This is a genomic window from Methylobacter sp. (genome assembly GCF_004322395.1).
Classification (GTDB): domain Bacteria; phylum Pseudomonadota; class Gammaproteobacteria; order Methylococcales; family Methylomonadaceae; genus Methylobacter_A.
Window position 1 is genome coordinate 1 of sequence record NZ_SCTW01000100.1, and the last position, 96,083, is coordinate 96,083.

General features: G+C 46.9%; 99 protein-coding genes and 1 pseudogene. 27 read left to right on the top strand and 73 right to left on the bottom strand.

All coding sequences use genetic code 11. The features are described from left to right. Positions 1-9: 9 nt before the first annotated feature. The 3 genes from EPO18_RS13270 to EPO18_RS13280 all read right to left on the bottom strand — a co-directional run bounded on the left by EPO18_RS13270 (position 10) and on the right by EPO18_RS13280 (position 5,099). The gene (locus EPO18_RS13270; RefSeq protein WP_292433939.1) at positions 10-648 is read right to left on the bottom strand and encodes a hypothetical protein; all 639 of its coding nucleotides are present in this window, start codon (positions 646-648) and stop codon (positions 10-12) included. Positions 649-672: 24 nt separating this feature from the next. Next, complete coding sequence (locus tag EPO18_RS13275) at positions 673-1,071, bottom strand: hypothetical protein (RefSeq protein WP_292433941.1); 399 nt, start codon at positions 1,069-1,071, stop codon at positions 673-675. Positions 1,072-1,301: 230 nt separating this feature from the next. After that, entirely contained in the window at positions 1,302-5,099 is a 3,798-nt protein-coding gene (locus tag EPO18_RS13280; RefSeq protein ID WP_292433943.1) for a calcium-translocating P-type ATPase, PMCA-type, read from the bottom strand. Between the two features lie 267 nt (positions 5,100-5,366). On the opposite strand from EPO18_RS13280, the gene EPO18_RS13285 reads away from it, so the two are divergent. Continuing rightward, positions 5,367-6,554 (top strand): GGDEF domain-containing protein, encoded by a 1,188-nt coding sequence (locus EPO18_RS13285; protein WP_292433945.1) that lies wholly within the window; start codon positions 5,367-5,369, stop codon positions 6,552-6,554. A gap of 77 nt (positions 6,555-6,631) precedes the next feature. Here EPO18_RS13285 and EPO18_RS13290 read toward each other — a convergent pair whose 3' ends face one another. The 19 genes from EPO18_RS13290 to EPO18_RS13380 all read right to left on the bottom strand — a co-directional run bounded on the left by EPO18_RS13290 (position 6,632) and on the right by EPO18_RS13380 (position 22,705). Further along, complete coding sequence (locus tag EPO18_RS13290) at positions 6,632-7,411, bottom strand: TatD family hydrolase (protein ID WP_292433947.1); 780 nt, start codon at positions 7,409-7,411, stop codon at positions 6,632-6,634. A 101-nt stretch (positions 7,412-7,512) separates the two neighbouring features. Further along, on the bottom strand, positions 7,513-7,863 hold the full coding sequence (locus EPO18_RS13295; RefSeq protein ID WP_292433949.1) for a PilZ domain-containing protein: 351 nt from the start codon (positions 7,861-7,863) through the stop codon (positions 7,513-7,515). Positions 7,864-7,865: 2 nt separating this feature from the next. Continuing rightward, on the bottom strand, positions 7,866-8,864 hold the full coding sequence (locus EPO18_RS13300; RefSeq protein WP_292433952.1) for a DNA polymerase III subunit delta': 999 nt from the start codon (positions 8,862-8,864) through the stop codon (positions 7,866-7,868). Further along, the gene (gene tmk / locus EPO18_RS13305) at positions 8,861-9,535 is read right to left on the bottom strand and encodes a dTMP kinase (RefSeq protein ID WP_292433954.1); all 675 of its coding nucleotides are present in this window, start codon (positions 9,533-9,535) and stop codon (positions 8,861-8,863) included. Before tmk ends, EPO18_RS13300 begins: the two co-directional genes overlap by 4 nt. Next, positions 9,532-10,560: an endolytic transglycosylase MltG gene (mltG, locus tag EPO18_RS13310; protein WP_292433956.1), complete on the bottom strand. Its 1,029-nt coding sequence runs from the start codon at positions 10,558-10,560 to the stop codon at positions 9,532-9,534. Before mltG ends, tmk begins: the two co-directional genes overlap by 4 nt. Then, positions 10,557-11,405, bottom strand: a complete 849-nt coding sequence (gene pabC / locus EPO18_RS13315) for an aminodeoxychorismate lyase (RefSeq protein WP_292433958.1) — start codon at positions 11,403-11,405, stop codon at positions 10,557-10,559. Before pabC ends, mltG begins: the two co-directional genes overlap by 4 nt. 94 nt (positions 11,406-11,499) lie before the next feature. Beyond that, positions 11,500-12,744 (bottom strand): beta-ketoacyl-ACP synthase II, encoded by a 1,245-nt coding sequence (gene fabF / locus EPO18_RS13320; RefSeq protein ID WP_292433959.1) that lies wholly within the window; start codon positions 12,742-12,744, stop codon positions 11,500-11,502. Between the two features lie 236 nt (positions 12,745-12,980). Next, positions 12,981-13,211 carry an acyl carrier protein gene (gene acpP, locus EPO18_RS13325; RefSeq protein ID WP_006890004.1) on the bottom strand — a complete coding sequence of 77 codons (231 nt, stop codon included), beginning with the start codon at positions 13,209-13,211 and terminating at the stop codon, positions 12,981-12,983. 175 nt (positions 13,212-13,386) lie between these two features. Further along, entirely contained in the window at positions 13,387-14,115 is a 729-nt protein-coding gene (gene fabG / locus EPO18_RS13330) for a 3-oxoacyl-ACP reductase FabG (protein ID WP_292433965.1), read from the bottom strand. Then, on the bottom strand, positions 14,108-15,058 hold the full coding sequence (gene fabD, locus EPO18_RS13335; RefSeq protein ID WP_292433967.1) for an ACP S-malonyltransferase: 951 nt from the start codon (positions 15,056-15,058) through the stop codon (positions 14,108-14,110). The genes fabG and fabD overlap by 8 nt, the downstream gene beginning before the upstream one ends. A gap of 12 nt (positions 15,059-15,070) precedes the next feature. Continuing rightward, positions 15,071-16,039, bottom strand: a complete 969-nt coding sequence (locus tag EPO18_RS13340) for a beta-ketoacyl-ACP synthase III (RefSeq protein ID WP_292433969.1) — start codon at positions 16,037-16,039, stop codon at positions 15,071-15,073. Beyond that, positions 16,036-17,064 (bottom strand): phosphate acyltransferase PlsX, encoded by a 1,029-nt coding sequence (plsX, locus tag EPO18_RS13345; RefSeq protein WP_292433971.1) that lies wholly within the window; start codon positions 17,062-17,064, stop codon positions 16,036-16,038. The genes EPO18_RS13340 and plsX overlap by 4 nt, the downstream gene beginning before the upstream one ends. Positions 17,065-17,151: 87 nt before the next feature. Further along, complete coding sequence (rpmF, locus tag EPO18_RS13350) at positions 17,152-17,334, bottom strand: 50S ribosomal protein L32 (RefSeq protein ID WP_292433973.1); 183 nt, start codon at positions 17,332-17,334, stop codon at positions 17,152-17,154. After that, entirely contained in the window at positions 17,334-17,861 is a 528-nt protein-coding gene (locus tag EPO18_RS13355) for a YceD family protein (RefSeq protein WP_292433975.1), read from the bottom strand. The genes rpmF and EPO18_RS13355 overlap by 1 nt, the downstream gene beginning before the upstream one ends. Before the next feature lie 58 nt (positions 17,862-17,919). Next, positions 17,920-18,426 (bottom strand): TPM domain-containing protein, encoded by a 507-nt coding sequence (locus EPO18_RS13360; RefSeq protein WP_292433977.1) that lies wholly within the window; start codon positions 18,424-18,426, stop codon positions 17,920-17,922. Beyond that, entirely contained in the window at positions 18,420-19,265 is an 846-nt protein-coding gene (locus EPO18_RS13365) for a TPM domain-containing protein (RefSeq protein ID WP_292433979.1), read from the bottom strand. The genes EPO18_RS13360 and EPO18_RS13365 overlap by 7 nt, the downstream gene beginning before the upstream one ends. A gap of 1 nt (position 19,266) precedes the next feature. Then, positions 19,267-19,872, bottom strand: a complete 606-nt coding sequence (locus EPO18_RS13370) for a LemA family protein (protein ID WP_292433982.1) — start codon at positions 19,870-19,872, stop codon at positions 19,267-19,269. A gap of 111 nt (positions 19,873-19,983) precedes the next feature. Continuing rightward, positions 19,984-22,110 carry a sodium-translocating pyrophosphatase gene (locus EPO18_RS13375; RefSeq protein WP_292433984.1) on the bottom strand — a complete coding sequence of 709 codons (2,127 nt, stop codon included), beginning with the start codon at positions 22,108-22,110 and terminating at the stop codon, positions 19,984-19,986. 112 nt (positions 22,111-22,222) lie between these two features. After that, positions 22,223-22,705, bottom strand: coding sequence for a carbohydrate-binding protein (locus EPO18_RS13380; protein ID WP_292433986.1), 483 nt, complete (start codon positions 22,703-22,705; stop codon positions 22,223-22,225). A gap of 418 nt (positions 22,706-23,123) precedes the next feature. Here EPO18_RS13380 and EPO18_RS13385 point away from each other — a divergent pair, with 418 nt between their 5' ends. Next, positions 23,124-24,128, top strand: coding sequence for a cytochrome-c peroxidase (locus tag EPO18_RS13385; protein ID WP_292433987.1), 1,005 nt, complete (start codon positions 23,124-23,126; stop codon positions 24,126-24,128). Positions 24,129-24,195: 67 nt separating this feature from the next. On the opposite strand, the gene EPO18_RS13390 is transcribed toward EPO18_RS13385, so the two are convergent. Beyond that, positions 24,196-25,512: a YfiM family lipoprotein gene (locus EPO18_RS13390; protein ID WP_292433989.1), complete on the bottom strand. Its 1,317-nt coding sequence runs from the start codon at positions 25,510-25,512 to the stop codon at positions 24,196-24,198. Positions 25,513-25,522: 10 nt separating this feature from the next. Then, positions 25,523-27,022 (bottom strand): exopolyphosphatase, encoded by a 1,500-nt coding sequence (gene ppx / locus EPO18_RS13395; protein ID WP_292433991.1) that lies wholly within the window; start codon positions 27,020-27,022, stop codon positions 25,523-25,525. 143 nt (positions 27,023-27,165) lie between these two features. On the opposite strand from ppx, the gene EPO18_RS13400 reads away from it, so the two are divergent. Both EPO18_RS13400 and EPO18_RS13405 read left to right on the top strand, forming a co-directional pair. Further along, a complete protein-coding gene (locus tag EPO18_RS13400) occupies positions 27,166-28,095 on the top strand; it encodes an ABC transporter ATP-binding protein (protein WP_292433994.1) in 930 nt (309 codons plus the stop codon). Continuing rightward, positions 28,092-28,856 (top strand): ABC transporter permease, encoded by a 765-nt coding sequence (locus tag EPO18_RS13405; protein ID WP_292433996.1) that lies wholly within the window; start codon positions 28,092-28,094, stop codon positions 28,854-28,856. The genes EPO18_RS13400 and EPO18_RS13405 overlap by 4 nt, the downstream gene beginning before the upstream one ends. A 16-nt stretch (positions 28,857-28,872) precedes the next feature. Here EPO18_RS13405 and EPO18_RS13410 read toward each other — a convergent pair whose 3' ends face one another. Continuing rightward, positions 28,873-29,394: a hypothetical protein gene (locus EPO18_RS13410; protein WP_292433998.1), complete on the bottom strand. Its 522-nt coding sequence runs from the start codon at positions 29,392-29,394 to the stop codon at positions 28,873-28,875. Positions 29,395-29,511: 117 nt separating this feature from the next. Beyond that, the gene (locus EPO18_RS13415; protein WP_292434001.1) at positions 29,512-30,033 is read right to left on the bottom strand and encodes a DUF421 domain-containing protein; all 522 of its coding nucleotides are present in this window, start codon (positions 30,031-30,033) and stop codon (positions 29,512-29,514) included. Positions 30,034-30,465: 432 nt separating this feature from the next. On the opposite strand from EPO18_RS13415, the gene EPO18_RS13420 reads away from it, so the two are divergent. The 5 genes from EPO18_RS13420 (at position 30,466) to EPO18_RS13440 (ending at position 34,400) form a co-directional block, all read left to right on the top strand. Next, positions 30,466-30,903 (top strand): hypothetical protein, encoded by a 438-nt coding sequence (locus EPO18_RS13420; RefSeq protein WP_292434004.1) that lies wholly within the window; start codon positions 30,466-30,468, stop codon positions 30,901-30,903. Positions 30,904-31,262: 359 nt separating this feature from the next. Next, the gene (locus EPO18_RS13425; RefSeq protein WP_292434005.1) at positions 31,263-31,799 is read left to right on the top strand and encodes a GbsR/MarR family transcriptional regulator; all 537 of its coding nucleotides are present in this window, start codon (positions 31,263-31,265) and stop codon (positions 31,797-31,799) included. 246 nt (positions 31,800-32,045) lie between these two features. After that, complete coding sequence (locus EPO18_RS13430; RefSeq protein WP_292434007.1) at positions 32,046-33,332, top strand: NAD(P)H-binding protein; 1,287 nt, start codon at positions 32,046-32,048, stop codon at positions 33,330-33,332. Then, positions 33,329-33,802 (top strand): DUF2269 family protein, encoded by a 474-nt coding sequence (locus EPO18_RS13435; protein ID WP_292434009.1) that lies wholly within the window; start codon positions 33,329-33,331, stop codon positions 33,800-33,802. Before EPO18_RS13430 ends, EPO18_RS13435 begins: the two co-directional genes overlap by 4 nt. Position 33,803: 1 nt before the next feature. Next, complete coding sequence (locus tag EPO18_RS13440; protein ID WP_292434011.1) at positions 33,804-34,400, top strand: DUF4166 domain-containing protein; 597 nt, start codon at positions 33,804-33,806, stop codon at positions 34,398-34,400. Between the two features lie 401 nt (positions 34,401-34,801). Here EPO18_RS13440 and EPO18_RS13445 read toward each other — a convergent pair whose 3' ends face one another. The 23 genes from EPO18_RS13445 to glgX all read right to left on the bottom strand — a co-directional run bounded on the left by EPO18_RS13445 (position 34,802) and on the right by glgX (position 54,802). Continuing rightward, a complete protein-coding gene (locus EPO18_RS13445) occupies positions 34,802-35,473 on the bottom strand; it encodes a DedA family protein (protein WP_292434013.1) in 672 nt (223 codons plus the stop codon). 368 nt (positions 35,474-35,841) lie between these two features. Continuing rightward, positions 35,842-36,693, bottom strand: a complete 852-nt coding sequence (locus tag EPO18_RS13450; RefSeq protein ID WP_292434015.1) for a GNAT family N-acetyltransferase — start codon at positions 36,691-36,693, stop codon at positions 35,842-35,844. 395 nt (positions 36,694-37,088) lie between these two features. Beyond that, positions 37,089-37,505 (bottom strand): glycine zipper family protein, encoded by a 417-nt coding sequence (locus EPO18_RS13455; RefSeq protein ID WP_292434017.1) that lies wholly within the window; start codon positions 37,503-37,505, stop codon positions 37,089-37,091. A 62-nt stretch (positions 37,506-37,567) separates the two neighbouring features. After that, on the bottom strand, positions 37,568-37,720 hold the full coding sequence (locus EPO18_RS20720; RefSeq protein WP_363331511.1) for a nuclear transport factor 2 family protein: 153 nt from the start codon (positions 37,718-37,720) through the stop codon (positions 37,568-37,570). A 272-nt stretch (positions 37,721-37,992) separates the two neighbouring features. Then, on the bottom strand, positions 37,993-38,682 hold the full coding sequence (aqpZ, locus tag EPO18_RS13460) for an aquaporin Z (protein ID WP_292434019.1): 690 nt from the start codon (positions 38,680-38,682) through the stop codon (positions 37,993-37,995). A gap of 685 nt (positions 38,683-39,367) precedes the next feature. After that, the gene (locus EPO18_RS13465) at positions 39,368-39,901 is read right to left on the bottom strand and encodes a copper resistance protein NlpE (protein ID WP_292434021.1); all 534 of its coding nucleotides are present in this window, start codon (positions 39,899-39,901) and stop codon (positions 39,368-39,370) included. A gap of 422 nt (positions 39,902-40,323) precedes the next feature. Next, complete coding sequence (locus EPO18_RS13470; protein ID WP_292434023.1) at positions 40,324-40,728, bottom strand: hypothetical protein; 405 nt, start codon at positions 40,726-40,728, stop codon at positions 40,324-40,326. 213 nt (positions 40,729-40,941) lie between these two features. Next, complete coding sequence (locus EPO18_RS13475) at positions 40,942-41,364, bottom strand: SRPBCC family protein (RefSeq protein ID WP_292434024.1); 423 nt, start codon at positions 41,362-41,364, stop codon at positions 40,942-40,944. Between the two features lie 447 nt (positions 41,365-41,811). Continuing rightward, positions 41,812-42,636 carry a helix-turn-helix transcriptional regulator gene (locus EPO18_RS13480; RefSeq protein WP_292434026.1) on the bottom strand — a complete coding sequence of 275 codons (825 nt, stop codon included), beginning with the start codon at positions 42,634-42,636 and terminating at the stop codon, positions 41,812-41,814. Positions 42,637-42,915: 279 nt separating this feature from the next. After that, positions 42,916-43,629: a methyltransferase family protein gene (locus EPO18_RS13485; RefSeq protein WP_292434029.1), complete on the bottom strand. Its 714-nt coding sequence runs from the start codon at positions 43,627-43,629 to the stop codon at positions 42,916-42,918. Further along, positions 43,626-44,357 carry a carboxy-S-adenosyl-L-methionine synthase CmoA gene (cmoA, locus tag EPO18_RS13490; RefSeq protein WP_292434032.1) on the bottom strand — a complete coding sequence of 244 codons (732 nt, stop codon included), beginning with the start codon at positions 44,355-44,357 and terminating at the stop codon, positions 43,626-43,628. Before cmoA ends, EPO18_RS13485 begins: the two co-directional genes overlap by 4 nt. A 174-nt stretch (positions 44,358-44,531) precedes the next feature. Beyond that, positions 44,532-44,759, bottom strand: coding sequence for a hypothetical protein (locus EPO18_RS13495; RefSeq protein ID WP_292434034.1), 228 nt, complete (start codon positions 44,757-44,759; stop codon positions 44,532-44,534). A 58-nt stretch (positions 44,760-44,817) separates the two neighbouring features. Further along, positions 44,818-45,105, bottom strand: coding sequence for a hypothetical protein (locus EPO18_RS13500; protein ID WP_292434035.1), 288 nt, complete (start codon positions 45,103-45,105; stop codon positions 44,818-44,820). A gap of 571 nt (positions 45,106-45,676) precedes the next feature. After that, a complete protein-coding gene (locus EPO18_RS13505; RefSeq protein ID WP_292434037.1) occupies positions 45,677-46,186 on the bottom strand; it encodes an REP-associated tyrosine transposase in 510 nt (169 codons plus the stop codon). A 151-nt stretch (positions 46,187-46,337) separates the two neighbouring features. Then, positions 46,338-47,033, bottom strand: a complete 696-nt coding sequence (locus tag EPO18_RS13510; RefSeq protein WP_292434039.1) for a hypothetical protein — start codon at positions 47,031-47,033, stop codon at positions 46,338-46,340. Positions 47,034-47,249: 216 nt separating this feature from the next. Next, complete coding sequence (locus EPO18_RS13515) at positions 47,250-47,840, bottom strand: isochorismatase family protein (protein ID WP_292434041.1); 591 nt, start codon at positions 47,838-47,840, stop codon at positions 47,250-47,252. A gap of 118 nt (positions 47,841-47,958) precedes the next feature. Beyond that, complete coding sequence (locus EPO18_RS13520; RefSeq protein WP_292434043.1) at positions 47,959-48,648, bottom strand: isochorismatase family protein; 690 nt, start codon at positions 48,646-48,648, stop codon at positions 47,959-47,961. Positions 48,649-48,924: 276 nt separating this feature from the next. Continuing rightward, on the bottom strand, positions 48,925-49,167 hold the full coding sequence (locus EPO18_RS13525; protein ID WP_292434045.1) for an FAD assembly factor SdhE: 243 nt from the start codon (positions 49,165-49,167) through the stop codon (positions 48,925-48,927). After that, positions 49,167-49,952, bottom strand: a complete 786-nt coding sequence (locus EPO18_RS13530) for a succinate dehydrogenase iron-sulfur subunit (RefSeq protein WP_292434046.1) — start codon at positions 49,950-49,952, stop codon at positions 49,167-49,169. The genes EPO18_RS13525 and EPO18_RS13530 overlap by 1 nt, the downstream gene beginning before the upstream one ends. After that, positions 49,952-51,736, bottom strand: coding sequence for a succinate dehydrogenase flavoprotein subunit (gene sdhA / locus EPO18_RS13535; RefSeq protein ID WP_292434048.1), 1,785 nt, complete (start codon positions 51,734-51,736; stop codon positions 49,952-49,954). The genes EPO18_RS13530 and sdhA overlap by 1 nt, the downstream gene beginning before the upstream one ends. 3 nt (positions 51,737-51,739) lie before the next feature. Continuing rightward, the gene (sdhD, locus tag EPO18_RS13540) at positions 51,740-52,120 is read right to left on the bottom strand and encodes a succinate dehydrogenase, hydrophobic membrane anchor protein (protein WP_292434050.1); all 381 of its coding nucleotides are present in this window, start codon (positions 52,118-52,120) and stop codon (positions 51,740-51,742) included. Then, the gene (gene sdhC / locus EPO18_RS13545; protein ID WP_292434052.1) at positions 52,110-52,499 is read right to left on the bottom strand and encodes a succinate dehydrogenase, cytochrome b556 subunit; all 390 of its coding nucleotides are present in this window, start codon (positions 52,497-52,499) and stop codon (positions 52,110-52,112) included. Before sdhC ends, sdhD begins: the two co-directional genes overlap by 11 nt. A gap of 212 nt (positions 52,500-52,711) precedes the next feature. Next, positions 52,712-54,802, bottom strand: coding sequence for a glycogen debranching protein GlgX (glgX, locus tag EPO18_RS13550; protein WP_292434054.1), 2,091 nt, complete (start codon positions 54,800-54,802; stop codon positions 52,712-52,714). A 351-nt stretch (positions 54,803-55,153) separates the two neighbouring features. Between glgX and EPO18_RS13555 the strand changes: the two genes are divergently transcribed. Next, complete coding sequence (locus tag EPO18_RS13555; RefSeq protein WP_292434056.1) at positions 55,154-55,306, top strand: hypothetical protein; 153 nt, start codon at positions 55,154-55,156, stop codon at positions 55,304-55,306. Between the two features lie 105 nt (positions 55,307-55,411). Here the strand turns inward: EPO18_RS13555 and EPO18_RS13560 are convergent, their stop codons facing one another. Both EPO18_RS13560 and efpL read right to left on the bottom strand, forming a co-directional pair. Continuing rightward, positions 55,412-56,575, bottom strand: coding sequence for a methyltransferase (locus EPO18_RS13560; protein WP_292434058.1), 1,164 nt, complete (start codon positions 56,573-56,575; stop codon positions 55,412-55,414). Between the two features lie 3 nt (positions 56,576-56,578). Continuing rightward, complete coding sequence (gene efpL / locus EPO18_RS13565; protein ID WP_292434060.1) at positions 56,579-57,145, bottom strand: elongation factor P-like protein EfpL; 567 nt, start codon at positions 57,143-57,145, stop codon at positions 56,579-56,581. Between the two features lie 236 nt (positions 57,146-57,381). Between efpL and EPO18_RS13570 the strand changes: the two genes are divergently transcribed. Both EPO18_RS13570 and EPO18_RS13575 read left to right on the top strand, forming a co-directional pair. Beyond that, a complete protein-coding gene (locus EPO18_RS13570) occupies positions 57,382-58,266 on the top strand; it encodes an NAD(P)-dependent oxidoreductase (RefSeq protein ID WP_292434062.1) in 885 nt (294 codons plus the stop codon). Continuing rightward, on the top strand, positions 58,259-59,041 hold the full coding sequence (locus EPO18_RS13575; protein WP_292434063.1) for a hydroxypyruvate isomerase family protein: 783 nt from the start codon (positions 58,259-58,261) through the stop codon (positions 59,039-59,041). Before EPO18_RS13570 ends, EPO18_RS13575 begins: the two co-directional genes overlap by 8 nt. 217 nt (positions 59,042-59,258) lie before the next feature. Here the strand turns inward: EPO18_RS13575 and EPO18_RS13580 are convergent, their stop codons facing one another. The 9 genes from EPO18_RS13580 to EPO18_RS13620 form a co-directional block, all read right to left on the bottom strand. Continuing rightward, positions 59,259-59,945, bottom strand: coding sequence for an Lcl C-terminal domain-containing protein (locus tag EPO18_RS13580; protein WP_292434065.1), 687 nt, complete (start codon positions 59,943-59,945; stop codon positions 59,259-59,261). A 795-nt stretch (positions 59,946-60,740) separates the two neighbouring features. Then, the gene (locus tag EPO18_RS13585) at positions 60,741-60,986 is read right to left on the bottom strand and encodes a YfhL family 4Fe-4S dicluster ferredoxin (RefSeq protein WP_292434067.1); all 246 of its coding nucleotides are present in this window, start codon (positions 60,984-60,986) and stop codon (positions 60,741-60,743) included. Positions 60,987-61,026: 40 nt separating this feature from the next. Beyond that, positions 61,027-61,257, bottom strand: a complete 231-nt coding sequence (locus tag EPO18_RS13590; RefSeq protein WP_292434069.1) for a 4Fe-4S binding protein — start codon at positions 61,255-61,257, stop codon at positions 61,027-61,029. A 3-nt stretch (positions 61,258-61,260) separates the two neighbouring features. Then, positions 61,261-61,746 (bottom strand): pantetheine-phosphate adenylyltransferase, encoded by a 486-nt coding sequence (coaD, locus tag EPO18_RS13595; protein ID WP_292434071.1) that lies wholly within the window; start codon positions 61,744-61,746, stop codon positions 61,261-61,263. A 155-nt stretch (positions 61,747-61,901) separates the two neighbouring features. After that, complete coding sequence (rsmD, locus tag EPO18_RS13600) at positions 61,902-62,456, bottom strand: 16S rRNA (guanine(966)-N(2))-methyltransferase RsmD (RefSeq protein WP_292434072.1); 555 nt, start codon at positions 62,454-62,456, stop codon at positions 61,902-61,904. After that, a complete protein-coding gene (locus EPO18_RS13605; RefSeq protein WP_292434123.1) occupies positions 62,446-63,747 on the bottom strand; it encodes a M16 family metallopeptidase in 1,302 nt (433 codons plus the stop codon). Before EPO18_RS13605 ends, rsmD begins: the two co-directional genes overlap by 11 nt. Before the next feature lie 77 nt (positions 63,748-63,824). Then, complete coding sequence (locus EPO18_RS13610) at positions 63,825-65,204, bottom strand: M16 family metallopeptidase (RefSeq protein ID WP_292434074.1); 1,380 nt, start codon at positions 65,202-65,204, stop codon at positions 63,825-63,827. Between the two features lie 156 nt (positions 65,205-65,360). Beyond that, entirely contained in the window at positions 65,361-66,074 is a 714-nt protein-coding gene (locus tag EPO18_RS13615; protein ID WP_292434075.1) for a hypothetical protein, read from the bottom strand. Further along, positions 66,071-66,676 carry a cupredoxin domain-containing protein gene (locus EPO18_RS13620; RefSeq protein ID WP_292434077.1) on the bottom strand — a complete coding sequence of 202 codons (606 nt, stop codon included), beginning with the start codon at positions 66,674-66,676 and terminating at the stop codon, positions 66,071-66,073. Before EPO18_RS13620 ends, EPO18_RS13615 begins: the two co-directional genes overlap by 4 nt. 42 nt (positions 66,677-66,718) lie before the next feature. On the opposite strand from EPO18_RS13620, the gene EPO18_RS13625 reads away from it, so the two are divergent. Next, positions 66,719-68,608 (top strand): adenylate/guanylate cyclase domain-containing protein, encoded by a 1,890-nt coding sequence (locus EPO18_RS13625; protein WP_292434079.1) that lies wholly within the window; start codon positions 66,719-66,721, stop codon positions 68,606-68,608. 172 nt (positions 68,609-68,780) lie between these two features. Beyond that, on the top strand, positions 68,781-70,718 hold the full coding sequence (gene acs / locus EPO18_RS13630; protein WP_292434081.1) for an acetate--CoA ligase: 1,938 nt from the start codon (positions 68,781-68,783) through the stop codon (positions 70,716-70,718). A gap of 147 nt (positions 70,719-70,865) precedes the next feature. Here acs and EPO18_RS13635 read toward each other — a convergent pair whose 3' ends face one another. Beyond that, positions 70,866-71,501 (bottom strand): FlgO family outer membrane protein, encoded by a 636-nt coding sequence (locus tag EPO18_RS13635; RefSeq protein ID WP_292434083.1) that lies wholly within the window; start codon positions 71,499-71,501, stop codon positions 70,866-70,868. 252 nt (positions 71,502-71,753) lie between these two features. Between EPO18_RS13635 and EPO18_RS13640 the strand changes: the two genes are divergently transcribed. The 6 genes from EPO18_RS13640 (at position 71,754) to EPO18_RS20725 (ending at position 77,550) form a co-directional block, all read left to right on the top strand. Further along, complete coding sequence (locus tag EPO18_RS13640; protein ID WP_292434085.1) at positions 71,754-73,496, top strand: ABC transporter ATP-binding protein; 1,743 nt, start codon at positions 71,754-71,756, stop codon at positions 73,494-73,496. A gap of 154 nt (positions 73,497-73,650) precedes the next feature. Continuing rightward, positions 73,651-75,801, top strand: a complete 2,151-nt coding sequence (locus EPO18_RS13645; protein WP_292434087.1) for an adenosylcobalamin-dependent ribonucleoside-diphosphate reductase — start codon at positions 73,651-73,653, stop codon at positions 75,799-75,801. Between the two features lie 71 nt (positions 75,802-75,872). After that, a complete protein-coding gene (locus EPO18_RS13650) occupies positions 75,873-76,550 on the top strand; it encodes a TSCPD domain-containing protein (protein ID WP_292434126.1) in 678 nt (225 codons plus the stop codon). Between the two features lie 230 nt (positions 76,551-76,780). Continuing rightward, on the top strand, positions 76,781-77,050 hold the full coding sequence (locus EPO18_RS13655; RefSeq protein ID WP_292434089.1) for a hypothetical protein: 270 nt from the start codon (positions 76,781-76,783) through the stop codon (positions 77,048-77,050). Between the two features lie 90 nt (positions 77,051-77,140). After that, a complete protein-coding gene (locus tag EPO18_RS13660; protein ID WP_292434091.1) occupies positions 77,141-77,386 on the top strand; it encodes a lysozyme inhibitor LprI family protein in 246 nt (81 codons plus the stop codon). A 26-nt stretch (positions 77,387-77,412) separates the two neighbouring features. After that, positions 77,413-77,550 carry a hypothetical protein gene (locus EPO18_RS20725; protein WP_363331512.1) on the top strand — a complete coding sequence of 46 codons (138 nt, stop codon included), beginning with the start codon at positions 77,413-77,415 and terminating at the stop codon, positions 77,548-77,550. A gap of 94 nt (positions 77,551-77,644) precedes the next feature. Here the strand turns inward: EPO18_RS20725 and EPO18_RS13665 are convergent, their stop codons facing one another. After that, positions 77,645-77,770, bottom strand: coding sequence for a hypothetical protein (locus EPO18_RS13665; protein WP_292434093.1), 126 nt, complete (start codon positions 77,768-77,770; stop codon positions 77,645-77,647). 393 nt (positions 77,771-78,163) lie between these two features. On the opposite strand from EPO18_RS13665, the gene EPO18_RS13670 reads away from it, so the two are divergent. Then, entirely contained in the window at positions 78,164-78,601 is a 438-nt protein-coding gene (locus EPO18_RS13670) for a restriction endonuclease (protein ID WP_292434095.1), read from the top strand. A gap of 73 nt (positions 78,602-78,674) precedes the next feature. Here EPO18_RS13670 and EPO18_RS13675 read toward each other — a convergent pair whose 3' ends face one another. Continuing rightward, positions 78,675-78,965, bottom strand: coding sequence for a hypothetical protein (locus tag EPO18_RS13675; protein ID WP_292434097.1), 291 nt, complete (start codon positions 78,963-78,965; stop codon positions 78,675-78,677). 348 nt (positions 78,966-79,313) lie between these two features. Between EPO18_RS13675 and EPO18_RS13680 the strand changes: the two genes are divergently transcribed. Continuing rightward, positions 79,314-79,568, top strand: a complete 255-nt coding sequence (locus tag EPO18_RS13680) for a Rho-binding antiterminator (protein ID WP_292434099.1) — start codon at positions 79,314-79,316, stop codon at positions 79,566-79,568. Positions 79,569-80,083: 515 nt separating this feature from the next. Here the strand turns inward: EPO18_RS13680 and msrB are convergent. From msrB to EPO18_RS13715, 7 genes are all read right to left on the bottom strand, one after another. Further along, on the bottom strand, positions 80,084-80,641 hold the full coding sequence (gene msrB, locus EPO18_RS13685) for a peptide-methionine (R)-S-oxide reductase MsrB (RefSeq protein ID WP_292434100.1): 558 nt from the start codon (positions 80,639-80,641) through the stop codon (positions 80,084-80,086). Positions 80,642-80,982: 341 nt separating this feature from the next. Next, positions 80,983-81,681, bottom strand: coding sequence for a hypothetical protein (locus EPO18_RS13690; RefSeq protein WP_292434102.1), 699 nt, complete (start codon positions 81,679-81,681; stop codon positions 80,983-80,985). Between the two features lie 753 nt (positions 81,682-82,434). Beyond that, on the bottom strand, positions 82,435-83,106 hold the full coding sequence (locus tag EPO18_RS13695) for a sterol desaturase family protein (RefSeq protein WP_292434103.1): 672 nt from the start codon (positions 83,104-83,106) through the stop codon (positions 82,435-82,437). A 434-nt stretch (positions 83,107-83,540) separates the two neighbouring features. Continuing rightward, positions 83,541-84,269 carry a response regulator transcription factor gene (locus EPO18_RS13700; RefSeq protein WP_292434105.1) on the bottom strand — a complete coding sequence of 243 codons (729 nt, stop codon included), beginning with the start codon at positions 84,267-84,269 and terminating at the stop codon, positions 83,541-83,543. Further along, positions 84,266-85,870, bottom strand: coding sequence for a sensor histidine kinase (locus EPO18_RS13705; protein WP_292434107.1), 1,605 nt, complete (start codon positions 85,868-85,870; stop codon positions 84,266-84,268). Before EPO18_RS13705 ends, EPO18_RS13700 begins: the two co-directional genes overlap by 4 nt. Before the next feature lie 5 nt (positions 85,871-85,875). Continuing rightward, entirely contained in the window at positions 85,876-86,451 is a 576-nt protein-coding gene (locus EPO18_RS13710) for a hypothetical protein (protein ID WP_292434109.1), read from the bottom strand. A gap of 20 nt (positions 86,452-86,471) precedes the next feature. Beyond that, a complete protein-coding gene (locus tag EPO18_RS13715; RefSeq protein WP_292434111.1) occupies positions 86,472-88,028 on the bottom strand; it encodes a sensor histidine kinase in 1,557 nt (518 codons plus the stop codon). A 419-nt stretch (positions 88,029-88,447) separates the two neighbouring features. Between EPO18_RS13715 and EPO18_RS13720 the strand changes: the two genes are divergently transcribed. The 4 genes from EPO18_RS13720 to EPO18_RS13735 all read left to right on the top strand — a co-directional run bounded on the left by EPO18_RS13720 (position 88,448) and on the right by EPO18_RS13735 (position 93,255). Further along, positions 88,448-92,098 (top strand): hypothetical protein, encoded by a 3,651-nt coding sequence (locus tag EPO18_RS13720; RefSeq protein WP_292434112.1) that lies wholly within the window; start codon positions 88,448-88,450, stop codon positions 92,096-92,098. Positions 92,099-92,378: 280 nt separating this feature from the next. Continuing rightward, positions 92,379-92,579, top strand: a complete 201-nt coding sequence (locus tag EPO18_RS13725) for a type II toxin-antitoxin system RelE/ParE family toxin (RefSeq protein ID WP_292434114.1) — start codon at positions 92,379-92,381, stop codon at positions 92,577-92,579. Next, complete coding sequence (locus EPO18_RS13730) at positions 92,579-92,830, top strand: HigA family addiction module antitoxin (RefSeq protein WP_292434116.1); 252 nt, start codon at positions 92,579-92,581, stop codon at positions 92,828-92,830. Before EPO18_RS13725 ends, EPO18_RS13730 begins: the two co-directional genes overlap by 1 nt. Before the next feature lie 158 nt (positions 92,831-92,988). Continuing rightward, complete coding sequence (locus tag EPO18_RS13735; RefSeq protein ID WP_292434118.1) at positions 92,989-93,255, top strand: hypothetical protein; 267 nt, start codon at positions 92,989-92,991, stop codon at positions 93,253-93,255. Between the two features lie 177 nt (positions 93,256-93,432). Here EPO18_RS13735 and EPO18_RS13740 read toward each other — a convergent pair whose 3' ends face one another. From EPO18_RS13740 to EPO18_RS13750, 3 genes are all read right to left on the bottom strand, one after another. After that, entirely contained in the window at positions 93,433-93,648 is a 216-nt protein-coding gene (locus EPO18_RS13740; protein WP_292434119.1) for a cold-shock protein, read from the bottom strand. A 678-nt stretch (positions 93,649-94,326) separates the two neighbouring features. After that, the gene (locus tag EPO18_RS13745; RefSeq protein ID WP_292434120.1) at positions 94,327-95,352 is read right to left on the bottom strand and encodes a transporter family protein; all 1,026 of its coding nucleotides are present in this window, start codon (positions 95,350-95,352) and stop codon (positions 94,327-94,329) included. Then, complete coding sequence (locus EPO18_RS13750) at positions 95,349-95,513, bottom strand: hypothetical protein (protein WP_292434121.1); 165 nt, start codon at positions 95,511-95,513, stop codon at positions 95,349-95,351. Before EPO18_RS13750 ends, EPO18_RS13745 begins: the two co-directional genes overlap by 4 nt. Before the next feature lie 408 nt (positions 95,514-95,921). Between EPO18_RS13750 and EPO18_RS13755 the strand changes: the two are divergent. Then, a pseudogene (locus tag EPO18_RS13755) lies at positions 95,922-96,083 on the top strand (IS5/IS1182 family transposase); the annotation flags it as partial.

Consider the following 96,083-nt stretch of genomic DNA (forward strand, 5'->3'; position numbering starts at 1 on the left):
GGACAGGTTTCATAAAGGCTCATATTTTTCATCAAAAAACTTAAATTCATTCAGCGGAAAATCAGGGAACTTTGTTTTGCTATTTTTTGTAGAAATAAGATTATCACTGCGGAATTTATCTTCAATGGCATTTCCCGTAAGGAAATTTATCGAGCGTTTTTCTTCTATACCGCAACCATCTTCGTCTTCTTTGTCATAAAAACAAAAATGTTCATCTCGACCAGAAAAGCGCCAAGACTGATCGATCAGCGCAAACCGGTACGTAATTACACCAAGCGGTACAAAGTTATGCAAATTAACAGAAAAACTGCTGTCGGATTTTATTTCTACGCCATCCAAAACCTGTAAATTACCGCCAGAAAACCCACCAGAAGGGATTGAGCGGATAACTTCTTTAAAGTTGTTGTTCTTCAATTTTTCTAAGATAAAGACACTAGCCAAATATGGGCTCATTTCGTCAGAAATATTTGCTGGTATACGCCACTGGACGGCACCAAATACATTTCCACTGCGAGAGAATTCAAAGCTTGAACTAACTATTGGCTGACCGTTGGTAAGATGTTCAAGATATGCTTCTACAGTGGTGAACGTTTCCGCAGTTGCCCAGTTAGAGAACAGCAGTATAAACAGCGCGAAAAAATGTTTCACTGTAGAGATCTCCCAAAAATCGAACTAGGGGTAGTTGTCCAACGTAGAGCTAACCGGGCGCGGCACGGAAAGCTGAAAAATAAAACCGCATTGTAACCGCGCTCCGGTTGAGCGCCATGTTAGGTTTTTTTGCCATGGGGAGCCACGCGGTTCAACTAAATACCAATATACAAGCTCAGCTTGTGTGGCTGGCCAGAAGAATATGGTAGCAAGACCTTGTGCGGTGGAAATTCGCGGAGCGAGCATTGGGCTGCCGAAATCTCCTGAAGAAATGTAATGTCCACCGACCTTTCTATTTTCACCAGCATCGGAATAATAGCCAGCACGGTGAATGAGCCAATTTTCACTACGGGCAACGCCATATGCTGCTGCATAGAGTAGGCAGAAGGTGACGATAATTGAGATTTTGGTTGCAGCTTTCATTGCGCCTGCTATCGAAACCTAACGTAATATATACGACATCAATTGTCGTATAAAAAAACGCGTTGTCGTATATCCTCCATACCATAGACCTACTTAATTGTTTTAATTAAACTTAATAGAACTCAACAGGACATAACGAATAAACAAATACGACTAATGAGCCGGGGTAGGATTATAACCCATATCGTAACGTTTCAAATGCGGCGACAGCCCAAATACAATCTAAATCACTATATCCGCCGCCCAACCCGAATCCCAACCCACACCCATTCAAATAATTTACGCAATTCCTCAAAAACCAGCACAGTCGCAGCAACTCCAACCGCTATCAGCCAATCCAGCTGCGTTAATGCGATGGTATGAAATATCCGTTGCGCGAGCGGCAAATATATGACCAGTATTTGCAGCATAATCACCCCGAAAATAGCCAGCCAAAGCAATCGGTTAGCGCAAAAATGCTGGTTGAAAGTCGTGCCTTTTTCCGATCTGGCATTAAACACATTAAACACCTGAAACAGCACAAAAGTCGTAAATGCCAGCGTCACGGCATGCGCCTCGCCTGCTCCCGACAGGCTTACGGCATCCCCGGCGATATCGCTTTCGCCGGTTTGCAAACCGTAATACAGCACTCCCAAAGTACCGATAGCCATGGTCAAGCCGTAGCTGAAAAGATTGCCGAAACGGCGTAACGACAGTATCTGCGCGTCCGAGTTTCGCGGCGCTTCATTCATGCTGCCGTTGCGGACGGGGTCAACGCCTAGCGACATGGCCGGCGGGCCGTCCATGATGATGTTGATCCACAGCAATTGCACGGCGGTAAACGGCACCGGCATGCCCAGCAGCGGGGCTCCGGCTACGGTCAGGATCGCACCGATATTAGTGGACAGCTGGAAGCGCACGAATTTGACCATGTTGTCGTAAATGCCTCTTCCTTCTTCGACCGCCTTGACGATGGTCGCAAAATTATCATCGGTCAAGATCATCGTTGCAGCTTCCTTTGCGACATCGGTGCCGGTGATGCCCATGGCGATGCCTATGTCGGCAGTTTTCAAGGCAGGCGCATCGTTGACGCCGTCGCCAGTCATCGCGACTACATGACCGTCGAATCTCAAGGCTTTGACGATTCGTACTTTCTGTTCGGGCGCAGTGCGGGCAAAGACGGTAATAGCGTTGATACGCGCGGCCAGAGCGTCATCGTCCAGTCCGGCCAATTCTTCGCCGTCGATCACTTCGCCGGACAAACCCAGCTCCTGGGCAATCGCAAAAGCGGTCACTTTCTGGTCGCCGGTAATCATTTTGACCGCGATACCGGCCTGTTGGCAGAGCTTGATGGCCTCACGGGCTTCGGCTCTTGGCGGGTCCATCAAACCGACCAGCCCGACGAAGGTAAGCTCCTTAATATACTGGAACAGATCGCTATCTGCTTGATAGTCGGCTGCGGGCAGCGTGCGAACCGCCAGACCCAATACTCGCAGGCCAGTACTCGCCATGGTTTGGTTTTCGGCCAACAGTTCAACTTGCCGAATCGGGAGCGAGTCGCCATTGTTATCAACGACAGAATGACACAGTTTGAGCAAGACTTCAGGCGCGCCCTTAATAAACACCTTGATCCGGTCGCCCTGTCGATGGAAAGTCGCCATGAATTTATGCTCGGCATTAAAAGGGATTTCGGCGATGCGCGGCAGTTGCGAGAGTGCCTGTTCTTTGTCAATACCGCCTTTGGCGGCAAGCACCAGTAACGCTCTTTCCATCGGATCGCCAACCGCCTGCTTATCTTGAAAATGGCTGTTGTTACACAAGGCTAAAGGCAGCAATAAATCCGCTAAATCATCGGCTATATCGCCGCCGCTAACGGGCAAAATTTTACCGGCAAGCTCATAGCCCTCACCGCTGACTTTGTAGCTTCGGCCTTTATAAAAAATTGATCGCGCCGTCATCTGGTTGACGGTCAAAGTGCCGGTTTTGTCGGTGCAGATAACCGTCGTGCAGCCCAAAGTTTCGACGGCGGCCAAGCGTTTGACGATAGCGCGTTGGCGGGCCATGCGATGCATTCCCAATGCAAGGGTTACGGTGACTACTGCGGGTAATCCTTCGGGAATGGCCGCCACGGCCAAGGCAATCGCAGTAAATACAGTCTGGATCAACGGTTCTCCGCGCCACAAGGCAGTGATAAACAATATCGCGATGATGCCAAGCGCGATCAAGGCCAGCCGTTTACCCAGACTGTCGAGCTGTATTTGCAACGGGGTATCTTGGTCTTCTGCCTCTGCCAATAGTCCCGCCAATTTGCCGATTTCGGTATCCATGCCGATAGCGGTGACTACCATTTCCGCACGGCCGCGGGTGACCGCATTGTTCATATACAGCATGTTGCTGCGCTCGGCGAGCGGTATCGTTTCCAGCTCGAATGCCTGATGCTGCTTGGAAACCGGCATCGACTCGCCAGTCAGCGCGGATTCATCGACTTCCAAGGTGTGACAGGAAATAATACGGCCGTCTGCGGGGATTTTATCGCCGGGTTCCAGAATGACTATGTCCCCCGGCACCAGTTGATCGACGGGCAGCTGAACGGTATCGCCGTCTCGGCGCACAGCGGCCTGCAACCCGAGCATACTCTTAAGCGCGGCCAATGATTTTTCGGCCTGAAATTCCTGATAAAACCCGAGTAGCGCGTTAATAGTCACAACTACCAAAATGACTGCACCATCTGTTAAATCGCCGATCGTAGCAGACACGACAGCTGCAAAAATCAGCACCAAAATAAGAAAACTTTTAAATTGGGATAACAGTAAATACCAGGCTGAACGCGGCGGTTTTTCGGTCAGTTGGTTGAGTCCGTAGCGATCTTGTCGATCTGAGGCGACTGCTTGGCTCAAGCCGGTAGAGGCATCAGTAGCCTGTGCCGAAAGCGTTTCCTCGACCGACAGGGTATGCCAACCGGGCTGAGGTAGATCAGGAGGAACTGCCGAATCTGAAGTCTCTTCTTCATGCTTTTGCAACTTCAGCCATGATTGCCATACAGACAGCAAAACGGCCAGAATCACCGGGCCTAAAAACAGGCCGATAGCGCCGAATGCCGTGAGTCCGCCAAGAACGCCGAACAACACCACCAGAAAAGGTATCCGCCCCGCACCGCTGATAACTAGCGGCCGGATTATATTATCCACTGTGCTGATCGCAAAAAAACCCCAAAGCAACAGTCCTATGCCCTGAAAAGGCTGTTCCGTAACTATCAGCATGATACCTAGAGGCATCCATACCAGCGTCGCGCCCATCGGAATCATCGCCAACAGCGCGGTGACCGCCCCAAACAGCACCGGAGCTTTGACGCCGGCAATAAAGTAACCCAATCCGGCTAACATTCCCTGGCCCAGCGCTGCAAGCACTAAGCCGTAAACCACGGCTCGGGTAGTGTGCCCTGCAGCTTGCAGATAAACATGCTGATATTTCCCTAAAAACCGCACCAGGCCTTGATGCAGCTGTTGAATGGCTTCTTCCCCGTCACGAAAACAAAAAAACACCGTCACCAGAATAACGCCCAGTTTCATAATGTAATTACCGACACCGCCGAGAAACGTTGCAAATTGGCCTGACCATTGCTGTGCCCAGTTAGCAAATTGCCCCATCACTGCGGCTCGGTCATCGGCCAGCCGATCTAACCAGACCTGCATAGTGTTGCCCAACCACGGAATGCGCTTGATGAAATCCGGCAGGCGATAAGTATCCGGACTAAAACCGCTGATCAGGGCTTGATAAGCGATTTTTAGCTCTTCTTGCAACATGGCAAGCAGCCAGTAGACTATCAATAAGATGACTGCTGCAATAATCGCCGTCATCAATGCTGCACTGAGCGTGGCATTGTCTTTGAGCCGTTGCCTTAAGTACCGATAAGGCGGCCATACTGCATAAGCGATGATCAGTGCCCAGGTCAGGGTGAGCAATAACTCACGCAGCACCATAAAGCCCAACAATAAAAGACCAGTCAATAAAATGCCTGGAATGAGCTGCCGTATTAATGTGTTACTCATAAAATCATTCATATCTATGACTCAAAAAAGTAAAAATAATCTGTCAACCCGATGTTAAAACTACATTGTAAGCCATAGTCATCTAATTATCAGTAATATACGAGATGAGATTTATCCTATGGGTGCTCTGCTATATAATGATTTTCGCACGCCTTAATGAGGGACAATAACTCTTGCTGAAATATGCATCACCCTCTCATACAAGTCCTAATCAGGAATAAAATTGCACACTCGACTTAAGATTTCTGCCGACTACCGGATAGCGCAATGAATCTCGACATCCGTACGATGATGGTGATGATCTCCGCGCTGTGCCTGATGTTTTCAGGCTTGCTGATATTAGCGGGATTACATGCCGGTAAGATCCGAGGAGTTCAACATTGGGCACTGGGCAGTTTATACATCGGGCTGGGGCTAGGCTTTTCTTATATTATCCAACAAAAATCATCCGGCAGCGCTTGGGTTCTGGTATTTGGCGCTACGCTGATGGCGGCGGGTATAGGTTTGCAATTCAACGGCATCCAGGCATTCAAAAAGGGTTGCAGCAATGGATACATTCCATGGTTATTGGCCGGGCTGGTGTTTATTCAGAGCATATGGTTAGTTATCCTCCATCCGGATATCCATGCCCGAGTCATCGCCAACTCGGTTGTGTTCGCCTTGAGCAACGCAGCCTGCGCCTATGCCTTATTCATCCGCATAGAACAACCTTTACGCACCGCGTATTGGTTTACCGGGACATCATTCGCTGTAGTTGCAATAATGTTTCTAGCCAGGGCAATAATTGTTTTTCTATCCCCAGCCGACACCTATACCCTTTATTCGCAAGTTACTATCAATCCTGTATCGTTTTTTATTGGCAGCATCGCACAAATGTGCCTGGCTTTCGGATTCGTGCTGATGCTGAATTACCGGCTTGCCGCGGATCTGCAAAAATTGGCGGCGAGCGATGCGCTGACTGGAGCTCTGAATCGGCGCAGTTTGGAACAGGAAGCCACCCGGCTGTCAGCTCGCTGTACTCGTACCGGAGATACGCTGGCATTAATGATGATTGATGTCGATCATTTCAAATCCATCAACGATCGCTACGGTCATCCTGCGGGAGATTCTGTGTTAAAGCATCTTACTGCAATAGCGCAAAAGACCATCCGTAGCGACGATTATTTCGCTAGATATGGGGGCGAGGAATTTTGCATTCTATTGCCATCCACCCTGGAAAAAGATGCCTGGTTACTGGCGGATCGCTTGCGTCAAAACTATGCTGAAATGGCGATGAAGTTCAATGACGAAGTCCTGCACAGCACCGTCAGTATCGGCGTTTCCGATTCACTACATGCCGGAGTTGAATTTGCCTCATTGGTAGCCGCCGCCGATCAGGCAATGTATAGAGCCAAACAAGAAGGCCGCAACCGGGTAGTGCTGCATTCATTATGCTTTAATAAGGCTACTATATAGCTCAAGCTTTATTCGCAACAGCGATTCGGAATAGCCAAACTCTTTTTGTAGTGTTAGCGATCCCTGATTGGAATGATTTAATGCTGTACCGTTTTGAATAATCTGTAGAAGTTTTCTGTAGATGACACTGCAATTTCATTTATCGTTGTTCCGCGCAACTTAGCCAGTTGTTCTGCAACATAACGCACGTAGATGGGATAGTTGGGTCTTCCGCGAAATGGTACCGGCGCAAGATAGGGCGAGTCGGTTTCTATTAAGAAACGGTCGGCAGGTACTTTTTTGGCGACTTCCTGGATTTCCTTGGCGCTGTTAAAAGTGACAATGCCGGAAAACGAAATATAAAAATTCAAATCCAACGCCTTTTTGGCAAATTCCCAGTCTTCGGTAAAACAGTGAATAATCCCCCCTACTTCATTGGCGCCCTCTTCTTGCAGGATGCGTAAAGTATCGTGTTTGGCTTCGCGGGTATGGATAATCAATGGTTTATCCAATATTTTTGCGGCGTTAATATGATTTCTGAAACGCTGATGTTGCCAACCTAAATCGCCTTCGCTGCGAAAATAGTCCAGACCGGTCTCGCCTATGCCTATAACTTTATCAGGACGGCCTAAAGCGATAAGCTCTTCGACACTGGGGTCATGACCCTCGTGGCTGTTAGGATGCACTCCGACAGTCACGGATATTTGCGGATAGGAAGATACCAAGTCCAGCATTGCCGGATAGGATTCCAAATCTATCGATATACATAACAGGTGTTCGATTTGACTGTTTGCCGCTTCGTTCATGAAACAGGCAAAATCATTTTGATAAGGCGCAAGATCGATACGATCCAGGTGGCAATGGGAATCTATTAACATGAAAGTTTTTATAAAAGCAGGCAAAGGGCGAAAGGCACAAGGCTAAGGGCGGGGTGTATTGACGCTCAGGTTTTTTCTCCTTTAGCCTTGTGCCCTTTGCCTCACATAGTATGCGTCGGACGATCGCCTTCTAAAGAACCGGCCAGATAGTTTTCTATTTTATTGCGCGATACGCCGCCGTCCTGATCGCTAAACTGTACGCCGACGCCTCTGGCTCTATAGCCTTCCGAGCCGGGCGGAGTTATCCAGATTATTTTCCCGGCTATCGGCAGCCGTTCGGTTTCCTCCATTAAATTGAGCAGCATGAATACTTCCTGCCCCATTTCATATTCACGGTTGGTCGGAATGAATAGCCCGCCGTTGATAACAAAAGGCATATAGGCTGCGTATAATGCGGTTTTATCTTTAATTGAAAGGGACAATATGCTTTGTCCGGCTCCTGCATCTGCCATGGTTATTTACTCCGGTTAAGTTCGTACCATTGTATTAAAATTTCTTCAAACAATAACTGTCTGTTTATTTGCGTATCCAGCCGTTGCCGACTTAATAATAATAGATCATACAACTTATAAAGTCCTTTTAATTCTAGCCGTTTGGCCAGTTCTTGCAACTGTCCGCTCAAATCCGGATTATATAAATTTTCGACCTGAGTGTGATAAAAACATTTAATCAGGTCGATGTTCCATGATGTCATCCAGAACATCAAAGGCTCTGCCGGTAGCTTGTGCCAGTCTTCGGCAACAATGATTGGGGATTTATGCTGCCTTGCTATTGCCAGCCATGACTTGAAACATTCATTGCGCAAAGTTAATGTTTGCTCATTAACATAATCCAGTGCCAGCAAAGGAGCGCCTTGTGCTAGAGAGACGTAGTAATGCAAGTCCTCCTTTTGCAACAGGGGGGCTTTCTGTAATGTCTCCTCTGCCAGCCAACTCACTATAGCGTCCTTATCCGGAGTCGCTACTGCCAGCTTCTGGCAACGGCTGATGATAGTCGCCGGCAGTTTGCCCGGTTTTTCGGTGATTAATATAAGCAAGGTACGCTCGGTCGGCTCTTCCAAACATTTTAAAAATGCGTTGGCTGCGGCATTATTCATCTTATCCGCAGGATTGATAATAACGATACGATGAGTCTCATACTGGGGCTTTAAGGTTAACCGGGTAATCAGGCTGCGTATTTGCCCGATAGTAATGCCTTTGCCCGTTTCTTCAGGCTGTACCTGAATAAAATCGGGGTGTGTATCGGCATTAAACAGCAAGCAGCTGCTGCAAAGACCGCACGCTGTGCCGTTTGCTTTAGGTGTTGCGCAAAGCAGGGCAACGGCGAATTGACCGGCCAACTGCTGCTTGCCGAGCCCTTTATTGCCGGTGATGAGTAAAGCTTGGGGAACGCGTTTTTGCGCGCTATAACTGCAAAGATGCTCCCATAAATGCTGTTGCCAAGGCAGAATCATTTAACGAGGCCCTGCCTGGTGGAAGGGGTCGGGCAATTCAATGCACACAAGCCTAACAAAGGACGAAGCACATCGGTAATGGCTCTTTGCACGTCAGGTAACGGTTGATTGGCTTTGATAAGTTTGATGCGCTCCGGATGCAGTTCGGCCTGCAATAAATAAGCCCGTCTTACATTTTCAAAAAAACTGATCTTTTCCGACTCGAAACGATCGAAAGCTCCGCGCTCTCTAACGCGCGCGATACCTATCTCGACCGGCGCGTCCAACAACAGTGTTAAATCAGGCCTTAATGTGCCTTGCACCATATTTTCCAACCATTTTATAGTGCTGATTTTCATATTCCGGCCGCCGCCTTGATAAGCGTAGGTAGCGTCTGTGAAGCGATCGCAAAGCACCCATTTTCCTTGCGCCAACGCCGGTTCGATGATGTGTTTGATGTGCTGGGCTCTAGCCGCGAACATCATTAATAACTCGGCCTGATCTGAAATAGCCTCGCTTTCTTTATCCAGCAATAATTCGCGTATCTTTTCGGCCAAGCGAGTGCCGCCGGGCTCGCGTGTCACAACGACCGATATATTATGTTGTTCCAGGTAGTCTTTGATAAAAGCCAGATTGGTAGTTTTACCTACCCCTTCTCCGCCTTCCAGGGTAATAAATTTCCCTCTGATCATTTTTTATTCCTTTGAAACTTGTCGACGGCCAATTTGTGGTCTTTTAAAGTCGCTGAAAATACATGCGTACCGTCACCGCGGGCTACGAAATAAAGACTGTCGCTTTTGTCAGGATGCAGAACGGCATAAAGCGCATCTCGTCCGGGCATCGCAATCGGCGTTGGCGGCAAGCCGCTAATGACATAAGTATTGTAGGGTGTGGCTGTGGTTAAATCTTTAGACTTAATATCGCCCTGATAGCTTTCGCCCATGCCGTAAATAACGGTAGGATCGGTTTGCAACAGCATATTTTGTTCCAATCTGCGGATAAACACCCCGGCTATTAAAGGTCTTTCAGCAACTGCTCCGGTTTCTTTTTCGACAATCGAAGCGAGAATCAAGGCTTCATAAGGCGTTTTAAACGGCAGGCCTTCCGTTTTGTTGAGCCATTCCTGCTGCAACACCCGTTGCATTTTGTCGTAGGCTCTTTTTAATAAAGCCACATCGGATGTGTGTTTCTCAAAAAAATAAGTATCAGGAAAAAACAAGCCTTCTGGCGATGCAGGAGCATCCGGATTGAATTTTGTCATTATGCTTTTAAAATCAACGCCGTTTAACGTATGCTCAATATTGGGATTTTTCTCAATTTCATGCAGTATTTCCTTAAAGCTCCAACCTTCCGGAAATGTAATAGGGTGTTGCTTGGTTTTCCCTTGAACGAATAGCTTTAAGATTTTAGGTATAGTCAAACCGGAAGTTAACTCGTATTCTCCAGTTTTAAGTTTTTTGAGCGCGCTTTCCTGAAAGGCGATGACTTTAAACCAGAATGGTTTAACAGCCAGTTTTTGATCTACAAGTTTATCGATAATGTGACTAAGCGAATCGCCTTTTTCAATTTCTATAACAACAGTTTTATTTATCAACGCTGGCTGATATAACGCCCTTTGATAGTCCATCCACAGCCAGCCGCTTACAAAACTTAAAATCAATAAAGCAAAACCAATGATTTTATGGTTCTTTGTTAAAAATTCCGGCAACCGCTTCATGCCTTATCCGCCTCCAGCCATGCAGTCTTACTGGTGGATTCGTTCAACCAGATTTGAATACTCTTGGTTATCGGGCCAACTGAAAAATGCATAGCTTCGATTTGCTTGATGGGCCAAATGCCGATAATTGAATTACAGACGAATATTTCATCGGCCGATAATAACTCATTTTTCGTAAACAGATGTTCAATTACCGAAAGGCCATGGTCAACTGAAATCGTCATTACAATACCGCGAATAATTCCGGCAACGCCTGATTGAGACAGTACTGATGTATAAAGACTATTGTTTTTAATGTAGAACAGGTTAGTCATTGTTCCTTCAATAACACGATCATTGACATCCAGCATAAGCCCTTCCTGCACGGCTGAGTCGTTCCATTCAGCTCGTGCCATGACTTGTTCAAGCCGGTTCAGGTGTTTAATTCCTGCTAAGGTGGGATTCAGGCCTAAACGAGTAGTACAAATACGGGCGACTATGCCTCGCTCTGAGTATATTTTCGGATAATCAGGATAGGGATGGAGACTTAATATGCGGGTGGGTTGAATGACATCAGGTTGGCGATAACCTCGCCCGCCTGTGCCGCGCGTGACTATGATTTTAAGCACAGCATGAGCTGAAGGCCATTGGCGGCAAAGTGCCTTAGCCTCAAGACTAAGCAATTGTCCATCCGGAAAAGGAATGTAAAGCCTGTCACAACCTGACTTTAAACGTTCTAAATGGCGTTCAAAAAAAACTGCTTTTCCGTCTCTAACTTCAATGGTCTCGAACAATCCATCGCCGTATTGAAAACCACGATCGGATATTTCGATATGCTCCTTGCTTTCACCATTGATGAGAATCATTTTTTTAGCCGGGCAGTATCCACAGGATGAATGACATTATGGCGAATGGCGGACGGAAAAGTCCTTACTTTTGGCGCCCATTTTACAAGGCTAATTACTCATAGCGTTTAAAAACCAACGAACCATTAGTGCCGCCAAAACCGAATGAATTGGACATAGCTACATCGATCTTCATATTTCTTGCGACATTCGGCACATAATCCAGATCACATTCAGGATCTTGATTTTCCAAATTGATGGTTGGTGGAGCGATCTGATTTTTGATACTTAATGCGGTCAGCACTGCCTCAATGCCGCCCGCAGCGCCTAATAAATGACCAATCATCGACTTTGTTGAGCTGACGGCAAGTTTATAGGCGTGGTCGCCCAATGCTGCTTTCATCGCCTGGGTTTCACCTACGTCACCGGCCGGCGTTGATGTACCGTGAGCATTGATATAATCGACGGCATCGGCATTTAAACCGGCATCGCGCAACGCATTCTTCATACAACGTGCAGCGCCTTCGCCACCGATTGAAGGCGTAGTCATATGATAAGCGTCACCGCTCATGCCATAACCTACTAATTCAGCATAAATTTTTGCACCGCGCGCTTTAGCATGTTCCAACTCTTCTAAAACCACAATACCGGCACCATCGCTTAACACAAAGCCGTCACGGTCTTTATCCCAAGGGCGACTGGCGGCTTGCGGATCATCATTGCGGCGAGACAAGGCTTTTGCCGAAGCAAAACCGCCCATTGCTGTTGGCGATGTAGTGCAGCGTTCAGCGCCACCCGCGACCATTACATCAGCATCGCCATATTTAATTAAACGTGCCGCGTCGCCAATATTATGAGTGCCTGAAGAACAAGCTGTAACAATGGCAAAATTTGGACCTTTTAATCCATATTTGATTGAAAGGTTGCCTGAAATCATGTTAATGATGTTACCAGGAACAAAAAACGGCGAGATACGGCGCGGACCGCTCTTATCATAGAGTGCGTAACATTCTTCAATACCGGTAATGCCGCCTATACCCGATCCGATAGCAACACCGATGCGCTCGGCATTAGCCTCAGTTACTTCAATACCTGAATCCTCAATTGCCTGACTACCCGCTGCAATTCCGTAATGGATGAAACCGTCCATGCGCTTAGCGTCTTTTTCTGGAATATATTGACCGGGATCAAAATTTCTTATGACGCCGCCGAAAGTAGTGGCAAAAGAAGAAATATCGAAAGAATCAATTGGACTTATGCCGCTTTTACCATTAATAATACCGTCCCATGTTTCTGAGACTGTGTTAGCTAAAGGCGTGATTGCGCCTAATCCAGTTATTACAACCCGACGTTTGCTCAATGTGGTTTACCGTAAGAAAAATAAAGGCGGGAAATGGGTTAGATATGTAGGCCGGAGTGTAACGGAACAATCAAAAAGCACTCAGATGGGTAACGATACGCTCGGCAACCGCTCCTGCATCTTACTAGAGGCGCCTACTTGAGTGCTTTTTGGCAACCTCTCCAGGTGTTGCTCCACTTCCTGCGTCCATGCAGTCGCAACCCAACCTACAAGCTCATCAACTAAGAAATCAGATTTTAAGCATTTTTTACTACATAATCAATAGCTTGCTGAACAGTTGTAATTTTTTCAGCTTCATCGTCTGGAATTTCGCATTCGAATTCTTCTTCAAGAGCCATGACGAGTTCAACTGTATCAAGAGAATCAGCACCTAGATCATCTACGAATGAAGCATCGGTAGCGATATCTTCTTTAACACCTAATTGTTCCGCAACAATCTTTTTTACTCGTTCTTCAATGTTACTCATAATTTTTATCCTCAAACAATGTAAGCTCCTCAGCGTCTAATCTGAGACCTACACTAGTATTGTTATTAGTTTTATTTGAAATCCCGTCTCCGGAAATTCCAGACGGCGGGGGAATTATACTTTATATTACCTTAATATCACAATATTAAGGCATGAACATACTATACGGTCTATATTACGACATGAACATACCGCCATTTACATGAATGTTTTCGCCGGTAATATAAGCCGCACCATCAGAGGCCAAAAACGAAACCGTATGGGCAATTTCTTCCGCCTTGCCCAAACGGGACAAGGGAATAGATGACAGCAAGGTATTTTTAATATCATCATTCAGTTCCTTGGTCATATCGGTATCAATAAATCCAGGCGACACTGTGTTGATGGTAATGTTGCGTGAACCTACTTCCTTGGCCATCGATTTGGCAAACCCGACCATTCCGGCTTTAGCTGCGGCGTAATTTGCCTGCCCGGCATTACCGGTCGAACCTACTACAGATGAAATATTGATAATACGCCCTGTTTTGGCTTTCATCATACCCCGCATTACTGCCTTGCTCATGCGAAAAACCGAAGTCAGGTTGGTATTGATAATATCATCCCATTCTTCGTCCTTCATTCGCATCAATAAATTATCACGAGTAATGCCGGCATTATTGACCAGCACAGTCGGCGCACCAAACTCGTCATTAATAATATTCATGACTTCTGCAATAGAATCAGGATTACCAACATCCAGCTTCAAGCCCTTTCCCTGACCCTCCAGATAGACTGAAATTGAATCGGCGCCGCTATCTGTGGTTGCAGTACCGATAACAAAAAAACCATCCTGAGCCAATCTTTCTGCGATTGCACGACCGATGCCGCGACTGGCACCCGTCACTAAAGCTACTTGCTTAACCATTGAGTTGTTCCAATACTGTAATTAATGATTCCGGGTCATGAATAGACATATGTTCGGCTTCCTTGGCAATACGCCTATTCAAGCCGATCAATACTTTGCCGGGTCCGCATTCAACAAAACAGGTAACGCCCTGATCATGCATGAACTTAATACTGTCGGCCCAGCGCACCGGCTTATAGAGTTGTTCTTTTAATGCGTTGCGGATGACTTCCGAGGCGCTGTGCGATGCAACATCTACATTATGAATCAGCGTCATTTTGGGCGTATCAATATTCGTGTTTTGCAATTGTTCATCCAGTTTTTGAGCTGCCGGCTCCATTAATGCACAGTGCGAAGGAACACTGACCGGTAATAATACCGCTCGTTTAGCGCCCGCCGCTTTTGCCTCAAGCATTGCTCTCTCAACGGCTGCAACATGGCCCGCAATAACCACCTGCCCTGGCGAGTTGAAATTGACCGCTGAAACTATTTCGCCCTGAGCCGCATTGGCGCAAACCTGAACGACTTGATGGTCCTCAAGACCCAGAATTGCCGCCATTGCGCCGACGCCGGGAGGCACAGCTTCCTGCATCAGTCGCCCTCTTGCCGCAACCAGTTTTATAGCATCTTCAAACGACATGGCATCCGAACAAACCAAGGCAGTATATTCGCCCAAACTGTGTCCTGCCATCCATGCGGGACGAATATTACTATGCTTGCACCAGACTTCCCAAACCGCTACACCGGCGGCCAGCATTGCAGGCTGGGTATTATGCGTTTGATTAAGCTCTTCGTCAGGGCCTTCATTAACAATAGTCCATAGATCTTTGCCTAATGCATCGGACGCACGTTCGAAAGTATGCTTTACCTCAGGATAGCTGGCAGCCAAATCTGTTAACATACCGATTGATTGCGAACCCTGACCGGGGAAAACAAAGGCTAAGTTATAAGTTTGGTTATTCATATCGATACGCTTTTAGTATTTAATTAATGCAGAACCCCAAGTGAATCCCGCCCCAAACGCTTCAAGTAAAACGACTTGTCCACGTTGAATACGACCATCCCGAATACCTTCATTAAGAGCGAGCAATACAGACGCAGATGAGGTATTGCCCTGATTTTCAAGTGTCAAAATAACATTATTCATGGACATTTTTAATTTTTTTGCGGTCGCGGCAATAATTCGTGTATTCGCCTGATGAGGAACCAACCAATCAACATCGGACTGTTGCATGTTGTTTGCAGCCAAAGTTTCATCGACTATGCGGCCCAGCGTGTTAACTGCCACCTTGAACACTTCATTGCCGCGCATCTTGATGTAGCCGGCTTCATCTTTATTCGCCTCAATAGCGACCTGAGGGTTTGGACAATACAACAGCTCTTCATATTCCCCGTCTGAGTGGATATGCGTCGACAAAATACCGGCATCATCCGATGCACCGAGCAATACTGCGCCTGCACCATCACCAAATAAAATACAAGTGCCTCGATCTGTCCAGTCAACAAGGCGCGAACAAATTTCAGAACCGACAACAAGAACTTTCTTGGCAGCACCCGATTTAATATATTGATCGGCAATGCTTAACGCAAAAATCGAACCTGAACATGCGGCCTGTACATCAAAAGCGACGCAATTTTTAATACCTAGGCGCCGCTGCAACAAACAACCGGTACTGGGGTAAACGCGATCAGGCGTCCCGGTCGCAACAATGATTAAATCAATCTCTTCGGGATCGCAATTTGCAGCTGCTATAGCTTGTCTTGCCGCAATTTCGGCCATACTTGAAGCCGTTTCATCAGCACCGGCAATACGACGGCTTTTGATACCGGTTCGCTCAATAATCCAGCTATCCGAAGTATCAACAGTTTGTGATATTTGCTCATTAGTGCGAACCTCTTCGGGCAGATAACCACCGGTACCGATTACTCTTGAATAACGAGTCATGCATTCTCTCTCTGAGCCAAAGTTCTTTCGACTTGTTCGCTTATTTTTCTTATAACGTCTTTTTTTACTTCAATTTCAGCAAGATGAATGGCTGTCTTAAACGCCAGCACATCAGCACCGCCATGACTTTTAATAACCAGCCCGCGCAACCCTAAAAAGCTCGCGCCATTGTATAAACGGGGATCTATGCGCTTTTTAAATGACTTGAGCACCGGATAAGCCAGCAATCCCGCTAACTTGGTTACGATGTTTTTACCAAAAGCCTCTTTTAATGCAGTACCGATCATTTTTGCCGCACCCTCAATGGATTTAAGCGCGACATTGCCGACAAAACCATCCGCAACAATCAGATCAACCGGAACATGTCCTGCATTTAAAGAATCGCCTTCTACATAACCTATATAATTTAGTGAAGAATTTTCCAGTAATTTTGACGCCGATTTAACCTGCTCATTACCTTTCACGTCTTCTTCACCGATATTTAACAACCCTACTTTAGGATTATCAATATTTTCGACCGCTTTAACCAGTTCCGCGCCCATCACTGCAAATTGAAAAAGATGCTCCGCAGTACAATCCACGTTTGCCCCTAAATCAAGCATGTGAGTATGCCCGTCGATTGACGGCAATGTAGAAATAATGGCTGGACGATCAATACCCGGAATCATTTTAAGCACAAAACGGGCAGTAGCCATTAAAGCCCCTGTATTACCGGCGCTAACACAGGCATCCGCATGCCCGTCACGAACCAAGTTTATGGCAACCCGCATTGACGAGTCTTTTTTATTTTTCAGTGCTTTGGACGGAGATTCATCCATCTCAACGCATTGGGATGCGTGCCAAATAATGAGTCTATCTTGATAATCAATTAAGGCTTGGGCTAACTGCGGCTTAAGAACAGTTTCATCGCCCACTAAAATCAGTTTTAAGTCTGGATTGTTCTTTAAACAATCCAATGATGCCGGAATGGTGACTTCAGGACCGTAATCCCCGCCCATTGCATCAATCGAAATTGTTAGGCTCACGCTTACGGATGACTCCTGAGTTATTAAAAAAGAAGCCGAACCTGGTCGGGTTCGGCATATCATCATGTTTACAAATTGGAAGATTTATTAATCTTCGTCGCCATTAGTTACAATTTGACGACCTTTAAAAAAGCCATCAGGAGTAACATGATGACGAATATGAGTTTCACCTGTCATTGGATCCTGAGACAAGGTTTTGCCGGTTAATGCGTCGTGTGAACGGCGTTGACCGCGTCTTGAACGCGTTACTTTACTTTTTTGTACGGCCATTATAAATCTCCAGTATTTTTTAATTTGGCTAAGATGGAAAAAGGGTTTTCGGGAGGAGACTGTTGTTCATTTTGTACAAAATCCACTTTAGCATTATCCGGTTTTTGAGCGAGACATTGATGCTGATGTTTAGGAAATGTAGGCAAAATAAGTAACAACTCGTCTTCAACAATATTCTTTAGAAGGATTTTTCCCTCATCGACTAACAACGGTTCATAATCCTCGGGCAATCTGTCCGCTTGATCTAATGAAGTAACAATCCCCAGCTTGACAGTATTTTTGACAGGCCATTGTACCGCCTGCAAACAATTTTGGCATTCAAGTTCCAGAACCGCTTCTATTTGCCCTTCAACTTTGGCCAATCTTCCTTCCCGACCAAAAAAAAGCTCAACAGTCACCGTCCCGGTATCGCTAAACAGTATATCCGCTAAACGATCCAGTCTGCTTATCGGTATTTGCCCCTTCAATTCACCACGCTTATCAGCTAGGTGCAAAGGGTCTATATATTCAGGTAATCGAGCTAACATAACCGGGTAATGTTATATGGAAACAACAAGTTCGTCAAATCCATGTGACATCACGTCATCAACGCTTAACGATGACGGGCTTATTGGAAAGTTCATTTAAATTATTTTCACCGGGTGGAAAATGGGTAGCAAGCAGCATCGTTATACGCTCGATACCTTGTAGCGACCCACGTAAAAAATCTCCTTGCTGATATTCTTTCTGCATAGCTTCTGCAACTGCATCCCATTCTGCTTGTTCAACGCGTTTGGCAATACCCCGGTCTGCAACAATATGAACTTCACGATCCGCGAGCAACAGATAAATCAGAACGCCGCTGTTTTCTTCGGTATCCCAGACCTGTAAATCTGAAAACATTTCTACCGCACGTTGACGAGCGGATATACCATTCCACACTTTACCAAGCGCAAGCGCATTTTCAACAGCAAAACGAAGTTCGCCACAGTGCTGATGCTCGGAATGTTTTATTGCTTCTTCTATGTCGATCAGCGCATTTTTAGGGAAAAGCACACGCCAGCGCCAAGGCAGCATAAAGGCATGACGAAACCAACGTTTAATATTTACCATGATCCTGATGCGCCTCCTCCGCCAAAGCGGCCACCGCCGCCACTCCATGAGCCGCCGCCACTACTTCCGCCAAAGCCGCCACCGTTAGACCAACCCCGTCCGCCCGTTGAACGAACTCCAACGATAAAAAAAACCATTAACCCAATAAATAACGCCACCGAAAAAGCTAATCCCATAACCAGTGCAGCTACCAAACCACTACCCAAGCCCGCCAGCATACCGCCCATGACCCGTCCCATCATGACTGACAATGCAAAGCCCAAGATTAAACCGCCAATCAAAATGAACATAAAAGCCCCATCGCCCTGTGCTTCACTCAGTCCTTCCGATGGTGCGGGCAACGCCTCGCCCCCGATCAATCCAATTAACTGTGTAACCCCGGCATCAATGCCGCCCGCGTAGTCGCCATTCTTAAAATAGGGAGTAATAGTCTCAGAAATTATACGCTTGGCAACTGCATCCGGAATTACGCCCTCCAGACCATAGCCGACTTCCAGACGCAACTTTCGATCATCTTTCGCCACTATCAGGATGACACCGTCATCAACGCCTTTACGACCGATTTGCCATAAATCTGCAACCTCTATGCCGAATTCTGCTATATCTTTAGGCTGAGTAGTCGGGACGATTAACACCGCAATCTGACTACCTTTTTGGGTTTCGAATGCAGCCAGCTTATTCTCCAGTGCCGCAACCTGCTCGGTGCTGAGTGTTGAGGTAAGATCGGTAACTCGACGCGATAACTCGGGAACGCCAACTATCGCCCAAGCCATCATGCAAAACAACAGCAGTAAAAACCCGAATCCGTAACGGGCTCGGGGAAATATCGCTGGCAACATTCTAATGTCCGCCAGCCGGTGCAGGTGAGCCAAAGTCCACTGTGGGCGGCTTTGCAATCTCTTGTTCATTTTCTACGGTAAAGCTTGGCTTGGCTTTATGACCGAACATCATCGCAGTAAGATTGGTGGGGAACGAACGCACCGTAATATTGTATTCCTTGACCGCGGCAATATAACGGTTGCGCGCCACGGTAATACGGTTTTCCGTACCTTCCAGCTGCGCTTGCAAATCACGGAACAGACCATCGGCTTTCAGTTGCGGATAGTTTTCGGCCACGGCCAGCAGCCGTGAAATCGCACTGGTCATTTGCCCTTGAGCGGCAATAAACTTCTGGAACGCCTGCTCATCATTAACCAATTCTGGCGTGGCTTGCAACGATCCGACCTTGGAGCGAGCCTCGGTAACTTCGGTCAGCACATCCTTTTCGTGAGCGGCATAGCCTTTCACCACATTCACCAGATTAGGCACCAGATCGGCGCGGCGCTGGTATTGATTTAACACCTCTGCCCATGCCGCTTTAATGCTCTCGTCGCCGGACTGTAACGTGTTATAACCGCAGCCGGACAAAATAGTCATCATGAATAAAACAATCAGCCGTTTAAACATATCAACCTCGCAGATTAGATTCCAAAATTCAAGTCTGACCTTGTTCTCGAGCCTGCCATTTGCCCTAATCACGCTAGCCGGCAAATGGCATAAGCATAGTGGATGTGTTTTCTAAAAATTAAACCACCCCGAACCAAATGAAGTAGCGAAAACAAGACTGACTATAGTCATTAGTTTGATCAAAATATTCAAAGATGGGCCACTGGTGTCTTTAAACGGATCACCCACCGTGTCGCCCACTACCGCAGCTTTATGAGAGTCGGAACCCTTTCCTCCGAATTGTCCTGTTTCAATCCATTTTTTCGCATTGTCCCAAGCGCCGCCGGCATTTGCCATCATCACCGCCAGCAGGAAACCGGAAGACATAGTACCGACCAGCATGCCTGCGAGGGCTTCTTTACCCAAAACATGACCCACAATCAACGGTACAACAACTGCCAATGTGCCGGGCAAGATCATTTCACGCAAAGCACTTTCGGTGCTGATACCGACGCAAGTCGCGTAATCTGGTTCTCCTGTACCGTCCATCAAGCCCGGAATTTCGCGAAACTGGCGACGGACCTCTACAACAATCTCGTGAGCCGCTTTACCCACCGCCATCATGGTCAGCGCGGAAAACAAATAAGGCATCATCGCGCCAATTAGGATACCCGGTAACATAGTAGGCCCTAAGATATTCAAATTGTCGATTTTTGCTGCCGTCACATAAGCGGCTAATAAGGCCAACGCTGTTAGTACAGCCGAGCCAATCGCAAAACCTTTACCGGTAGCAGCTGTAGTATTGCCCAAGCTATCCAGCGCGTCGGTGCGATGGCGCACTTCACTGGGCAAATGGCTCATTTCGGCAATGCCGCCCGCATTATCGGCGACCGGGCCGTAAGCATCCGTCGCCAAGGTAACACCCAAGGTGCTGAGCATACCCACGCCCGCCAGAGCTACCGCGTAAAGTCCGGCTGCAATAGTGCCGTCAGCCTTATGGCCCAGCCAGATACTCAGCAAGATAGACACAGCGACGATCAATACCGGGAACACAGTACTCATCATACCGACTGCCAAGCCTTGGATAATGGTAGTCGCCGCACCTGTTTGGGTGGCGTGAGCAATGGCTTGCGTGGGTTTTTCAGTGTAAGCCGTATAGTATTCAGTCACATAGGCGATAGCGTTGCCCGCTACCAAACCGACCAGGATAACCAACCAATAATTAAAACTGATCCCCGAAATTAATATAGCAAGTAAAGAAAGCCCCAAAATGACCACCGAAGCCCCCCAAACTGAATGACGCAACGCTTTCAGCAAATCATCCAAACTGGCATTTTCGTCAATATTTATTACATATTGCCCGATAAAACGGGTGATGCGGACCATTATGGAATCATCGGCATGTTCCGTCTGCTGTTGTTCATCGCCGGTTACCATATAAATACCAAAAAGACTGGCAATGATGCCGACAGCGGCAACCAAAAACGGCAGACCTATAAAAGCCGGGGATTTTGCACCCAATGCCGCACCCAAAGTTGCAGCAGCAATTATCGAACCGCTATAACTTTCAAATAAGTCGGCACCCATACCCGCAACATCGCCGACATTATCGCCCACATTATCAGCAATGACGGCAGGATTGCGCGGATCGTCTTCGGGGATGCCCTGTTCGACCTTACCGACCAGATCAGCGCCCACATCGGCAGCCTTGGTATAGATACCGCCGCCGACCCGTGCAAACAATGCAATACTGCTTGCACCAAAACCAAAGCCGGTAATATAGGTCAACTGATTCGGATTGCCGTTAAAGATCAAAAACAATACCGTCATACCGATAAGACTAAAGCTGACCACCGCCATGCCCATAATCGAGCCGCTGCCGAAAGCAACACGCAAGCCTTCATGCAGATTACGGTCGGCTGCAGCGGCCGTCCTGACATTGGCGCGAACCGCAACATACATCCCCAGATAGCCAGCGCCTGCCGATGCAATAGCGCCCACCACAAAACACAGCGCAGTCTGCCAATGTAAAAATGTCGAAATAATCGTAGCGACAATAGCCACAAAAATCGCAATAACGCGATATTCGCGCGATAAAAAAGCTGCTGATCCTTCTTGAATAGCCTTTGCAATGGCTTGCATCGTTTCATTACCTTGGTCATAAGCAAGAATACGCCGCAATTCCCATATCACGAATGCGCCTCCTGCAATACCCATCAATAATGCGATGACAACTGATGCAGATGTTGGAAACATCATAACTTCCTCTCCTCTTTAATTGATTTGACTAAGCCCATAAGAGCCCGCCATTTTTTATTATTTATTCAGCTATCGCACACAATTGTACAGCCGTCGCTATTAGAAACGGCATTTACGCAAGACGCAACTTTTTAAGTTTAGCACACGCCTCTCCCCCTTCAATGTCCGGAATTATTCTTAATTCCAATGCCTTCAATTGCTTAAGCTTGGCATGATAATGCTCGATTTCGCATGTAGTGTTTGGCGGGCTGAAATGATACTGCTGTCGCAAAATCTCCTGATAGATATTTTCTTTATCCATCAACCAAAGCAGGACAAATTCTTGGGTGCGAGACTGTTGCTGCTCATCGAACCTTAAAACGATATGCTCTATAGTCCGAGGTTGATCAAAAACGATACGGATTATTTGCTCGCCGGCGCTTGCCGCCACCCATCCTGAATCCGAGTCTCCGTTCAACAATAGGGCTGACTCAACAGGATGTTCCTGACACTCCGAAGTAAACTCTACTTGTGCAAGATGCTCCAAATCCAGAAAATTCAGATCGGAAATTGGAGGCTTCTCAACAGCTTGGTCGATCATTATTTTACGCATCATTAATCTCCTGTTGCAGTGTGCAGAGCCATTTGAGGCTTGACGCCCCTATCTCAGAAAACAGTGTAAACCTCCGTTAACTGATAGTGAAAGAAGTATTAGTACGGATGAAAACCAAATGAACAAACGAAATGAAGTTAAATTAACACTTGCATAGCTTATTACTTCCGGGTCTGGGCGCGCCAAAGTTTATGATTTCCTCTACTACAAAATACTCAAATCAATGTAATAAAAAACCGCGCTCTGAAGATTCCATAACATAAGTATTTCCCCATATAATTGGGCAGTTAAACTCACACAAGGAAATTTGGTTGTACCTTATCTGCTGCATATCTTACAATCCTATTGGGTGGGCAGTAAGGTATTGGGCTATTTAAGTTCCCCTCACATTAATAACATTAAATAACATTTGGAGTATGGTATGTTTAAAATTCGTTCTCTGGTTACCGCGTTGGCGTTAGCAAGTTCAGTTTCGGTGGCTTCGGCTTGGGAGGCTTTACCGACACAGGTTGATGCACCTGCTGACAATCCTACTACTGCGGCTAAAGTCGAGTTAGGTCAAATGCTGTATCATGATCCGCGTTTGTCTTCTACCGGTACAGTTTCCTGTTCTTCTTGTCATAACACCATGCTGGGCGGTGAAGATAATAGACCAAATTCTATGGGCGTTAATGGGCAAACGGGCGGACGTAGTGCACCGACAGTCTGGAATTCCGCGTTTAATACCGTCCAGTTTTGGGACGGCAGAGCGGCAAGCCTGGAAGCACAGGCAGCAGGCCCCGTAACTAACCCTATTGAAATGGGCATGAAAAGCTGGGATGACGTAGTAGCTCGTTTGAAAGCGATTGAAGGTTATCAGCAGGCGTTTGAGCAAGCTTTCGGTAAGGATTCAATTTCCAAAGACAATGCAACCAAAGCGATCGCGGCTTACGAAAGAACCTTGATTACGCCAAACAGCCCTTATGACAAGTACGTAGGCGGCGATAAGTCGGCTTTATCGGCGCAACAAGTTCGCGGCATGGAAAAAGTTGCGGAATTGGGTTGTACAAATTGCCATAGCGGCCCGGCGTTTAACGGTCCGGGTATGTTCCAGAAGTTTCCTGTGATTCCAAATGGCTATTTTGAAGCGCAATATCATATCAGCAAGGATAAAGGTTTAGCGGAAGTCAGCAAAAATCCGGCTGATGAGCATTTATTTAAAGTGCCTACTTTGCGAAACGTCGCTTTGACTGCGCCTTATTTCCACAACGGCTCGGTTAAAACGCTGGATAAAGCGGTAACATTGATGGCCAAGCTGCAATTGGGCAAGGATTTAACCAAAGAGGAAGTTGCGGATATTGTGGCTTTTTTGAATGGTTTGACCGGCGAGTTTCCTAAACAAAAAATGCCGGCTTTGCCAGCCACACCGGATTCTACTTTTAACTAAGCTTGACTTGAGAGCGGCCAACGTCGCCACTATAAGTAAATTTAGGGAGCTTTTTAGCTCCCTTTTTTTATTCTGCGTTATAAATAGGCATGGCTAGAATCCGCTCATCAATCTGCTTCGAGATCTCCTGATAAACGGGGCTGTTTATCGATTCAAAACGTTGTTTAAAGTCGGCCTCATTCATGTGTTCAGGAAGATATCTGGGGTCCGGCATAAAATCGCTGTAATCTTTTATCTCGGACATGGCTTTTTGCATTTTCCGTGCATTTTCCGGTGATGATGTTGCCATTTCGCCAAAACGTGTGCCTGCTTTATCGGCAGCTAAGTCGATAAAACTGAAACCGCTGCCGCCGTGTGCGTCGCTTAGCTCTTTTTCTTCACCCGCAATCTGCGCTGCTTGCTTATTTACCGATGCGGTAAGCGCGGCCGAACCTATAAAATGTTGAGCAAGATCTATGCGTTTATATAAGAAAGCAGAATATTGCTGTCCGGTTGCCGGCGCAGATTCAGGTGTGGACAGGAGTTTTTTGGTCTCCTTTTTATTGACGTAGTCGTTGATCGCGGAAATAACAACCCTGTTTTCATCAATAGCGTTTTCCAGTGTAGAGCGCTGGTAAGCCAGCTCGAACAACGGACGCAACAGTTCCGCAAGCGACAATCGCCATGCCGGATCGTGTTTGGCAACGATTTCGGCCAATTTTTGCTGATAAATGTTCAGCGTAGCGTTGTCGCCTGTATGAGTCAGGAAGTTTCGCGCCTGAATCAATGTATCCTTATTCGGATAGTAAGTAATGGTGAGCTTTTGCGTGTCGATTTTAACCGATTTGATGGGCCGGGTTGCCAGGATGAAATATTCATTCAACGATGAATGCTGAATAACGGTATCAATAACAAAGGCAGCCAGTCTCGCCGGTAACAATAACTTTCCGGCTTTAAATTTGGTTATGACCGGAAGATCATTATTTTCAGCATTACCTAATCTAAAGCTGATGTTTAAATATTTACCAATACTATTTTCCGGCAAAGTTATGGTAACTTCGAACCTCAACTTGTTGTTTTTCAGTTCGATAAGAGCGGCGCTTTTACTATACCGGTTTAACAAATAATTGCCGGCAAGATTCAGGTCGGCCTCGGTTAATTCAATGATACCAATTTCATCAGGCTTAGTTTTGGAACCTTCATGCAGAATTTTTTTTGCCCTGACCAGATCGTCACGCGTCGGCGACCATCCCACTTCAAGGTCGGGTTTATCGCCAACGCCGAAAAACACCAGCATGATGCTTAAGATGACTAATACACCAATGCAATACAACAAAAGACGTACGACGACTTGGATGTAGGGAACAAACCAATGCATAAAGCGGTTGTCGAATAAAGTTTTCATCAATTGATGCTTAGACAAATTCGAGTTTAAATCCTGCCGATTTTAAATAATCAGCTTCTTGAATTAAATCGGCATGAGTCAGCGGCGCCTGTGCCAGCCAATAGTCAGGAAACTGTAAGCGGATTTTTGGCTTTGTTAGCGATATTTTAAAATCGGGCAAATTATGCTGCTGGCGATTGCGGTGCAACAACACTGCCAGCCGTAGAATTACGGTCAGAATGGGGGCGTCAACATTCCACGGAGACGGTAATTTATTAAAATGAGCTCGCAAGAATTTACGTCGATGCGATTTTACGATGATTGCCAATAAAATTTGGTCTTGCCTGGAGAAACCGGCAAAGTCGCCGTTTTCAATAATATAAGCGCTGTGTTTATGGTATTGGCCGTGAGCGATGTCATGCCCTATCTCATGCAGGTCCGCAGCCCAGTTTAAAAACTGAACAACATGTTCGTGGTTCGGCCCGCAGAAATCATCGCCTAATTGATCAAGCATGTAGCTAATAGTCTGTTTAATACGGGCAGTCTGTTCTTTATCGATATGGTAACGATCCGCTAAACCCTGCACGGTTGCCGAGCGAATATCATGATCGTAAAGCCGGCCCAGCAAGTCCTGGATAAGCCCTTCCCTCAACGCCCCGTCAGAAACGGTCATTTGCTGAATGCCCAAGCTTTTGAAAGTAGCGTAGAGGATCGCTACACCGCCGGGAAATACAGGGAGACGCTCAGGATCGAGTTCCGGCAAGTTAAGGTCATTAATATGACTGCATTGGTTAATATGGGCGACCAGTTGCTCCAGTCCTTCCCGGGTGATACCGTTATTGCTCCAGTTTTTGACTTGAAGAACCTTATCAATAGCTTTTAAACTGCCTGATGCGCCGATGGCTTCGCCCCAGTTCTCACGCTGAAATTGTTTCTGGATCGGTTCAAGCTGTTGTTCTGCGAACAAGGTTGCCTGAGTGAATGCATTTTTGGATAGCTTACCATCTTTAAAAAAGTCGTTACTTACCAATACGCAACCCATCGGCGTACTTTCTTTTATTATGGGCGTGTCGCCTGAACCAATGATGTATTCGGTGCTGCCGCCGCCTATGTCCATAACCAACCGTAAATTGGCATTGCTGCCCAGACTGTGCGCAACCCCTTGATAAATTAAGCGGGCCTCTTCGATGCCTGAAATGATATGGATAGGATGGTTGAGCGCTTTTTCAGCTTTTTCCAAAAACTGCTGGGAGTTTTTAGCTTGGCGCAAAGCACTGGTGCCGACCACCCTGACGCTTTCCGGCGGAAAGTTCCGGATTCTCTGTCCGAAACGCTCCAGGCAGCCTAAAGCTCTTTCCTGGGTATCGGCATCGAGGTAATTCTTTTTGTCCAGGCCGGATGCAAGCCTGACCATTTCTTTAAGTCGGTCGAGAGTTTGCAAGTTTCCATTAGTTAAGCTGCAAACAATCATGTGGAAACTGTTAGAGCCCAAGTCAACGGCGGCAACGATTTCGGGAGGTTTCTTCGGCACGAGTTATCCAGTTTTGTCTATGAAGCGTGTTAATATCTGATAAAATTGTGGGCTGGAATTTATTCGCGTTGCCGCTATAAACGCGAATAAATTCGCGCCCACTTTAACTTATTTAAAGGCTTCCGTTAAGTGTTAGTTTCAGCATGAATGCATTATCCCTGCGTAATCTAAAAAAAACCTACAATAATGGCCTTGAGGCCTTAAAAGGTATTGATCTGGATGTTGAGGCCGGCGATTTTTTTGCCTTGCTGGGCCCGAATGGCGCCGGAAAGTCAACCGCTATCGGCATCATCAGCTCATTGATCAATGAAACAAGCGGTTCGGTCAGCATCTTCGGCCATGATTTAAGGCGTGAGCGGGAAAAAGCCAAAAGCTGCATCGGCCTGGTTCCTCAGGAAGTTAACTTTAACCAATTCGACACCGTCAAAAACATTTTACTCAACCAAGCCGGTTATTACGGCACGCCGCGTAAACTCGCCCTGCAGCGCACCGAGTACTGCCTTAAACAAATGGATTTGTGGGATAAGCGCGACACTGTTTCCAGACGCTTGTCAGGCGGCATGAAGCGAAGGGTCATGATAGCCAGAGCTTTAGTACATGCGCCCAAGCTGTTGATTCTTGACGAACCAACTGCCGGCGTCGATATAGAAATACGCCGTTCCATGTGGAAAATGATGCAGGAAGTCAATCAGCAAGGCACGACTATCATTCTAACCACTCACTATCTGGAAGAAGCGGAAAGCCTATGCCGCAATATCGCGATTATTAATCATGGACGGATTGTTGAAAATTCCGATATGGCAGGCTTGCTGGCAAGGCTGCATGTGGAGCATTTTGTATTGGATCTGGCGCACCCGATTGCTGCGGCGCCTGTGATCGAAGGCTGCCAGATTGAGCGAATAACTGATAGGACGCTTAATGTCGCGATACCTAAAGAACACGGGCTTAACAAGCTGTTCAGTCAATTAACCGCACAGAATATCGAAGTTATTAGCTTAAAAAACAAGACTAACCGGCTGGAACAGTTATTTATGGATTTGATAGATTCAAACCCAACAGGTGATAAACGATGAACTACTCCATTGCTTTTAGAACCATCGTTATCAAAGAGATATTCCGGTTTATCCGTATCTGGCCGCAAACTTTGCTGCCCCCAGCCATTACCACCGCGCTGTATTTCCTGATTTTCGGCAAATTGATCGGCGAACGCGTAGGTACTATCAGCGGCGCCAGTTATATGGATTACATTGTCCCCGGTATTATTCTGATGTCGGTTATCAGTCACTCTTATGCTAATGTGGTGTCTTCGTTTTACTCAACCAAATTCCAGCGGAATATTGAAGAGTTACTGGTTGCCCCGATACCCAACTGGGTGATTTTGGGCGGCTATGTGAGCGGCGGCATTATTCGCGGATTACTGGTGGGCGTGGTGGTCGCCTTAATATCCCTGTTATTTTCAGATATCAAGATTAATAACATTACGATTACCCTGTCCATCATGGTGCTAACAGCCACTGTCTTTGCGTTGGCCGGCTTTATCAACGCGATACTTGCGGAGAGTTTCGACGACATCTCGATTATCCCGAACTTTGTGTTAACCCCGTTAAGCTATCTGGGCGGCGTTTTTTATTCAGTCGATATGTTGCCCGGTGTTTGGCAAAGCATCTCAATGGGAAACCCCATTTTGTATATGATCAATGCCTTTCGTTACGGCTTGATAGGCGTGACGGATATTGACATTCAAATGAGCTTTATCATTACCGGCGGATTTATTATTACCTTGACCTTATTTAGTCTTTACCTTTTGCATAAAGGTGTTGGGATTAAAAATTAGTAAAATAAGAAACTCTTTAATGCCAACCGCCGTATTGCGTAGTCGGATCGCCGCGCCAACCGGTGGTGGTTTTATTAGCGTCAGGAACATGCGCAGTATCTTCCGCCGCACGGATCATATTGGCATGGGTATAGCCGCCCATCGCTTTTGCGGCTTTAGCAATCGCTGTCGAGGATGGATTAATCTCATATCTGGTGATCGAGTCATGAATGACTGCGGCGACTAATTTCTCACCCGACTCGGAAGAAAACGTCAACAGAATAGGCAAAATCGTATTGGCCGGAATTTCTATACTGTAATGACCGCTATCCACAGCCGCATGAGTAATAAGGCGGCCGCTTTCATCGGTCACTTCCACCCTACCGGTTTTAATCACGCCTTTATTATTGCTGACCACGCCTTCTAAGGTTGTTGCTTTAGAATATTTTTTAAGTACGGCCGGACTTACTTTTTCCGCTTTTTGTCCTTGTTCGCAACCGGTGACTACGAAACCGCTTAAGGCCATCGGCAGTAACATTAATAATACTGTGTGCTTCATAAATTTCCTCGTAGTTGGTAGGCGACAAAAACGGTCATCACCGTAAAAACCTACTGCTTAAATTACTCCATATTGGAATTCATTGATACGCCTGGTTTGATCCCGGCCTTGCCCCTTTCAAATATTTTTTCTTTCTTCTTCTTGATGATGATTTTCTTCGCTTTCAATCACACTTATCCGTCCATCGTCCTCAATATAAGCCTCTTTCACTGCTGAAACATCGGAAATTCCTTGTTCGCGCAGATGTTCCATCAAATCCGCGTCAGTTATTAATTCTTTCCTCATGTTTCTGCGTAATAACCGACCATTCTTTATCAGAGGGAGAGGCGGCGATTTAATAAGGCATTGGAAACGATGAGATTTAAAACTCAGCCAGTCGAGCGCGTAATCCCAAAAAATAATGGTAGCAACAAGCACTATTCCATTAGGAAGAGATTTGTAATCACCAGCCATACCATTCTGCGAGGCATCGGCAATAAGAGTGATCAAAAGCAAATCGGTTATCCCAAGTGTTCCAGACTGCCGCTTAAGAATTATGCGTAGCAGAATGAAGAGCACAAGATACATTATCGATCCGCGCACTATGATCTCGATGATAGGAACATCAGGTAAGAACATAGTTTTCCAATCAATATTCATAAAGTATCGCCTTTAATATGGTCTACATCTCGCTCTAACCACCCATTTATTTGAGTGTTATGACTCATGACAGATTATGTCCGATAAGGTCCGTTATTGCCAAGACAACAAAGAGCTGGCCATGTTTATATATTGAATCATACCCATCTTTTCGTGATTTCATCGAATTTATCGATGGCTCTTATGGGGTTTCAAACCATTCATTCCCGCTAAAACTCAGAGCCACTCACGAAACTGCAAAGTCGGAGTATTTTGAAAAACTGCTTGTTGATGCAACATTATTTACCAGACCTGACCGTTCTGTTGTATTGTTATTTTGCTGACAAAATAGAATTAACTAAAGGAGTTTGGTAACATTTTGGAATTATGTTTAGCGATTAAAATAAAAACGATTAGATTAAAGAACTTATCACATAACTGAAAAGGCTAAAAATGAGTTTTAAAACCGGTTTAATAAAAATGGCAATAAAATTGACCCCCAACATGATGGTTATATGGGGGGCAAATATAATGCTTAAGGGTATTGCAGAATTAAAAGATTTTAGTTTTGACCTTGATGCGCGAACAGCATACGTTCAAACACAGCTCTACGGCGAAGCGGAAATGATCGAAGTTTCGCTGGAAGATTTTGCCGTTGTTAAGGATGAGGAATCCTACAAATTAATCATTCATCAAGCACAATCAAACCGGCCTTGGTTGAATAACTTACTTTCTCGTATCGTAGGAAAAACCTGGAAAATTCCTGCGATACCCCAATTCGCGGCTGAAATTGAGCTTATCTCCGAGCTGTTCAAAGCCGAAAGTCCGGAACAAGGAGATAAAAATTTAGAACAGGAAGAATTGATTGAGGAAGATAGCAGGCCCCTTTAGCCCGCTGTTATTAATTCAAGAACAAGATCTGAATTATTCAAGTTTTTATTTTCTTTTAAAAAAATTCACAAAACCTTAAGGGAACGTGAAGCCATGTAAGGAGAGCGCATTGCGCACCCCTTACATGGCGTGGCATTTATTAAAGCGAGCGCCATGACAATTATTCAATTTAACATGAATTACATTATGTTAGATGAAGGAATAATGCATCAAATCTGACCTAACCCGGCTTTTCCACCTTACAAATCTCCGTCTTGCAGCGTCTGATTATGACGTTCAGCCTCCCGGCAAAAACAAAAAGCTTGACAATATCCGTCAATTTCTTTAATTTCTGTTTAAACAGAAATAGGAGAATAATTATGACTCTCACCGCCTCTATGGAACGCTTTGTTTTGCACTGGGGAGAAATGGGTACACGCTGGGGCTTTAATCGTTCCGTTGCCCAAGTCCATGCATTGCTTTATCTCTCTCCTAAACCGCTTAATGCTGAAGAAATTGCCGATACCCTGGTTCTTGCGCGATCGAATGTTTCCTCAAGCTTGAAAGAATTGCAAAGCTTTGGCTTGATCAAAGTCACCCATGTGGTGGTAGGCGATAGACGCGATTATTTTGAAGCCATTAAAGATGTGCAAGAGATGTTCAATTTAGTCGTGGAAGGACGCAGAAAACGAGAAATTGACCCCACGCTTTCGTTACTGCGCGATCTTTGCATTGAGGCAAATGCCGATACTGAAACCGATGCCGAAGTTAAAAAGCGCATGGCTGATATGTTGGACTTTTTGGAGGTAATGACTCATTGGTACGATCAACTTAGAAAACTGCCAAACAATACGTTAATGCAACTGGTTAAACTCGGCGATACTGTAGTTAGGTTATTGCCGTTTACCAATAAGTAACGCCCGATAAAGAACATTCCAGAATCCGATAGATAGAAAAAACAAGGTCCACGAAAAACACGAAAAGCACGAAAAACACGAAAAGTTGCGTAACACAGCTCTGCCGGCTGTTTTTTCGTGTCTTTCGTGCTTTTCGTGGACAATTCCTCCGCTAGATTCTATTGGAAATCAGCTTGTTCAAAGATGATTTAAGGTAGCACTTTGCGCATTGATTTCTTAAATTTCAGAAATAACGGTAATTACAATATGAATATACTCCTCACCGGCGCAACCGGTTTTATTGGTCAGCATTTGTTACGCGCCTTATTAGCCGGGAATCATCAAGTCACAGTGTGTTGTCGACAGCCTGAACAACTGCTGAGTCAGTTTCCATCAATTAAAGCCGTTGCCTTGGATCTTGCTACCGCCACCAATAGCGACGATTGGCTGCCCCATTTACAGCATATCGATGCCGTTATTAATGCGGCGGGCATTATCAAAGAAACCCGCCAGGCGAGCTTTGACCAGCTGCATCATCTGGCGCCCGCCGCCTTGTTTAAAGCATGCACCCAAATGCAGGTAAAAAAAGTCGTACAGATTTCCGCGTTAGGGGCGGAGCTCAATGCAACGACCGAATATTTCACCAGTAAGGCTAAAGCCGATGCACTGCTGCAATCGCTGGACCTGGATTGGTTTATTTTCAAACCCTCGCTGGTGTTCGGATCAGGCGCTAAAAGCATGGGTTTATTGACGGCGCTGGCCGGTTTACCGATAACCCCGATTATGGATGACGGTCAGCAAGCCTTACAGCCGGTGGCAATCAAAGACTTGCAGCAGGCGGTTTTATTGGCATTAAAGCCCCAGACACCGGCACGGCAAATTATTAATGCCGTCGGCCCGAAGCCTATCCCTTTTATAAGTTTGATGAATTTGCTAGCCAATCACTTGGGACGAAAGTTAATACCCTTTCACATTTCCGGCACGTGGCTAGCCGCAATTTCACCTCTAGCTGTTTGTGTCGATGAACCGATACTCAACAAACAAAGCATCACCATGCTGCAACACGGCAATACCGCCGACGCAAAAGGCTTTACCGACTATCTTGGCCATAGCCCAAACAGCCTGGAACAGACATTGCAGGAATCACCTGCCTCGCAAGCCGAGCGTTGGCATGCGCGTTTGTATTTTCTGCGTCCGCTGTTAAACATCAGCATCGCGTTAGTCTGGTTGTGGGCCGGCTTAGTGTCGGCATTCCTGTATCCGGTAGCTGACAGTTATCAAATGCTCAGCCGCGTCGGCATTACCGGAGCCTGGGCGCCGCTGACCCTGTACGGCGCATCGCTGGCCGACTTTCTCTTGGGCATCTTGGTGTTAATACGCTGGCGAGTTCGGCTGGTGGCGATGCTGCAAATCAGCATCATGCTGGCCTACAGCGTGGTGATCAGTTTCTGCTTACCGGAATTTTGGCTGCATCCTTTCGGCCCGTTAATAAAAAACTTGCCGTTACTACCGGCAATTCTTGTGTTGTTAATTATTGAAGAGGAAAGACCATGATTTACTTGACCTTTAAAAGCTTGCATATCTTGAGCATGATTTTACTATTCGGCACTGGCCTCGGCAGTGCCTTTTACAAATATATGGCAGATTTGCATGGCGACGTTCGCGCCATTTACACGACCAATAAACATGTCGTGTTGGCGGATTGGCTATTTACCACGCCGACAATTTTGATCCAGCCGATAACCGGCTATTACCTGCTGCAAGAACTGCCGTTTTCAATCACCACGCCGTGGCTATTAGCCTCTATCATTTTGTATTTGCTGGCCGGTGCTTGCTGGCTTCCGGTCGTGGTGCTGCAAATTCGTATGCGTGAATTATCCAAGCAAGCGGTTCTGCAACAAACCGCATTAAGTCCGCAGTATTTCAACTATGCACGTATGTGGTTTTGGCTTGGAGTTCCGGCTTTTATAGCCATGGTTCTGATTGTCGCGTTAATGGTCCTAAAACCAACATTGTGGAGCTGATATGAATACATCTCTAATACAACGTGTACTTGGCGAAGATTGGGCCGCCCTGCCCGCTGTCATTCAACGCCATTACCAGATAACCGCACCGCAGCAAGCGATTGTCGTAACCGGCAATATGGCGATTGATTATCCCCGTCGGCTAACGCCGGTGTTAAAGCTGCTGCGTTTGTTGGGTGCATTGGTCGATTTAAAAGGCGAACAGATGGCGGTTCAGGTAAAGAAATGGCAGCAAACCGATCCGTCAGTACTCTATTGGCAACGACATATTCAAGCTCCCGGCGGCAAGCGGTGCCAATTTGCCTCGCGCATGGTCTGGCAGCAGGATCATGAGTTGATTGAGTTGGTCGGCATGGGCTTTGGTATTCGTTTAAAACTCAGCGTTGAACAAGGCAAGCTGATTTATCGAAGCTGCGGGCATTTATTGAAACTCGGGCCGCTAACCCTGCCTATCCCTGATAGCCTGCTGTTGGGAAGCGCTATCATCAGCGAACAAGCGCTATCGGAAGACTCATTCCTGTTGGATTTTCAGATCGTTCACCCGTTATGGGGTAAAACCTATTACTACGGCGGTATTTTTAAAGTGCCGAAAATCTGACTATTGGCTTAAGCTGGGCTTACAACCGTGCTGACTGATAAATTAAATTACAATAAGAAGGAGAAGGTTTATGTACACTGATACATGCAGGAAAAAATAATTCTATACAGCATGCTGTTCATTAACAAAGTAAACTTTGCTACCGAACCACTACTGATAAATATGTAAAACTTATATTTATCTATTCTGGTTAAACGATAACTGGCGTTGCCACCTATATTGAGCTCGCCCACTGCGCTAATTATGCCAGCCCCCAAGCTTCCATACTTGGGGATTGGCACAAACTCTGTGATATCACAATTGACGGCCAAAATCGTCATACTAAACACTTCAAAGGGCAATCCATTTCGGACTTCAAAACTAACCTTACAGCGTTGGGAGAAAGTATGCAGTATGCATGGCTATAATAGTTCTTGGGGACTACTTAACTCCTGCTCCGCAATTTTCGGAAAACGGTTAGTCCTTTTTTGTAAAAAATGCCGCTCGAGTTTTTGGAAATAAGTACAGACTCCATATAGAAACCCTCCAGCTGTTGGCAGTACTAAATACCAATACTGTTTAGCGTTAATTAATAAATTTAATATTTCCTCACCGTATAAATAAGCAGGCGTTACAGTAATTACGGCCCATACCCATGCGCTAAGAAGATTAATCAATGCAAATTTTTTTGCCGAATATTTGGTAATGCCAATCGACATAGGAATAACGGTACGTAAACCATACATATAGCGCTGCATAAAAATTATGGGCCAACCATATTTTTTTAACAGCAAATGCGCAATCGCAAACTTACGCCGCTGCTTGTGCAATTTGCGCTGAATATAACCTTTATTAAAACGGCCAATGTAAAAATAAATTTGGTCCCCAGTGAAACCACCCAGACCCGCTACAAAAATCGTCATGAAGTACTGCATGTCACCGGTATGAGACATGATTCCACCCATGACCAAGCCCATTTCTCCTTCGAGTATGCTCCACAGAAACAAAATAACGTAGCCGTATTCCTTAAGCCAATCAATAAATAGTTCTTCCATAAAGCCCTTAATTTCGTTGAGATACTGTTCTAATTGCAACCATGTTTACAGTCATCAAATTAAAAATTTCGTTTTTAATGATCAAGGACATATGGACATGGAGTGTGTAAAAAATCCGTTTAGGTTGTCATCGCATAAAATTCAGGCTTTTAACCTGAAGCATTATCATAAAGCTGGTTTCCAGCCGCGTAAAGATATAGAACATTTTTTCAGTCGTTCTCTATAACCAGGATATAACCAGCATAAATTATTTTCATTTCAGATCTGGACATTGGGGAAAATATTTCCTTATGTTGATCATCTTTTCAATTGCGCTATTTTTAAGAAATCGTGGCATCAAGTGCTATTAAAATACGTAAAGCTTGCTCACATACCGAACTACAACGGACAGTTTCTGTGACTTGCGATCATCCAAGCTCAAAAGATGTCACGCCGAACAACCGGTTTATCGGCAAATCAGGTCTTTGCCCTGTATACATCCGAGCCGTCTCGAACGAGACAATCATATTATGCCGATTCACCAAATCGACTGCTGCTGCATTCACTGCCGGTATATCCAAAAAAACCGGAACGCCTTCCAGAGCATGTGAGTTTAAAGCCAGGAAAAGCTGTTCAGCAAACTCCGGACTGTCTGCAAACAACGGCCCCACCTTGTACCCGGTACGGCAGATGCGCAGAACTCCATAACCGGCCAGCTTGTTGTTACTCAAAATACCTAATGCAATACTTTGCGGCTGATTTATCCAGCACCTCAGGAAATCCTTGCGATTATCAGGAAAAAAAGGTTGGTCGTATACGCAAATATCATCAAAAGCCAGCGTAGACAACGGCACGATGCCGGAATCAGCCGTATAATGCCCGCCGCCGGTTCCCTGGTACCGAACATTGCTATAGGCTAATGCAAACCCTGACTTTTTGTAGTTATCCTGCTGGGCGACTACACCATCAAGACCGATGGTGCGACCGCGAAGCAACCCCAGTCCGGCATTCCATATTTTAATACCGTAACCCTTGCCACGATACTCCGGCTTGACGATATAAAACCCGAGAAAACCGAACGAACTGCCGTATTTAACGACTGAAATCGTTGCAATGGGTTCATCGCCAAGCAATCCGATAAGGAAACCGTTTGGGTCGGCGGCATAGAAGCAATCCGCATCATACACCCCCGGATTCCATCCCTCTTCGGCAGCCCAGTTGATCCCGATGTTAACTTCTTGCCGGGTCATCGTTCTTATTGTATAGCTACTTTTTTGCATGATTTTTCGATCGAATTAATGAGATCAAACTCTGATGAGCCAGTCCCTGCTAAATCTATCCGAAAAACACAAGGTAGTCCATGCCCCTTATTACGCTTAGCACCTAATAAGTTTGCCAATGCTTGCGTTTTACACTCACTTGGCTCACTTCGAGTAATGGCATCGTTTCATTCTATAACCACCGGCATCGCTCTCGGACAACGTCCAAGCATGTAAAGTATCCCGTCAGGATAACAATGACATCGATGGTAAAAGGCCATCCTGTTTGCTCCATGTGAAATGCGTTTCGAGCAGCCCGCATGAAGCGTAGCGGACACAAAGCACTGGTTCCGCAAGCTCCATCCAAGCTACTCGAAGGAGCACGAGCACAATAGCCGTCGCTCGAGTAATGCACGTTAGTCCCAGCCAACAGGTTGATACCCGCGCTCCTGAAGACATCTATCTACGAAGTTCTCAAAGGCGGGGTTGCGTGTCGGCTCGCTGAAAATCCAGTGCAGCAGTGCGGCGGTGGCTCCAGAAGCCGCTCCGATCGCCGACCCGGAGCCCGCCGCGCCCACCACCGCGCCTCCCACGGCACCCGATGCAGCACCGATGGCAGCGCCTCCAGCAGCATTAGTTGCCGCCCGCCCTGCTTTGCTGCCGCCGGAATCGGCGCCGGCAGTCTCTGCGAGCTCCATGCAGTTTTCGACATCACGTTCCGCGGCCTTTGACCCGACGCTATTGAAATACTGGTTGGGATAAAGAACCGGGCGGGTCGATGCGCAGCCCTCCATTGTCAGAACAATGAGAAGAGCAAAAAAGATCTTAAACATCAGAATCTCCTATTTCAGAGGATAATTGAAAATACGATTTTGTGCCGAATGTAACCGTTGGGTTACGTAGCAGGGATGGAATGATGTTCATGCACAACTGACCACTGACCGTCGATCTTACGTAGGCCAATTGTCAGTCGAAATGCAAGAGGTACCACTACCAAGGATGGGAGAGGTAAAATCGCCTCTGGAACAGCGATCGTGAGCACCAGCATTAGGCGCTTTACGACTGGCAGATATTTTGCTCCTGCATTACCCTACTACACGCCATCCATGGCGTTAATACAAAATCTGCATTGCCTATAGGATGTAGGTAAGGAGCGGAAACTTCCCCACATCCTTGGGTGATGCCGATGACAGCCTGTCGCAGTCGCTGTGGATTACCTAGCGGCGAATCCACTCTACAAACATCCACCTTACAACGTTCGCCTTGAGCAATTCATTAGACCCGCAGTTCATCCGGAAAGCATAAGCTAGAAAAACCATTTTAATTTTCCGTGCGGCCAATGAATCGGTAGATTACCGCGCCTAATACGGCACCAACAATCGGCGCCAGCCAAAATAACCACAATTGAGCTACAGCCCAATCGCCAACGAAAAAAGCGACACCTGTACTACGGGCAGGATTAACGGAGGTATTAGTTACCGGAATACTTATCAGGTGAATCAAGGTAAGGCAAAAACCTATAGCGATAGGCGCCATGCCCTGCGGTGCTCGTTTATCTGTCGCGCCGAGAATGACAAGTAGGAACATCATTGTCATAACAACTTCTGTGACTAAGGCCGCCAGAAAAGAATAACCACCCGGCGAATGGGCGCCATAGCCATTAGAAGCAAAACCCGCTGACACATCAAAACCGGCCTTGCCGCTGGCTATGAGGTAAAGCACTCCACCGGCAACGATAGCCCCTAATACTTGAGCAATGATATAAGGCAACAATTGATTAGCTGGAAAACGACCGCCGGCCCATAGGCCGACAGAAACTGCCGGATTGAGGTGACAACCGGATATATGCCCAATTGCATAAGCCATGGTAAGAACGGTCAAACCAAAAGCCAGCGAGACACCGAGTAAACCGATACCCACGTTGGGAAACGCAGCTGCTAGAACCGCACTTCCGCACCCGCCAAGTACCAGCCAAAATGTTCCGAAAAACTCAGCACCATACTTTTCCATACTTTTCTCCTTATTTGTTGTTGATTGTGATACTTAACTAAATTAAGCACTCTAAATCTACGCAGAATATTGCGTTATTTGCATGTCTAATACCTTAATAAAGCGAAAAATCATTTTTTTCATTAGGTTGAATAAATTTAATACCTCTAAAATAAATACAAGTAGCGTCACCAAAAAACATGAGCAATCAAATCCATAAATATCCACACCAAGCGATACTAACCCTAACCTTTAGCTACCGCTATACGCAAAAACCCTTATCTTCTTAACCAAACCTTCCATTTCTTCATTTCCAAATTCCCCATCGATTCATCATTTAACATCTCAATAACAAAGCTCTCCTGCTGATCCGAAGTTAGTGTCTGATGCAATTCTATTGAGCGTTACGCTTCCGCATTAATATATGCAGCCGGACGGGATTGCAAACTCCGTCCGGCTTGAAGTATGTCGCTGTTTCAACAGGTTACCGGAAAAAAATATCAACCGCCCGCCACAAAATTGCGTCGATAGTTAGGATACAGTATCCGCATGATAAACGTAGCATTGAAAGGCAATTTCGCGCCGCAACTGCTCCTGCATCCATGCAGTTGCCGAGCAAAGCGCAATATCCAATACAACCGGGCATAAAAAACCCCCGCTTGAAAAAATCCAAGCGGGGGTCAGATTCATGGCTTTGTTTACTGCGTTAGTGAATATGCACCTCACGCGACTTCACCGTATCGCTTCGGCGTAAAGTATAGCGATCTTCATCACCAGCCATCTTCCCGCCATCACTATTAAGCTGAATGAGAGTTCCTTCATCTTCAATGCGATATTGCTTTACGGATGATTCATTACGTGGTGTTAAAACAACGGTACGATTTTCGTCATTCCAACTGTATTTTCCTTTTTCATAAAATTCTCTTGAAGATTCTCTTGCCGGCTGAGTCACCAACAGATAATTGTTATTTTGTTTTAAAGACAACGTCGCTTTAATCCCATCGCAATCGTTACAAGGGAGATAACCGTAAAAAACGCCGTGAAAATCCTGGCTTTTATCGATAGGGCTTATATGGGCTGAGTGATCTGTGTTTTGCTGGCTGCTATTTACACGCGCCTTGAGATACTTTTCTTGAGCTTCAAGGTCGGTTCTTGCCATTGCAGGGTGATAAGCAGAAAACAGAGTACCGAAAAAAATCAAAGCCAGATTTTGTTTTAATTGTTTTTTTAATGTTTGCATGTAAGTGTCTCTATAAATATTTAATTTATGTTTAATGCTTGCCGCACAACATGAACGGCCACGAAAATGCGCAATGCAAACCCCGACCCTTTTTTGCTGTGTATTCAACTTCTGCCATACCGTCACGCCCTAACAGAAAGACACGATACAGAAAGCTGAAAAAGAGCCATTATAACCTCGCTCCGGCTGAGCGCAATGTTAGCCTAAGTGTGTGATTGTACGGCCCTGACCCCTCACTTTTCATCCAAACTTCTTGTTTGTCAATTATTTTGAAATAGTCGGTAAATCGGCTACATCTCCTTGCCAATCGGCCGTCAGAATACCATCGGCAACATGCGATGGAAAGTTGAATGCGGCCAATCGAACGCAAAAACGGGTCAGTTTTAACAAGAACCGGCCCGTTTTTCTGTAGCATTAGAACATTATTTCAATAAATTGGTTTGTTTCGCACAACGCCAATGAGCGGTATTAAAATCAACTTCTGCAGTGGCTTCTTTGTCCATGCAAAGCCAATACGATGTCGGTTTCAGTTCAGTTTTGCACGAGGCAGATATAGGCGCTTCCGCAGCTTTTTTGTTCCCTTTAGCCATTTCCTGTTGCTCGAAGCGCTGGGTAGCGCGTAAGCAGATATTGAAAGCTTCATTTTGCTCATCGACAGAGCCAGTGCTCTTATCCTGTGAAGTCTCTCGAGCCGGGGAGCCGGGGGGCAAGGCTTCAGAAGATGACCCCGGAACGGTCTCCAGACGTTGAACCTCGTTGGGCGCTTGGGCTTTACCCACCATGGGTAAAGCCATAATTAGAATAAATCCCGCAATTAATATACGCATGTTAGAACTCCTCTAAAGAACGGGTTTTAAGGAAAACGATTGCTTAGTACGATCTGGCATCGTCTATATAATCCCCCCCGCTTCAGGTAGTCTGTATGGTTCCGCACATACAATCCTATGGCATCCCGGTTCTGTCTAAATTAGTTAGTGAAACCGATACAGGGAGGGAGCAGTCTACCCCATTGCCTTATAGAGTTACGTTATCTCGCACGCTTACATTAAATCTTTTTCCATACCATCAATACCTGCACTGATAGCGCCCTGTACTAGTTCTGCCACTGATGCGCTATCTTCCGGCTTTGATTCGAAATCAATCGTCCAAACTACAATACCCAACCCATCATACGATGTGAACACTTCGACTGTTCCTTTGTAATAAGTCACAGGGAACGGCGATATCGGCCGAAGATATATTAATTTCATGTTTTTTGAATCAATTTCTTCAATGGTGTCTTTTATATCGCCACCACCATCGACTATGGTCATATATCTCAATGCACCCGGTCCATTACCCTCTACCTTACAAGTCTCAATGAACGGAAACCATACATCGAGCCTTCCTATTTTGCTGATCGCTTCCCATACCTTCTCAGAGGGTACATTTAATTTCTTTGTAATCGCTTGCTTAGTCAACATCGGTATCTCCTGACTCATAAAATTTAAGCTTTATAGAAGCTTGATTAATAAATTGAATTGGTTTTAATCATTAACAGGTTTTCAAATGAATCTAAAAATCAGTTGAACATCCCAAATTCCGTTCGCCCTGAGCCTTTCGACTCTGCTCAGGAGACACCCTGTCGAAGGATGAAAGGGATTTGGGACGTTCACCAACTGGACGGTGTCGCGGAAACCGCTCATGCTTCGACAAGCTCAGCACGAACGGTTTCCACGCGTTCCAACTGATTTTTTAGGGTGAACTGTTAGGTGCACTTTAACAATACGAACTATCCGTTGTATTGGAAAAAACCGACAATTTAAATTGATATGATTTTAGGGGATCGCTACTGGCAATTTTAGATGGACTATAACAAACCAATTGGGAAGCGCTACGATCTAATCTGAAACATCCATAGAATCATGGACTTAATCTGTTTGATATAAATTTAACAGCCCGGAAAACTGTATCGTTTGGGAAACATCAATTTGAGGGTAAAGGGATTCCGGTGAAATTCCATAAAGTTCTTGAAAGTCGCGAATCATATGACTTTGATCGTAGTAACCTACTGTATGAGCCACATCCGCCCAAGTTGACAGCGTTTTACGTTGGAAAATAGCGTTCCGCAAACGTACTACGCGAGCATATTTTTTGGGCGTAGCGCCAACATGAGCCAGAAAACGCCGTTCCAGGGTACGTTCGGTTAAACCGAGATTTCGAGCGAGCATCCCAATAGGATAATTTCCGTTAGAACTGCTTAACTCCCTGCAAGCTTTTTGAATCAGCAAATCCTCATTGTCCCGGTTCAATATCGCAAGTAAAAAATTCTCTACGCATTGAACACGCTCTTGTGCTGTTCTCTTTTGCGACAAGCTATCTTCGATTTTTTCTATCGCATACCGAGGGAAAATATCCCTGCAATCCACTCGTCTTTCGGCACAATCTCTGGCTATACCGCTACGAAATACATTTAATCCCCAAGGCGTAAGCCGTGCGGAAACGCCCGATACCTTTCCTATACCTCCCAGGTCGCTTCGATAACTTTGGAAACCGGCGAGTCCGCTACGAGTGGTATAAATAGCGTCTTTGTGGGTGGTCTGGAGCAAATCGACATACAAAAAACATAAATACGTTGCGGTGTCCGGCAAGATTGAAAGCGCTGAATTATCGCTACCCGTTAAGTCTTCATAATCCCAAATGGCCGTAACGTAGGGAGCCAATAATTTGGATGGTGCAAAAATTCTCAAACTCATAATGACGTCCTCAATTCTTTGAATGACCAGTAGGCTTCGATATGTCGGGTCGCGTTATCTCGCTATGCTCTCAATAAGCTAGCCCGACTAACATGGCTCACGTTTAATGTTTGCCGAATTGCCTGAATGGTCATGAGAATGCATAACCCGGCTCTTTTTAGTGCTTCTTGATACAATTATTACAGTCCTCCAATTAAAAAAGGAAACGCCATGCCGTACCGACGCGTAGCTGGCGAGCTGAATTCCGGAAACCGAGCAAATAGAGTTTAAGGGAGAAGGTTACAAGCCTTGTAAAGTACCCGATTTTTTGAGATAGCGGATCCCCAAATAAATGGCAGTCAGTAACGGTAATAAAACTACTAATAATTGGTCGCGAAGTTGTGCATTATTATCAATGAGTTCGGGATATTTAAATAACAAGATCAAGACAATACCGATTAACCAGACATAGATAGATGAGTTTTCCTTAACCACAGGGCGCTGCCACCTAAAGCTCATGTTGTTAAAGGTCGCAACTAGACCGGAAAACCTGAGACTCCAACGATTGGTTCGTTGACAATAAGCATCGAATTCATGGCCGAATTTACTGCGCAAAAAGTTTTCTTCAGCTAATACTATCGTTTGGTATATAAACAAAAAACCCGGTATAAAAAGCGCAATATAGAGCAATGAATTAGATAATATTCCGATGCCTGCTATTTTGAGGATATTGCCTACGTATAATGGATTACGGCAGTGGTTGAAAATGCCCTCTGTAACCAATTGAGAAGCATAAACCTTTTTATCTTTACCGCCACGTTCGATGTATGCCAAACCGATAGTTGCGCACCGAATTACCTGACCTAAAATGGTGATAAACAAACCTATCCACATCACCCAATAACGCTGTTCAGCGGCTAATATCTCAGGTGATGGCATAAATAGCGCTAAATACAGAGGTATAAATACCCAGTTTCGATATTTAAAAAAGAAATTTCCTATTTGAATCATCATGGTTTCTTGACCGCAATAAGTCCGACAAAGTTGTACCATTTGAAAAATACTTCGCAATGCGCAAAACCGGTATCAAGCAATAAAGTGATATTTTCAGTGGATTTATAAGGGATAAGAATATTTTCCAAAGCTTCACGTTTTTGCGATATTTCCATTTCACTATAATTATTACGTCGCTTATGGTTGTAATAATATTTAATAAAATCGCGGTTAAAAACGCCGTCTTCCGCTAATATTTTTTCCACAAGAATTAAAACGCCGCCTCTGTGTAAACCATCAAAGATGCATTTCAATAACTTTGCTCTGTTTATGGGGCGGACAAATTGTAACGTTAGACATAAAATCGCGACCGAAGCGTTGGAAATATCGACATTTTGATTTAAGTCTGCAACTCGTAATTCGAAAGGGCGTTTAAAACCAGCTTCTTCTAGCTTGGTTTGACATTTAACCAACATTTCGGGTGAATCATCTATACCAATAAAACGGATGTCTTCGTTTATTGAGGTATTCATGCCAATTAAAGTAGTTCCAGTGGCGCAACCCAAGTCATAAACATCAGTGCCTGACTTGGCATAGTCAGCAGCTTGTTCCGCGATCATGCGCTGCATTTCTCCGTAAAAAGGCACTGACCTGTTCACCATATCATCAAATACACTGGCAACCGCAGTGCCGAATTTAAAATCAGCAGTCTTTTGGATTGCTTCTTTAAAAACTTGATCTTTATCCATAGTACTTAAATCCTGAAAGCTCAAATATTAAAAATTGATGCATCGGTTGATATAAAAAATTTATTTTTAACATCTATTTTCTCTGAAGTTAGTTTATCAGATAACACATTGCCTTTAACTTCTTCATCCCTTTTAAATTTCCATCTAGCCATTTATAGTTAAGTGCATAATTTACTATAAAAAGCCCCCCACCAGAAACGCCTCGATCCAATGTTTGGCAAAGCCTAAACCATCAAATAACTCATTCCACACCTTGTTAACGGTAGCTTTCATCTCATCGATAGTCTTGATGAAATCTTTCGATAATGCTCGCTTCATGCTTTTCCAGAGATATTCTTCCAGATTGAGATCGGGAGAATAGGAAAGACGAATAACCCAACGATTCAACGTAGCGCTATTCACTTTAACACCTCTTTGTTACAGGATTTCTTCAAAATATTGATTAAGAAGCAAGACATAGTTAGGCAAGGCAAGTACACCAGATAAACGCCAAGCTTTGCCGCCGCAACCTTAACATTGGGCTGATAGAGTTGTCCCAGTTCACAACAATAGCCTGATATTCTGCATTTGCCGCTTTAATCCGTTCCAGAAAAGCTTGGATTGACTCTTGCTTGGAGTTAGACAAGAACGCTTGGCGGCTATGTCCTTCAAGCGATAAATAACCCAGATCGACATCGTCCAACTGTGGAGGGCGACCGGCATTTCCACCCATGCTTTCCTGAAGCCCTTTATAGCCCGACTTATCCACTTACGTATCCACCAATAGCTGGTTGAAGTGGCAATACCAAACGCCTGACACAATGGTTCCAGGTCGGACTTTAATTGAGCAAAGCATTGCAAGAAGGCTAATTTAAGCCTGATCTTGGCATCGGTTTCTTGACTGAGATGCGTCTGAAGGTCAGATGGTTCATTAATCGATCTCCTTTCATGGCTAACCTCCAGGCTGAAGCGGATTTTATATAGATTAATGATATTCCTTTTTGGTTTTATGGTGAATAAGTAAAACTACCTAATAATATTAGACATCCTAAAATTCTAGCCATTGCATCATTAGGATGTCTATTAACTTAATTAAAATCATTCTAACAGTCGGACGGGGTTATAAGCCATACGCATCAAGCTAAGACATACAACCATGAAGAACATGAAGTTCATGAAGTTTTTACCCTCGTTCTTCTTTATGAACTCCATGTTCTTCATGGTTTATTGATCACAAGTTTGCATTTTATCGATTGGATATACTGACTTTTTGCTTAGCTTGATGCGTATGGGTTACAAGCCCCGTCCCGCTTGGTAACCTGACCTACATGGCTTGCTTCTTATTCATTTGCGATCGAAATTATATCCGAAAAATCTAGCGGTTCTTCTAGTGAACATCCCCAGTCAGAATTATACACGCCACGTTTTACCCAGCGGTGAAAAGTTGAATAAGGCCAATCGCGGGGGCTTTTCACCAAGCCATGTTTTACCGGATTGTAATGGATATAATCGAAATGCCGTTGGTAATCTCGTTCATCGCGTAAAGCATGCTCTGCGTAGTAACGTTGCCAGACACCTTCGCCGATGATGAGCGATACGGGATGACGAGCGGTTTTTTCCGCGCCACCCAGAGAGATCCAGGATTGAGTGAAATGTTTTTTAATCGCGCCCCAGCGTTTGGGATAGGCGGCATCCACGCGAAACGGCGGCCAGCGTTGAAAGCAATCCTGAAAAGCCGCCCGTAATAAATCCCTGGCAAGATCGTTCCCCAAAATTTTCGCCCGCCGTTCAGTCACCACAGTGAAAAAATAAGAGCCGCCAGGAACGTAACACCGCCGGTAATTCGACATAATTCAACCCACCCAATGTAGTTATACAGCATAACCGATGTAGTAAATGGGGCGGTTATTTTAAACATTTCAACAGACAAGCTATTTTGGAAATCAAAACTCCCAGTACGATTGAACTCCGAAATGGGGCGCGATGCGCCCCCTACCCGGCTTATGGCATTTCATACGGCGCTGACCAATGCCTTATCTTTGATAGATGACTTTTATCAAAATAAAGAGTTACTCTGGAATAAAAGGGGTTCTTGAACCTGGATAGTTGCTTGAGGCCATTGAACTGCCAAGCATCATTTGCGAGGATAAGATTTGTATAGCCAGTCTCTGATTTATTCCCACCCGTACGAAACTCCTGGAGCCCTACAACGAAGTTGCCTATTTGCTTTGAAAGCTCGGTATCAAATGAAGTTATTGTTTTGTAAATATCATTTCGGGACGATCCGATAATTATTTTGTTTGCCAACCTTTTGATTTCTGAACAGGCAATATTCATGCTTGGTTGGGACGCCATGCATTTCTCGCTGGCTCCCCATGTATTGACCACTACATTGTCTTTTAACTCTATTCTTAATGGCCATGGATAATGGTCAAGCCAGACAAGGATGCCATTATTTTCATCTACGGCATGGATTGACTCTTCTGTTGGCCCGTCCAAGTAAACTTCGCGGGAAGGGATGGGCTCTATAAACAGCATGTTTCTAATCGCTTCAGTCTTTTCGAGAGCAATTACCTTTTCGAGAGTGATGACCTTATTGTCTCCGATAGCAAATGGACCATAAGTGCCATGGGAAATTTCCTTTGTTTGCTCGCACCCACTAATGCACATGAACACTAGAACCAATATGGCTCTCATATTTTCCTATCCCTTAACTAATATTAGACATCCTAATAAACGCAAAACATTGCAACACTTGTTTGTCTAAAATTTTATAAAAACAAAAAATCATTGTTGTTTCATTCAGTTGTGTAAATCCTAAAATAAATACAGATCGTAGCTCCGAAGCCCCGGATTCCGCTACGCTTCATCCAGGCTACTTGCTGGCTGGAGGGCATAGGCTCCATGCCTTCGTTAGGCGATTGGTGGGAGTACGTCTTGAAACAGTATGGCAAGCAATTGGCCGCCTTCTGGCCGACTCCAGTCCTGAGCAAGTTCGGCCATAAGCGTGTTTGTTGCGGTAAGCACCACTCCCTCGCGCTCCATGCGTCGCCGCGACATATCTTCAGAGAGTTCGTAAGGCGACCCTGATGCATCCATAACTGCCTGCACCTGGTAGCCATCGCGACAGGCGCTAATTGCCGGATACACCAAACACACATCGGTGGTCACCCCGGCCATTATGAGATTCCTTCGACCTGTCGCTTCGACGGCCTTCTTGAAGTTCGCATCGTTCCAAGCGTTGACAATCCCGGCTCGCTGAACCCTGGCAGCAAACGCCTCAGGAAGAATTTGCTCGAGTTCTGGAAGCAATGGTCCCTGAACGTTCTGCTCCTGCGAACTCGTGAGGACGACAGGAATGTTCAAAATCTTGGCTGTTTTGGCAAGAGCCAGCGTGTTTCGTTTCACTACATCAAGGGGGATGTTCCTAATGAGCTTCATCGTCCCCAGTTGATGGTCGATGAGCAAGAGGACACTGTTAGTGGGTGAGAATGTACCGATCATTCTAGGCCTCCTTGAAGTTGATGGTGTAGTCTAACGCACCAAGCTGAGAGGCGCCGCGCTTTTTGCGGCGTCCCTCCTCCAGCGCTTGGTTAGCCAACGATCCTTTCGGAAGCATGGATTACTTCTTGGCTTGGGCGGCTTCTAGGAGATCCAACTTGGTCTCCCGCCCGACTTTTTGCACGCTCTGTGCCTTGTCGTAGCTTTCCATTAATGCATGATAGCCGGGGATAATATGGTCGGCAGAAATCACCGCGAATTCCATCGCATCGGGACGGTTCCACGTGCTCTGGAGTTCGGCCAGGACAGCTAATGTGTCAATCGGCATGGCACCGGCCTGAACAACGCGAGCTAGCGTGATGTCGGTCGCCATCTTGGACCAGTTGCCCGAGGCATCGACGATGCAGAAGACCTTGTACCCGGCGACGACAGTGCTCAGCGCGGGGAACGCCATGCAAACGCTCGTTAGAGTACCGGCTATGAGGAGCGTCTTGCGCTTGGTTTTCTCGATCGCCTCTACCCACGCCGGGTTATCCCAGGCGTTGATCTGGCCCGTGCGTGGGATGTAGACCGCTTCGGGGTTATATTGGTGGATCTCGGGGATAAGCGGGCCGTTCGGGCCGTCGGGGACCGAGGCCGTAGTGAATGTCGGGATCTTGGCGAGACAGGCCACTTTGGCGAGTGCGGTAACATTCGAGCGAAGGACGGGAAGGTCTATGTCCTTTACTAGCTGGAATAGTCCGCTCTGATGGTCGATCAGAAGCATGACGGCATCCTCGGGGTCGATCATCCACTTGTTGACTTTGGTCATGGGATTCTCCTCTAGCTAAAGCGATTTCGGTTTTCTCTTGTCTCCTTAGGCTTGCCCCCGGCACGGGCCAAGCCGGCTAACTAATATTAGACATCCTAATAGACGCAAAACATTGCATCATTTGTTTGTCTAAAATTTTATAAAAACAAAGAATCATTGTTGTTTCATTCAGTTGTGTAAATTTAGTACGTCCTAAAATAAATACAGGAAGCATCATCAAAAATATAAGCAATCAATCACATAAATATCCATGCCACGCAAGACTAACCCTAAACCCTAGCTACCGCCATATGCAAAAACCCGTATTTTCTCAACCACCCCCCCCATTTCCTCCACTTCCAAATCCCCCATCAAAACCCCGGCCAACACATCATCCTCCATCCCCAACAACTCAACAAACAAAGCCATCTCCTCCTGATCCGCCACCAAATACCCCGTTTCCAAATACCGGTTCAACAGAAAATCCAGCTCCTTAGTCCCTCGCCGACATTGCCACTTTAATCGAGCCAGCTCGTCCATCAACCCAGTTTTCTCTGCACCAACAGTTTCTTGGTTTCGGCAATCGCCTTGGCCGGATTCAAGTTCTTGGGACAAGTATCGGTGCAATTCATGATTGTATGACAACGGTACAACTTAAACGGGTCTTCCAGTTCGTCCAGCCGTTCACCGGTGTTTTCGTCGCGACTGTCGACCAGCCAGCGGTAGGCTTGCAGCAGCACCGCAGGGCCTAGGTAACGCTCGCTGTTCCACCAGTAACTGGGGCAACTGGTCGAGCAACAGGCGCACAGGATGCAGTCGTATAAACCATCCAGCTTTTCCCGGTCTTCCTTGCTTTGCAGACGCTCGGAATCGGCAGGCGGCGGGGTTTGGGTTTCTATCCAGGGTTTAATCGAGGCGTACTGGGCAAAGAAATGAGTTGTATCCGGCACCAAATCTTTAACGACATCCATATGCGGTAACGGGTAGATTTTGATAGTGCCGGAATAGGAATCGATGGCTTTGGTGCAGGCCAAGCTGTTCCTGCCGTTGATGTTCATCGCGCAGGAACCGCACACGCCTTCGCGGCAGGAACGCCGGAAGGTTAAAGTACTGTCGATCTCGTTCTTGATTTTCAGGATCGCGTCCAGCACCATCGGGCCGCAGTTGTCCATATCCAGCTCGAACGCATCGATGCGTGGGTTTTCGCCAGACTCTGGGTCCCAACGATACACTTCAAAACGGCGGATATTGATTGCTCCGGCAGGCGCTTTAAAGGTTTTGCCTTCGATTAAAACCGAGTTTTTAGGCAGGGTAAATTCAGCCATTAGTACACCCTCTCTTTCGGTGGAATTACGTCGACGTCATCGGTTAATGTGTACATGTGTACCGGCCGGTAATCGATTTTAACTTGATCGTCGGTCAACCAGGTCAGAGTATGCTTCAACCAGTTTTCGTCGTCACGGTTCGGGTAATCTTCCCGTGCATGGCCGCCCCGGCTCTCGGTGCGGTTCGCTGCCGCGCTGATCGCGACGGTAGCTTGACTCAGCAGGTTATCCAGCTCCAGCGTTTCAACCAGATCGGTATTCCAGATTAACGACTTGTCGGTCACTTTGACATCAGCAAAGGTTTTTCTGACTTCGTCCATTTGCTGAATGCCTTCGGCCAGTGTCGAGCCGGTCCTGAACACCGCTGCTTTGCTTTGCATAACTTTTTGCATGTCCAGGCGAATATCGGCGGTGCTGCGGCTGCCGTTCGCATTACGGATTTTATCGAAACGGGCGATAGCTTTGTCGCAAGCATTGCTCGCCAACGGTTTTTGCCTTGATCCGGGTTTGATCAGTTCGGCGCAGCGTATCGCGGCGGAGCGGCCGAACACCACCAGATCAAGCAGCGAGTTTGAGCCCAAGCGGTTCGCGCCATGCACGGACACACAGGCCGCTTCGCCAATTGCCATCAGGCCCGGCACGACCGCATCGGGGTCGCCGTCTTTCAAGGTCACGACTTCGGCTTTGTAATTGGTTGGAATGCCACCCATGTTGTAATGCACGGTCGGCAAAACCGGAATCGGCTGCTTGGTCACGTCGACATTGGCAAAAATTTTGGAGGTTTCCGATATGCCCGGCAAGCGCTCGTGAATAATGGCCGGATCGAGATGTTCGATATGCAGATAAATGTGATCTTTCAGCGGCCCGACGCCCCGGCCTTCTTCAATTTCAATGGTCATCGCCCGGCTGACGACATCGCGAGAAGCCAAGTCTTTAGCGGACGGCGCATAGCGTTCCATGAAGCGCTCGCCTTCGGAGTTGGTCAGGTAACCGCCCTCGCCTCTAACGCCTTCGGTAATCAAACAGCCTGCGCCGTAGATGCCGGTCGGGTGAAACTGTATGAACTCCATATCCTGTAACGGCAAACCGGCGCGCAACGCCATCGCGTTGCCGTCGCCGGTCACGGTATGCGCCGAGGTGCAGGAAAAAAACGTACGCCCGTAGCCGCCGGTCGCCAATACGGTCATCTGGGATTTAAATAAATGCAATGAACCGTCATCCAGACACCAAGCCAGAATGCCGCGGCATTCGCCGCCTTCCATAATTAAATCCAGCGCGATATATTCAATAAAAAATTCAGCCCGATGTTTTAACGACTGCTGATACAAGGTATGCAAAATGGCATGGCCGGTCTTGTCGGCCGCTGCGCAAGTGCGTTGCGCCAAGCCTGTGCCGTAATGCGTGGTCATGCCGCCGAACGCGCGCTGGTAGATTTTGCCGTCGGCCGTTCTTGAAAACGGCACGCCGTAATGCTCCAGCTCGATTACGGCGGGGATGGCTTCGCGGCACATATATTCAATCGCATCCTGGTCACCGAGCCAGTCGGAGCCTTTGACGGTGTCGTACATATGAAAGCGCCAGTCGTCTTCGCCCATATTGCCCAACGCCGCGCTGATACCGCCTTGCGCGGCAACGGTATGGCTGCGGGTTGGAAAGACTTTGGTGATGCAGGCGGTTTTCAGGCCTTTTTCCGCCATACCTAAAGTAGCACGAAGACCTGCGCCGCCCGCGCCAACTACCACCACGTCGTAAGCATGCTCAATAATTTTATAGTCTGCGGCCATGAATCACCCTATCGATACGATACGAAACACGGCCAGTAAAGCCGCAATCGCCAAAAACAAGAAAGCCAGATTGACGGCCCAGATTGAAATAATTTTGGGGCCTTCGGCAGCGATATAATCTTCAATCACCACTTGCAAACCCAACGCTGCGTGATAGAAAGCGGCGATGATCCAGGCCACGATGCAGATACTGTTAACCGGCGATACCAGCCAATCTACGGTTTGTTGATAAGGAGCCGTCAAGCTCAAGCCCAGAAACTTGATTAGCCAAAAAGATAGCGGAATCAGCGTTACGGCAGTGATGCGCTGCATCCACCAGTGATCCGTTCCGTTTTTTGCAGAACCCAAGCCCTTGGCCCTGGATAAAGGCGTTCTATAGTCCATAATGCCCCCATACGAAAGTCATCAAAGTCAATATTAACGAAGACGCCAGCTCAATCATGGCGTACCGATTCAGCGTTTCAAGTTCAAAGCTGCTGCCTGTATCCCAAATTAAATGACGAACGCCATGGCACAGGTGAAAAAACAGCGCATAGATAAATCCCCAACCCACCAGTTTGAATAGCCATTGGTTCATGATTGTTTGCATGGTGTCGTATGACTCCGCACCGCCCGCCAGTGCCGAAATAACGTAAACAAATAAGATCAAACCGGCTGAAAGCATAACGCCGGTCATGCGGTGGGTGATGGAAATAATGCCTGTTAAAGGCAATCTGTAGACTTGCAGGTGCGGGGACGTGGGTCTGTTAGTGTTTATCGCCATAGTATTATCCGGTTGTTGTGTTTACCCAATGATCTTCTAAATCAAAAATCGATGCAATAACCATTCTGCTTCCGGCCGCCATAGCAGGTAGAATCAGCCGAATTATGTTGTACCACATATTGCAGATACCCGCTTAAGTTAATAACTGCATAAACATAACTGCCTCCATGTTTTTCATGTAGTTGTTAATTGCGCTTATACAAACACACTATTCAACAAACCACATTCTCAAAAACTACGACAGTCTTACTATTTACCGCATAAACATTTTCGAATAACGGCTTTTGATCTTGCGGAAATACGATATCCTGCGGCGATTTCAATGACGTGTCCAAAGCCAAGCACCATGCACGGCCGGGAATAACCGGCAGTTCAATGATGACTTGTTGATCCGACATGCTCATTGCAACATGCAGATCGGGCTCGCCATTTTCAACCCCGGCCTGGGTAAAAACCAGAACTTTGGCCTCAGGATCATTCCATAACGGCTTATTGAGTTCAGTGCCATGCCATTGAATTTCAGCTATTCCCCTGCCGTTAACCGGTTTTCCGGTCAAAAAGCGCCGCCTCATGATCGATGGATGTCTTTTTCGCAACGCTATCATCAGCTGAACAAAGCGCAGCATATCGGCATTTTGCTCAGTCATATTCCAGTCTATCCAGGACAATTCGTTATCCTGGCAATAACAGTTATTATTCCCGCGCTGGCTGTTTAATAATTCGTCTCCCGCCAATAGCATAGGAACGCCATGGCTGAGCAGCAGCATGGCGAAAACATTTTTCACCTGTTTTCTGCGTAACCCTAAAATGCTCGCATCTTTGGTTTCTCCTTCGATGCCGCAATTGAAACTTAAATTATTATTGCAGCCGTCCTGATTATATTCTCCGTTAGCATAGTTATGTTTTTCGTTGTAACTGAACAGGTCATACAGGGTAAAGCCGTCATGACAAGTTACGAAATTAATGCTGTTAATAGGCAATCGGCCTTTATGTTCATATAGATCGTTGCTGCCGCAGAGACGGGTTGCAAGCTCGCTGACCAAGCCTTTATCACCACGCACAAATCGGCGGATAACATCCCGGTATCTGCCGTTCCATTCGGCCCAGCGATAGCCGGGGAAACTGCCGACCTGGTACAGCCCTGCCGCATCCCAAGCCTCGGCAATCAGTTTGGTTTTTGCCAGCTGCTCAGACAATTCTATTCCCCAGAGCAAAGGCGGATCTTGCAACACTTCGCCGCCCTCCCCTCGTGCTAATGCGCTGGCAAGATCAAAGCGGAAACCATCGACATGCATCTCCCTGACCCAATATTCCAGGCAACTGATAATGAAGTTGGACACCAAGGGGTGATTGGCGTTTACTGTGTTGCCGCAGCCGGTGTAGTCGTGAAGAATGCTTTTATTAAATTTGTCATGATGATAAAAAATATCATCGCCTATGCCCCTGAAATTAATAATCGGCCCATCCGCCCCGGCCTCTGCGGTATGGTTAAACACGACATCCATGATGACACCGATACCTGCCCGATGCAGCGCTTTAACCAGATCGCGAAATTCATGTACATGCGTTCCCTGCTCAGGAGTAACGCAGTAACCCGGATGGGGACTGAAAAAACTGTGGGTACTGTAACCCCAGTAGTTTTTCAGCCCCATCTCAGAGGTGTAGCTGGGAACATCCTGCTCATCGAAAGCCATTACCGGCAATAGTTCGACATGGGTAATGCCGAGTTTTTGCAGGTAAGGGATTTTTTCAATGAGTCCGGCAAACGTACCCGGATTAGCCACTTTTGACGAAGGATGCCGCGTAAATCCGCCTACATGCAATTCGTAAACAATGGCTTTTTCGCTGCGAATGCGTAGCGGCACATCGCCTTCCCAATCGTAACGGTCATCAACGACAACGCAACGCATCGAAGTCAGCTTATTGTCACCCGGCAGGCATGCCATCTTCCGGCTCCAGCGTTTATGGCTGACCGCGCGTGCCCAGGGGTCAATCAGCTGTTTGTCCTTATCAAAATGCAAACCCGCTTCACGGACTTGAGTAGGCCCGTCCATACGCCAAGCATACCAAGTGCCGACCGGCAACGCGCTCACATAAACGTGCCAGGAAAAAAAAGTGCGATTAATATCTTCTTGTAAAACTATGGTTTGAAAGGGTTCAATGCAATCCGGCGTGTTAAAGAGCAAAAGCTCCACATGCGTCGCATAACGGCTGAAAATGGAAAAGTTAACACCCTTGGATTTGGCCCTGGAGCCGGAAGGATAAGGACTTCCCGGCTTTAATTGGTATTCTTTTTTCTGCATATCCTCGTCTCGCGCTTTGTCATAGCAAAGCTTTATTAAATAATTTCAGTTGTTTTCAACTGAAAACATGAATTCATAACAACCATTATCCAAAGCCCACGACTACAAGGCAAAGAATTTAAAAATTTGCTGAAAACCACGCAGGAATACTCAGCACTCAGTCTAGCACTCCATTGATTTAAACATCTGGGCTAAATTTTCTGTGATCTAAGACCAATATCTAAAACCAATTATCTACATATAGGAAACTATTAATCAATAATTACTGATATTGTCAACTAATAAGTGCGTCGGTATAGTATATTCAACGCTGATTAATTCTTTCCAGAAAAATAGCAAAGGAGCTTTAAAATGACTGACTTTCAAAGAGATATTCTAATAGGGCTGATGTTTATCGTTGGTATTTTGGGTTTTATTTCCGGTGAATTCATTGTTTCAACCATTATGTTTGCAACCGCTGCTGTATTTACCAATATAGTCCTGAGTCACAGATTGCATAGCTAAGTTTTTACCCGCCTCTTGGTATCCTACCTCAAACAGTATCTCTCCTGTTTGACTTCTCGCTCCCGAAGCTTACGCACCGGGAGTTTTTTTTGCCTGAATTTTAAGTCAACCGGCCAATACAGCTTTCGCAATAACGAATTTCGAGTTGGATGCGACTACCGCATGCCTACCAAAAAGGCGGTTAAGATAGACATGATAATCCAGGTGCCGATTACCGATCACCCATAGCTCGCCGCCCTTGCGCAATACTCTTTGCGACTGTTTAAACAGGCTGACGGCAATCTGATCGCCTACCGTATTTTGCTGGTGAAACGGCGGATTGCATAGAATCAGGTCGGCCGACTCCGATTTAACCTCGACCAAGCCATCGCCAACCCAAAAAATCGCTTTGCGCTGCTCACCAAATGCGCGATAGAAATTGTCTTTGGCCGATGCAACCGCCATAAAAGACTCATCAATAAAATGTACAGTTGCAACCGGGCTGCGTTCAGCCGCAATTAAACCGACCAAGCCGTTACCGCACCCCAAGTCGATAATGTCGCAGGCATCCTGCCGGAACGGGAGATGCTGGAGGAAAAAGCGCGTCCCTATATCAAGGCTGTCGCGCGAAAATACATTGGCGTGATTGCTAATCAGGTACTCGGTGTTTTCAAGCCGGTAAATAACAGGATAAGGACTTGGCGGAATAATCAGCTCGGCATCGACGGATGCAAAAATCAGCCGCGCCTTTTTTTTTGCCAATGAGGTCGTAGTCGGCCCGACCAATCGTTCCAGCAGCTTCCAAACCGAGGACGGCAGGGTTTTGATCATGCCCGCTACGATGACTTGAGTTGTAGGTGTCAAGTGCGGACGCAAGCGTATCAACTCGTCTTCCAATAACGCCAGTGTCTTCGGTACCTTAATCAGCACTAGGTCAAACACCCCCTCCAGCGGATCAAGGCTATTTTTCAAGATGACGTTATGCGGAGGCATGTTATTTGCCGCGAGGTTGAGTCGTGTCGCCTGTTGCGACAGATAGGAATCCGATACCGCATAAGGCCGGAACTCGCTTAGCGCGACAGCCAATGCGCCGAAACTGTCATTCAAAATCAAAACCCGCAAATTACTTGTGCTGAGCGCATTACTTGTGCTGAGCGTAGCCGAAGCATCAGCAAGCGTATTAAGCAGATATTCATCCGCTGCATCCCAAGCGAGCAGCAATTCACGCGGCCGTTTCGGCAAGCGGTTTAGTTCAAATTCGCCTTGGGCAACGGTTAAACGATTAGTCATGACTCAAGCGCGTGACATGAATTTCCCCGTTTCGGTATTGATCTTAATCAATTCCTCAGGCTCCAGGTATTCCGGCACCTGAACCTCCAGCCCGGTGGTCACCCTGGCCGTTTTGGTACGCCCTGACGCGGTCGCCCCTTTAATAGCAGGAGCTGTTTCTACTATCGGCAATATCACCGAACTTGGCAGCTCAATGCCCAATATCGCATCATCCACCAACAAAGCCACGATGCCTTCAAGGCCTTCGATCAGATAATCGATTTGATCTTCCAAATCATCGCTGCTCAAGCTGTATTGAGTGTAATCTTCCATATCCATGAAAATATAATTATCCCCGTCTACGTAAGAAAATTGCACTTTAGCCCGCACCAAATCGGCATCCTTGAAAAAATCATCGCCTTTTAAAGACTCATCCAGTTTTTGACCGGTTTTAAGATTGGTAAAACGGATTTTGTACAAAGTTGATGCGCCGCGGGACGATGGGCTTTTAGCATCGACCTGCTTAACCGCATGCGGTACACCGTTTATTTCAACCACCATGCCCCTTTTTAAATCACTAGCCTTTGCCACGCTAACTTCCTCTCGATTAAACTTGCCAGTTAAATGCGGCAAGGATTTGTATTATATGAAGGTATAAAGTCGCATTATACCGTAGAATCGTCCTCCGAAGTTCGGCGCGGCTGCCTCGATTAACTGATAACCTTTAAACTCCAGTTAGTCCACGAAAAGCACGAAAATCTTGTTGTCGAACTTTCGTGCTTTTCGTGTCTTTCGTGGACGAGATAATTTTTTCTAGGATAAGGATTATGCCCCGTACAAAACCAATTCTCGGCTTCATCGGCATCGGCTTGATGGGCAAGCCGATGACCTTGCGTTTGCTTGATGCAGGCTTTAGCGTCAATGTCTGGAACCGCAGCCCTGAAAAGCTCCAACCGGTCATTGATGCGGGCGCAAAACCCTGTAACTCAATCGCCGAATTAGTCCGAGCCTCCGAAGTGATTATCCTGTGCCTGGCCGATACCGCGGTTGTAGAATCGGTGGTACGCAATGACATTGTAGCCAGCGATACAGCAGGTAAGCTGCTGATTGATTTATCCAGCATCCATCCGGAAAACACTCGGCAATTGGCAGTACTGCTGCATGAACAATGCGCCATGGGCTGGGTCGATGCACCGGTTTCCGGCGGCGTTGCCGGTGCGGAACAAGGCAATCTGGCGATTATGGCGGGAGGTGCTACGGAAAACATCGAAATCGCCCGGCTGGTTCTCGCGCCGCTTTATAAACAATTAACCCACATGGGCGAAGTCGGCAGCGGCCAGATCACCAAGATCTGCAATCAGATGATAGTCAGTTGCAACGTATTGGTTATCGCCGAAATGATGGCGTTGGCAAAGCAAGCCGGCGTTGATGCTAAACAAATACCGGTAGCGTTGAGCGGGGGCTTTGCAGATTCCAAACCCTTGCAAATCGTCGGCCCCGAAATAGCGGCAGACACCTTTGAACCGATCAAGTGGCGGGTTAAAACCCTGTTGAAAGATTTAAACATGGCGGTCGATTTATCCGCCAAGCAGGGTACTGCCGTGCCGATGTCTGCCCTGGCCTCGCAGTTGATGCAACTGCACGGCAGCCACGGTTACCTTGAACAAGATCCCTCCACGTTAATCAAACTCTACACTAAAACCGATGCTTAACTTTACCGCCAACCTGAGCCTGTTATTTACCGAAGTAGAGCTGATCGATCGTTTCAAGGCCGCCAAGCAAGCGGGGTTTAACGCCGTCGAGATCCAGTTTCCTTACGACTTAAGCGCAACCGCCATAAAAGACAAACTGGACGAATACGGCTTAAAATTGGTTTTGTTCAATGTACCCGCTGCCGATTTATTGCAAGGCGGCGAAGGGCTGGCTTGCGTGCCTGAAAAGCGCGATCAGTTTAAGGAAGCCGTTGCTCAAGCCGTTAGCTATGCAGAGCAGTTAAAACCGGAAGCGATCAACGTGTTACCGGGGCGCTGCCTGAATAACGACCGCCTGGAGCAATATCTGGAAACCTTTAACGAAAACCTGTGTTTCGTTGTCGAGGCGTTTTCGCCGTCAGGCATTAAAACCGTGTTTGAGGCAATCAACACTCGCGACATGCCGGGATTTATCCTGCATAGTGGAGCACAAATGCTCGAAGTGTTGGATCAGCTTAACCGCGATGGGCTTTTTATGCAGTATGATATTTATCATATGCTGATGATGGGTGAAAAACCCGAAACGTTTATTGCCGAACATGCTGATAAAATCGGTCATATCCAGTTTGCCGATTGCCCTGGCAGAGGACAACCCGGCACCGGTCAGGTTGATTTTGACCGGATATTTTCAGCTATTGAAAGATCAAACTATTCGGGATGGGTCGGAGCGGAATATAAGCCGGTTGGAACTACGATTGAAAGCTTGGATTGGTTAATGCTGTCAATATCAACTTAAAACTAAAGGGTATCTAATGAAACCATGCTGAATGGAGTTGAAAACTCCATTCAGCATGGTTTAAAGCTTGTTTACCGGCTTGCAACAGTGCACAGCGACTCTACACAAACCGCATACTGTGCTGACAGTCTGCGCACTAGAAGTACAAGGCTACCGTCTCCATAACCCAAAGAAGTGCCCTTGCAGTCTTCCCCGAAAGGGCCGAAGCGCCGAATGCTCAGCGCCGTTTTGCCCGCCGTAGCGCGATCAGGCCTAAGCCTAGCAAAGCCAAACTGCCCGGCTCAGGTATATTGGCAGGCGGGGCGACATCGCCGGAGCGAACCGCCCATGCAAAGTACTCATTGCCCTTACCGAAGGGACTCTGGAAACCATAGCTGTTATTGAAGTACCACGCTAAGTTAGTATTGGGCGCGTACTCGCTATCCAACCAGTACCTAAAATTTTGCAGATTACTAAAAGGCCCATTATTGACCAAGCCAAAGTTAACGCCTGAATTACCGCCTCGAAAGAATCCAGCTTCATTGACACCCGACAAATTATTTAGATCGATAAAGAACAAGTGAGCCAATTCCGATGAACTGGTGTCAACGTTGTAGCCGCAGTCGGTGCCGCTATTGGCAAAGTTACAGCCTGAAGGGCCTGTATCTGTGATGGTCGGTAAACGCCAGTCGTCATAGCCTTGATAAACCAGACCGGCGGCCCAGACGGTGGCGTTATTCCAGTTCATCAGGCCGTCGCTGTCGTAGCCCGAGGTTTTGGCGTAGTTGGCGTCTTGCAGCCAAGTGATATTTTGAGCCGAATCGTAAATCATGCCGTTGCCGCGATCTATCAGCGTTGCCTGGGCTGGAATGGCGTTGAGACTAAGCAGCAAGCCTGCGACCCACAGGCTTTTTTTATAATTCATGGACTTGATCCTTGTATTGTTTGCTAAATAAACTGGCTGCACGCCAAGTAGCTCAGCTGGTTTATTACGACTAGCATCGAGTTAACAATTTTCAGGCCATTTTTGTAATTTTGATTTACTTTCAAAAAGTTGCATTACCAACAAGCTGCATAGAGCAGCGTTAAGTGTAAAAATTTCCGACAGTTTTATACTTGCCAAACTAAATAATGGACTTTTTCTCGTTCCCACGCGTTGCACCCGTCTTTGCACACAAGTTTTAAAAGCGCGTCACACCAGCAGATAGCAGTGTTTCGCAGGCACTTGGCTATAAACCTAAAAAAACGCAGTTAGTCCACGAAAAACACAAAAAGCACGAAAAAATTCAAATAGATACCCAATTGCAGGTAGTGCCCCAAAGGGTGAATAACTAAATCAATGAAACATATTGATTTCTTTCGTGTCTTTTGTGCTTTTCGTGGATCAAATGATTTTTCTAGGATAAAACAATACGCGCTACGTAAATCCAGTTAAGGCGCGATCAACGCGCCCAAACGCAGGTATCTCGACTTAAGATGAGCGCATCCCATATTGCAATATTTTTAGCTATTAATTGGCAGGATGGGGCGGAGCGGAATTAAGCCGGTTGGAGCTACGGCTGAAAGCTTGGATTGGCTATTGCCTTACATATCGACTTAAACGAAAGGTATTCAATAAAACGCGGATGACGCAAGATTTTTCTTAAACACTCTGCGTTTATCATAATTATCCGCTTCATCCGCGTTCCATTTTTTTTAATTCAAGCGCAGAACTAAACAACTAACCTATCAATTTCAAATACTTCTGATACAAACTTTCCTTATCCTCAACATGCTTCGGATCTTTATCTATGCAATCGACCGGACAAACCTCCATGCATTGAGGCAAATCATGATGCCCTACGCACTCGGTACACAATGCAGGATTAATCACATAAATATCATCACCTTGGGAAATCGCGCCATTCGGGCACTCCGGCTCGCATACGTCGCAATTGATACATTCTTCATTAATAATAAGGGCCATACATACTCCTACACACTACAACGTTGCTGAACAATAATGTTCAGCCAAAAAAACTTACACATTTCTTATACAAACTATCTTTGGCTTTGTGGATACCGTCGTTGGGACACACCGCTTCACATAATGGCTCGCCGTAACGTTCCTTGCATTCGGTACATAATAACGGATCTATCACATAAGCGTTTTCAGTCTGTTTAATAGCCTCATTCGGACATTCGGGTTCACAAACGCCGCATCGGGCGCATTTATCTTCGTCAATAACCAGGGCCATACTTTATTCGGGTTTAAATTTGTTAATTAAAGATTGATGAACAAGATCAGGAACAAAACAGGACACGTCGCCATTCAGCTGGGCAATTTCCCTGATCATGCTCGAAGAAATAAATTCGTATTGTTCGGCCGGGGTTAGAAAGACAGTTTCCAGCTCCGGGGCCAAACGCCGGTTCATCCCGGCCAGCTGAAACTCATATTCAAAATCTGATACCGCGCGCAATCCCCGTAAAATCACATTGGCTCCCTGCTGCTTAGCGCACTCAACCAGCAAGTTATCAAAGCCGATCACCAGCACATTGGGGAATTCCGAGGTAACTGCTTTAGCCAAAGCCACTCGCTCGTCCAACGAAAATAACGGGGTTTTGCCTCTGTTAACCGCCACCGCGACAACTACTTTGCGATAAAGCTTGGACGCTCTGGCAATCAGATCCAAATGCCCATTGGTAATGGGGTCAAAAGTACCCGGATAAATTGCGGTGATTGGCATGGTCTGTAGGTTTCAAAAAAAGCGGCAATTCTATACCAAGAGTCTGCTTTTAAATACTTATTTAATATTAGGCGCAAGGCAAAAGACGAAAAAACCTAAGCTTCAACAAGGCCGCCTTTAGCCTACTCTTCAATACATGTAGATAATCAGAAACATCATTCAACCCGTTCAAACAAATAATAGCCGACTTCGCCCGCACTTTTATTTTTCAGCTGCCGCCAGTTTTCGGGCATGCCTGCAAAATCAAAGTACCGTTCCGTTTCAACATAAATCTTGGCATGTTCGGCCAGCCAAGCGTTTTCTTCCAGCAGCCTACAGGTTTGAACAACCATATTCAGGCCGAATGGCGGATCGAGAAACACCACATCAAAAGCTTGTGCATCTCCCGACAAATAGCGCAATACATCGCTTTGCACGATTTTTATCTGCCCGGCGGACAGCGCAACGGCATTGTCCTTCAAACAGCGGCAGGCCTGAGCATTATTTTCCACCTGGACGACCGATTTCGCGCCTCTGGAAGCGGCTTCAAAACCCAAAGCGCCGCTCCCGGCATACAAATCCAGACACTGCTTGCCGACAATTTCATACTGCAACCAGTTGAATAAAGTTTCCCTGACTCTGGCGGGCGTGGGCCTTAATCCCGGCGCATCGACAAAACTTAACTGCCGGCTGCGCCAGTCCCCGCCGATAATCCTGAGCTTATTTTTCACTCTTCTTAGCGCTCCCGCCTACAGTGATGGTTTGCATTAGCTGAGGATCAATGCGGCGCTTAAAAGCGTCTTTTACCGATGCCATCGTCACCTTCTCGACGTTTTGCTGGAACGTATCCAGATAATCCAGCGGCATTTCATAGAAACCGATCATGGACACGTAACTGGCCAGTTCTTTATTGGTATCGAAACGCATAGCAAAACCGCCGGTGATGTTCTTCTTGGCGGCAGTCAGCTCGGCTTCTGTAGGCCCTTGCACAATAAAATCGGCCAGGGTTTTATTCAAAACCTCCAGCGCTTGCCCGGTTTGATCATTACGGGTTTGCAAGCTTATCGCAAACGGTCCTTTTCTGAACAAAGGCCCCAAAGAGCTGCTCGCACTATACGCCAACCCGCGCTTTTCCCTGATTTCCTCAAAAAGCTTAGATACCAGAACAGCTCCGCCCAAAATATGGTTGCCGACATACAAAGTAAAATAATCGGGATCTTTACGGTATGTACCGGGCACCCCAACCAGAACATGAGTTTGCGAGGAAGGGAAATCGATATGCTGCATGCCGGCTTTCACAGGCATAGCCACTTCCGGCAATGGCTCCGGTTTTTGGCCTGTCGGCAAACCGCTTACCAACTTTTCGGCGACTTGTTCCGCCTGTTGCCGGGGCAAGTCGCCCACAATCACCACCATCGCATTAGCGGCCACATAATATTTCTGATAAAAATCGCGCAGATCTCCCACCACAAAATCGGACACTGTAGCGATAGTTCCGGGAGCCGGATGCCCGTAAGGATGATCGCCGTACAAGGCTTTATAGAACGCAATGCCGGCTAACTCGGCGGGAGATTCTTCCTGTTGCTTTAAACCAGCCAGCGTCCGGTTTTTTTCCCTCTGGAAATCGGCTTCATTAAAACTTGGCTGGGCCAAAATGACTTGCAGGGTTTCCAGCGCTTTATCGAATAACGGCTTATCCGTTAACGTGCGTAGCGAAACAGAAGCCATATCGTTGGAAATATTGGAACCGAATTGCGCGCCGACACTTTCAAAGCGTTGGGCAATTTGATCGGCATTCCACTGCCCTGCTCCGGTATCCAGCAAGGCGGACGTTAACGCCGACAAACCGAACCGGCTTCCGTCGCGTGCACTGCCAGCGTCGAAAGCAACCTGTATATCCACCATCGGCAGACCTTCGGTATGGACATAATAAACCCGGCTACCCTGCGGCGTTTGCCAGTGTTCAATTTTTGCAGCGGCCTGTGCTGTATTACAAAAAGCCGCTAACCAAGCTACCAACATAAAGCTGAGTTGAGCAGCTTGTCTGCTCAAACGAAACTTATGCCCTTTGGGTATAAAATTTAATAGACGAATACGCATTATCTAACTCCTTTTTCAGTCTTAGTCTCGGTAATGTGTCCGGTGATAGGCAAAGGCTCCAAATAAGCCACACTCAATTTATCCTCAATTAAATATTTACGCGCCACATCGCGCACTTGCTCAGCAGTAACTTGATTAACCTTATCGACATATTCATCGACTTTTTTCCAGCCCAGACCGACCGTCTCCAGCATGCCTAACTCCATGGCCTGATAAAAATTGGAATCCTTCTCATAAACGTCCTTGGCTAAAACCTGCGCCTTAATCCGCTGCAACTCTTCGTTATCGATCAGTTTCATTTGCAACTTGGCAATCTCTTCCTTTAACGCGGATTCCAAGTCCCAGACGGTTTTCCCTTCGGCAGGTGTCGCTTCAAGCGTAAGCAGTTCCGGCAGTCTTGAGTGCAAGCTATAACTTGCCCCCGCAGAAACGGCTATTTGCTTACCGCGTACCAATCCCGACTCCAGCCTGGCGCTGCTGCCTCCGTCCAACACACCGGCCAAAACTTCCAGCGCATAAGCTTCCCACTCATTTTGCGCTGTTTTCAACACCGGCACTTTATAGCCCATCAGCAAATAAGGCAGTTTTGCCGGCAATTTAACCGTCATTTTCCGGACGCCCAACTGTTCAACTTCGGCCTGCGGCTTTAGCATTGTAGGGGCAACCGGCTTGTCGCCCATGGGCTTAAGAGGAGCAAAGTATTTTTCCGCCAATGCGAAAACCGCTTTGGGTTGCACATCGCCCACTACAACTAAGGTTGCATTGTTAGGCGCATACCAACGCTGATACCAGGCCTGAAGGTCTTCAACCTTATAATTTTCAATATCGGAAGGCCAGCCGATCACAGGATTTTTATAAGGACTATTGGTATAAGCCATCGCATTAAAATGTTCCTGCATTTTTGCCTGCGGATTATCGTCAGTGCGCATCCTTCGCTCTTCGGTCACCACTTGCAGTTCCTTTTTCAGCTCATCGGGCAATAAATGCAGGTTACGCATTCTGTCGGCTTCCAGTTCAAAACTAACCGCCAACCTGGAAGCTTCCATGGTTTGAAAATAAGCCGTGTAATCGGTACCGGTAAATGCATTTTCCTCGCCGCCGTTTTCGGCGATGATCCGCGAAAACTCGCCGACCGAATGCTTGTCGGTCCCTTTAAACATCATATGTTCCAGCATATGGGAAATACCGGTAATGCCGCCCGGTTCATAACTTGAACCCACCTTGTACCAGACTTGGGACACCGCAACCGGAGAGCGGTGATCCTCTTTAACCAGCACTTTCAAACCGTTGCCAAGTACATGCTCCGACACATTAGTCGCGGCGCTGCTTGCAAAAACCGGTAGCCACAATAATGCGGCGCATAATAATCGATTGTTCATAAACTCCCTCTTAGGTCAATGTTAAGATACTTTAATACTGGAACACGAATAACGCTGATTAGACAGGCTTGGACGGACTTAAGCGGATTTTTATCAGTGATAATCAGTCAAGTCCGTGTAATCCGTGTTCCGCTTTTCCAACTGCTAAATAATTGGTTAATGATTAATAACGCTATCAACCGTTAAAATTTTATCTACACGAACGTTTTCTTCCGCATGAATTTGAACAGTTTGTTTAATTTTACCTAAACGCCAATACCAAAAGATCAACTGATAGCTGCCCGGATCAAGATTATCGAATTGATAGCTGCCGCCGCTGGACACTCGCTGAGTCAGCATATTTTTTTTGGAGAATATCGCCGTTTTAAGAGCCTCATTATCTTCAGATAACAGCTCTAAATCGCCTTCCAAGTCAATTTTGTAGCTTGCAGTAGCCCCGGCTGCCAGACTCGGAAATGTTTGGATACCGCCTGCCCCGGATGACTCGGCCACGAAAAAGTTTTGGCTTCGATGGGTGTTGTTCTGAAGCTGTAGGGTATCCCCTGTTGCCAACGCGATAGACTTTCGTGACATTCCTTCCGCAGTAGCTGTCAATTGGTGTTGCCGGGGCGGCAAGTTGGTTTGAACCAAACCGGCATATAATTCATCAAGCTTGGCGTAATCAACCATATCGTCTTGATATTTAACTCCGGCCGATTTCATTTCCGCATATATCCAGTTGGAGCCGGGATTATTTTCCAGCTTCTTGTTAAATGAAGGATGGGAATCAGCGGATAACGTACCATAAACACCGCCTTTGCCGTTTATGACTTTGGGCCCGTCAATACAGGCGGAAAGCATCGGAACAACCAATAACAATAAATATTTCATTTTTTTACAATCTTTAAAGTCAGGTTTTTAACAGGAGCTTTGCCGACAGCTAACTTAATAGGCTCCGCTTTATAGCGTAAATGCAAAACAACTGCATTTAAAGTCCAGTTTCCCTCCGGCAGATTGTCGATCAAAAAGTCTCCGGGCCGTTCTAAAACTTGAAAATGACGATCAGGTAAAATTATTATTTTGCCCTCCATATTCTTATGAACCGAACAGTAATAATTAACAATACCGGTATTTTTAAAAGCTTGCTCCAATTTAGAGCCTTTTTCTCCCAAACCTAAATCAAAACTTGTCACCGGACTCAGTGAAAAAATATTATGGTCGATTTCTTTGCTTTCATCATTGCTCCATTGAACCTTATCCCCAGCTGCAATGACGGTTAGCGGTGAATGAAACACTGTATCTTTTTGCGATACCACCTGTGTTTGTTGAGATTGATTCGGTCTATTGGAGTTTTCTGCCTGCAAATAAACAACAAGCTGTTTAACTTGCGAAGGCGCATCAATATGCCCTGAAATGGATTGGGCCGCTAAAGGTCGCAGTACTAAAAAATAAGTAAAACCGGTCAGTAAAAAATAAAAACTAAATTTTTTCATCTTGGTGTTATTCTCGTTAAGTCAGTACATGAGCTTATTTTAATGAACCTTAATAAAAAGATATTTATTACCTTCTTTATTTCAGTTACAGGCCTATTATGCACGACTCTATACCTAATTGATACGCAAGCGGAGCACCATGAAATAAAGAGGATTATAGCCGATTTGGACTCTGCTCAATTTCAGTTTCAACATGATTTAGAAGTCGAACAAAAACAAATTCAGACGCTGACGCAGGTTATAACCGCAGACCAAAAATTCCGTTCCTTTCTGGCAAAAATAAAAGATAATTTTTATCCGTTTGTTGAAGAAATCGGCAAAGATACAGAAGCGGATTTTGTTTTTATGCTGGATGACGAACCGGCCGTCAGAGCTGTTTATTTGAAAAACGACCGCAATAAACTGGCGTTGGAAAATAACTTTTCAAGCTTTGATGTTAAAAACAGCCTGGATTCGGCTTTGATGTCGTCAAAAATAATCAGCTTAAATGAAGGCTTATATAGCAGCCATTTTATCCCGTTAAAAGAGAACCTGAACGATGATTATGCGGTTGGCTTAATACTGGTTTGCAACCAAATAAACGATGCTTGGATGGCTAAATTATTAAATAAAAACAATGCACTTCAAGCAGTGTTTTTCAATAGCAACCAAGTTGTCGCTAAAAATACCAGCCCGGAAACGGCTGCCGGCATCTTAAGCCATCAATTGAATATCCGACAAAACGGTATGTTTAGCTGGAACAATGAACGTTACATCGCCAAGCGAGTATTGTTCGATCCGCAAAATCAGCAGGCGGGCTACATCCTTAGCGCTAACTTAGATCAAGCATTGCACACTTTCAAACAGTTGCAACAGCAGGTTTTACTGATAGGCGGCGGTATTTTATTACTCGGCGCGTTATTATTTATGCTGATTTCGCAGCGAATCACCCGTCCGCTACGCTTAATCACCAAAGGAACTTTGGAAATAAAACACGGCAATTACCGGCATCGTATCGATTATCAAAATTCCGACGAAGTTGGACAGTTAGCCACCGCGTTTAATGTGATGGCGAGCGATTTACAAGAAAAGGAACTGATTCGCAGCACCTTTAATAAATATGTCGATCCTGCTATTGTCAGCGAATTGCTCAGTCAACCGGACAAGTTAAGGTTAGGCGGCGAAAGAAAAGAGCAAACGGTTTTATTCAGCGATATTGCGGGATTTACTCATTTCAGCGAAAAATTGCCCGCCGAAGAATTGATTAACATTCTGAATGATTATTTGTCGGCCATGACCTTGGAAATCAGCCGGCAACACGGCATTTTGGATAAATTTATCGGCGATGCGATCATGGCTTTTTGGAGTCCGCAGCTTTGTAATCTAAACCATGCGAACTACGCCTGCCGATCGGCGTTAGCCATGCAGAAAAAATTACAACAATTGCGTCCTCTATGGATCGCCAACGGGGCGCCTGAAATTAATATCCGCATAGGGATTGCGACCGGAGAAATGACCGTCGGCAATATTGGTTCGGAACGGGCTCGCAGTTATACTTGCATCGGCGATAAAGTCAATTACAGCTCCCGCCTCGAAGGCTTAAATAAACATTACGGCACACAAATCATGATCGATCGGCAAACGGCAACTGAAGTAACCGGCTTTGTTGTTAGAGAACTCGACACCGTACGAGTTAAAGGCCGGGAAACCAGCGAAAGCATTTTCGAATTAATCGGCGAAGTCAATGAAGTCGACGACATAATGCTCGAAAAGATAAAGCGTTACCAACAGGCTTTGGCTTTATATAGAAATGCCGACTTTACCCAAGCCGCGCAAATCTTCTCAACATTAAACACGGATGCTCCGAGCAACATGATGCTAAAACGCTGTATCTATCTACAGCAAAATAGGCCTGAAAGCTGGGATGGCATTCATTCTATGCTGGATAAATAAATCGTAACTATTCAGCCATCAAATACAATGGAACGCAGATGAATATGATGAACGCAGATAATTCAAAAAAAATCCTATTTAATCATAATTATCAGCGTTATCTGCGTTCCATTTTCTAAATGCTGAATAGTTACAATAAATCTTATATCTCATCAAACCCAAGGATTAATGGATGTCTGACGTTAAAATTTATGACATAAAGCCGGAAATAGCGGCCAAATCGCATATCGACGCTGAAACTTATAAAGCGATGTATCAACGCTCCATCGCTGAACCCGAAGCTTTCTGGGCTGAACAGGCAAAACAGTTTCTGGACTGGAACAAGCCTTGGGATAAAATCAGCGATTGCGATTTCAAGACCGGCCATATTCGCTGGTTTGAAGGCGGAAAACTCAACGTCAGCGTCAATTGCGTGGACCGCCATCTGGCAACTCGCGGCGATCAAGTCGCTATCATCTGGGAAGGCGACAATCCGGCGCAGGACAAAAAAATCACTTACCGCCAATTGCACGAGCAAGTCTGCAAGTTCGCCAATGTGTTAAAAGCGCAAGGTGCAAAAAAAGGTGACCGCGTTTGCATCTACCTGCCGATGGTTAGTGAGGCGGCAGCGGTAATGCTGGCCTGCACCCGTATCGGCGCAGTGCATTCGATAGTGTTTGGCGGTTTTTCCGCCGAAGCGTTAAAAGACCGGATTCAGGATGCCGATTGCCGGTTTCTGGTCTGCGCCGATGAAGGTCACCGCGGCGGCAAGATCGTACCTATTAAAGCCAATGCCGATGAAGCCGCCGCAGCCTGTCCCGGTCTTGAAAAAGTCATCGTCATAAAAAACACCGGCAATCCTGTCGACTGGCACGAACAGCGCGATATCTGGTACCACGAAGCAATGGCAACCGCTACGGCCGACTGCCCGGCAGAAGAAATGGATGCCGAAGACCCGTTATTTATATTGTACACATCCGGCTCCACCGGCAAACCTAAAGGGGTTCTGCACAGTACCGGCGGTTATTTGTTGCACACGGCAATGACCCATAAATATATTTTCGATTACCACGATGGCGATGTTTACTGGTGTACCGCCGACATAGGCTGGGTGACCGGGCATTCCTACATGATCTACGGCCCGTTATGCAACGGGGCCACCACGTTAATGTTTGAAGGCGTGCCGACTTATCCCGACGCCAGCCGCTTCTGGCAGGTGATCGACAAACATCAGGTTAATATCTTCTATACCGCCCCGACCGCGATCCGTGCGCTGATGGCGCAGGGCGATGAGTTTGTTAAACGCAGTTCTCGCCGCAGCTTAAGAATCCTCGGCAGCGTCGGCGAGCCGATTAACCCGGAAGCTTGGGAATGGTATTACCATGTGGTCGGCGAAGGCCGTTGCCCTATCGTTGACACCTGGTGGCAAACCGAAACCGGGGGCATCCTGATCACGCCGTTACCGGGCGCGATTGCTTTAAAGCCGGGTTCCGCCACCCTGCCGTTTTTCGGCATCAAGCCTGAAATCATGGACAACGATGGCCGAATCAGGGAAGGCGCAGCCGAAGGTATTTTAGTCATCAGCCGGTCCTGGCCGGGACAAATGCGCACCGTTTACGGCGATCATCAACGATTTGTCGATACCTATTTTAAAAACTATCCCGGCTATTATTTTACCGGCGATGGCGCGCGCCGCGATGAAGACGGCTATTTCTGGATTACCGGCCGGGTTGACGATGTGATCAATGTTTCCGGTCACCGCATGGGCACTGCAGAAATCGAAAGCGCCCTGGTGCTGCACGAACATGTCGCCGAAGCGGCGGTGGTCGGCTATCCTCATGACATTAAAGGCCAAGGTATTTACGCCTACGTGACCTTAAATATCGGCATCGAGCCTTCCGAAGAGCTGAGGCAAGAACTGATAGAACTGGTCAAGAAGGAAATCGGCCCAATTGCTCACCCGGATATCATTCAATGGGCGCCGGGCTTACCTAAAACCCGCTCAGGTAAAATCATGCGCCGTATTTTGCGTAAAGTGGCCTCCAACGAAATAAGCAGCTTAGGCGATACTTCCACGCTGGCCGACCCAGCCGTGGTTGACGATATTATCGAGCATCGGGCTAATAAGTAACACGCAACTGATTATTTTTTTGAACCGGCTTTTTCAACAACCGAGCTAAAGCCGTCTCAGAAGAGACGGCTTTAGCTCTGGTTTTATATTGGTTTTGGTTATTGTAGGGATGCCTCAAGGGTTACTGCTATATTTACAATTATCCGATTATTTTGGAATATTCAGTTCAAGAGGCGTTTCCTTTTTTTCAGGCTGGGCAGCACTAGCCGCTGGTGGCGTTGGCGTAGAACGTGAACCCTCTGAACCAACGTCTTTAGGTTCCAGTAAGGCTTTTGCATCCGGCCCCATAGGAACAGATAGGTCGGTTGAAGCCAGGATGTTTTTGCTATCCGCATCGATGATGCGTAAAGAAATATAGGTGTTTCGTTTTCCCGGAGCATATGCGCCACCTACTATCGCAGCAGCTCCATAAATCTTGAGTATTTTTTTAGTTTCATCGGAAAGAAGCGGCGCTTTACCTTCTTGCATGACTAAGAAATCTATAGGCATTTCCATGCCGATAACTCGATAACCTGAATTATAAAAAGCGGATGCTATTTGATCCGAAACGATACGCCCAAAAGATGAAGTCTTTTTTAAGTCATCGACATTAAGCAAGGTGTTGACAATTATCAAAGAATGTTCGGGTAATGTTTGTACAAGATTGCTCTGAAGTGTATCTACCGCGTCATAGCTCACTTCTACCAGGTCGGTATCTTTAATAGCTTCGTAGTAAGAATTTGTACAGCCGCCCAAAATAACAAGAAGCAAAGCCTGAATAAAAATTGTCGCCTTCTTTAACATAATGTATTTCCTTAATTATAAATTTGTTGAGCATGAATAACATATGTACGGCCCACCTGTTTATTGGTGAATTTAAACATTATTTCTGACCGAACTTACACACCAAAAGCCTAACGTATCGATGTAGGTCAACTTTTACCCTAAGTGCTCAGCTTGAGTCAATAAATTCATTTTTTTAGAAGAAAATAAGAAAATTATCCGTTCACCCTTTACCTATACCTTAAAAAATCCATTCCCAACAAAAAATAACAAATGAATATCATCATTAAAGAATACGGCCGGGTTATATGGCAAAAAAAATGGTTTTTCCTGCTGGCTCTATGCGCGTTGGCCTCTGCCGCCACTCTGGATTTATTAGCGCCGGTTTACTATAAAAATATTGCTAACGGACTGGCAGAACCCTATTCGGACGCCACCTTGATACTATTGCTGGACAACCTGAAACAAGTCGGACTTATTTATGCGGGAATCTGGCTGTCATGGCGATTGCTTGAAATCGCTATTGTTCCGCTTGATGGCGGCGGCGTTAATCTGCTGGAAAAACGCTGTTTCGAAGTGCTTAAAAAACAGAAATATGTCTTTTTTGAGAATAGTTTTTCCGGCAGTTTGATCAAACAGGCCAATCGCTTTTCGCGTTCTTTCGAAATCATTATGGACTGGTTTCTGTTCCAGTTTTTCATGAACATTGTCGCGGTAGGCATTGCATTTACGATCTTCTACCGGCAACAGCAAGAATTCGCCTGCTATTTTTTAATCTGGGTCATGCTCTTTATTACCTGGAATATCGGCTATTCGGTATGGAAACTGCGTTTCGATAAAACCGTAGCCCAAGCCGACTCGACAGTCGGCGGCGCATATTCCGATGCGGTCAGCAATATTTTCGTGGTCAAAAGCTTTGCGATGGAAACCCATGAACAAGGGCACATCAATAAAGCATCGGATTTTGTTTACCGGAAGAAAAAAATCGCCTGGACGCTGATGTTTATCTCCTTTGCCGTGCAAGGCTTGATGACATTCGGTATTGAACTGCTGCTCGTATATTTGATGATACAAAAGTGGAAAACCGGCGACTTTCAGGTCGGCGAGTTTGTTTTGTTTCAATCGATCATGATCATGCTGATCCAGCGTTTATGGGAGTTCGGACGTAATTTAAGAAATTTTTTCACCGCCCTGGCCGATGCATCCGAAATGGCCGACGTTTTCAGACAAGAAGATGTCGAGATCGATGCCGATAATGCCCGACCGCTAACCATCAGTAACGGCGCCATCGACTTCAACAAAATCCACTTTGCCTATAATAAAGCAAACCCGCTGTTTGAGAATTTCTCCCTGAACATCAAAGCAGGTGAAAAAGTCGCTTTGGTCGGTCAATCCGGCTCCGGTAAATCGTCGTTAACCAAGCTTTTATTTCGCTTTATCGACCCGCAAAAAGGCAACGTAAGCTTTGACGGCCTGGATGCAAAAACCTTTACGCTGAATTCACTGCGGCGGCAAATCTCGATGGTGCCGCAACAGCCGGATCTCTTTCATCGCTCGATACGGGACAACATCACCTTGGGTGCGGATATTTCAGAAGCAAAGCTTATCGATGTGGCCAAAAAATCCCATTGCCTTGAATTTATCGAACAATTGCCGGAACAATTCGACACTCTGGTCGGCGAGCGCGGCATCAAGCTGTCCGGCGGCGAAAGACAGCGCATCGCCATTGCCCGCGCCTTTTTGGAAGATGCGCCGATTATAGTTCTGGATGAAGCCACCAGCGCGTTGGACTCATTGACCGAAAAGCAAATCCAAACGGCTATTTTCGAACTGATTGAATATAAAACAGCCCTGGTTATCGCCCATCGTCTTTCCACCATTCTAAGTATGGACCGCATCATCGTACTGGAAAAAGGCAAAATCATAGAGCAAGGCACCCATCAGCAATTGTTAGACAAGCAAGGCAAATACTACGCCATGTGGCAACATCAAAGCGGCGGTTTTTTAATTGAATAGGCATCTATTTGATAACTGAGCGATTTATCGCATTGTTTTTATTTTCTCGCTAAACCACTATATGTTGTGTTATTCTATAAAAAAACCACTACATATCGATCAACAGCCCTAAACGGCTGGTTTTCAAACTTCCATTATCAATAAGGACATCACTATGCCGGCAAAGTTACACGTCATTCCAAACACCGTGACTGAAATATCTTTTCAGGACGCTTCAATGGATATTTGGGATACGAAATATCGTTTAAAAACCAAAGATGGCGTAGCTATTGACGGCACCATCGATGAAACTTACCAACGGGTTGCCAGGGCAATTTCCAGTGTGGAAAAAGGTAAAACCAAACAGGAACAGTGCTATAAAGACTTTCTGTGGGCATTACGCCAAGGCGTTATTCCAGCCGGGCGTATTATTTCCAATGCCGGCGCACTGGAACATAAACCGGCCACGTCGACGATCAACTGTACAGTGTCCGGCACTATCGCCGACTCGATGGATGACATTCTGCATAAAGTGCATGAAGCCGGGCTTACACTAAAAGCCGGTTGCGGCATCGGTTACGAGTTTTCAACCTTGCGCCCTAAAAACGCTTATGTCTCCGGTGCCGGCGCTTATACCTCCGGCCCGCTGTCGTTCATGGACATCTACGACAAGATGTGTTTTACCGTATCGTCCGCAGGCGGTAGACGCGGCGCGCAAATGGCGACTTTCGATGTCGGCCACCCCGATGTTATCGAATTTATCCGCGCCAAACGCGAAGACGGGCGTCTGCGTCAATTCAACCTGTCGTTGTTGATTACCGCCGAGTTTGTCGAAGCGGTAAAAAACGACCAGCCGTGGTCGTTATCATTTCCGGTCACAGAAAAACAAGTCCAACTGGATAACCTGGATTTGACCGACGACAAACAAATCATCTGGCGCGACCTGCCCTACATAGACGGTTACATCCTTAACGAAGACGGCATGGTTGCCTGCAAAATAAGCAAAACCATGCCTGCGCGCCGTCTGTGGGACATCATCATGAGCTCGACTTACGATTATGCCGAACCAGGATTCATCCTGATCGACAAAGTCAACGAGATGAACAACAACTGGTTTTGCGAGAAGATTCGTGCGACCAATCCCTGCGGCGAGCAGCCGTTGCCGCCTTACGGCTCGTGCCTTTTAGGCTCGATCAACCTGACCCGCTTCGTTAAAAAACCGTTCACCAACGACGCGCATTTCGATTGGGACAATTACCGCAAAGCCATCAAGATTTTCACCCGCATGCTGGACAATGTCGTTGAAATCAACGGCCTGCCCCTGCCCCAGCAACGCGAGGAGATTCTTACCAAGCGCCGCCACGGCATGGGCTATCTGGGACTGGGCTCAACCGTCACCATGATGGGCATGAAATACGGCGATGCACAGTCGCTGCAATTCACCGAAGAAGTGACCAAAGTGCTGGCTGTGGAAGGCTGGAAAGCCGGACTTGCACTTGCCAAAGAAAAAGGCCCTGCTCCGATGATGGAGCAAATGTTTACCGTCACCGGTGAAATGCTGCATAAGCGTCCGGAAATGATTGCGGACGGTCATCAAGTCGGCGACCGGGTGCCCGGAAAACTGCTGCATAGCAAATACAGCCGTTACATGCAGCAATTGGCCCAGGAAGAACCCGAGCTGGTCGCCGAGTTGATTGAAGTCGGCGCCCGTTTTACCCATCACAGCTCTATCGCGCCGACCGGCACTATTTCGCTGTCGTTGGCCAATAATGCCAGCAACGGCATTGAGCCGAGCTTTGCGCATCATTATTCGCGCAACGTGATCCGCGCCGGTAAAAAATCCAAAGAAAAAATCGACGTATTTTCCTTTGAGCTGCTCGCTTACCGCGAAATGATCAATGCCGATGCGATGCCTTACAGCCAGGATCCCAATCAGCAACTGCCGGATTATTTCATATCGGCGGATGACGTGACCCCGAAACAGCATGTCGATATTCAGGCGGCCGCGCAAAAATGGATAGATTCATCAATATCCAAAACAGCCAACGTGCCGACCGATTATCCTTATGAGGATTTCAAGTCCATTTACGAGTACGCCTACGACAAAGGCCTGAAAGGCTGCACCACGTTCCGCTTTAATCCCGAAGTCTTCCAAGGCGTATTGGTTAAAGAATCCGACCTGGAAAACACCACCTACCAATTCACGCTCGAAGACGGTCATGTGGTGGAATTTAAAGGCAACGAAGAAGTGGAATACGACGGCGAAATCCACAGCGCCGCCAACCTGTTCGATGCCTTGAAAGAAGGCTATTACGGTAAATTCTGATGACAAGCGAAAACATCAGTAAAGAAGCGCTGCCTTTACAAGGCTCAGCAACAATGATTGAGGTTACAGACATGACACATAAAATTACAAAAAAAATCGTCAGCTACAAAGTCCTGACTAAAGACGATGTCGAACCGGTTAAGCAGGAGCAAGAACAGCCTTCCGTGGAAAGCATGCATGAAAACCTCACGCGCCCGGAAGTGCTGCTCGGCTCCACTTATAAAATCAAAACCCCGCAATCGGAGCATGCGCTGTATATCACCATCAACGACATGATCCTGAACCAGGGCACCTCCCACGAAGAGCGCAGGCCTTACGAAATCTTCATCAACTCCAAAAACATGGAGCATTTCCAGTGGGTGTTGGCGCTGACCCGGCTGATCTCGGCGGTCTTCCGCAAAGGCGGCGACGCTTGCTTTTTGGTCGAAGAAATGAAAGCAGTATTCGACCCGCGCGGCGGCTATTTCAAAAAAGGCGGCGTATTCATGCCGTCGCTGGTTGCCGAAATCGGCTACGCGATCGAGTCGCATTTGAAGCACATCGGCATGATCAAGCCGGAAGCGATGACCGATCACCAGAAAAAGTTTCTTGCTGAAAAGCGCAAGGAGTTTGAAACGCAGCATGGGGAGTCGGAGGGGCAGGCGTTTCCTGAGAAAGCCGTGTTGTGTAATAAGTGCAGTACTAAGGCTATGGTGTTGATGGATGGGTGTATGACTTGTTTGAATTGTGGGGAGAGTAAGTGTGGGTGATGGGAATGAGTTTCATGGCGACATTGCATGGGGTGGATTGTCTAATTTCGAATCGCCCCTGCTGATCTTAAATTAAATAAAGAACAATTTTTGAAAATGAAGCTGGATAATATGCTTAATTTGTATGTTATCCAGGTCTAGATAATGACTTGTTAGCGCCCATGAATCGGACTGCCACACTTACCGCCTTAGTCAAAGTTACAATGCCCATCCACGAGGCAGTCTCGCGCTTGGCGGAATTTTCGTGGGACAGCGAATCGGAATTAGTGCTTCTTACCTCGGAGAACTTTTGCCATGTCTTGTCGATGTTTAAGCATGGTTCACTTTCAGCCGCCGAGGTCGAAGATTGGGCAAACGCACTGGAGGGCCGTGATGATGTTGGCTTTGCTACTGAGCAAATTCGCGAGCTGCTGCATGAGCTTGCGAATCCCCTGCTTACGCAGCCCTTGTCTGGTGAACGAGCTGGTTTCTGGCTCTCTCAACTTCAGCATGTTCGCTAACCCTGCGCTCAACCGGAGCGCGGTTATAATGTGGTTTTGTTTTTCAGCTTTCCGGGCCGCGCCCGGTTAGCTCTACGTTAGGCATATTAAATGCGAGCACAAAAAATATTCTTCTTCATATCGATGCTATTTACATCGCAGTGCAAGGCTGACGATTGGGTTTGCCCTAATCCAGATCCAAAATATGAGTTTTGCGACGCTGATCATGCCGAGTACTTAGCCGACCAGGCAGATAAAAAACTAAATGAAGTTTATAAAAAGTTACTTAGCGATTATCCTGATAAAGCTACAGAGTATGAAATAGAGTTCACAAAGGTTGCCAGAGAGCTTGGATAAAGTACTCAGAAGCCCATTGTGCTGCAATTTTAAACAAATTTGCGGGGGCTACCTTTACAAAGGCTGAAATGGAATCTTCCTGCCGTCTTGAGCAAATTAACAAACGCATTAAGGAATTGGAAAGCTATTGTGAGTCATGTAGCCCCCCAGTCTCACAGCCTTAAGCCGCATAACCTACGAGTATTGCGTTATATTTTCTGGCCTAACATGGCAGTCAAAGGGACGCGCCGCCCGTTAGCGGCTGTTGGGGTTAGTGGTTTATTGGGTTCGCCGGCTTTGGTTCAGTCCTGCAAGCGGCGCGCCTTTTACTTTTACGTTAGCCTCGTAGTCCCCTATGTCGATTCCAGGCCCAGCAAGAACTGCCGCCGCAATGCGATTTCTCATCGATCGTATGCGCCGTCGGCCAGCAGAACGCATCTCCCTTGCCGAACTCAACCTCGCATCCGGCTTCACGGAAGCAGAGGGTCGCTTCTTCTCCACACATTGTTTCCCACCGGCCTCTTCCGCGCCATTGGCCCGGATTGCTTCTACCCAACTAATCGCGTCCTTGGGTACGAAGCTCGTATGTCCGCGTGCTCATTTGGGGACGTGCACTCCTACGCGCAGGACTTGGCATCCCAAGAGCACTTCGGGCGACTGCTGCCAGCCATATTTGTAGCAGCACGAAGCAAGACCGCCCCTGTCCTCACTCTGAAGGCCATCCTAGAGTTTGGCGATCGCGTAGACGACGGCAGATTGGTTGAGTGTGTAACTGTCCCTTGGTTTGAGATCCTACGATTGCTCGAGAAAGACCCAAGTGCTGCCTATGCGATCGATCCATACAAGTGGGAAGAGATCATTGCCGGAGCCTACGTCGCGGCCGGATTTGATGAGGTAGTCCTTACCCCTAGGAGCGGCGACAATGGTCGCGACGTCGTCGCAACCAAGAAAGGTGTCGGCTCAATCCGAATCTTCGACCAAGTCAAGGCCTACAAACCGGGGCATCTAGTCACCGCGGAAGAAGTTCGCGCTCTAGCCGGAACACTCTTTGCCGCGCAGAATGTCTCAAAAGGTGTTGTCACGACAACATCTGACTTCGCACCACGGATCGAAACACACGACTTCGTGAAGTCGCTCATCCCTTATCGCCTAGAACTAAAGAACAGAGAAACACTTCTACAGTGGCTCTCGGAGCTTCGCCGCACGCATGAACGCTGTAAGACGGATAATTTGTAGGGTAGATTCGCCGCTAGGCAATCCGCCGCAACTGCGCAAGACTGTCATCGTCGTTGTGTCGCTAGCGCGAAGGTTATTTGAATCGGGGTCTCGCCCCCGAGGGCGAGATACTTTCTTTTGCTTCGCCAAAAGAAAGTATCCAAAGAAAAGGCGACCCGGTTGCCGCTTGCTTCCTGCGTTCCTCGCTTTCGCCGGGGGTTGCCAGAAGGGCCGTCCATGGCCCTCTGGCAACGCGCGGCTTCCTGCCGCGCCCCTGTCGGGCTTGTTCCCGCCGAAAGCTCCGGTACTCGGCGCGGCAGACGGGATTGAATTCGTACCACCGGCTGGTTTTCTTCGCTCCAACTGAACGATTGGTCGTTTCCACGCTCTACGCATCTTTATACGCAAGCAACGGGAGTGCAAGCTTCGCTTGCGCTTGCAGGCGAAGCCTGCACTCCAAGCTATCACTCGTAGTTTTTTCCTCGTTCCCACGCGCTGCGTGGGAATGCCGTATGGGACGCGCTGCGTCCTGTACTTGTAAGGCCGGCATTTCAACGCATTAACCACTGCTCGCGGCGCAGCGCGCCTTGACTGCATTCCCACGCAGCGCTTGGGAACGAGACAAACAGATTGTACGTGAATGTGTTTGACCAGTGTCGTCTAGGGTGTTATTTTCGGGTTTGAGGGGAATTACAATTGTCCAATCATTACTTCGTCTGAATGGAGAAGAGTCATGAACCAACCTACTATATCCTGTGATCTTCACGATTACATTGAACTCGCCTGCATGCATAACTATCTGGTCAGACTGACATTAAAAAATCATCAAATCCTTGAAGGCAAGGCGCTAGATACACTGACCACAGCTGAAAAACAGGAATACCTAATTATCGGTATTGGACACGAACAGTCGCGGATCGAATTAAACCAACTCAAAAAAATGGAAGTTCTTACGCCCAATTCCAAGTTTAAGGAGGTTTCCTTTTAATATGGTAAGACGCGACGATCCGTAGGACGCAATGGCGTATTGAGTCGCATGTTTCTCGTTCCCACGCACGTCACTGTCATTAAGTTAATAAACGAGCCTTATTTGATCCCCTCATCCTAACCTTCTCCCTGAGGGAGAAGGGACTGTCCGTCCTTAACTTAATGGCAGTGGCGCGGCGCGTGGGAACGAGAATCGTCGAGTGGAAGCGAAGAAAACCAGCCGGTGGTACGAATTCAATCCCGTATGCCGCGCCGAGTACCGGAGCTTTCGGCGGGAACAGCCCGTTAGGGGCACTGCATGGATGCAGTGCGTTGCCAGAGGGCCAAGGACGGCCCTTCTGGCAACCCCCGGCGAAAGCGAGGAACGCAGGAAGCAAGCGGCATCTGGGCCGCCTTTCTTTTGGATACTTTTCTTTGGCGGAGCAAAGAAAAGTATCTCGCCCTCGGGGGCGAGACCCCGATTCAATCAACCGTCGCGCAAGCGACACATTATTTTGCAAGTTGACTCAGAGCATCTCACTTACCCGTCTTAAACTCCGCCAAAAACTTCCCATAGCCGGCCGCTTCCATTTCTTCTACCGGAATGAAACGTAATGCAGCCGAGTTGAGGCAATATCTAAGTCCGGTCGGTTTCGGGCCGTCATTGAATACATGCCCCAGATGGGAATCGCCATAACGGCTGCGAACTTCCGTACGGGGAATAATCAGCAGAAAATCCTCTTTTTTAACGATATTCTCAGGCACTAGCGGACGGGTAAAGCTGGGCCAGCCCGTGCCTGATTCATATTTATCCTTGGATGAAAATAAGGGTTCACCACTGACTACATCCACATAAATACCCTCCCGCTTTTCATTCCAGTAGGTATTTTTAAACGGCGGTTCCGTAGCTTCTTCTTGCGTCACCTCATATTGCAAAGGGGTTAGCGTTTTGCGTAAAACCTCATCAGCCGGCTTGCTGTATTGAGCGCTGGTTTTTTCTTGGCCGTCCGTTAAATATAAACTTGGCTGCTGGTTTGTTTCAGCATGACTGCTTATTGAAAATACAATAACTAATAAGAATATACTTGTTTTCATGACATATTCCCCTTGTATATACGCTTTAGGCCTGATGCTGTGTTTGCCGAAGCTTATACAGCACAGTAAAACGCAATAGCCTAGCATATTGCGTCGTATGGCAAGGTTACCATGCGGCGCATGGTTGCGCGATAGCCATCCTGTATACGCTGTTTCCCCGTTCCCACGCGCTGAGTGGGAACGGGACAATACTTGTATATAACAATGAACGCCGTGCGAAAACGAAGACAACCGGCCAGTGGTATAGGAACTCAATGTTTCCTCCTCGTTCCCACTTGCTGAGGAGGAATATATTTTTAGGCTGAATTTATAGTCATGCCCTCTTATTGCACATTTAACTGCTACGGTAGTACACAGGTGCCATCGCCACCGTCGCGAACATAATAGTCAATGGATAAGCTGCCGTTGGCGGCTGAGATAACATTCTGACCAGCGCTCAGAAAGACGGGGGTATGTGGGCGGCTTGCACTTAGCTGTGTAAGCGGTACGCCATTGACGGAAACATTGAGCACGTAACTGCCATTATCAAACAGGTTTACATACGGTTGCGCCTGACCGGTAGCTCCATTCAATGCACAACCGGGTGTTACTGTAACATATGATTTATTACTAGCGGCGTATTCCAGTGTGCCGTCGGCGCTGAACGTATTGCCCGAGGTGTCTGGAAGGGCGCACATGCCTGGTTGTACGGTAAACGCATAGCTATCAGCCGTCTTTTTGTTGAGCGCCACAACTACCGTGTTCTTGCCATCGGCGAGCCAGACATTGGTGGCCGGATTAACGTTTGTGACGCTTGCCACAGCAGTACCGTTGAGCGACACAGTGGCGCTCACCTTTGTTGTCGGGTTAAATAGACCAGCTTCTACTACCGGCGACTGCACGCCTGTGGTTGGGTTAGCTGCGCAATTCACTACGCTAGATGCGTATGTTTTGCCGCTTGCTCCGACTTGCACGGTAGTAGCCGCCCAAGCTGAAGTGCCTAGTGCCATAACAGCCAAAAACGAGGTTACTCCCAAGGATAAGATTTTTTTGCTTTTCATATGTATTTGCTCTCTTTGTAAAAAAGTATTAAATGGAACTGTGAAACCGTGGCTGTAAAGCTCTGCTTTAATTCCCTAAAACATACTCTATCAGGTGAAGTTAAATTCAACCTTAAAAAAATAAATACAATTATCTTCAGCGAACGGCTGTAAGACTGTGGTTCTGGTTCCAGTTCTGTAGGCAGGAATAAGCCGGTTCGAGCGACAGCGAGAATTAGTGTTTCCGGCAAACACCACCCGAATTCGCCAGAAACGCCACCTCGCGCTATGCTTGGGTGGTCTTATTCTGGCCTACATAGCTTGTGTGTTTAACAATGAGCGCCGTGCGAAAACGAAGGAAACCGGCCAGTGGTAGGGACTCAACCCCGTACGCCGCGCCGGTACCGGAGCTTTCGACGGGAAATAGCCCGCAGGGCGAAAACCAGGGATGGTTTTCGTAGCAACGCAGGAGATAAGCGGCAACCGGACCGCCTTTCTTTTGGATACTTTTCTTTCGACTGCAAGGATGCAGGAGGTAGAGCAACGCAGGAGCAGTTGCCGAGGCGGAGCAAAGAAAAGTATCTCGCCTTCGGGGGCGAGACTCCGATTCAATTAACCGTCGCGCTAGCGACACATTAGCGAATCATTGTTTTGCAAAACGACGCAGAGCGTCAAGAACTGCGTTCCCACGTAGCGCGTGGGAACGATGAAAAGACGACGCAGAGCGCCTGGAGCAGCGTTTCCACGCATCTCGTGGAAACGAGAGCAAATTAATTAATGATTAGCCCCAAGCACAGGAAGACCTAGCCGGTGAAGACTCCTTTGTGCACTCGCTGAACGCGGCAAAAGATGCCCCAACCGAAGCATTTCCCGAACATCCTTTAATTTCGCCACACCCACGGAACCAAAAAAAACATCCGTCAAAGGAAAGACAACATTAAAGTTTTTTTTGCTGTTCTGGTGATGAAGAAAATGATGCCTAGCGAGAAAACGGTATACACCCCAGCTCCGGAAGATCACATCTTCGGGGATATGCATCTGTCTATGTATCGTATTCCACAAGAATCTATGAATAAAGAAAACACTAATAAAAATAATCCCGCCCCATAGGTTAAACCACATCAATGTTCCCCACACGGGCATCGTAAGAAAAAGCATCGCAAAAATATCGATGAGAAGGATTTCCAAGTTCTCCTCTCGACCTACTGAATTGGGTTCATAATCAAATTTACGGTACCACTTTGCATGATGACGAACGGCATGGGATTCGAAAACTTCAAGAAGGTAAGGTAAAAGGCTATATGCCCCCTTGGAAAACGGCTTTTGATGCATGAAATGTTTATGTATAAAATATTCAAATAATGAGATAAGCAGATAACTGAATACAAACCAGAAAATGATTTCTGTTAGCGAGAAGAGAACAAGTTGGAACGATAATAAATTCATTTTACCTAAAATTTAAGACTAATCCGGACGGAACTTTTGTTGAAAGTCATGCAGAGAAATCATTGATTAATATGACGAGCCAAACAGTACAGCTCGAATCCGATTTCATTATAAACCTTTTAATCATCGTATATTTTTTAAAGCTAAGATCGAGTCTGGGAGGACGGGATTCCAATACTGTTGACTTAAGCAGTTGGCTGAGCGTAGCCGAAGCGTGGTTCTTGGCTTCGGCTACGCTCAGCCAACGCGGTGGCTTTGGTTAAGTCAACAGCATTAAGACGGGATTCCGCCCAACGTGCTGACTATTAAACTTTAAAGACAATATTTGCCAAATGGCGACTACCCAAAAATAATGAGTCGACTGGAAAGAAAATTCCAGTGAGAGCTATCCGGAGTTTTCCATTGAGGCCAATACTACCGCTAACTCAAAGCTCTCAGGAAATATCGAGCTTGTAACCAAATCCCCGCACGGTCTTAAGCAATTTCAAATCATGGTCGTCGTCGATTTTGCGCCGTAATTGCCGGATATAGACATCCACCACATTGGTCAATGGGTCGGAGCTGTAACCCCACACCTGTTCTAAAATGCGGGTACGGCTCAACATCTTGCCCGGCATCCGCATGAAGCATTCTAGTAGGGCGAACTCCTTTGGCGTTAGATCGATTAACACATCGTTGCGCCTTACTTCATGAGTTTCCCCATTTAGCACCAGATCGGCTATCCGCAATTCTTTAATTTCCGGTTTGATCTCGCCGCCGCGGCGGCGCATCAGCGCTTCTATTCGCGCAAGCAGTTCCTCGAATGCGAAAGGTTTGGTCATATAGTCATCGGCGCCGGAACGCAGGCCGATCACTTTATCCTGCACCGTATCCCTGGCCGTTAACATTAAAATTGGCGTGTCGACGCCATTGCTGCGCAAACGTTCGCAAACCTGCCGGCCATTGAGATCAGGCAAGCCCAAGTCCAGAACGATGACCTGAAATTTACCCTCAGTGCCTAACGATATGGCCTCTTGTCCGCTACGGGCCACCACTACCGCAAAGCCTTCGGCCTTCAAGCCTCGATGAACAAAATCGACAATACGGTTATCGTCTTCTACCAGCAGAACACGCATGTATCCGATATCCGCTCCGCTATTAGATTTAAGATATGTTTCGCTCATATGAAAAACTCATCCTGTTCTGCCGAAATTAACGGCAATGTTACCGTGAACACCGATCCTGAATTTTCGGCGCTGGTCACTGTGATGCGCCCGCCATGCGCCTTCAGAATCGGCTTAACCATCGACAAGCCCAAACCCGTACCGTCGTCCCGCAAACTCAGGGCATTTTTGCTGCGGAAGCGGCGGTCGAAAATACGTTCCAAATCCTGGGCGGGTATGCCGATGCCCTGGTCGCTTAAGCTAAAGCTCGCCTCCTGTCCATCCGTCCATAATTCGACCGCAATATGTCCTCCCGGCTTCGAATATCGGCAGGCATTGTCGCCCAGGATGAACAATACCTGCCGAAGCCGCTGTTTATCGCCGCGCACCCATACCGGTTCGGCTGGAGCGTTCAAAGAAACGGAAATCGATTTTTCCTGGGCCATCACCTGAAAATCCTCGACGGCGCCGGCCACCAGTTCGACCAAGTCTAACCTATCCCACTCGAATTGAAAGTTCTCGGTTTCAGAGCGGGCGAGAAACAACAAATCATTGACATATTTCCCCAATTGCATCGACAACTCGACGATACGCTGCAATGTGTCTTTATATCCCTCAGCATTAAGTCCGCGCTCGCGCAGGGTTACTTCCGCCTCGCCGCGGATGACGGTAATCGGAGTGCGCAGTTCATGGCTAATGTCGGCTAAAAACTCGCACCTTGCAACATCCATGCGTTTTAATTCTTCATTTAATTGATGAAGTTCCAAAGTGCGCTCAGCTACCTTTTTTTCCAGCAGGATGCGTCCCTCTCGAAGCTTTTCTTGCTGAAACCCAAGTTCTTGAGCCATTTTATTAAAGTGGCTTGCGAGATAACCGAATTCATCGCCCGTATCGAGAGCAATACGATATGTCAGGTCGCCCGAGGCTATTTCATCGGTGCCTTTCATCAACGCTTCGATAGGTTTTCTAACGCCGCGAAATAACAGTATTCCCGATGCAAGGCTAAAAACCGCCGCAGCCATAGCAGCCAGGATGGCAATCCAACGCAACCGGCTAACCAAGCTCTCCAGCTCTTCTTTAGCTTTTCCGGCCTTTTCCCGTTCAGCGTTGATGGCGGTATCAATCAATGGCTGGAATTTTCCGTCGATTTCCTCTTCCGAAAACTTCGATAGCGCCTGCATCGCCAGGTCGAGCTTGCCCTGTTGACGCAGCCGTTCAACTTCATCGAACCGATATTCGCTGGCTTCCAAAAAAGCGGTGAAATGGGCAACCCTTTCCAGCTCGGCCGGTTTGTCCCGCCAATCTTCAGCGGGATCCCCGTCGGCAGACGACTTTATAGCGGTATTTCTTAGCGTATCCATCGCTTCGTAAAGGCTGCGTTTGGATGATTGTATGCCGGTTTCCGCAATTGGACTGCCCGTTATCAGCCGATCCATACGCTGTTTAAAGTGGCGATAGGCTTCCTGGGACAATTGCTCATAATGATCGAATGTCTCATACGCTGTTTGGCTACGCTGAAAATATAGGACAACTTGGTTTGATCCCCAATACAGCACAATCCCCAGAAACAAGACAAAACCGAACGAAACTGCAATGACTACTGCCAAGCGAAAACGAAACATACCGTCTAATTTACGTCGCCGCTCTCGTCCAGATGTTTTTCCATGGATCTGATTGCTTCCAATTTCTCTCTCAGCAAGCGGGTTTCATTTTTCTTCGATCCGCCTGCATCTTTCGATTCCAGCACAGATTGGACCGATTTTTGTTTATGCTCCAAGGCACCGACTTTTCTCGATACGCTTTGTAGACGTTTTAAGGCTTCGGTATGAATAGCGATAAGTCGCTGCATCCGTTCATCGTACAGACTTCCGGGTGGAATAGAGCTTATCCCGTCCAGAATTCTGGGAATGTCGCCACAGGTATCGGAAAGTAAGCGGCCTACCATTAGGTGCAAGTGTATCCCTGCTCCGGGAGGATTTTTTTGGCGCTTCAGTAAAGTGCGGCACACTTCGGAGCGTGATGAGGGTGATATTTTGGCCATGTTGGCTCCGAAAGCCAGCAGTTCGTCAAAATCCGACTGCGCATAAGGATCGTTATAACGGTCCGGATACCCGTTCCAACCGGCATTGAACTCGGCGCATCCGGCCAGCAGCAAAAAACTTAGCGCTAAGCTTGTATTTCGAAAAGAAGGTAATAATTGCATAGATTGTTCTGTTCCATTTTTTAGGCCTTTCCGGTTAGCGGTATTTGAACGCGGATACGAGCCCCATGTTGATCTTGTCTTGAGTCGATAATATCGACTTTGCCCTGATGGTTGGTGACATATTCTCTGACGATGGCAAGCCCTAGCCCCGGTCCTTCGATATTATCTTCGCACTGTGCGGCCTTGCCGCGGAAAAAGGGCTCGAATACATGCGAACGTTCGGTGAGTTCAATGCCCGGCCCCTCATCTTCGACTTCCAATTCCAGTTGCGTGCCCGAATCGCGAAGCATGATGCGAATTTCACCGCCCGTTGGCGAATATTTGACTGCGTTTGACATTATTTGCTCGATAATGCTTCGCAACTGATCTTGGATTCCGGGAATCTCGACCGGCCTGACTAATTTTTTCAAGCTAATCGATTTACTCTGTAGACGGGTTTGAAAATCCTCGATGACCGACTCGAGCAAGTATTTCATATTGACGGTTTGCTTGCTGTTCATTTTCGGTTTCGCGTTGATCTGACTATAACGAACCAATTCCTCGGATACTGTTTTCAGCTTGTCGACATTGCTGCATAGTAATCGTGCAATGTCCTGCCGTGTACTGCTCGATTCGTCTACCGCTTCGTTTGCAAGCAGTTCCGCGCCTTCGCGGATACTCTCCAACGGCAGATCGATCTCGCGGGCTACGTTGTGCATAAACTGCTGTTTCGAAACCTCCAGCTCCATCAAATGCGTTCGCAGCCATTCAAGACGATTGCCTAGATAGCGCAGATCCGAAGGGCCTGTGATATCAATCGCTTCTTCGAGTTCTCCCGAGCCCAGACGGCGGATGCCCGCATCGAGTTGCCGCATTGAACGCGAAAGGATAGCGAGCAGTATTACGATGAAGATAAACGAGATGACTAACAGAACCGCGCCCTTAATTAACAGTCCTTGTTCAAGGGATTCCGACTGGCTGCGTAATTCATTGAATTCATGATCGACGTAGCTCTCGAATTCACGCGAAAGGCTGGAGGAAGATTCACGCAGTCCCTGGAACGCTTCATCGACCGGTAATTTGAGATTATTCTCGCCGGCCGAACCAATAATCTGTTGATAAATCAGATTTTCTTTTTCCGATAACTCGTTGACCAAAAGTGCAATTTTGTTATCTATATGTAATTTTAATAACGCATTCTGGGCTTGTTTGAAGGATGCCCGTGTATTTTCATAGGATTGTTGTTCATATGGCTGACGTAAGGCCGGGTCGGACAGCAGAACGAATAGCCTGGCTTTTCGTTCAATATCGGCAGTTTTTTGCAGAACCAGGCGTATCGCCTTAGTCTGCTCGAAGACTTGGAAATTAATGGTTCTACCCAATGCCGAGGTTTCGCGCATGCCGAAAGCCGCGTACATGACGGCCAGAAAAAGCGGAATAACCGCAACCACAAAGCCCAAAGCGATAAGGGATTTTAACGACAGAATATTTTTGAATTTTATCCGGTCGCAAAGAGATATAAACCGTGCTTCTTGTTTAGACCAAAAATCCGGCTTTCTGAAAACACCCAGAACAAAGTTGAGAATCAGCTCCTTCATGGATCTCCGTATTTAATTGTTAAAAGTAATCCTTTCTCCAATAATCCATCCATGATACTGCGCTGCAAGGGAATCTGTTTGGAATTGAAAAGCCCAAACATATTTGCTGGCTAGCTCGACTTAATAGCCGCTATTATACACACAAGTGCTGGATCATTAGCTACGGTAAGAGCTTGTCGGATGCGATGAAAAAGTATTACTTAAACTCAAGATAAACGTTCACTTTATAGATATAGAACCCGAAGTTGATAAAGCGATGCAAAGCCCTCTCCAGCGGGACGACTTGCAGGGATGCAGGAGGTAGAGCAATGCAGGCATCCCTGAGGGAGAAGGAGCAAATGTCGCTTTACTAACTCTGGACTCTATATTACGCAAATTGTATTAACGTCAGTTTGTCCATAACTAAATTTTGACTAGTCATGAAACCCTTGATTTTATTTCTTCTTGCATTACAGATAGTATCGGTTGCCAACGCCGACTCACTCAAAGGATTGCCAATACAAAGCACAGCCGAGAGACCTGCATTGCTGCTTGAACTGGGCAGCGAACCGCCGTCGGTCGGCGTTAACGATAAGGCAATACGGGTGTTTACCGGAGACGTAAACGCTCATGAAGGCGATGCGTCGATTCAGACAACTAAAGATGAAATCAGTTCTTTGCATCCCGGTTTCGGCAGTTGGAAAGTCAGCTTTCGTTTTAAGGTCAAACCCGGTTTCGGTTTTCCAGCCAAACCATATACTTTTTGGGCTCGCTGGCGACAAGGTGGAGATCCTAATGTCTGTGTGCAATCTTTCGAAGTCTGGGCCGGGCCCGATCCATCCAAACTGGAGTTGCGAGCCGCATTGCCCATGAAGCCTAAGGGTTGGGATTATGCCTGGGTAGCCGCCGAATCGCCGGTCAGTCTTAAATCCGACGATGCGGTCATTGAAATACGAAATAGCGGGGCCGGTCATGACGCCAAAGTTTTCGACGCCTTCCTGCTTGCCTCACCATTATCCGCACTGCCGACAACCGGCAGTCAAGATAAACCGCTAGTGCTGCTGGATTTAGGCAATGCGCCTGCACTTTCAACAATGGAAAAAGATCCGGCCCTGCAAGTCCAGCTCGGCACGGCCACTGCCGGGCTCGGCGCCGAATCAGTGTTGACCGAAAAGGACGAGGTCCAGGTTTTTCATCAGGGTTTCGGAAGTTGGGGCGCAAATTTCCGTTTTGAGCTCAACCCTTCGATTACTCCGGGACAATACCGTTTTTACGCCCGTTATAAAAGCGGCGGCGAGGTTTCCCAGGTTAATCAGAATTTCACAGTCAAGGCCGGAGCAAAGCCCGATGAACTGGCGACACGCGGCGATTTTGCTTTGACCAATACCACGCCTTGGGAATACCAATGGCTACAAGCCGCAGCTACCGTCACCGTATTGCCGGGCGACCGCTGGCTGGAAATCAACAACACCGGCAAAGCGGACGGGGCCAAAGTTTTCGACGCGTTCCTGCTGAAACTGGAAACGCCGCTAGGCGATTGGATGAGCGCCGCTCAGGCCCAAGCCAGAAACCGCTTTCTGGCGCTGACCAAGACCGTGCCTGCGGCGAGCCGGCATCTTTATGTGCTCGACGGCAAAGGCGAAAAAGATGCTTTGCTGTTTCGCGGCTTGGCTTCCGATGCCGCTCGGCCAAGTTATGAAAAGCTGTCCGTAACCTATCTGATAGGGCCGGAAGCCGAAACCCTGGCCCACAGTTTGAATCTCAATACACTGCCTGCTGCACTGATGACTGACGATTATTACGGCATTTTAGGTATGTTAGCCCAGCCCAACAGCGAACAGGATGTAGCCGGATTTCTTGCCAATCCGGACAAAGTCGGCATGATGCCGGCTCCGGTGGCTGGAGCGGATGCTCCTCCTAAGCCGCTTAAGGGAGGCATACCGGATGCCTGGCTGGTAGGCGGTCTGCAAGACGGCTTATCGGGCCTCTCGGTTTTCGGTATCGATAGCGAAACCGTGATGCGTCCGAATCCCGATCAACCCTATCTTAGTTTGCAAATGATGGGCGGTGAAATGCGGACATGGCGCGTTGAACCGACGCAAGCCAATGGCGCTACGGACATCGAGGCCAAAACTCAACATTCTTACGGCTGGTCGCGTGGCAGCGGCTATGCTCAGCTGTACCTGCGTGTCGATCAGTCCATGCAGGCGCTGCTGCATCTGAAACAATCCGGCATCCAAACTTTCGGCTGGCTGGATGGACAGCCTTTCAAATTGGCCGATGACCCGAATCCTCCGTCCGGGTTCTCGTCTTCTCCCGGCGAGCACATAAAAAAACTGCTGCAGGGCCTGACGACCGAAGGCCTGAAGGCGACTGCTTTGTCGGATCGACCCGAAGCGCCACAGCTCGCCACGCTGAATCTATCGCAAGGCTGGCACAGTCTGCTGGTCAAACTGATCATGCAGCATGACCAAAATCAACGGTTTTACTTCGCAGGCTTATTCACCGATCCAGCCGGTAAGCCTCTGGATTCGATCAAGACTCAGCTGGCCGATCCCGACGCCGATCTTGCGCTTAACAGGATCGCCGCCAAGCTGCGGCCTCTGATCTTTGTCAATGCGCCGGCCAATCTGCCTCATCCGGGCGATCAACTCAAACTGCGAGTGGATATGCGCTGGCATCCAATTTTGGAAGAAACCGCTTTATCGGCGCCGTTACCGCGCTTTTCGGCAAAACTGCGCCTGCGTCTGGTCGATTACAGCGGTAACGAGATCGCAACGAAAGAAATAACCGGCTTGTTTCCCGGCGAAGTCGAAGTGGATTTCGGCAAGGTTAGCGAGTCCGGCTACTATGCCGTTTACTCTTCTTTATATACGCCCGAAGGCCGGTTGATTATGCATTATCCGGCCGATGGCTTCTCTGTAGTGGGCGGAGTCGCCGAGCAAAAGCATAGGCTGGACAAGAAAAAATTATGGAACAACGATTATTACGCGTTGGCCGACGGCGATAAGAGCTTTATGCAGGAAGGCGGGTATTTTTTCTGGCTGGAGCGAATGGGGATTTACAAAAGCTATGGCAGCTATCCGGGATTCGATCCGCAGTATCGGGCTAAGTGGGAGCAGGCGAAACAACGCGGTTTGATTTTGTTCGCCGACTCCTCGGGCGATAGCGCTTGGCTCAACGACAATCCGGCAGACGGCCAAAACTTTATCAACACGGCATCTGCCTTTACCCGCTTTTTCAAATCAACCAACGAGATCGACATTCGCAACGAAGCCGAATGGCAAAAGCTGCGCGAGCCAGAGCATTGGGTGCAACGCGCCAAGTGGGAATATGAACAGGCGCACAAGCAGCGCAGCGATGCCCACTACGTTGGCGGCAGCCTGGTGCGGCCGGGCGACAAAGAAGGGTCCGGACCGTGGTTCAAGCAGGTATTGCAGCTAGGCCTGGACAATTATCAGGACGCCTGGGATGTCCATGCTTATCCCCAGAAAGAGCCGCGTTTCGGCGGAGCTATTGGCAATGGCGAAACCGAGGATGAGCGAGGTGTGCTGGCCGCTTATGCCAGCTTGGGCAAGAAGAACAGCTTACCTTTTTGGCTGGGCGAGACCGGCGCCAAGGCTATGCACGGCCTGACCGGACGCCGTTGGCAGGTGGAACAGTCCGCGAAAATGATCGCCTGGGTCAACAGTCGCAACGATTACCTAGGCATAGCTTTCTGCATAGGCCACGAATACGATTTGGCTTACGGCCGGATCTGGGATTATTCGATGGGCCACAAACCCGGCGAAGCGGCACTTTATACCGCGAGCGCTTTAATCGACGGCTTGCCGTATAAAGCCTTCAATACCAAGGACTCTAATATTCAAGCGGCTTACTTCGGCGACACCTTTATGATTTGGCGGACCGATCAGACTGCCGGCAATTGGCAGCTAAAGCTTGATCCCGTCAAACCTTGGCTGCTGGTGGATGTAGTCGGACACATTAAGGAACTGACGGTTGACGCCTCGGGGAATGCGGACATCCCTATTTCCGCCAGCCCGGTTTACGTGCTTGTACGCTCAGATTATGAACGATTGACCAGAAATTAAAGCAGCTTAACTCTCCGGTTTCAATTCAATGAATGTTATTGCGCCATGTGCAACATGTTATATTTTAAGAATGATTAAGTCGTGTCGCTATAAAGGTCTTACAGCGTTTTCAGTCTTGCTCAATAACCTTGGTGGATGCGTTGCACTTATCCACTCTACTTCAAGTGTCGCTGGTAGGGTGGATAAGCAACGCGCATCCACCAACGATGTAACTAACGCAATATGAAAATGCTGTAAAAGGTTTTTGATGCCGGCTCCGTAGCCGGTATCCAGCCTAATCATGCAAAACGCATGGCGGCAGCTTGTGGCATTGGACACCGCAACGACTATTGAAAATATGGAAATCCCCGGCTTCAGGCTGCACTTATTGAAAGGCTCAGACAACGACCGATGGTCAGTTTGGGTAAATAACAACTGGCGTGTCACGTTTGAATTCCATGACGATCATGCCTTCATTCTCGATTATGAGGATTACCACTAATGGCTATGCACAATCCACCTCATCCAGGAGAATTCATTCGGGACGTCTACCTGGAACCGTTCGGTATCACGGGCAGGCAACTTTCCTCGAAACTTGGCGTTTCGCCTTCTACGCTAAACCGTATTTTAAAAGGCAACAGCAGCGTAAGCTCGGAAATGGCTCTTCGACTTTCAAAAGCCTTGGGTCGATCACCAGAGAGCTGGCTGATCATGCAGGACAACTATGATCTTTGGCATGCGGCAAACAGTTAATCTTGATGCTGTTGAAAAGATTGAGTTCAGGGCTGCATAACTAATTAGTATGTCGGGTTACGGCTATCGCTTAACCCGCGTCTACTCGACTGGGGATTTGCGGCATCATTGAAAAAACGATACGCACTGCGTACCTACGACTGGCGGAATTCGGTCCATTGCCCTCTCAAAGCAATATAGATTTTAATTGGCTGGAAAAGCAAGCAGTGCTTTTAGATGCAGAATTGCAATCTCTGATTACAGAGCGGCCAATGGATGAAAAAATCAGATCTAAACTTCAAGATCGGTTTGTAAAACGATCAGCAGAAGAAACAGTCCAGATGGGTTTGGTCAATTTTATGAATGCAGCGATTGATGATTTTGCTTCAGAAAGTCCAAGCAGGGCTCCATCTATTAAGGTTACCCAAACGATGATGCCATTGTGATCCGGCTGTTCAGCAATCTCTATGGTAGTGTAAGTAAAGCAGATTGAACTAGCGTGTTGAGCGGGATGATTAAAGCGTCTTGTCAATAACACTAAATGTTAGTTGACCTTAATTATTTGCGGGCGTTGAGTGGGAATAGACTGCGGATCAAAATTGATCGCAGTCTATCACTACAACTTAATGGATAACGGTTACATTTTCAGCTTGCGGGCCTTTTTGGCCTTGCGTTACGCTGAACTGTACTTTTTGGCCTTCATCCAGTGATTTGTAGCCACCAGAGTTTTGAATTTGTTGAAAATGTACAAACACATCGGGGCCTGATTGCTGCTCGATAAAGCCAAAGCCTTTGTCAGAATTAAACCATTTAACGATGCCAGTAGTGATTGTAGACATAATGAGTCCTATAGAAATTTTGAGTGTATAAAGCCTTAGAAAAGGCGGGTCTAGCCGGTAAATTTGGAAATTACAAAATGAAAAACAGGACGAATAACTACAGAAGTGACATCGAAATGGTAAGCAGAAGGTAAATCTTATTTTTAAGCTGGGGTTAGTATGGGCTTGTTATCCCCCTGATGTCAATGCTTATCTTGAAAGGGCTTGTTATACCCAGGATTGTCAATAAGTTGAGCAAGAAGAAAACCGCCAAGGCAGTCCTACCTTGAAAGCTTTCAAGTCATCCTTTGAGTGGGTATTCTCATTAGGGTGAACACTATTTTTCATGTCCACTGTCCACTTTTTTCCATTGATTACCTGTGAAATCAAAATGAACACTATTCTCTTCAGTTTACAAGCAGAATTGCACCTGGTAATGCACTCAGGGTGACGGTACTGATTTCTAGAAACCCACTACCAACTTGCTACAATTCCGACCAGATTTTGAATCCTCGAATTCGGCCAGGAAGAGTCAGTTTCCAGTTTCCAATGAACGGCTGGTTAACCTTGAAAACGGTCGCTCAGAAACAGCCAGTGATCGGCAGCCACCGCGCCCCATGCTGCCATTGAGGCTCACAATAATCGAGCGCCCGATTCCCGTCCCACTAGGTTACGCGCTTCCTTTGGACCTTCGTCGAATCAGTATACTTTCATGATTCCCCCCAAGACCTGATAGTCGTAGGACGCAGGACTAGTCACAGGGACCTCTACAGCGCCATGCAGAAACCAGTTCTGGCCTAAGTGGATGCGAAAACCGGGCGTCAAAGAAACAAAGGTATTACTGTTCACGGCACGATTGTCTATCGGTTGGCTAAGATTGGTTGAAACAAACCAGACCATATCACCAATCGGCGTGAAATCATGCGGGGTGAAATAATAGCCCACCGCCAAGTTGGCATCAAACGTTGAACGCGCGCCAGTCCGGTTAAGATCGCCACTATACGGCATTGTGAAGCCAGCTCCACCCCTTACTACGAGGCCCTTCCATGAGTTGGCCCAAAACTGATATTGCGGTGTTATAGCCGCTACATGGTTACCGTTGAAGACGTCTCCTGTGGGGGTGCGAAAGATCACGCCGAAAGATTGCGTGACATTTTTGGATTCGGACAGAATGATACGGGGCGAAATTCTGAAGTCGCCGAAATTCGTCTGTGAATCGCTGCCAAAGGCCCCTCGGTTAGAAGTCACAGGAATTTCAGTTGTAATCTCAAAGCGCTGGTTCAGTGGCGTATAATTTGAAAGATTGCCGGTATACCCATCGCCGTTATTCGTAAGGTCGTGCTGCCAGCCGAAAATCGCAATGCCCAGCCGGTAAAAAACACCATCGTAGGAATTAAGCCAACCTTGGCGTGGCGCGCCGCCACCGCCGTTCGGAGGACTGACCCAAGGCTTGTCCCAGCCTTTGCTAAACAGGTTACTGTAGGAAAGATCTTGCCAATTCGCAGCGGCCTTGTCGGAGTAAACATCCCCTGTCACCGATTCGGTAACTACTTCTGAAAAGCTATAGTCTCTATCTGCTTGAGCGGGCGCTGCTTGGTCATCAACAATGTCATCAACAATATCCTGTGCACTAATTTCCCCACTGGCTGAAAGTAGGACAATGCCCAAGCATACCGCAGCTGAAAAACGTCTTTGAGTTTTTTTTATAATTTGTTTTGTTATCATGGCATCTCTATGGCTTTGGCTTGCTCGAGTTTGGGCTCCAATTCATCAATTGCCGCCTGAATATCGCTGATCGCTTCCTGAGATTCGTCCTTTGCCCTATTTTTAAGTTTTGTTAATTTTGCTTGCTGTTCATCAATGGATGATTGGATTTTAGATAGCAATTCGGCTTTCTTTAATCAGGATTCGCAACTTTCTGTACCTAAGTTTCACCCTAGGATTAGCTTTATCATGTGTGAACCGAAGAGTATTACTTGATTAGGCATATGGTAATGAGTAGTTATACGTATTTTTGTATAAGTTACCGAAAAATAGCGATTTTTAATTAAATTTTAATCTAAAATCGATGAAGATATGAGATTGTTTTTTTTACCTTGGGAAGTAAGTTCTGCATCTATGGATAAAGACTGGCTTTAGTCGGTAGTGCCAGCTGGCTCGCTAGAATCGACTATCCGCTTTTCGTGGGTATGTTGTCATTCGATAATCTGGATTGAGTGACTCCTTAGGGTCCAGGCTGTGTAAAAACGCTGATTATAGTAAAATACGCTCACCGCAACTAATGGGTAGAGCAGATGAAACGGTTCATTCAAAGTGCAGACCGCACTCAAGGCACATTATTTCCAGAACACCTGGAAGACTATGTTGCTGAAGACAATCCGGTTCGAGTGATAGACGTTTTTGTCGAACAACTCGATTTAAACCAATTAGAATTTAAAGGCGTTAAGCCATTGGCA

What these genes read in the sequence shown, in the direction of transcription:
- EPO18_RS13720 (WP_292434112.1), top strand. Translation starts at nt 88,448, where the DNA reads ATGAAACCCTTGATTTTATTTCTTCTTGCATTACAGATAGTATCGGTT.
- EPO18_RS13280 (WP_292433943.1), bottom strand. Translation starts at nt 5,099, where the DNA reads ATGAGTAACACATTAATACGGCAGCTCATTCCAGGCATTTTATTGACT.
- EPO18_RS13525 (WP_292434045.1), bottom strand. Translation starts at nt 49,167, where the DNA reads ATGGACGAGCTGGCTCGATTAAAGTGGCAATGTCGGCGAGGGACTAAG.
- rpmF (WP_292433973.1), bottom strand. Translation starts at nt 17,334, where the DNA reads ATGGCCGTACAAAAAAGTAAAGTAACGCGTTCAAGACGCGGTCAACGC.
- EPO18_RS13585 (WP_292434067.1), bottom strand. Translation starts at nt 60,986, where the DNA reads ATGGCCCTTATTATTAATGAAGAATGTATCAATTGCGACGTATGCGAG.
- EPO18_RS13555 (WP_292434056.1), top strand. Translation starts at nt 55,154, where the DNA reads ATGACTGACTTTCAAAGAGATATTCTAATAGGGCTGATGTTTATCGTT.
- EPO18_RS13505 (WP_292434037.1), bottom strand. Translation starts at nt 46,186, where the DNA reads ATGTCGAATTACCGGCGGTGTTACGTTCCTGGCGGCTCTTATTTTTTC.
- acs (WP_292434081.1), top strand. Translation starts at nt 68,781, where the DNA reads ATGTCTGACGTTAAAATTTATGACATAAAGCCGGAAATAGCGGCCAAA.
- EPO18_RS13380 (WP_292433986.1), bottom strand. Translation starts at nt 22,705, where the DNA reads ATGATGCGTAAAATAATGATCGACCAAGCTGTTGAGAAGCCTCCAATT.
- mltG (WP_292433956.1), bottom strand. Translation starts at nt 10,560, where the DNA reads ATGAAGCGGTTGCCGGAATTTTTAACAAAGAACCATAAAATCATTGGT.
- EPO18_RS13425 (WP_292434005.1), top strand. Translation starts at nt 31,263, where the DNA reads ATGACTCTCACCGCCTCTATGGAACGCTTTGTTTTGCACTGGGGAGAA.
- EPO18_RS13385 (WP_292433987.1), top strand. Translation starts at nt 23,124, where the DNA reads ATGTTTAAAATTCGTTCTCTGGTTACCGCGTTGGCGTTAGCAAGTTCA.
- EPO18_RS13365 (WP_292433979.1), bottom strand. Translation starts at nt 19,265, where the DNA reads ATGTTGCCAGCGATATTTCCCCGAGCCCGTTACGGATTCGGGTTTTTA.
- EPO18_RS13485 (WP_292434029.1), bottom strand. Translation starts at nt 43,629, where the DNA reads ATGATGATTCAAATAGGAAATTTCTTTTTTAAATATCGAAACTGGGTA.
- EPO18_RS13515 (WP_292434041.1), bottom strand. Translation starts at nt 47,840, where the DNA reads ATGATCGGTACATTCTCACCCACTAACAGTGTCCTCTTGCTCATCGAC.
- EPO18_RS13690 (WP_292434102.1), bottom strand. Translation starts at nt 81,681, where the DNA reads ATGAAAAGCAAAAAAATCTTATCCTTGGGAGTAACCTCGTTTTTGGCT.
- fabD (WP_292433967.1), bottom strand. Translation starts at nt 15,058, where the DNA reads ATGAATAACCAAACTTATAACTTAGCCTTTGTTTTCCCCGGTCAGGGT.
- EPO18_RS13510 (WP_292434039.1), bottom strand. Translation starts at nt 47,033, where the DNA reads ATGAGAGCCATATTGGTTCTAGTGTTCATGTGCATTAGTGGGTGCGAG.
- EPO18_RS13700 (WP_292434105.1), bottom strand. Translation starts at nt 84,269, where the DNA reads ATGAGCGAAACATATCTTAAATCTAATAGCGGAGCGGATATCGGATAC.
- EPO18_RS13635 (WP_292434083.1), bottom strand. Translation starts at nt 71,501, where the DNA reads ATGTTAAAGAAGGCGACAATTTTTATTCAGGCTTTGCTTCTTGTTATT.
- EPO18_RS13580 (WP_292434065.1), bottom strand. Translation starts at nt 59,945, where the DNA reads ATGAATTATAAAAAAAGCCTGTGGGTCGCAGGCTTGCTGCTTAGTCTC.
- EPO18_RS13390 (WP_292433989.1), bottom strand. Translation starts at nt 25,512, where the DNA reads ATGAAAACTTTATTCGACAACCGCTTTATGCATTGGTTTGTTCCCTAC.
- EPO18_RS13520 (WP_292434043.1), bottom strand. Translation starts at nt 48,648, where the DNA reads ATGACCAAAGTCAACAAGTGGATGATCGACCCCGAGGATGCCGTCATG.
- EPO18_RS13640 (WP_292434085.1), top strand. Translation starts at nt 71,754, where the DNA reads ATGAATATCATCATTAAAGAATACGGCCGGGTTATATGGCAAAAAAAA.
- EPO18_RS13740 (WP_292434119.1), bottom strand. Translation starts at nt 93,648, where the DNA reads ATGTCTACAATCACTACTGGCATCGTTAAATGGTTTAATTCTGACAAA.
- EPO18_RS13370 (WP_292433982.1), bottom strand. Translation starts at nt 19,872, where the DNA reads ATGTTTAAACGGCTGATTGTTTTATTCATGATGACTATTTTGTCCGGC.
- EPO18_RS13355 (WP_292433975.1), bottom strand. Translation starts at nt 17,861, where the DNA reads ATGTTAGCTCGATTACCTGAATATATAGACCCTTTGCACCTAGCTGAT.
- EPO18_RS13470 (WP_292434023.1), bottom strand. Translation starts at nt 40,728, where the DNA reads ATGCGTATATTAATTGCGGGATTTATTCTAATTATGGCTTTACCCATG.
- EPO18_RS13590 (WP_292434069.1), bottom strand. Translation starts at nt 61,257, where the DNA reads ATGGCCCTGGTTATTGACGAAGATAAATGCGCCCGATGCGGCGTTTGT.
- EPO18_RS13465 (WP_292434021.1), bottom strand. Translation starts at nt 39,901, where the DNA reads ATGCAAACATTAAAAAAACAATTAAAACAAAATCTGGCTTTGATTTTT.
- tmk (WP_292433954.1), bottom strand. Translation starts at nt 9,535, where the DNA reads ATGATCAGAGGGAAATTTATTACCCTGGAAGGCGGAGAAGGGGTAGGT.
- acpP (WP_006890004.1), bottom strand. Translation starts at nt 13,211, where the DNA reads ATGAGTAACATTGAAGAACGAGTAAAAAAGATTGTTGCGGAACAATTA.
- EPO18_RS13295 (WP_292433949.1), bottom strand. Translation starts at nt 7,863, where the DNA reads ATGGCAGATGCAGGAGCCGGACAAAGCATATTGTCCCTTTCAATTAAA.
- EPO18_RS13710 (WP_292434109.1), bottom strand. Translation starts at nt 86,451, where the DNA reads ATGCAATTATTACCTTCTTTTCGAAATACAAGCTTAGCGCTAAGTTTT.
- EPO18_RS13705 (WP_292434107.1), bottom strand. Translation starts at nt 85,870, where the DNA reads ATGTTTCGTTTTCGCTTGGCAGTAGTCATTGCAGTTTCGTTCGGTTTT.
- EPO18_RS13455 (WP_292434017.1), bottom strand. Translation starts at nt 37,505, where the DNA reads ATGTTTAAGATCTTTTTTGCTCTTCTCATTGTTCTGACAATGGAGGGC.
- EPO18_RS13375 (WP_292433984.1), bottom strand. Translation starts at nt 22,110, where the DNA reads ATGATGTTTCCAACATCTGCATCAGTTGTCATCGCATTATTGATGGGT.
- EPO18_RS13435 (WP_292434009.1), top strand. Translation starts at nt 33,329, where the DNA reads ATGATTTACTTGACCTTTAAAAGCTTGCATATCTTGAGCATGATTTTA.
- EPO18_RS13645 (WP_292434087.1), top strand. Translation starts at nt 73,651, where the DNA reads ATGCCGGCAAAGTTACACGTCATTCCAAACACCGTGACTGAAATATCT.
- EPO18_RS13620 (WP_292434077.1), bottom strand. Translation starts at nt 66,676, where the DNA reads ATGAAAAAATTTAGTTTTTATTTTTTACTGACCGGTTTTACTTATTTT.
- EPO18_RS13430 (WP_292434007.1), top strand. Translation starts at nt 32,046, where the DNA reads ATGAATATACTCCTCACCGGCGCAACCGGTTTTATTGGTCAGCATTTG.
- EPO18_RS13440 (WP_292434011.1), top strand. Translation starts at nt 33,804, where the DNA reads ATGAATACATCTCTAATACAACGTGTACTTGGCGAAGATTGGGCCGCC.
- EPO18_RS13575 (WP_292434063.1), top strand. Translation starts at nt 58,259, where the DNA reads ATGCTTAACTTTACCGCCAACCTGAGCCTGTTATTTACCGAAGTAGAG.
- EPO18_RS13475 (WP_292434024.1), bottom strand. Translation starts at nt 41,364, where the DNA reads ATGTTGACTAAGCAAGCGATTACAAAGAAATTAAATGTACCCTCTGAG.
- cmoA (WP_292434032.1), bottom strand. Translation starts at nt 44,357, where the DNA reads ATGGATAAAGATCAAGTTTTTAAAGAAGCAATCCAAAAGACTGCTGAT.
- EPO18_RS13610 (WP_292434074.1), bottom strand. Translation starts at nt 65,204, where the DNA reads ATGAACAATCGATTATTATGCGCCGCATTATTGTGGCTACCGGTTTTT.
- EPO18_RS13420 (WP_292434004.1), top strand. Translation starts at nt 30,466, where the DNA reads ATGAGTTTTAAAACCGGTTTAATAAAAATGGCAATAAAATTGACCCCC.
- EPO18_RS13625 (WP_292434079.1), top strand. Translation starts at nt 66,719, where the DNA reads ATGAACCTTAATAAAAAGATATTTATTACCTTCTTTATTTCAGTTACA.
- EPO18_RS13415 (WP_292434001.1), bottom strand. Translation starts at nt 30,033, where the DNA reads ATGAATATTGATTGGAAAACTATGTTCTTACCTGATGTTCCTATCATC.
- EPO18_RS13400 (WP_292433994.1), top strand. Translation starts at nt 27,166, where the DNA reads ATGAATGCATTATCCCTGCGTAATCTAAAAAAAACCTACAATAATGGC.
- sdhC (WP_292434052.1), bottom strand. Translation starts at nt 52,499, where the DNA reads ATGGCGATAAACACTAACAGACCCACGTCCCCGCACCTGCAAGTCTAC.
- EPO18_RS13680 (WP_292434099.1), top strand. Translation starts at nt 79,314, where the DNA reads ATGAACCAACCTACTATATCCTGTGATCTTCACGATTACATTGAACTC.
- sdhD (WP_292434050.1), bottom strand. Translation starts at nt 52,120, where the DNA reads ATGGACTATAGAACGCCTTTATCCAGGGCCAAGGGCTTGGGTTCTGCA.
- aqpZ (WP_292434019.1), bottom strand. Translation starts at nt 38,682, where the DNA reads ATGGAAAAGTATGGTGCTGAGTTTTTCGGAACATTTTGGCTGGTACTT.
- EPO18_RS13450 (WP_292434015.1), bottom strand. Translation starts at nt 36,693, where the DNA reads ATGCAAAAAAGTAGCTATACAATAAGAACGATGACCCGGCAAGAAGTT.
- EPO18_RS13410 (WP_292433998.1), bottom strand. Translation starts at nt 29,394, where the DNA reads ATGAAGCACACAGTATTATTAATGTTACTGCCGATGGCCTTAAGCGGT.
- coaD (WP_292434071.1), bottom strand. Translation starts at nt 61,746, where the DNA reads ATGCCAATCACCGCAATTTATCCGGGTACTTTTGACCCCATTACCAAT.
- EPO18_RS13745 (WP_292434120.1), bottom strand. Translation starts at nt 95,352, where the DNA reads ATGATAACAAAACAAATTATAAAAAAAACTCAAAGACGTTTTTCAGCT.
- fabG (WP_292433965.1), bottom strand. Translation starts at nt 14,115, where the DNA reads ATGGTTAAGCAAGTAGCTTTAGTGACGGGTGCCAGTCGCGGCATCGGT.
- EPO18_RS13290 (WP_292433947.1), bottom strand. Translation starts at nt 7,411, where the DNA reads ATGTTAATAGATTCCCATTGCCACCTGGATCGTATCGATCTTGCGCCT.
- EPO18_RS13650 (WP_292434126.1), top strand. Translation starts at nt 75,873, where the DNA reads ATGACACATAAAATTACAAAAAAAATCGTCAGCTACAAAGTCCTGACT.
- EPO18_RS13360 (WP_292433977.1), bottom strand. Translation starts at nt 18,426, where the DNA reads ATGGTAAATATTAAACGTTGGTTTCGTCATGCCTTTATGCTGCCTTGG.
- EPO18_RS13285 (WP_292433945.1), top strand. Translation starts at nt 5,367, where the DNA reads ATGAATCTCGACATCCGTACGATGATGGTGATGATCTCCGCGCTGTGC.
- EPO18_RS13405 (WP_292433996.1), top strand. Translation starts at nt 28,092, where the DNA reads ATGAACTACTCCATTGCTTTTAGAACCATCGTTATCAAAGAGATATTC.
- sdhA (WP_292434048.1), bottom strand. Translation starts at nt 51,736, where the DNA reads ATGGCCGCAGACTATAAAATTATTGAGCATGCTTACGACGTGGTGGTA.
- EPO18_RS13300 (WP_292433952.1), bottom strand. Translation starts at nt 8,864, where the DNA reads ATGATTCTGCCTTGGCAACAGCATTTATGGGAGCATCTTTGCAGTTAT.
- glgX (WP_292434054.1), bottom strand. Translation starts at nt 54,802, where the DNA reads ATGCAGAAAAAAGAATACCAATTAAAGCCGGGAAGTCCTTATCCTTCC.
- EPO18_RS13530 (WP_292434046.1), bottom strand. Translation starts at nt 49,952, where the DNA reads ATGGCTGAATTTACCCTGCCTAAAAACTCGGTTTTAATCGAAGGCAAA.
- EPO18_RS13660 (WP_292434091.1), top strand. Translation starts at nt 77,141, where the DNA reads ATGCGAGCACAAAAAATATTCTTCTTCATATCGATGCTATTTACATCG.
- EPO18_RS13715 (WP_292434111.1), bottom strand. Translation starts at nt 88,028, where the DNA reads ATGAAGGAGCTGATTCTCAACTTTGTTCTGGGTGTTTTCAGAAAGCCG.
- EPO18_RS13615 (WP_292434075.1), bottom strand. Translation starts at nt 66,074, where the DNA reads ATGAAATATTTATTGTTATTGGTTGTTCCGATGCTTTCCGCCTGTATT.
- EPO18_RS13570 (WP_292434062.1), top strand. Translation starts at nt 57,382, where the DNA reads ATGCCCCGTACAAAACCAATTCTCGGCTTCATCGGCATCGGCTTGATG.
- pabC (WP_292433958.1), bottom strand. Translation starts at nt 11,405, where the DNA reads ATGATTCTCATCAATGGTGAAAGCAAGGAGCATATCGAAATATCCGAT.
- EPO18_RS13560 (WP_292434058.1), bottom strand. Translation starts at nt 56,575, where the DNA reads ATGACTAATCGTTTAACCGTTGCCCAAGGCGAATTTGAACTAAACCGC.
- EPO18_RS13665 (WP_292434093.1), bottom strand. Translation starts at nt 77,770, where the DNA reads ATGAGAAATCGCATTGCGGCGGCAGTTCTTGCTGGGCCTGGAATCGAC.
- EPO18_RS13695 (WP_292434103.1), bottom strand. Translation starts at nt 83,106, where the DNA reads ATGAATTTATTATCGTTCCAACTTGTTCTCTTCTCGCTAACAGAAATC.
- EPO18_RS20720 (WP_363331511.1), bottom strand. Translation starts at nt 37,720, where the DNA reads ATGCTGGTGCTCACGATCGCTGTTCCAGAGGCGATTTTACCTCTCCCA.
- EPO18_RS13725 (WP_292434114.1), top strand. Translation starts at nt 92,379, where the DNA reads ATGCAAAACGCATGGCGGCAGCTTGTGGCATTGGACACCGCAACGACT.
- EPO18_RS13730 (WP_292434116.1), top strand. Translation starts at nt 92,579, where the DNA reads ATGGCTATGCACAATCCACCTCATCCAGGAGAATTCATTCGGGACGTC.
- EPO18_RS13340 (WP_292433969.1), bottom strand. Translation starts at nt 16,039, where the DNA reads ATGACTCGTTATTCAAGAGTAATCGGTACCGGTGGTTATCTGCCCGAA.
- EPO18_RS13480 (WP_292434026.1), bottom strand. Translation starts at nt 42,636, where the DNA reads ATGAGTTTGAGAATTTTTGCACCATCCAAATTATTGGCTCCCTACGTT.
- EPO18_RS13275 (WP_292433941.1), bottom strand. Translation starts at nt 1,071, where the DNA reads ATGAAAGCTGCAACCAAAATCTCAATTATCGTCACCTTCTGCCTACTC.
- msrB (WP_292434100.1), bottom strand. Translation starts at nt 80,641, where the DNA reads ATGAAAACAAGTATATTCTTATTAGTTATTGTATTTTCAATAAGCAGT.
- EPO18_RS13605 (WP_292434123.1), bottom strand. Translation starts at nt 63,747, where the DNA reads ATGTTGGTAGCTTGGTTAGCGGCTTTTTGTAATACAGCACAGGCCGCT.